The sequence below is a fragment of the Vibrio sp. E150_018 genome (assembly GCF_053544035.1).
This window is the reverse complement of sequence record NZ_JBHGNY010000001.1, coordinates 230,686-346,028: the sequence shown is the minus strand read 5'-3', so window position 1 is coordinate 346,028 and position 115,343 is coordinate 230,686. Positions and strand designations below refer to the sequence as shown.

Annotated in this window: 120 protein-coding genes, 1 pseudogene and 1 riboswitch (2 of these 122 only partly in view); of the genes and pseudogenes, 41 read left to right on the top strand and 80 right to left on the bottom strand. The window is 40.8% G+C overall.

Annotated features, from left to right (window positions below; translation table 11 throughout):
• A protein-coding gene (gene malQ / locus ACE3G9_RS01660) for a 4-alpha-glucanotransferase (protein WP_449218301.1) crosses the window boundary here: on the bottom strand, positions 1–919 show its beginning. 1,274 nt of this gene lie to the left of the window's left edge; 919 of the gene's 2,193 nt are visible here — the first part of the coding sequence; it begins with the start codon at positions 917–919; the stop codon falls past the left edge of the window.
• A gap of 379 nt (positions 920–1,298) precedes the next feature.
• Between malQ and malT the strand changes: the two genes are divergently transcribed.
• Positions 1,299–4,019: an HTH-type transcriptional regulator MalT gene (gene malT, locus ACE3G9_RS01655; protein ID WP_449218300.1), complete on the top strand. Its 2,721-nt coding sequence runs from the start codon at positions 1,299–1,301 to the stop codon at positions 4,017–4,019.
• A 75-nt stretch (positions 4,020–4,094) separates the two neighbouring features.
• Positions 4,095–4,466, top strand: coding sequence for a hypothetical protein (locus ACE3G9_RS01650; RefSeq protein ID WP_417880659.1), 372 nt, complete (start codon positions 4,095–4,097; stop codon positions 4,464–4,466).
• A gap of 85 nt (positions 4,467–4,551) precedes the next feature.
• On the opposite strand, the gene ACE3G9_RS01645 is transcribed toward ACE3G9_RS01650, so the two are convergent.
• Together ACE3G9_RS01645 and ACE3G9_RS01640 are read right to left on the bottom strand one after the other, a co-directional pair.
• The gene (locus ACE3G9_RS01645) at positions 4,552–4,830 is read right to left on the bottom strand and encodes an addiction module antidote protein (RefSeq protein WP_417880660.1); all 279 of its coding nucleotides are present in this window, start codon (positions 4,828–4,830) and stop codon (positions 4,552–4,554) included.
• Between the two features lies 1 nt (position 4,831).
• Complete coding sequence (locus tag ACE3G9_RS01640) at positions 4,832–5,131, bottom strand: type II toxin-antitoxin system RelE/ParE family toxin (RefSeq protein WP_417880661.1); 300 nt, start codon at positions 5,129–5,131, stop codon at positions 4,832–4,834.
• A gap of 340 nt (positions 5,132–5,471) precedes the next feature.
• Between ACE3G9_RS01640 and ggt the strand changes: the two genes are divergently transcribed.
• Positions 5,472–7,262, top strand: a complete 1,791-nt coding sequence (gene ggt / locus ACE3G9_RS01635; RefSeq protein WP_449218299.1) for a gamma-glutamyltransferase — start codon at positions 5,472–5,474, stop codon at positions 7,260–7,262.
• 10 nt (positions 7,263–7,272) lie between these two features.
• A complete protein-coding gene (locus ACE3G9_RS01630) occupies positions 7,273–7,734 on the top strand; it encodes a DUF302 domain-containing protein (RefSeq protein ID WP_449218298.1) in 462 nt (153 codons plus the stop codon).
• Between the two features lie 28 nt (positions 7,735–7,762).
• On the opposite strand, the gene ACE3G9_RS01625 is transcribed toward ACE3G9_RS01630, so the two are convergent.
• A complete protein-coding gene (locus tag ACE3G9_RS01625) occupies positions 7,763–8,650 on the bottom strand; it encodes a LysR family transcriptional regulator (protein WP_449218297.1) in 888 nt (295 codons plus the stop codon).
• Between the two features lie 161 nt (positions 8,651–8,811).
• On the opposite strand from ACE3G9_RS01625, the gene ACE3G9_RS01620 reads away from it, so the two are divergent.
• The gene (locus tag ACE3G9_RS01620; RefSeq protein ID WP_449218296.1) at positions 8,812–9,903 is read left to right on the top strand and encodes an alkene reductase; all 1,092 of its coding nucleotides are present in this window, start codon (positions 8,812–8,814) and stop codon (positions 9,901–9,903) included.
• 78 nt (positions 9,904–9,981) lie between these two features.
• On the opposite strand, the gene malG is transcribed toward ACE3G9_RS01620, so the two are convergent.
• The 3 genes from malG to malE all read right to left on the bottom strand — a co-directional run bounded on the left by malG (position 9,982) and on the right by malE (position 13,971).
• Positions 9,982–10,872, bottom strand: coding sequence for a maltose ABC transporter permease MalG (gene malG, locus ACE3G9_RS01615; protein WP_449218295.1), 891 nt, complete (start codon positions 10,870–10,872; stop codon positions 9,982–9,984).
• 11 nt (positions 10,873–10,883) lie between these two features.
• Entirely contained in the window at positions 10,884–12,437 is a 1,554-nt protein-coding gene (malF, locus tag ACE3G9_RS01610; RefSeq protein ID WP_449218411.1) for a maltose ABC transporter permease MalF, read from the bottom strand.
• Between the two features lie 355 nt (positions 12,438–12,792).
• Entirely contained in the window at positions 12,793–13,971 is a 1,179-nt protein-coding gene (malE, locus tag ACE3G9_RS01605; RefSeq protein ID WP_449218294.1) for a maltose/maltodextrin ABC transporter substrate-binding protein MalE, read from the bottom strand.
• A gap of 520 nt (positions 13,972–14,491) precedes the next feature.
• On the opposite strand from malE, the gene malK reads away from it, so the two are divergent.
• Entirely contained in the window at positions 14,492–15,601 is a 1,110-nt protein-coding gene (gene malK / locus ACE3G9_RS01600) for a maltose/maltodextrin ABC transporter ATP-binding protein MalK (RefSeq protein WP_417880668.1), read from the top strand.
• 218 nt (positions 15,602–15,819) lie between these two features.
• Here the strand turns inward: malK and ACE3G9_RS01595 are convergent.
• The 7 genes and pseudogenes from ACE3G9_RS01595 to ACE3G9_RS01565 form a co-directional block, all read right to left on the bottom strand.
• Positions 15,820–16,458, bottom strand: a pseudogene (locus ACE3G9_RS01595) (DapH/DapD/GlmU-related protein).
• Positions 16,445–18,595 (bottom strand): peptidase domain-containing ABC transporter, encoded by a 2,151-nt coding sequence (locus tag ACE3G9_RS01590; protein WP_449218293.1) that lies wholly within the window; start codon positions 18,593–18,595, stop codon positions 16,445–16,447. The pseudogene ACE3G9_RS01595 and the gene ACE3G9_RS01590 overlap by 14 nt, the downstream one beginning before the upstream one ends.
• 2 nt (positions 18,596–18,597) lie before the next feature.
• Positions 18,598–19,884, bottom strand: a complete 1,287-nt coding sequence (locus ACE3G9_RS01585; protein WP_449218292.1) for an HlyD family secretion protein — start codon at positions 19,882–19,884, stop codon at positions 18,598–18,600.
• 28 nt (positions 19,885–19,912) lie between these two features.
• Positions 19,913–20,902, bottom strand: coding sequence for a radical SAM protein (locus tag ACE3G9_RS01580; protein ID WP_449218291.1), 990 nt, complete (start codon positions 20,900–20,902; stop codon positions 19,913–19,915).
• Between the two features lie 350 nt (positions 20,903–21,252).
• Positions 21,253–21,516, bottom strand: coding sequence for a hypothetical protein (locus tag ACE3G9_RS01575; RefSeq protein WP_417880674.1), 264 nt, complete (start codon positions 21,514–21,516; stop codon positions 21,253–21,255).
• A gap of 509 nt (positions 21,517–22,025) precedes the next feature.
• The gene (locus ACE3G9_RS01570) at positions 22,026–22,313 is read right to left on the bottom strand and encodes a hypothetical protein (protein ID WP_417880675.1); all 288 of its coding nucleotides are present in this window, start codon (positions 22,311–22,313) and stop codon (positions 22,026–22,028) included.
• 52 nt (positions 22,314–22,365) lie between these two features.
• Positions 22,366–23,415, bottom strand: a complete 1,050-nt coding sequence (locus ACE3G9_RS01565) for a glycosyltransferase family 2 protein (RefSeq protein WP_449218410.1) — start codon at positions 23,413–23,415, stop codon at positions 22,366–22,368.
• 816 nt (positions 23,416–24,231) lie between these two features.
• Here ACE3G9_RS01565 and lamB point away from each other — a divergent pair.
• Together lamB and ACE3G9_RS01555 are read left to right on the top strand one after the other, a co-directional pair.
• Positions 24,232–25,512: a maltoporin LamB gene (gene lamB / locus ACE3G9_RS01560; protein WP_449218290.1), complete on the top strand. Its 1,281-nt coding sequence runs from the start codon at positions 24,232–24,234 to the stop codon at positions 25,510–25,512.
• Positions 25,513–25,724: 212 nt separating this feature from the next.
• A complete protein-coding gene (locus ACE3G9_RS01555) occupies positions 25,725–27,101 on the top strand; it encodes an alpha-amylase family glycosyl hydrolase (protein ID WP_449218289.1) in 1,377 nt (458 codons plus the stop codon).
• Between the two features lie 176 nt (positions 27,102–27,277).
• Here ACE3G9_RS01555 and ACE3G9_RS01550 read toward each other — a convergent pair whose 3' ends face one another.
• Positions 27,278–27,892, bottom strand: a complete 615-nt coding sequence (locus ACE3G9_RS01550; RefSeq protein ID WP_417880681.1) for a LysE family translocator — start codon at positions 27,890–27,892, stop codon at positions 27,278–27,280.
• A 127-nt stretch (positions 27,893–28,019) separates the two neighbouring features.
• Here ACE3G9_RS01550 and ACE3G9_RS01545 point away from each other — a divergent pair, with 127 nt between their 5' ends.
• Positions 28,020–28,967 carry a Gfo/Idh/MocA family protein gene (locus ACE3G9_RS01545; protein ID WP_449218288.1) on the top strand — a complete coding sequence of 316 codons (948 nt, stop codon included), beginning with the start codon at positions 28,020–28,022 and terminating at the stop codon, positions 28,965–28,967.
• Positions 28,968–29,061: 94 nt separating this feature from the next.
• Here the strand turns inward: ACE3G9_RS01545 and ACE3G9_RS01540 are convergent, their stop codons facing one another.
• From ACE3G9_RS01540 to ACE3G9_RS01530, 3 genes are all read right to left on the bottom strand, one after another.
• Complete coding sequence (locus ACE3G9_RS01540; protein WP_417880683.1) at positions 29,062–29,592, bottom strand: GNAT family N-acetyltransferase; 531 nt, start codon at positions 29,590–29,592, stop codon at positions 29,062–29,064.
• A gap of 194 nt (positions 29,593–29,786) precedes the next feature.
• Entirely contained in the window at positions 29,787–30,137 is a 351-nt protein-coding gene (locus ACE3G9_RS01535; protein ID WP_449218287.1) for a hypothetical protein, read from the bottom strand.
• Between the two features lie 708 nt (positions 30,138–30,845).
• Complete coding sequence (locus tag ACE3G9_RS01530; RefSeq protein ID WP_449218286.1) at positions 30,846–32,276, bottom strand: DEAD/DEAH box helicase; 1,431 nt, start codon at positions 32,274–32,276, stop codon at positions 30,846–30,848.
• 546 nt (positions 32,277–32,822) lie between these two features.
• Here ACE3G9_RS01530 and ACE3G9_RS01525 point away from each other — a divergent pair.
• A complete protein-coding gene (locus ACE3G9_RS01525) occupies positions 32,823–34,100 on the top strand; it encodes a YjiH family protein (protein ID WP_417880698.1) in 1,278 nt (425 codons plus the stop codon).
• A gap of 147 nt (positions 34,101–34,247) precedes the next feature.
• Here ACE3G9_RS01525 and ACE3G9_RS01520 read toward each other — a convergent pair whose 3' ends face one another.
• The 3 genes from ACE3G9_RS01520 to ACE3G9_RS01510 form a co-directional block, all read right to left on the bottom strand.
• Positions 34,248–34,649 (bottom strand): YgiW/YdeI family stress tolerance OB fold protein, encoded by a 402-nt coding sequence (locus ACE3G9_RS01520; RefSeq protein WP_449218285.1) that lies wholly within the window; start codon positions 34,647–34,649, stop codon positions 34,248–34,250.
• Between the two features lie 162 nt (positions 34,650–34,811).
• Positions 34,812–36,029 carry a sensor histidine kinase gene (locus tag ACE3G9_RS01515; protein WP_449218284.1) on the bottom strand — a complete coding sequence of 406 codons (1,218 nt, stop codon included), beginning with the start codon at positions 36,027–36,029 and terminating at the stop codon, positions 34,812–34,814.
• Complete coding sequence (locus tag ACE3G9_RS01510; protein ID WP_417881166.1) at positions 36,022–36,693, bottom strand: response regulator transcription factor; 672 nt, start codon at positions 36,691–36,693, stop codon at positions 36,022–36,024. Before ACE3G9_RS01510 ends, ACE3G9_RS01515 begins: the two co-directional genes overlap by 8 nt.
• A gap of 122 nt (positions 36,694–36,815) precedes the next feature.
• Between ACE3G9_RS01510 and ACE3G9_RS01505 the strand changes: the two genes are divergently transcribed.
• Positions 36,816–38,138 (top strand): DUF5666 domain-containing protein, encoded by a 1,323-nt coding sequence (locus tag ACE3G9_RS01505; protein WP_449218283.1) that lies wholly within the window; start codon positions 36,816–36,818, stop codon positions 38,136–38,138.
• Positions 38,139–38,240: 102 nt separating this feature from the next.
• On the opposite strand, the gene ACE3G9_RS01500 is transcribed toward ACE3G9_RS01505, so the two are convergent.
• From ACE3G9_RS01500 to ACE3G9_RS01485, 4 genes are all read right to left on the bottom strand, one after another.
• The gene (locus ACE3G9_RS01500) at positions 38,241–38,636 is read right to left on the bottom strand and encodes a DUF1090 domain-containing protein (protein ID WP_449218282.1); all 396 of its coding nucleotides are present in this window, start codon (positions 38,634–38,636) and stop codon (positions 38,241–38,243) included.
• 164 nt (positions 38,637–38,800) lie between these two features.
• Positions 38,801–39,844: a GMP reductase gene (locus ACE3G9_RS01495; RefSeq protein WP_449218281.1), complete on the bottom strand. Its 1,044-nt coding sequence runs from the start codon at positions 39,842–39,844 to the stop codon at positions 38,801–38,803.
• A gap of 288 nt (positions 39,845–40,132) precedes the next feature.
• Entirely contained in the window at positions 40,133–40,366 is a 234-nt protein-coding gene (locus tag ACE3G9_RS01490) for a hypothetical protein (protein WP_417881147.1), read from the bottom strand.
• A gap of 185 nt (positions 40,367–40,551) precedes the next feature.
• Positions 40,552–41,088, bottom strand: a complete 537-nt coding sequence (locus tag ACE3G9_RS01485) for a DUF3332 domain-containing protein (RefSeq protein WP_417881146.1) — start codon at positions 41,086–41,088, stop codon at positions 40,552–40,554.
• Positions 41,089–41,572: 484 nt separating this feature from the next.
• On the opposite strand from ACE3G9_RS01485, the gene ACE3G9_RS01480 reads away from it, so the two are divergent.
• On the top strand, positions 41,573–43,942 hold the full coding sequence (locus tag ACE3G9_RS01480; protein ID WP_449218280.1) for a fatty acid cis/trans isomerase: 2,370 nt from the start codon (positions 41,573–41,575) through the stop codon (positions 43,940–43,942).
• Positions 43,943–44,058: 116 nt separating this feature from the next.
• Here the strand turns inward: ACE3G9_RS01480 and ACE3G9_RS01475 are convergent, their stop codons facing one another.
• Positions 44,059–45,069: an adenosine deaminase gene (locus ACE3G9_RS01475; RefSeq protein WP_449218409.1), complete on the bottom strand. Its 1,011-nt coding sequence runs from the start codon at positions 45,067–45,069 to the stop codon at positions 44,059–44,061.
• Positions 45,070–45,249: 180 nt separating this feature from the next.
• Positions 45,250–45,362: riboswitch (purine riboswitch) on the bottom strand.
• 84 nt (positions 45,363–45,446) lie between these two features.
• A complete protein-coding gene (gene nagZ, locus ACE3G9_RS01470) occupies positions 45,447–46,439 on the bottom strand; it encodes a beta-N-acetylhexosaminidase (RefSeq protein WP_449218279.1) in 993 nt (330 codons plus the stop codon).
• Between the two features lie 426 nt (positions 46,440–46,865).
• Between nagZ and ACE3G9_RS01465 the strand changes: the two genes are divergently transcribed.
• Entirely contained in the window at positions 46,866–47,969 is a 1,104-nt protein-coding gene (locus ACE3G9_RS01465; protein ID WP_449218278.1) for an anhydro-N-acetylmuramic acid kinase, read from the top strand.
• A gap of 207 nt (positions 47,970–48,176) precedes the next feature.
• On the top strand, positions 48,177–49,142 hold the full coding sequence (locus ACE3G9_RS01460) for a porin (protein WP_449218277.1): 966 nt from the start codon (positions 48,177–48,179) through the stop codon (positions 49,140–49,142).
• A 90-nt stretch (positions 49,143–49,232) separates the two neighbouring features.
• Here the strand turns inward: ACE3G9_RS01460 and ydiJ are convergent, their stop codons facing one another.
• Complete coding sequence (gene ydiJ / locus ACE3G9_RS01455; RefSeq protein ID WP_417881141.1) at positions 49,233–52,331, bottom strand: D-2-hydroxyglutarate dehydrogenase YdiJ; 3,099 nt, start codon at positions 52,329–52,331, stop codon at positions 49,233–49,235.
• A 267-nt stretch (positions 52,332–52,598) separates the two neighbouring features.
• Here ydiJ and ACE3G9_RS01450 point away from each other — a divergent pair, with 267 nt between their 5' ends.
• Both ACE3G9_RS01450 and ACE3G9_RS01445 read left to right on the top strand, forming a co-directional pair.
• Positions 52,599–53,285 carry a DUF2786 domain-containing protein gene (locus tag ACE3G9_RS01450; RefSeq protein WP_417881171.1) on the top strand — a complete coding sequence of 229 codons (687 nt, stop codon included), beginning with the start codon at positions 52,599–52,601 and terminating at the stop codon, positions 53,283–53,285.
• A 319-nt stretch (positions 53,286–53,604) separates the two neighbouring features.
• A complete protein-coding gene (locus ACE3G9_RS01445) occupies positions 53,605–53,790 on the top strand; it encodes a hypothetical protein (protein WP_417881140.1) in 186 nt (61 codons plus the stop codon).
• Between the two features lie 165 nt (positions 53,791–53,955).
• Here ACE3G9_RS01445 and ACE3G9_RS01440 read toward each other — a convergent pair whose 3' ends face one another.
• On the bottom strand, positions 53,956–54,210 hold the full coding sequence (locus ACE3G9_RS01440) for a hypothetical protein (protein ID WP_449218276.1): 255 nt from the start codon (positions 54,208–54,210) through the stop codon (positions 53,956–53,958).
• Between the two features lie 164 nt (positions 54,211–54,374).
• Between ACE3G9_RS01440 and ACE3G9_RS01435 the strand changes: the two genes are divergently transcribed.
• The 3 genes from ACE3G9_RS01435 to ACE3G9_RS01425 all read left to right on the top strand — a co-directional run bounded on the left by ACE3G9_RS01435 (position 54,375) and on the right by ACE3G9_RS01425 (position 56,534).
• Positions 54,375–54,782 (top strand): hypothetical protein, encoded by a 408-nt coding sequence (locus tag ACE3G9_RS01435; protein ID WP_449218275.1) that lies wholly within the window; start codon positions 54,375–54,377, stop codon positions 54,780–54,782.
• A 222-nt stretch (positions 54,783–55,004) separates the two neighbouring features.
• Positions 55,005–56,108, top strand: coding sequence for a phosphoribosylaminoimidazolesuccinocarboxamide synthase (locus ACE3G9_RS01430; protein WP_417881137.1), 1,104 nt, complete (start codon positions 55,005–55,007; stop codon positions 56,106–56,108).
• A 174-nt stretch (positions 56,109–56,282) separates the two neighbouring features.
• A complete protein-coding gene (locus tag ACE3G9_RS01425; RefSeq protein WP_417881136.1) occupies positions 56,283–56,534 on the top strand; it encodes a DUF2999 family protein in 252 nt (83 codons plus the stop codon).
• 90 nt (positions 56,535–56,624) lie between these two features.
• On the opposite strand, the gene ACE3G9_RS01420 is transcribed toward ACE3G9_RS01425, so the two are convergent.
• Positions 56,625–57,746: a 2Fe-2S iron-sulfur cluster-binding protein gene (locus ACE3G9_RS01420; RefSeq protein ID WP_449218274.1), complete on the bottom strand. Its 1,122-nt coding sequence runs from the start codon at positions 57,744–57,746 to the stop codon at positions 56,625–56,627.
• A 43-nt stretch (positions 57,747–57,789) separates the two neighbouring features.
• Positions 57,790–59,460, bottom strand: a complete 1,671-nt coding sequence (gene hcp, locus ACE3G9_RS01415) for a hydroxylamine reductase (protein WP_417881134.1) — start codon at positions 59,458–59,460, stop codon at positions 57,790–57,792.
• Positions 59,461–60,013: 553 nt separating this feature from the next.
• On the opposite strand from hcp, the gene ACE3G9_RS01410 reads away from it, so the two are divergent.
• Positions 60,014–61,015, top strand: coding sequence for an acyltransferase family protein (locus ACE3G9_RS01410; protein WP_449218273.1), 1,002 nt, complete (start codon positions 60,014–60,016; stop codon positions 61,013–61,015).
• Between the two features lie 252 nt (positions 61,016–61,267).
• Here ACE3G9_RS01410 and ACE3G9_RS01405 read toward each other — a convergent pair whose 3' ends face one another.
• From ACE3G9_RS01405 to ACE3G9_RS01215, 39 genes are all read right to left on the bottom strand, one after another.
• A complete protein-coding gene (locus ACE3G9_RS01405) occupies positions 61,268–63,004 on the bottom strand; it encodes a prophage tail fiber N-terminal domain-containing protein (protein WP_449218272.1) in 1,737 nt (578 codons plus the stop codon).
• A 12-nt stretch (positions 63,005–63,016) separates the two neighbouring features.
• On the bottom strand, positions 63,017–65,575 hold the full coding sequence (locus tag ACE3G9_RS01400) for a phage tail tip protein J-related protein (RefSeq protein WP_449218271.1): 2,559 nt from the start codon (positions 65,573–65,575) through the stop codon (positions 63,017–63,019).
• Positions 65,575–65,958 (bottom strand): DUF6950 family protein, encoded by a 384-nt coding sequence (locus ACE3G9_RS01395; RefSeq protein ID WP_449218270.1) that lies wholly within the window; start codon positions 65,956–65,958, stop codon positions 65,575–65,577. Before ACE3G9_RS01395 ends, ACE3G9_RS01400 begins: the two co-directional genes overlap by 1 nt.
• Positions 65,958–66,545 (bottom strand): hypothetical protein, encoded by a 588-nt coding sequence (locus ACE3G9_RS01390; RefSeq protein WP_449218269.1) that lies wholly within the window; start codon positions 66,543–66,545, stop codon positions 65,958–65,960. The genes ACE3G9_RS01395 and ACE3G9_RS01390 overlap by 1 nt, the downstream gene beginning before the upstream one ends.
• Positions 66,542–67,141, bottom strand: coding sequence for a hypothetical protein (locus tag ACE3G9_RS01385; RefSeq protein ID WP_449218268.1), 600 nt, complete (start codon positions 67,139–67,141; stop codon positions 66,542–66,544). Before ACE3G9_RS01385 ends, ACE3G9_RS01390 begins: the two co-directional genes overlap by 4 nt.
• A gap of 2 nt (positions 67,142–67,143) precedes the next feature.
• Entirely contained in the window at positions 67,144–69,042 is a 1,899-nt protein-coding gene (locus tag ACE3G9_RS01380) for a hypothetical protein (RefSeq protein WP_449218267.1), read from the bottom strand.
• A 9-nt stretch (positions 69,043–69,051) separates the two neighbouring features.
• Positions 69,052–69,219 carry a hypothetical protein gene (locus ACE3G9_RS01375; RefSeq protein ID WP_417536338.1) on the bottom strand — a complete coding sequence of 56 codons (168 nt, stop codon included), beginning with the start codon at positions 69,217–69,219 and terminating at the stop codon, positions 69,052–69,054.
• 80 nt (positions 69,220–69,299) lie between these two features.
• Positions 69,300–69,641, bottom strand: a complete 342-nt coding sequence (locus ACE3G9_RS01370) for a hypothetical protein (protein WP_417536337.1) — start codon at positions 69,639–69,641, stop codon at positions 69,300–69,302.
• Positions 69,641–70,372 carry a hypothetical protein gene (locus tag ACE3G9_RS01365; RefSeq protein ID WP_449218266.1) on the bottom strand — a complete coding sequence of 244 codons (732 nt, stop codon included), beginning with the start codon at positions 70,370–70,372 and terminating at the stop codon, positions 69,641–69,643. Before ACE3G9_RS01365 ends, ACE3G9_RS01370 begins: the two co-directional genes overlap by 1 nt.
• 1 nt (position 70,373) lies before the next feature.
• On the bottom strand, positions 70,374–70,748 hold the full coding sequence (locus ACE3G9_RS01360; RefSeq protein ID WP_449218265.1) for a hypothetical protein: 375 nt from the start codon (positions 70,746–70,748) through the stop codon (positions 70,374–70,376).
• On the bottom strand, positions 70,748–71,290 hold the full coding sequence (locus tag ACE3G9_RS01355; RefSeq protein WP_449218264.1) for a hypothetical protein: 543 nt from the start codon (positions 71,288–71,290) through the stop codon (positions 70,748–70,750). The genes ACE3G9_RS01360 and ACE3G9_RS01355 overlap by 1 nt, the downstream gene beginning before the upstream one ends.
• 1 nt (position 71,291) lies before the next feature.
• Complete coding sequence (locus ACE3G9_RS01350) at positions 71,292–71,624, bottom strand: phage head closure protein (protein ID WP_449218263.1); 333 nt, start codon at positions 71,622–71,624, stop codon at positions 71,292–71,294.
• Positions 71,625–71,626: 2 nt separating this feature from the next.
• Positions 71,627–71,944, bottom strand: coding sequence for a head-tail connector protein (locus ACE3G9_RS01345; protein WP_449218262.1), 318 nt, complete (start codon positions 71,942–71,944; stop codon positions 71,627–71,629).
• A gap of 69 nt (positions 71,945–72,013) precedes the next feature.
• Complete coding sequence (locus tag ACE3G9_RS01340; RefSeq protein WP_449218261.1) at positions 72,014–73,225, bottom strand: phage major capsid protein; 1,212 nt, start codon at positions 73,223–73,225, stop codon at positions 72,014–72,016.
• 19 nt (positions 73,226–73,244) lie between these two features.
• Positions 73,245–73,850, bottom strand: coding sequence for an HK97 family phage prohead protease (locus ACE3G9_RS01335; protein WP_449218260.1), 606 nt, complete (start codon positions 73,848–73,850; stop codon positions 73,245–73,247).
• Positions 73,825–75,084: a phage portal protein gene (locus ACE3G9_RS01330; protein ID WP_449218259.1), complete on the bottom strand. Its 1,260-nt coding sequence runs from the start codon at positions 75,082–75,084 to the stop codon at positions 73,825–73,827. Before ACE3G9_RS01330 ends, ACE3G9_RS01335 begins: the two co-directional genes overlap by 26 nt.
• Complete coding sequence (locus ACE3G9_RS01325) at positions 75,084–75,233, bottom strand: hypothetical protein (RefSeq protein ID WP_449218258.1); 150 nt, start codon at positions 75,231–75,233, stop codon at positions 75,084–75,086. The genes ACE3G9_RS01330 and ACE3G9_RS01325 overlap by 1 nt, the downstream gene beginning before the upstream one ends.
• 25 nt (positions 75,234–75,258) lie before the next feature.
• Complete coding sequence (locus ACE3G9_RS01320) at positions 75,259–76,992, bottom strand: terminase large subunit (protein WP_449218257.1); 1,734 nt, start codon at positions 76,990–76,992, stop codon at positions 75,259–75,261.
• A gap of 7 nt (positions 76,993–76,999) precedes the next feature.
• The gene (locus ACE3G9_RS01315) at positions 77,000–77,479 is read right to left on the bottom strand and encodes a phage terminase small subunit P27 family (RefSeq protein ID WP_449218256.1); all 480 of its coding nucleotides are present in this window, start codon (positions 77,477–77,479) and stop codon (positions 77,000–77,002) included.
• A 184-nt stretch (positions 77,480–77,663) separates the two neighbouring features.
• Positions 77,664–77,861, bottom strand: a complete 198-nt coding sequence (locus ACE3G9_RS01310) for a hypothetical protein (protein WP_449218255.1) — start codon at positions 77,859–77,861, stop codon at positions 77,664–77,666.
• 1 nt (position 77,862) lies between these two features.
• Positions 77,863–78,225, bottom strand: coding sequence for an HNH endonuclease (locus ACE3G9_RS01305; protein WP_449218254.1), 363 nt, complete (start codon positions 78,223–78,225; stop codon positions 77,863–77,865).
• 3 nt (positions 78,226–78,228) lie between these two features.
• Positions 78,229–78,471: an HP1 family phage holin gene (locus ACE3G9_RS01300; protein ID WP_449218253.1), complete on the bottom strand. Its 243-nt coding sequence runs from the start codon at positions 78,469–78,471 to the stop codon at positions 78,229–78,231.
• 42 nt (positions 78,472–78,513) lie between these two features.
• Complete coding sequence (locus tag ACE3G9_RS01295; RefSeq protein ID WP_449218252.1) at positions 78,514–78,990, bottom strand: lysis system i-spanin subunit Rz; 477 nt, start codon at positions 78,988–78,990, stop codon at positions 78,514–78,516.
• A complete protein-coding gene (locus tag ACE3G9_RS01290; RefSeq protein ID WP_449218251.1) occupies positions 78,980–79,447 on the bottom strand; it encodes a lysozyme in 468 nt (155 codons plus the stop codon). Before ACE3G9_RS01290 ends, ACE3G9_RS01295 begins: the two co-directional genes overlap by 11 nt.
• 89 nt (positions 79,448–79,536) lie before the next feature.
• Entirely contained in the window at positions 79,537–80,202 is a 666-nt protein-coding gene (locus ACE3G9_RS01285) for a hypothetical protein (protein ID WP_449218250.1), read from the bottom strand.
• A gap of 190 nt (positions 80,203–80,392) precedes the next feature.
• On the bottom strand, positions 80,393–81,100 hold the full coding sequence (locus tag ACE3G9_RS01280; protein WP_449218249.1) for a nucleotidyl transferase AbiEii/AbiGii toxin family protein: 708 nt from the start codon (positions 81,098–81,100) through the stop codon (positions 80,393–80,395).
• 6 nt (positions 81,101–81,106) lie between these two features.
• Entirely contained in the window at positions 81,107–81,316 is a 210-nt protein-coding gene (locus tag ACE3G9_RS01275; RefSeq protein WP_449218248.1) for a hypothetical protein, read from the bottom strand.
• Positions 81,317–81,688: 372 nt separating this feature from the next.
• Positions 81,689–82,717: a DUF968 domain-containing protein gene (locus ACE3G9_RS01270; RefSeq protein WP_449218247.1), complete on the bottom strand. Its 1,029-nt coding sequence runs from the start codon at positions 82,715–82,717 to the stop codon at positions 81,689–81,691.
• A complete protein-coding gene (locus tag ACE3G9_RS01265) occupies positions 82,711–82,998 on the bottom strand; it encodes a DUF4406 domain-containing protein (RefSeq protein WP_449218246.1) in 288 nt (95 codons plus the stop codon). Before ACE3G9_RS01265 ends, ACE3G9_RS01270 begins: the two co-directional genes overlap by 7 nt.
• A complete protein-coding gene (locus tag ACE3G9_RS01260) occupies positions 82,991–83,302 on the bottom strand; it encodes a hypothetical protein (RefSeq protein WP_449218245.1) in 312 nt (103 codons plus the stop codon). The genes ACE3G9_RS01265 and ACE3G9_RS01260 overlap by 8 nt, the downstream gene beginning before the upstream one ends.
• Complete coding sequence (locus ACE3G9_RS01255; protein ID WP_449218244.1) at positions 83,302–83,493, bottom strand: hypothetical protein; 192 nt, start codon at positions 83,491–83,493, stop codon at positions 83,302–83,304. Before ACE3G9_RS01255 ends, ACE3G9_RS01260 begins: the two co-directional genes overlap by 1 nt.
• Positions 83,490–84,212: a Rha family transcriptional regulator gene (locus tag ACE3G9_RS01250; protein WP_449218243.1), complete on the bottom strand. Its 723-nt coding sequence runs from the start codon at positions 84,210–84,212 to the stop codon at positions 83,490–83,492. The genes ACE3G9_RS01255 and ACE3G9_RS01250 overlap by 4 nt, the downstream gene beginning before the upstream one ends.
• Complete coding sequence (locus ACE3G9_RS01245; protein WP_449218242.1) at positions 84,205–84,414, bottom strand: hypothetical protein; 210 nt, start codon at positions 84,412–84,414, stop codon at positions 84,205–84,207. The genes ACE3G9_RS01250 and ACE3G9_RS01245 overlap by 8 nt, the downstream gene beginning before the upstream one ends.
• Positions 84,404–85,459: an ATPase gene (locus ACE3G9_RS01240; RefSeq protein ID WP_449218241.1), complete on the bottom strand. Its 1,056-nt coding sequence runs from the start codon at positions 85,457–85,459 to the stop codon at positions 84,404–84,406. The genes ACE3G9_RS01245 and ACE3G9_RS01240 overlap by 11 nt, the downstream gene beginning before the upstream one ends.
• 2 nt (positions 85,460–85,461) lie before the next feature.
• Positions 85,462–86,040 (bottom strand): MT-A70 family methyltransferase, encoded by a 579-nt coding sequence (locus tag ACE3G9_RS01235; RefSeq protein ID WP_449218240.1) that lies wholly within the window; start codon positions 86,038–86,040, stop codon positions 85,462–85,464.
• The gene (locus ACE3G9_RS01230) at positions 86,040–86,186 is read right to left on the bottom strand and encodes a hypothetical protein (protein WP_449218239.1); all 147 of its coding nucleotides are present in this window, start codon (positions 86,184–86,186) and stop codon (positions 86,040–86,042) included. The genes ACE3G9_RS01235 and ACE3G9_RS01230 overlap by 1 nt, the downstream gene beginning before the upstream one ends.
• Positions 86,187–86,247: 61 nt before the next feature.
• On the bottom strand, positions 86,248–86,436 hold the full coding sequence (locus tag ACE3G9_RS01225; protein ID WP_449218238.1) for a hypothetical protein: 189 nt from the start codon (positions 86,434–86,436) through the stop codon (positions 86,248–86,250).
• The gene (locus ACE3G9_RS01220; protein WP_449218237.1) at positions 86,433–86,888 is read right to left on the bottom strand and encodes a YmfL family putative regulatory protein; all 456 of its coding nucleotides are present in this window, start codon (positions 86,886–86,888) and stop codon (positions 86,433–86,435) included. The genes ACE3G9_RS01225 and ACE3G9_RS01220 overlap by 4 nt, the downstream gene beginning before the upstream one ends.
• A gap of 24 nt (positions 86,889–86,912) precedes the next feature.
• The gene (locus ACE3G9_RS01215; RefSeq protein WP_449218236.1) at positions 86,913–87,143 is read right to left on the bottom strand and encodes a helix-turn-helix transcriptional regulator; all 231 of its coding nucleotides are present in this window, start codon (positions 87,141–87,143) and stop codon (positions 86,913–86,915) included.
• Positions 87,144–87,253: 110 nt separating this feature from the next.
• On the opposite strand from ACE3G9_RS01215, the gene ACE3G9_RS01210 reads away from it, so the two are divergent.
• The 4 genes from ACE3G9_RS01210 (at position 87,254) to ACE3G9_RS01195 (ending at position 89,416) form a co-directional block, all read left to right on the top strand.
• Positions 87,254–87,913, top strand: coding sequence for a LexA family protein (locus tag ACE3G9_RS01210; protein WP_449218235.1), 660 nt, complete (start codon positions 87,254–87,256; stop codon positions 87,911–87,913).
• 23 nt (positions 87,914–87,936) lie between these two features.
• Positions 87,937–88,572 carry a hypothetical protein gene (locus ACE3G9_RS01205; protein WP_449218234.1) on the top strand — a complete coding sequence of 212 codons (636 nt, stop codon included), beginning with the start codon at positions 87,937–87,939 and terminating at the stop codon, positions 88,570–88,572.
• Between the two features lie 16 nt (positions 88,573–88,588).
• The gene (locus ACE3G9_RS01200) at positions 88,589–88,861 is read left to right on the top strand and encodes a hypothetical protein (protein WP_449218233.1); all 273 of its coding nucleotides are present in this window, start codon (positions 88,589–88,591) and stop codon (positions 88,859–88,861) included.
• Between the two features lie 381 nt (positions 88,862–89,242).
• On the top strand, positions 89,243–89,416 hold the full coding sequence (locus ACE3G9_RS01195) for a hypothetical protein (protein WP_449218232.1): 174 nt from the start codon (positions 89,243–89,245) through the stop codon (positions 89,414–89,416).
• Here ACE3G9_RS01195 and ACE3G9_RS01190 read toward each other — a convergent pair.
• Positions 89,399–89,641, bottom strand: a complete 243-nt coding sequence (locus ACE3G9_RS01190) for a DUF1883 domain-containing protein (protein ID WP_449218408.1) — start codon at positions 89,639–89,641, stop codon at positions 89,399–89,401. The two genes, ACE3G9_RS01195 and ACE3G9_RS01190, sit on opposite strands and share 18 nt — an antisense overlap.
• Before the next feature lie 375 nt (positions 89,642–90,016).
• Between ACE3G9_RS01190 and ACE3G9_RS01185 the strand changes: the two genes are divergently transcribed.
• From ACE3G9_RS01185 to ACE3G9_RS01130, 12 genes are all read left to right on the top strand, one after another.
• Complete coding sequence (locus ACE3G9_RS01185; RefSeq protein WP_449218231.1) at positions 90,017–90,412, top strand: hypothetical protein; 396 nt, start codon at positions 90,017–90,019, stop codon at positions 90,410–90,412.
• A 48-nt stretch (positions 90,413–90,460) separates the two neighbouring features.
• Positions 90,461–91,279 (top strand): DUF2303 family protein, encoded by an 819-nt coding sequence (locus ACE3G9_RS01180; RefSeq protein ID WP_449218230.1) that lies wholly within the window; start codon positions 90,461–90,463, stop codon positions 91,277–91,279.
• A gap of 52 nt (positions 91,280–91,331) precedes the next feature.
• A complete protein-coding gene (locus tag ACE3G9_RS01175; RefSeq protein WP_449218229.1) occupies positions 91,332–91,544 on the top strand; it encodes a hypothetical protein in 213 nt (70 codons plus the stop codon).
• A 97-nt stretch (positions 91,545–91,641) separates the two neighbouring features.
• A complete protein-coding gene (locus tag ACE3G9_RS01170; RefSeq protein ID WP_449218228.1) occupies positions 91,642–91,896 on the top strand; it encodes a hypothetical protein in 255 nt (84 codons plus the stop codon).
• Positions 91,897–91,919: 23 nt separating this feature from the next.
• Positions 91,920–92,276: a DUF7694 domain-containing protein gene (locus ACE3G9_RS01165; RefSeq protein WP_449218227.1), complete on the top strand. Its 357-nt coding sequence runs from the start codon at positions 91,920–91,922 to the stop codon at positions 92,274–92,276.
• Positions 92,277–92,278: 2 nt separating this feature from the next.
• The gene (locus ACE3G9_RS01160) at positions 92,279–92,608 is read left to right on the top strand and encodes a hypothetical protein (protein ID WP_449218226.1); all 330 of its coding nucleotides are present in this window, start codon (positions 92,279–92,281) and stop codon (positions 92,606–92,608) included.
• 61 nt (positions 92,609–92,669) lie between these two features.
• Positions 92,670–93,266: a 3'-5' exonuclease gene (locus ACE3G9_RS01155; RefSeq protein ID WP_449218225.1), complete on the top strand. Its 597-nt coding sequence runs from the start codon at positions 92,670–92,672 to the stop codon at positions 93,264–93,266.
• Positions 93,267–93,404: a hypothetical protein gene (locus ACE3G9_RS01150; RefSeq protein ID WP_449218224.1), complete on the top strand. Its 138-nt coding sequence runs from the start codon at positions 93,267–93,269 to the stop codon at positions 93,402–93,404. It begins immediately after the preceding gene.
• Positions 93,405–93,406: 2 nt separating this feature from the next.
• Positions 93,407–93,952: a single-stranded DNA-binding protein gene (gene ssb, locus ACE3G9_RS01145; RefSeq protein WP_449218223.1), complete on the top strand. Its 546-nt coding sequence runs from the start codon at positions 93,407–93,409 to the stop codon at positions 93,950–93,952.
• Positions 93,953–94,003: 51 nt separating this feature from the next.
• Positions 94,004–95,419: a DNA cytosine methyltransferase gene (locus ACE3G9_RS01140; protein WP_449218222.1), complete on the top strand. Its 1,416-nt coding sequence runs from the start codon at positions 94,004–94,006 to the stop codon at positions 95,417–95,419.
• Positions 95,420–95,501: 82 nt separating this feature from the next.
• A complete protein-coding gene (gene xisR, locus ACE3G9_RS01135) occupies positions 95,502–95,729 on the top strand; it encodes an excisionase family protein (RefSeq protein WP_449218221.1) in 228 nt (75 codons plus the stop codon).
• The gene (locus tag ACE3G9_RS01130; RefSeq protein ID WP_449218220.1) at positions 95,729–96,943 is read left to right on the top strand and encodes a tyrosine-type recombinase/integrase; all 1,215 of its coding nucleotides are present in this window, start codon (positions 95,729–95,731) and stop codon (positions 96,941–96,943) included. Before xisR ends, ACE3G9_RS01130 begins: the two co-directional genes overlap by 1 nt.
• A gap of 364 nt (positions 96,944–97,307) precedes the next feature.
• Here ACE3G9_RS01130 and secF read toward each other — a convergent pair whose 3' ends face one another.
• The 4 genes from secF to norR all read right to left on the bottom strand — a co-directional run bounded on the left by secF (position 97,308) and on the right by norR (position 102,514).
• Positions 97,308–98,216: a protein translocase subunit SecF gene (gene secF, locus ACE3G9_RS01125; RefSeq protein ID WP_449218219.1), complete on the bottom strand. Its 909-nt coding sequence runs from the start codon at positions 98,214–98,216 to the stop codon at positions 97,308–97,310.
• A gap of 2 nt (positions 98,217–98,218) precedes the next feature.
• On the bottom strand, positions 98,219–100,087 hold the full coding sequence (gene secD / locus ACE3G9_RS01120) for a protein translocase subunit SecD (protein ID WP_417881132.1): 1,869 nt from the start codon (positions 100,085–100,087) through the stop codon (positions 98,219–98,221).
• A 226-nt stretch (positions 100,088–100,313) separates the two neighbouring features.
• On the bottom strand, positions 100,314–100,814 hold the full coding sequence (locus ACE3G9_RS01115; protein ID WP_417881131.1) for a hypothetical protein: 501 nt from the start codon (positions 100,812–100,814) through the stop codon (positions 100,314–100,316).
• Between the two features lie 161 nt (positions 100,815–100,975).
• The gene (gene norR / locus ACE3G9_RS01110) at positions 100,976–102,514 is read right to left on the bottom strand and encodes a nitric oxide reductase transcriptional regulator NorR (RefSeq protein WP_449218218.1); all 1,539 of its coding nucleotides are present in this window, start codon (positions 102,512–102,514) and stop codon (positions 100,976–100,978) included.
• A 189-nt stretch (positions 102,515–102,703) separates the two neighbouring features.
• On the opposite strand from norR, the gene ACE3G9_RS01105 reads away from it, so the two are divergent.
• Positions 102,704–103,921: an NnrS family protein gene (locus ACE3G9_RS01105; RefSeq protein ID WP_449218217.1), complete on the top strand. Its 1,218-nt coding sequence runs from the start codon at positions 102,704–102,706 to the stop codon at positions 103,919–103,921.
• Positions 103,922–104,207: 286 nt separating this feature from the next.
• Here the strand turns inward: ACE3G9_RS01105 and ACE3G9_RS01100 are convergent, their stop codons facing one another.
• The 3 genes from ACE3G9_RS01100 to helD all read right to left on the bottom strand — a co-directional run bounded on the left by ACE3G9_RS01100 (position 104,208) and on the right by helD (position 108,399).
• On the bottom strand, positions 104,208–105,017 hold the full coding sequence (locus ACE3G9_RS01100; protein WP_449218216.1) for a hypothetical protein: 810 nt from the start codon (positions 105,015–105,017) through the stop codon (positions 104,208–104,210).
• A 117-nt stretch (positions 105,018–105,134) separates the two neighbouring features.
• On the bottom strand, positions 105,135–105,656 hold the full coding sequence (locus tag ACE3G9_RS01095) for an RDD family protein (RefSeq protein WP_449218215.1): 522 nt from the start codon (positions 105,654–105,656) through the stop codon (positions 105,135–105,137).
• A 592-nt stretch (positions 105,657–106,248) separates the two neighbouring features.
• On the bottom strand, positions 106,249–108,399 hold the full coding sequence (gene helD / locus ACE3G9_RS01090; protein ID WP_449218214.1) for a DNA helicase IV: 2,151 nt from the start codon (positions 108,397–108,399) through the stop codon (positions 106,249–106,251).
• Positions 108,400–108,719: 320 nt separating this feature from the next.
• Here helD and yccS point away from each other — a divergent pair, with 320 nt between their 5' ends.
• The 3 genes from yccS (at position 108,720) to ACE3G9_RS01075 (ending at position 113,276) form a co-directional block, all read left to right on the top strand.
• The gene (gene yccS / locus ACE3G9_RS01085; protein ID WP_449218213.1) at positions 108,720–110,918 is read left to right on the top strand and encodes a YccS family putative transporter; all 2,199 of its coding nucleotides are present in this window, start codon (positions 108,720–108,722) and stop codon (positions 110,916–110,918) included.
• Between the two features lie 545 nt (positions 110,919–111,463).
• A complete protein-coding gene (locus ACE3G9_RS01080) occupies positions 111,464–111,853 on the top strand; it encodes a GreA/GreB family elongation factor (RefSeq protein WP_417881126.1) in 390 nt (129 codons plus the stop codon).
• Between the two features lie 556 nt (positions 111,854–112,409).
• Positions 112,410–113,276, top strand: coding sequence for a DMT family transporter (locus ACE3G9_RS01075; RefSeq protein ID WP_417881125.1), 867 nt, complete (start codon positions 112,410–112,412; stop codon positions 113,274–113,276).
• A gap of 195 nt (positions 113,277–113,471) precedes the next feature.
• Here ACE3G9_RS01075 and ACE3G9_RS01070 read toward each other — a convergent pair whose 3' ends face one another.
• Together ACE3G9_RS01070 and pxpB are read right to left on the bottom strand one after the other, a co-directional pair.
• Positions 113,472–114,443 (bottom strand): 5-oxoprolinase subunit C family protein, encoded by a 972-nt coding sequence (locus tag ACE3G9_RS01070; protein ID WP_449218212.1) that lies wholly within the window; start codon positions 114,441–114,443, stop codon positions 113,472–113,474.
• A complete protein-coding gene (gene pxpB, locus ACE3G9_RS01065) occupies positions 114,440–115,192 on the bottom strand; it encodes a 5-oxoprolinase subunit PxpB (RefSeq protein ID WP_449218211.1) in 753 nt (250 codons plus the stop codon). Before pxpB ends, ACE3G9_RS01070 begins: the two co-directional genes overlap by 4 nt.
• A gap of 109 nt (positions 115,193–115,301) precedes the next feature.
• Here pxpB and ACE3G9_RS01060 point away from each other — a divergent pair, with 109 nt between their 5' ends.
• Positions 115,302–115,343, top strand: the start of a protein-coding gene (locus ACE3G9_RS01060; RefSeq protein WP_449218210.1) for a DsbA family oxidoreductase. Its footprint extends 621 nt past the window's final position; the window shows 42 of its 663 coding nt (coding positions 1–42); it begins with the start codon at positions 115,302–115,304; the stop codon falls past the right edge of the window.

Here is a 115,343-nt window from a genome sequence, read left to right as displayed (position 1 = left end):
CAATAAAGGTTGAAAATAGTTCCGGCAAGATTGCCATTTTGAGCGCTGAAACTTCTGTATAGTCGACCCACTCTTTCGCGCGGTTATCTGATAAACGCTGTTGGAATATCGAATCTGCTACCATCGCCTGTGCTTTTTCACTTTTCGAGAATTCAGGCACCGCTTCTACATCAATGTACATCACATTCAACCAGCGACGAGACGATGGACTATATGGACTCGCGCCTTCTGGATTCGCTGGAAACAAAGAATGAATTGGATTCAAACCGACAAAATCACCACCTCCTTCGGCAATTTTTTCCACTAAGTATTTAAGATCAGAAAAGTCGCCGATACCCCAGTTGGTTTTTGAAGTCACCGAATAAAGCTGAATACTCGGGCCCCATAAACGTTCGCCTTCGACTAACTCTGCTTGCTTAAAGCAAGATTGAGGTGTCACAATCAACGACATCATAAACGGCTTATTACGGCGTTTACGAAAGAGTGATAATTGGTGATAACCAAGCGGCAACTGATTCGATAATGAAAAGACTAGGTAACCTTTTTCAGCGCGATGATCTTCAACAATTTGAGATTCTAAATAGCCTTCAAAACGCTCACCTTGTTCAGTTTCTACTAACCAAGAAAACTCGCTCAGCCTGGCAGATGCATTGATATGTAATTCAACCAGTACTTCTTTGTTAGCATGCACCACCTTCACGCTTGGCAGTACATCGACCTTATGACGTTGCTCGGCTTGATCTAATAATGTGGATTTATCTGCCGTGTCATAACCAAGTGCTTGCAATAGTTCTTCGATGGTTTGTTCGCTCACATAGGCTTCATCGCCCCACGCGCTAATATAACGGTCAACAATCCCTTCTAGAGTAGCCACTTGTTTTAATATTGAATGAGATTGCGCTGAATTTAAGTCTTGCATCGAATGCTCCATAACGTCTTCTTAAAAACATCTGTCGTCGAAATATTTATTTTTAAGAACCTATGCCTTTAAAAACATAAAATACTTCGAGAAGTCGTGTTCATTTTCGTTACATTCAATATTGCCGATTAACCTAAAATATCGCATCCTCCCTTTTAACGGCGTAGAGGGATGAGAGTTAGGGCGTAGCTGAAAGAAAGCTTGAACAAAATGAGATCTATAGCAGGATTTACAGTATAAACCTGAGTCAGATCACATCATCTTGCCGATCGCATGGTATGTTAAAGCGAAATATCGGCTTATAACTAAAATTAAAATTGACAAAAATATGAGCTAGGTAACAAAAAACTTAACTATTTCTCAGAGAATCATCGCTGCTATGTGGATACCTTCCAAACTCAATCGACCAGCTCGACTACACAACGCCATTTTACGCTCTCGCCTACTTGAAGCTTTAGCCCATGCGCCTTTCTATAAATTGGTGTTATTTCGTTCCCCCGCCGGTTACGGTAAAACCACTATGGCTGCACAATGGTTGAACAATCACCCAAACCTAGGTTGGTTCAACATTGATGAAAGTGACAATGACGCCTTTCGCTTTGTGAACTACTTTCTACAAGCTTTCAATAAAGCGACTAATGATGCCTGCCCAAATACTCAAGCACTGGCAGAACGTCGTCAATTTGCCAGCTTAACCAGCTTATTTAGCGAACTATTTGCCGAGTTTGGTTTCAACGACACTCAAACCTACCTAGTACTCGATGATTATCATTTAATTACCAATGATGAGATCCACGAAGGTCTGCGCTTTTTCTTAAAACACATGCCCGACAACATTACCTTAGTAGTCACCAGCCGAACTCATCCTCCGCTCAACACCGCTAACTTGCGAGTACGTGATTTATTAATCGAAGTCGATAATGATCTGCTGGCGTTTGATAAAGAAGAAACCGAACGCTTCTTCCATAAACGCATTACGGATAACCGCTATCAAGCCGATATCTTAGAAACCATCCGCACTCAAGTTGAAGGTTGGCCATCGGCATTACAGTTGATTGCACTACATGCACAGCAATTTCCCGGCACCTTAGAAAATTCTGCAGTCTCAATTGCCAATTTCAACCAAGACCATATTTGGGACTACCTCGCCGAAGAAGTGTTTGATCAATTAACCCCAGAATTACAAACCTTTTTACTTCAATGTTCGGTTCTTGATATGTTCAACGCAGAACTAATCTCCGAGCTAACCGGCAGAGATGATGCGCTTGCAATGCTGGATTCACTCAACCGTTTTGGGCTGTTTCTTCACCCAATGGAAGGAGCAGATAATTGGTTCCGTTTCCACAATTTATTTGCTGAGTTCTTACGCCACCAGCGTTATACCCAGATTCCGGGGCAGCATAATCAACTGCACTACAATGCGGCCAAAGCCTGGCTCAAACAACAAAGACCACAAGCAGCTTTAATTCACGCACAAAAAAGTGGTGATGAAATCCTGATGAGTCAAATCTTGTCTGATCACGGTTGGGATATGTTCAACCACGGTGAACTACAGGTAGTGGAATCGGCCATTAACCATTTAAGTGACGAAGTACTTTTTGCCTCGCCACGCTTGTCTTTATTGCGTGCTTGGTTGGCACAAAGTCAGCACCGTTATAACCAAGTGTTCGATTTGATCGTAGAAGCCGAAGAAAAAATGGCAGAGCACAATATTAAATTGACCGACACACAAGTTGGTGAATTCAAAGCGCTTTCAGCTCAAGTTGCCATCAACCAAGATAATCCTGCGCTTGCTTTAGAAACCGCCGAGTTTGCCTTACAACAACTTCCTCATTCGAGTTTCCGTAGTCGCATTGTCGCCACTTCAGTGATTGGCGAGGTGTACCATGTGATCGGAGAGCTTGATAAAGCCTTTGAAACCATGCAAAAAACCGAAGTCATGGCGCGAGAAGATGGCGTATTCCACCAAGCGTTATGGGCGATTTTGCAGCAAAGTGAAATTCAATTGGCGCGCGGTTATGGCCAAGCAGCATTTGAATTACTCAATAAAGCCGAACAGCTAATTAAAGAGCAACACCTACACCAGCTGCCTTTGCATGAGTTTATGCTACGCATTAAGGCGCAAATTTTATGGTGTTGGAATCGCTTAGATGAAGCCGAACAATGTGCCCACCTAGGCTTAGAAATCATGGCACCATTTGAAGATTCTAAATCCTTACATTGCTATTCAATGCTAGCCCGAATCGCCATTTCTCGCGGCGAATTAGATAAAGCGGCTCGATATTTAGACACTTGTAATCAGCTTAAAGCCAATAACCGATACCACATTGATTGGCGCGCTAATGCTGATCTTTCCAACCTACTCTATTGGCAAGCTACTCATAATCAGCCAGCCATTGAGCAATGGTTAAATGAATGCGAAGAGCCTCGATCTGCGGTTAATCACTTCCAACAATTACAATGGCGTAATATTGCCCGTGCTGCCTTGTTAGTCGGTGATTTAGATCGTGCGGAAAATATTCTGACGCATCTACAAACACAAACTTCAAAGCTAAAACTGGTTGCTGATAAAAACCGTAATCTAGTGCTCGAAGCCGTACTGGCAGAGAAACAAAACCAACCACAAAAAGCTCAGCAATGTATTCACGAAGCGTTATCACTCACCAATAGCACCGGCATGATAGGTAACTTCTTATGCAATGCTGAGACAATATCACCACTGATTAAATCATTAGTGAACGAGAAGAAACTTGCTGAACTTGAACTACACCGAGCGCAAAACTTACTGCAATTAATGACCAATAAAGAACGTGTTCGTGCAGTACATTTTGATGAAGAATTTGTGCAAAAACTGCTAACGCTGCCAGACCTACCAGAGCTCATTCGCACTAGCCCATTGACTCAACGTGAATGGCAAGTGCTAGGCTTAATTTATGCTGGGTTAAGTAACGATCAAATCGCTGCCGAGTTTGATGTTGCGCCGACGACGATCAAAACGCACATTCGTAACCTGTACCAAAAAATGGGATTAGATAACCGACAGCACGCAATCAAAACTGCTGAGCACTTAATTCAATTAATGGGGTTTACGGCCCATTAATAAACGTTATCTCGTGCTATAAAGATGTATACCCAATTACGAAGGGTACAAAGCCACCTGATTAAGGATGATCTCATGGCCACGTTTTTGCCCAACAAACCACATCACAATAAACCAAAACCCACGTTCACTCTCAGCCGGAGTGAGCGTTATCTCTTCCTATTGCTAACAGCACTTCTCACCCTTGGAGTAGTCTGGAAAATTGATGATAGTGCTACTCAACGCAAAGCCATCACCCCACTCAAACAGCACCAATACTTATTTAATCAAGCCTGTCAGCAAGCACTGAATAACGGCGCAGATCGCAATGTCTCCTATTGCACCGCCGCGCAACACTACGACCATGTTTTGATGTTAGCGTTAAAAGACAACCATATTGATTTAAGTGAAGCGGTTGAGCTGGAAAGTTATTTTCAGAGGCAGTATCGGGGGTTTAGTAATAATTAAGTTTGGTTTTTTGAATTATAAAAAACAAAAAGCCCCACCGGTTAAGTGAGGCTGTTCAACGTGCTAGGTGTGTACCATCTTAGGGCTAGGCTACTGCCAAGTTCAAGCCTATAGCATGAGTCACTTTATAAATCGTATTCCATTTAGGCTGCGTTTTACCATTGAATGTTTTGTATAAACTTTCACGGCTTAATCCTGTTACCTCTGCCACATCAGCCATACCATGCTTTTTGACAAGATGACCAAGTGCTGAAACAAATACTGTCGGATCATCATCTTCAAGACATTCACGCAAGAAATCATTAATTTCTTCTTGTGTTTCCATGTAATCAAAAGGATTAAATGGGCTAGTTTTATTGTTCATACTAATCCTCCATTTCGGCTAGTAGTTCATGTGCTTTTGCTATGTCTTGTTGCTGCGTGCCTTTATGTCCACCATTGAGTAACAATATGATTTTGCTACCACGAATAGTGAAATAAACGCGATAGCCCTTACTCACAAAAATACGCATTTCTTGAACAGGTGTACCAACATTTTTCACATCGCCAAAGTTTCCATTTTCAGCCCGCACAATGCGCATTAAAATCGCTCTGATTGCAGCCCTGTCTTTTAACTTTGAAAGCCATTTATCAAATGTTGGCGTTTTTTCAATCGTATATTTCATTTATCCAATTGTAGCCTATAGGATACTAATGGCAAGTTGAACTTATCCTTTTCTGAGGCAGTAACAAATTCGAGTCCTAAACCACATATTTGTTTATTTTCTACCTTCATCCCACTTTTTTTGCTTTGCGACCTACCGAAATAACGAATTATCAACCACACTAAATGTGTCAGTTTAGAGAGAACACTAAAACACTGACGAAACACAAGCTCAACTAAGACTTTTGCACACCTTTATAACCTTAGTTGCTCTGCTTGTTACAAACTCTTGGCTTTAGTTGCAGACCTCCCCACCCTTGCAGCTAAAGCCAATTTTTGATCATGAGTCACGAGGGATCCCGATGACCAATACATTTTCTAAAACACTACACCTTAATCATTCCGTTTCTATTCTCAGCAGTTTTACCAAGCACAGCGTTATCAAAAAGGCCTTATTCGGCGTTGTCTGCTTATTTAGCGCAGGCACTTATGCACAAACCCCTGCTATTTATTCCAGCGACAGCATTCACCACCCTGTTTGGGCTGAACATGGTATGGTGGCGAGCCAAGAAGAACTGGCTTCGAAAATCGGTGTTGAGATCCTAAAACAAGGCGGTAATGCGGTGGATGCCGGTGTCGCGGTCGGTTTTGCTTTAGCCGTCACACTACCACGCGCGGGCAACATTGGCGGCGGTGGTTTTATGATGATTTACGATGCCAAAAAGAAACGTACCTTTGCGCTAGATTATCGCGAGATGGCGCCCTCAAAAGCGTACAAAGATATGTACCTTGATGAAAGTGGTAATGCGGTTGAAGAACTGTCACGCTTTCATGGTTTAGCGGTTGGCGTACCGGGTACCGTAGCGGGTCTCATCACTGCTCTCGAAAACTACGGCAGCATGGACTTAAAAACCGTAATGGCTCCGGCAATCAAATTGGCAGAACAAGGTATTATCGTTACCCCTGATTTATATGCCTCGCTACAAAGTGCCAAAGAGCGATTACAAAAATGGGATAGCAGTAAACCCGTATTCTTTAAAGATGGCGGTCAATCGGACTACCAAATTGGCGATAAACTGATTCAAAACGATCTCGCGAATTCTCTTAAACTAATCGCAGAAAATGGTCGTGATGGTTTTTATAAAGGCAAAACCGCTAAAGCGATTGCCGATTCCGTGACTGCGGCAGGCGGCTTAATGACAGTTGAAGATTTGGCGAGTTATAAAGCGGTGATACGTGAACCGGTAATGGGAAGTTATCGCGGTTACAGCATTGCTTCTATGCCACCACCATCATCGGGCGGGGTTCATATTATTCAAATCTTAAATATTTTAGAAAACTACCGCATCGGCGAAATGGGCCATAACACCGCAGAGACCATCCATGTGATGGCTGAAGCAATGAAGCTCGCTTATGCAGACCGCGCAGAATACTTGGGCGATCCTGACTTTGTAACAGTACCCATGAAAGGCTTAACCAACAAAGACTACGCTCATAGTTTGCAACAACAAATCTCACAAGACAAAGCGCGCCCAGCCAAAGAGATTAAACATGGCCAGCCGATGCCTTATGAAAGTGACCAAACGACTCACTTCTCTGTCATGGATAAAGATGGCAACGTGATTTCTAACACCTACACCTTAAACTTCTCTTACGGTACGGGTATGGTCGCCAATGGCACTGGGATCTTACTCAATAACGAGATGGATGATTTTTCTGCCAAGCCCGGCGTACCGAATGGTTATGGCTTGATTGGCGGAGAAGCGAATGCGGTCGAAGGCGGTAAACGTCCACTTTCTTCCATGAGCCCGACGTTAGTATTTAAAAATGGCAAACCTATCCTCGCAACGGGTAGCCCAGGTGGTAGCCGTATTATCACGACTACCCTACAAATCATCATGAATGTGATTGATCATAATATGAATATCGCCGAAGCGACTCATGCAGTGCGTGTTCATCATCAATGGTTGCCTGATGAATTACGTATTGAGAAAGGTTTGAATCAAGACACCATCAAACTGCTGCAAGCGAAAAAACAAAACGTCGTCGAAAAAAGTGCAATGGGTAGCACTCAATCGATTATGCATACGGATAAAGGCTTCTTTGGATCATCGGATCCAAGAACGCCAAGCGCATTAACTACCGGATATTAAGGAATAAAACATGAAAAAATGGACAACAATGATACTCAGCACCTTAGCACTATTAAGCCCAGTTATCGCTTGGGCCAATGCAGACAGCGGACTGGTACAAGTGCAAAGTCAACATAGTGTGCAAGAGACATCTGATAAACTTGTTAAGGTGTTAAATTCAAAAGGTATGACAGTTTTTGCGCAGGTTGATCACGCGGCGGGCGCAAAGAAAGTCGATATAGAATTACGCCCAACTCAAGTGATCATTTTTGGTAATCCGAAAGTCGGTTCTCCACTGATGGCTTGCCAACAATCCGTCGCCATTGATCTACCACAAAAAGCACTGATTTCAGAAGATGAAAGTGGCAAAGTTTGGTTAACTTATAACGACCCTAAATATTTAGCTTCACGCCACCAGATCCAAGGTTGTGACGAAGTATTGAATAAAGTGTCTAACGCCTTAGCGAGCTTTGCTAAAACGGCGACACAGTAACCCTTTTAATCTTAAATATTGTTGCGATTTACGGCTCTAAAATGAGCTTATCTTGAATAAAATCTAGGAATAGTGAAATTCTTGATGCTAACGCACTTTGCTTATAATACACCGCTTGAATCGATTCCCTTCGGTTTGGGTGGTGTATTGCATTAGGTAACACTTCGACTAACGATCCATCGTTTAATTCACGGTGAATCATGTAATAAGATAAAGTCGTAATCCCCATCCCATTCATACATAGCAGTTTAATAACCTCACCACTGCTGGCCTTTAATTCAAAATGGAGCGCATTATTGGGTTCTTTTAAGTACCAGTTATTCAAGTGAGAAGCGTGTGAAAAACCAATAAGACGATGTGCTGATAGTTGATCACTCTGCGTTGGCGTACCGTTCGTTTGCAAATAATCAGGACTAGCCACCAGCACCAATGGACTTTGCCCTAAGGCTCTTGCATGCAAGGTAGAATCTTTTAAATCACCGATTCGAATTGCCACATCGACCTTGTTATCTAATAGATCAACCACCGTATCATTGGTTGTAAGTTCCAACTCGACTTTCGGATAGCATTTCCTAAACTCTGGTAATAACGGCCCTAATTGATGGATCATAAACGCGAATGCGGCATCGATTCTTAACTTACCCACGGGCTCGGTTTGATGGGACAATAAATGTTGCTGGCCAAGCTCAAGGGTATTCAAAGCCTTTTGCACATAACCTTTAAAAACGACACCTTCTTCAGTCATTACTAACTTTCGAGTTGTACGATTAAACAAAGTGGTATCGAGTTGCTTTTCTAATCTGGCGATCGCTCTTGATAAGGTGGCGATCTGAATTCCCTCTTTTACCGATGCCTTTGAAAAGCTCTCACTTTCCGCCACCGCTAAAAAAGCCATTAAGTCTTCGGTTTTAATCATTTACACACTCTCATCTCAAGTCAGTTATCGAAATCAGTCGTCGAAATAATAGCTTTATTTGCATATTAATCAAAAGTAATTTGTATTTTTTGATATTAATGAAAATATCATCCTCTGATACCATGCCTACAATCAATAAGAAAACAGATATTAGGAATCCCATGTCAAATTCTCTTTTTACGCCAATCCAATTCGGTGACTTAACCTTAAACAACCGCATCGTCATGCCACCAATGACTCGATCTCGCGCAAAAGATGGCTGCGCTAACGCTATGATGGCGGAATATTATGCGCAACGTGCTGAAGCGGGTCTTATCATTTCTGAAGGCACGCAAATCTCTCAACTAGGCCAAGGTTATGCTTGGACGCCGGGTATCTATTCTCCTGAGCAAGTTCAAGGCTGGAAGCTAGTCACCGATGCGGTACACGCAAAAGGCGGCAAAATCTTCGCTCAACTTTGGCACGTAGGCCGTGTTACGCACCCAAGCAATACCGGTGGTGTACAACCAATTTCATCGAGTGAACAAGCGGCAAAAGGCGTAAAAGTGTTTATTGATGAAAAAGATCAACCAAACTTTGTCGATACGGTACTACCAAGAGCCATGACTCACGATGACATCGAACATGTGAAAGAAGAATTCCACCAAGCAGCATTAAATGCCCTAGAAGCAGGCTTTGATGGAGTGGAATTGCACGCAGCAAATGGCTACTTAGTGAATCAATTTATCGATTCAGAAGCCAACCTTCGTGATGATGAATACGGTGGCAACACTGAAAACCGTCTACGCTTCCTAGGTGAAGTAGTAGATCAATTGGTGGCGGTTGTGGGTAAAGAACGCGTCGGTGTTCGTCTTGCCCCATTTACTTGCTTAAATGGCACTGTAGATTCTGATCCAGAAACCACTTATGTAGAAGCGGCGAAATTACTGAACAGCAAAGGCATTGGCTACATTCATATTGCAGAAGTGGATTGGGATGACGCGCCAGATACACCAATCTCATTCAAACAAAATCTACGTCAGGCTTTTGATCAAACCATCATCCTAGCAGGCAAATATAACCCTGAAAAAGCCCAGCAAGCGTTAGAGCAAGGTTTTGCCGATATGGTGGCGTTTGGTCGTCCGTTTGTCGCCAACCCAGACTTAGTGACTCGCATTAAAAACCAATATCCACTCGCCGAACATAATCCAGATACGTTGTTTGGTGGCGCTGAGCAAGGCTTAACCGACTACCCTGTGTATTCTGAAGCTTAATAAAAATACTCATTAATAAAAAACGCCGCAGACTCTCATCTGCGGCGTTTGCTATTTTAATATTATGTGGAAGAAACCTTACCCTTTCACACCACCAGCAGTTAAACCACCGACTAGGAACTTCTGAGCCAGCAAGAACACAATAGTAATTGGTAGTGCGGATAATACAGCTGCTGCGGCAAAGTCGCCCCACAAGTAGTTTTGTGGATACAAGTACTGCTGCATGCCGACTGCAAGCGTATATGAATCAACATCTCGTAGTAGTAATGACGCGACTGGTACTTCGGTCACGGCTGCGATGAATGACAAAATAAATACCACGGCAAGAATTGGCACTGATAATGGCAACAAGACTAAGCGGAATGCCTGCCAAGGAGTTGCACCATCAAGTGCGGCCGCTTCTTCTAATGAATTATCAATCGATTCGAAGTAGCCTTTGATTGTCCATACGTGCAATGCAATACCACCCATGTAGGCAAACACTACACCACCGTGGGTATTCAAGCCTAAGAATGGAACATAAGTACCTAGACGATCGAACAATGCATATAACGCGACAAGTGCTAGTACTGCTGGGAACATTTGGAAAATCAGCATAGAGCGCAAGATAACGGTTTTGCCTTTAAACTTCATGCGAGCAAAGGCATATGCACAAGTGGTTGAAAGCACGACAATACCAATCGCTGTTAAGCCCGCGACTTTCACTGAGTTCCAAAGCCATAACAATACAGGAAATGGCGGTTTAGTCACTGTGCCATCTGCGTGTACTACATCAAAGCCTAATGCCAATTTCCAGTGTTCTAACGATGGGTTACGTGGAATCAAATCTCCTGCTGCGTAGTTACCTTCACGGAAGGAAATTGCAATCACCATCAAAAGTGGGAACATCATCAATGCTAAGAAGATCCACATTCCAATATGCGTTGCCCAAACACGGTACTTCAAAGATTTAGGTTGAACTATAGCCATGTTGAATCTCCCTATTCTGTTTCTAATTTAGTGAACTTCATATTCAGTAGTGATAATCCGCCCACTAATAAGAAGATAAGTGTGGCAATCGCACCGGCTAGACCAAAGTCTTGACCGCCAGCACCTTCAAACGCGATACGGTAGGTATAGCTCACTAATAAATCGGTGTGGCCGGCAGGAACACTGGTTCCAATCATATCTGGCGCACCGTTAGTTAATAATTGAATCAGTACGAAGTTATTGAAGTTAAAAGCAAAGCTGGCGATTAATAGCGGCACCATAGGTTTCACTAATAACGGCAGCGTGATTTTCATAAAATTATCAATTGGGCCAGCACCATCCATTGCTGATGCTTCATATAAATCATCAGGAATCGCTTTTAACATCCCCATCGCAAGGATCATCATGTAGGGGTAACCTAGCCAAGTATTAACAATAATGATCATAGTTTTAGCAAGGAACGGATCGGTAAACCAAGCCGGACTCAAACCAAACAAGCCTTGTAATAACTGATTGAGCTCACCGAAGCTTTGATTAAATAAACCTTTGAATATCAAGATAGAAATAAACGCTGGTACGGCATAAGGTAGAATCAATAACACGCGGTAAATCCCACGTCCTTTCAACGCTTCCCAAGAAACAATTTGCGCTAGAATTACGCCCATTGCCAAAGTAAGAACCACGGTTGCCGCTGCGAATACCACAGTCCAAACAAAGATTTTAAAGAATGGCCCTTGAATACCTGGGTCATTGAAAATGCGAGTAAAATTGTCAAAGCCAATATTAACAATAAAGCCTGGAGTAATGTGATCACCAATAAACTGACCACTCTCATCAACCGGTTGATAATAACCAATCTCATAGTTTGGTTTTAACACTTGCTCGGTTTGATTGTTAACTAAGGTTTCGCCATCAGCATCTAAACTGTAAAGCGGTTTTACTTGAGCGAATTTACGCAAGCCAGACATCACTAACGCTTCACCATCCGGTGTTTGTACTTCAAGTTGATTTAACACGCTACGGTGTTGTATCACGGCTTTTAATGGCGCTTTTTTGCCAGGAAGTTCTGTTGCAGGGGTTAATTCAAGGTGTTTTTCAACCGACCCCTCAGACAAAGAAACTGGTTGAGATATTAACCAATGATCACCTTGTTTTAAGGCAATCGAATACACATCATCATGCTGACGTAGCTCGAAGTGATAACTATCACCACTTTGAAAGCTCTGCTCAAACAATACGCCTTGGGTTCGTTGAAAGCTAAGCTGATTAGCACCACTGTAGTTAGTAAATGCCAGTCCAATGGTATAAATCAATGGGAAAATGATAAACAAGATCATGCCTGCAACACCCGGATAGATGTAACGATGAGCATAAGTACGCTTACGAGCAAACACGTACACACCCATTGAAGCAAGCACTAGGGTAAGCAAAGCAAAGGCAAACTCACCACGTGCGTACATCAGTACAATCGCATAGCCATTCAAAAGAGTAATCGCTGAAAGTACGAGCGTTTTCAGCCAAGGAAAAGGACGAGGCGCAGAATGTGGCGCAAGACTAGATGACATAATATTCGCTGACATATTAAATTCCGTTTCTGTATCGAGTTCACTTTGCGCACTATGCCACAGAGTAAAATTCGAAAGCTTTTGAAACTGCATAAGTGGGACGTTTTAACGCACACTATTCATGGGTTAAAAATATACTCTTCGTACTTGAAACTGCAGCTTTGTTGACAGCGTTCATTCGCCCCAATCACATAGACAGGCTATGCTCATGGGGCCTCATTCACTAGTCGCCTCGCTGCAATTCCAATTACTTTGAGTATGTAACACCCAAAATTAAAACAGACGGATAACTTACAAAATAAAGGGAGGAGAGATTCCCCCTCCCTCGCAATCCTCAAGTGAGGACAATTTGACTTTATTTAGTCATGCGCTCAGCAACAGTGTTAAGCGCTTCTTCTACTGATTGGCGACCATTGACTACGTTGCCGATTGCCGCTTTCTCTGCATACCAGAAGGCAGACATTTGAGAAATATTTGGCATGATTTCACCGGTTTCCGCATTCGCCATCGTGGCAGCAATACGTGGATCTTTAGCCAGCTCTTCTTGATAAGACTTTAATGCAACTGCACCTAATGGGGTATCATCATTCACTGCTTTCAAACCATCGCGAGTCAGCATGTAGTTTTCAATAAACTCTACCGCTAAATCTTTGTTTGGTGATGCAGAGCTAATGCCTGCCGTTAATACACCGACGAAAGGTTTTGAAGGATTACCATTAAACATTGGCAGTTTCGCTACGCCGTAGTTGATGCCTGCTTTATCAATGTTTGCCCAAGACCAAGGGCCATTAATCGTCATCGCCACTTCGCCTTTGTTAAAGCCAGATTCCGCAATGGTGTAATCCACATCTGGTGAAATAACATCTTGATCGACTAAACCTTTCACAAAGCTCATCGCATTTTGCGCGCCTTTGTTATTTACACCGACATCTTTTGGATTGTACGCACCATTTTCAAACTTAAATGCGTAACCGCCATCAGAGGCTAGCACTGGCCAAGTAAAAAAAGGTTCAGACAAGTTCCACATAATTGCTTTCTTGCCATCTTTTTGTAGTTTCTTATCAAGTGCAGCAATATCTTCCCAATTCTTTGGCGGTGTCTTAATGAGGTCTTTGTTATAGATAAGAGATAATGATTCTACCGCTACAGGGTAACCAATATACTTACCTTCATAAGACACTGCATCCCAAGTGAAATCTGCAAATTTCGATTTAAAATCAGCCGATGGTTTTACTTCTGCAAGTAAACCTGCTTGAGCATAGCCGCCAAAACGGTCGTGTGCCCAAAGAACAATATCAGGACCATCGCCAGTAGAGGCTAATTGAGGAAACTTCTCTTCGAGTTTATCTGGGTGAGAGACCGTTACTTTAATACCGGTATCTTCTTCAAACTTCTTACCTACTTCCGCAAGGCCGTTGTATCCTTTATCACCATTGATCCAAATGGTAAGTTGACCTTCTTCAATAGCAGCATGTGCACTTACACCACTTAATGCTAGGCTACATAAAATGGCAGTATTGAGGACTTTTTTCATTTCCATGATCCTTTCTATTGTTCTTCTTTAAATGTTACGCCTATACCCTTATTAGGTATAACGCAACAAATGTAGGGCTCGTTTCACAAGCAATACCCTTATTAGGTATGGAAAAATAATGCGATAATTCCTACCCGCCTACATCCTCCTAACTTCTACGCCCCCCATCAACAAAATGACTTTTGTGACTTAGGTTCACAATATTTTTTATCTCAAGCGAAAAATGGACAATAAATGTGAGCGGACGCACATAATAACAAGGCATTTTACCTGCATTTTGCTGTAAATAAAAAAGTGTGATCTAAGCACTCATCCCCCTACATCCACCAAAAATTAAATGACTAGGGAGGAGGTTTATTGATAGGTTTTCGGTAAGATAACTCCCATAGTCGCCTTTACATTGATCATTAAAATGTAAATAACGCATGAATAATCAATATGTTTGGATGATAAAAAGCTTTTAACATTCATTATCTAGACATTGGAAATCTATTAGAAAAATAATCAGAAGGAAGACCCGATGACGAGTGTGACTCTACGAAAAGTTTGTAAGGCGTATGGAGACAACCTCATTTCTAAAGACGTGGATTTGGAGATCCAAGATGGCGAGTTTGTGGTCTTTGTCGGTCCATCAGGTTGTGGTAAGTCCACCCTACTACGTTGTATTGCCGGTTTAGAAGATATCACTTCTGGTGAGCTTTTCATCGGTGATACCAAAATGAATGACGTACCGCCTTCTGAGCGTGGTGTCGGCATGGTATTCCAATCTTATGCTTTATATCCACATTTAAACTTATTCGATAATATGTCATTCGGTTTAAAACTGGCGAAAGAAGATAAAGCGAAAATCAAATCTCGCGTTGATCATGCCGCGGATATTCTGCAACTTGGTCACTTACTTGAACGTAAACCAAAAGCATTATCTGGTGGTCAACGTCAACGTGTCGCCATTGGTCGTACTCTCGTCGCGCAACCAGAAGTGTTCTTATTAGATGAACCGCTTTCTAACCTAGATGCCGCCTTGCGTGTACAAATGCGTATTGAACTGGCAAAACTGCATAAGAAACTTGGCTGTACCATGATCTACGTAACGCACGATCAGGTAGAAGCCATGACCATGGCAGATAAAATCGTTGTACTCGACGGTGGTAGTGTTTCTCAACTCGGTAAACCATTAGAGCTTTACCACTACCCTGAAAACCGTTTTGTCGCAGGCTTCATTGGCTCACCAAAAATGAACTTCATTAATGTTCACGTTAAAGAAGTAGAAGCTGAACGCGTGAAAGTAGAACTGGCAAGCCAGGCATCATTCTGGATCCAAGTCGATGGTTCAACGGTTGAAACCGGCGCTCGTATGTCACTAGGTGTCCGCCCTGAACATTTATTGCCAAGTGGTGAAGGCGATGTAGTGATTCAAGGTAAAGTCCAAGTAGTCGAAAAACTTGGTAATGAAACTCAAGTTTACTTAAGCCTTGATAATGTCGATGCCGATTTCATCTACCGTGAAAACGATACCTTAGATGTCGACTCTGGTGATACCTTCCAAATCGGCATTCCCGCTCACCGTTGCCACCTCTTCCACAGCGACGGTCGTGCATGTAAACGCCTATTTAAAGAGCGCGGGGTTTAATACGCAATCAATTTATGTCCGTATACCCAAAGTAATTGGAATTGCAGTGAGGCGGAAAGTAAATGAGACCCCATGAGTTTAGCTTGTTTAAATGATTGGGGCGAATGAGCGAAGTCAACAAAGTTGCAGCTTCAAGTACTAGGGTATATAACAGGACCACACAACTAGTATTACTAGCTAAAGACAAAGAAACTTCATTTCTTCTCTTGCATTTTCGGCTAATTTAATCCTATTTTCTTTATAGTGCACGGGTTGCCCGCAGCCATGCAATTAGCAGGAATATTCTTTGTTACAACGCTACCAGCACCTATAACCACACCATCGCCAATATTTACACCAGGTAAAATAATGCAACCATAGCCTATTCATACATCATTGCCAATTGTAACAGGCTCTGCCTTTAAATTATCAAATTCATCTGAATGGCCTCGATTGGAAAGTGCGTGGCCACTGCAATCCATAACCACTACATTTGGACCAAAAATAACATTGTTACCTATTGAGACTTTTTTATAAGAACAAATTGAAGTTCCTTGAAGAACACACCCTTTACCGATAAAAATTTCACCAAAAGGCTTGTCTTTCACCGAAACACTAGTGAGCTTTGTAATGCCAGAAGGAAAGGCAGGACAGTTGGAAGATTCAATATAACAGCCTGAATCAATAGCGATCACCTCACTCCCTTTTGGTAAACTTTCGAATTCTTGAGAGCCGACTTTGGTCAAGGTAATAGATGGGCACCCAGAAAATGTCACCCAATTTTCTAAACCAAAGTATCGGCCATATTGATCCATCAATTCAGCCTCAGACAATTCAGAATGACTATTTGGGCACAGTATTCGTTCAGATTGATACATCTTGAGTTTCCTTTCTAAAATTATTGGGGATCTCTTGAATAGTGCCACCATCCAGGAGTAAAACTCTATCAGCCGACGCAATAGTTTCTGGGCGATGGGCAATCATCAAAATGGGGATATTGATTTCTTTAAACATCAGGCAAACAAACGACTCTGTATAAATATCTAAGCTACTTGTCGCTTCATCCAGCACCAGAAATTTAGGTTTCTTATACAAAGCTCGTGCGATGAGGATTCTTTGTTTTTGACCACCGGAAAGACTAGAGCCCATCTCACCAACCAGAGTGTGATATCCCATATTTAAGCGCTCTATATCATCGTGAACACCCGCTCTACGAGCACACTCAACAAGCCACTCTTCATCCAAATCACCAGCGAAGAATGTAATATTCTCGATAATTGAACCACTAAATAGTTGGTCCTCTTGTAATACTGCTCCAACTTGAGTTCGAAGCGATTTAGAGGCCATCGATTTATTACCAAAATAGTTAATGCTACCCGATGTGACTGAATAGATACCCAATAGAAGCTTTGAAATTGTTGACTTACCACAACCAGATGCTCCGACTAACGCAACAATTTCATTACTTTTGACACTAAAGCTTGCACCATTAAGAATAAGGGGCTGATCTTTTCCATAGGAAAAGTAAACGTTATCAAACTCAATAGCATGATCTCCTTGACTATTGGTTACGATAGGCAGCCCCATGGCATCAGGAACGCTATCCGTTTCTTTTTCAGTTAAGACAATATCCGCTAAACGCTCGTTGTACACAGACAACATCTTAAACTCGAAGTACTTATTGATTAAAGAGCTAATGCTGGCAGAAAATCGACCTTGATATGAAAGGAATGCCATAAGCATGCCGATTGTAAAAAGTCCATCCAGCACCAAATTTGCACCAAACCAAAGAACCGTCGCTGAAACAAGGCTAACAATGGTCACATTCATTGTATTGTAGATCATCCCAAGCTTCTGCTCGTGTAGCTGCGCATTTCTGCGATTAATATTAAGGTTTCGCCAAGACGACTCTCGCCAAGGTAGCGTCCCATTAACTCTCAAGCTCAATACACCACGCACTGTCTCAATAAAATAGCTTTCCTCTTGAGTGCTAGCTTCCCATGTGTTTTCTTCAGCACGCTTAAACGCACCAAACCAAGCGAATCGAAGAATGATATAACCCAATGCAGCAGCGATGGCAATGAGTGAAAGTTTGGGGCTATAAACCAACATAACCGACAATGTGCCAACGACTAATACTAAGTCGAGTAGAGCTTGAATTACGCTAGTTGTTAACGTCTGCTGAATGACATCTACAGAAGCAAATTTAGCACTAATACTTCCTATATCTCTTTTCTCAAACCAATCTATCGGTAACCGGAACAAATGATGGAAAACATTCGCAGCCCACTGCATATTAAAGTTCACGGAAAGCTTGATTGTCGCCCACTGCTGAGCAAGACCAATTAGAGTTTGAGTAGCTGTTACCATCAGTATGGCCCCAATGACGAGTACAAGAAGATTTTTATCGTACCCAACCAAAACTTCATCAATGACAATTTGATTGAAAATAGGTAACGTGAGTGCCAACACTTCCAAAACCAATGCGAACACAAAAATTCGGCCTAACGCTCCTTTAAGGCCAACGGTTTTACCAATAAGCATTGATAGCCGAACGGCTTTACTTTCCACTTTTTCTTCAAAGTCATGAGTTGGTGTTAGCTCTAGCGCGATCCCTGTGAAATGTTTATTGACCTCATCAGGGCTTAGTGTCAATGCACCATTGGCAGGATCATGAATTTCAATTCTCTTCCCACTCACTTTTTTTAGCACAACGAAATGATTTAGATTCCAATGCAAAATACATGGTGTAGATAATTGTTCTAACTCATGCAAGTCTAAGCGAACCGCTCGACCCGAAAGTTTCAGTAATTCACCACACTCGATGAGCCGTGCAAACGACATTCCGTGCTGAGTAATACCACACTTTACCCTAAGCGACCTTAGATCTGTTTTATATCCGTGCCAATCAGCAACCATCGCTAAGCAAGCGATACCACATTCAGCTTTTTCAGTTTGTCGGATTAAAGAGAGTTTTTTACCCCAACTCCAATCAATAATGCCTTCTGAATGCATTATCAAATTCTCCCTTTTATTGTGTACAAGGGCTCTAATAACCACTCGTAGATCTTACGAGTATCCAATTCAATGTCTGCGGTCAGTGTCATCCCAGGAACAAACAGTTGCTCTTCCCCATAAATTGTGATGGTGGGCTTATCTAATTTAACTCTCACTTGGTACAAACCCACTCCACCATTAGCACGAGAAAGTTGGCTTTGTATTAGCGGGCTATTTGGTAACATTTCTGCTGAAACGGCTGATTTTGATATTGATGAAATAACGCCTTGCTGAACACCAAACTTTTCATAAGGAAAGGCATCAAACCGTAAACGAACACCCTGACCTTTTTGAAGGAAGCCTATGCTACGGCTGGATGCATAAAGTTCAACGACGGCAGGCTCTTCGCCTTTTGGAATAACCACTAATAGCGGTTGCCCTTTATTGACTGAATGACCTTCCTTGACGAAGATGGACGCAACGACACCGTCAATTGGTGATACAACCTGAGTGTCTGTTTGATAAAAGTACTCAATCTTACTTTGAGCGATTTGTTGAAGCTGGCGATCTATTTCTTGTAAGGCAATATCAAGTTCTAACTGAAGTGTATTTTTCGTTTCTTCTAGTTTAGCTTTTTCTCTTACTAAACGCTGTAAATTAAGACGTTGTGTTTGTACCTTAGTTTCTAATGTTATCAATTCGAGTCTTTGTTTTTGAAATTCAATCGAAGATATGAAGCGCTTATTGACTAATACTTGCTGTTTATCAACCAGACTTTGAGCAAGGGTCAGCTCTTGTTCAGATAAATCGACGACCAACTTCAGTATTCCAGCCTCTTCTGACAAGCCTATTAGGTCATCATTAATTACTTCTAGCTGGTGCTGAGATTTTTCAATCTCTTTACTCCTGCGAGCATTTAATAAAGTAATTTGATTTTCTATGGTGGCAACAATACGCTTTTTTACACCTTGACCAAACTCATCATATCTCTCGGTTTTGATTTCATATAATGGTTCGCCTGCGAGTACTTTTTGACCTTCAACAACAAATACATTTTCGGCATATCCTTCATCATTAGCCTGTACCTTTACAATACCGCCAGTCGGACTAACCACACCATTCAGTGTATCTCTGCGCGTATATTCAGCAAAAACAACGGAAACAAGGATAGTCATCAGAACAAATAGTGACGCCGCTACAAACAGATGTTGATTCAAGGAAGCATCAATCAAAATTGAACCTTGATTATCTGACTTCTGCGCCTCAAAATACTCTGGTCGGTATAAATGCTTGGCTCTTGCTACCACGGGTAATCCTTTACCTAATTAATCGAGACTATAGTTGAGTTACTTCAATTTGTTGTTCTTTATTTTCAATAAGCCTTGTGTTGATCTTTTTTGAAGAGAGGTCCACACCACATTGACAAATCTTAGTCCTGCACTTTGTAGGATGAGTAGGTAGCTTAATGCTTTCATCATAAATGGAACCAATAGGCCCATCCTGCATACACCAAGCGCGATAGATATCGCCACTGAAGGTGACGACTAAGCTATCAATCCCCGCATAGCAATCCCAGCCAATAAAATTGGTCTGGTCATTAGCGATTAGATCAAAAGTCGACAGGTTTTCCGTTGTACCATCAGAATAATTCACTTCTAATTCAGCCATTGATGGCGGAAGTGATTTGAGTTCCGGTCGACCACGAAAGTCTTTCATTATTTGTTCTTGTTCGCCCGTATACGGATACTTTTGGGTAATCCCCCCATGACCAAAACCTTCAAATAGAGGCTGAAGAGCAATAGAGCAACGGATTTCTTGTTTTAGCCTATTTGCAAACGCTAGGCAGTCATCAAACCGCTCAGGAGCCATCATCACGTTGACGTGGAAACGAGTAGTTCTAGAAGACTCAAGAACTTTAGACACTTCGATAAAATGAGATTCACTCTTAATATCATTAATATGAAAACTTAAACTTACACCATTTAAGAAATGAGCATTTTCATTCCACCATTGCAATGACTTTGAACCATTAGAAATAATACTAATTAGTCCATGGCGATCATGAATTAACTTAATTATATCTGGAAAATACCTTAGTAACGTAACTTCGCCGCCCCCAAACTCAAAACATGGCGTCAACCTCGATCTATTTGAATGCTCAAAAAGCAACTCAATAAAATCAACTACAACTTCATAAGGTGGTGCTTTAATAGAGCCACTATTTAAGTCTGAATGGCAATAATTGCATTTGTAGTTACAATTATTCATTAATGCCCAATTCACACTTAAAAATGAATCACGTGATAATATTTTTACAATATCCATATTGTATAATCCTCAATAAATAGAATGTGGATTTTTTTTCAAGGCATGCTCGAAGGACTTCCTGTCACAACCTTAACAAGTTGACAAAAACAACACCGTTTTGCGACTATCATTTTGGAGTGGGCATTCACTCACAGGTGAGCTCATTTTTCTGTATTTACTGCATAAATACAGGTCGCTACACACGACCTGTATTATTTATTTTTTATAGTAAGACTTAACTAATAGTACATGGATTATGAATGTCACAAATAAGACTAGTCTTAAATAAAAATTCAGATCTGTTTTAAACGCCACGTAACCAATTAGGCTAGCCATAATAGCTGTGGAAGTTAAATATATGAAGCGCATTAGAAGTTGCACATCCCCCCTCCAAAGCCAAAGCCACCTGCTCCCCCAGCAGCAGCACCTATACTCTTAGCGCCAAATCCTGCGGCACCTCCTAACGCAGCAAAAGCACCTTGGCAAGCCGCATTCGCAAGCTGACTCCTACCTGCATCACCTTGAGGACCAGCCATTTGATTTATTGCACTAGGCGAGGCCGGGTAACCACTGCTATTACCATCCCCACCGCCATCAACCATTGAAATTTCATCAACACTTAAGTTATACATAAGTTATTCCCTTATATTTAATTACAGTAAAAGAGTACTGCGCTCATAGAAATCACCTTGTTAACCATCCCTTATCATTGGTATATCCTTGATACAATCAAACTTTATTGAACCATATATCGCCCCTAAATAGACATCAATAGAGTTATTATTTACAAACCAAACAACACCCATAAAATAAACCAAAATACACCTCTTACAAGATGTTTTTTTTAATCGGACAATAAAAAACAGCCAAAAAATACATTAATATTATAAAAACAATCTTCATAAAAAGGTTAACATCAAGACCAGCGACATAATAAGAACAAACCACAACAAAAAATAGAACCAATGAGTAATTAATATTATTCACCTTCCAAATAACATCACAATTAGAACACCTCACCTCTTTCCAAGTGACTAAATTATACTTATCGAAAAAACTTAATCTAACTTTATTACAGTTAGGACAATACATAAAAAACCCATAATAACTTTAAACTATAAATATTATCCATAATGGCCATTTAATATCCGTAACCACCTCTGGAGCCACCAGCTTGCATCATTCCACCACCAGAATCCAACCCATTACCTCCATAATTTTGATTTGTTCCTGTACCAACACCACTATTATTACTATAACTCCCTTGAATACTACCAATACTATAAGCAATACCTAACACTGGATGTACACGACTTAAAGCCAAACCAATTCCTATATTTAAAAAACCAGACCCCCAGTTCGAACTGTTTTCATTACCATCACCACCACCATCAACTAGACAAATTTCTTCTGTGTTTAAGTTATACATAGCTCATTTCCTTATATTTAATTACAGTAAAATAGTACTGCGCTCATAGAAATCACCTTGTTAACCATCCCTTCTTCTTACCCAGAATTTCATCTGAATAGCCGAGTAAATTAGGTAGCCACGTAATCGTTTCTAATAAAGCCGAATATAATGGTGCTTTAATCACTTGTCGGTTTGATAATTCACCCGAAAGGTTAAAATCTCTTATATAAGAATGCACCAATAAAAAATATACAAATGCATTGGCAACACCAACTACTATTGGTATCCAAATATCCATCGCAACCATAAATCCAAATAAAATAATATTTGGTGGAAATAAATACTGTGCCGCCGTAAGTAAAAACCAAGGAGAAGCGCATAGACCTGCTATCCAATGAGTCTTCCAAGCTTCTGTATAAGCTTCTACTCGTCCCCGAGCCCAGCGTCTACGTTGATTGAACAAACTTTTAACATCTGTCGGACATTGTGTGGTCGCTTTTGCTCTAGGCGCATAACCTGTTCGGTATCCGTTAGAAATCGCTTTCCAACACCATGCTATATCTTCAACTAACCACTCACTCCAACCACCTAATTGTCTCACCACTGAGGCTCGGTGAGCAACAAACGCGCCGGCTAATACGGGAACACAACCGAGTTTGTCCTGCGCAGCTCTTATTGCGCCATAAAAGCTAATATGTTCATAATGTTGCAGTTTACCTATGAAGCTGCCTTCATGATTTTCTGGGGTTATATAACCACAAACCACAGCGTATTTCTCATCAGACCAAAGTTTGGTTACTAGCTCATATATACCGTTGGGTTCAATATAAGTATCACTGTCTACAACGACATATACATCCCCAGTAGCAACGTCAAGTTCTAATACATGGTCTAATGCAAAACCTTTCCTACCACCATTTACCGACCTTTCTATAATTTGAAAATCATGGTTCATCTCGGTATTATCGAGCCATTCTTTTACTCTAGTGATTGCATTATTTGTCGAGCCATCATCAATAACAATAACCTGAATTCGACTTGAATAATTCTGATCGTTTAGCTTATTTAGTGCGCAAACCAAATGCTTTTCGTTTTCATTATAGAAAGGTAAAAAACTTATATTGCCTATGGATTACCGCTGGTTTTATCCAATGTAAAAAAGAAGCCAAGTTTAATTCTTTACGTGTCTTACATTTAGACATTATCTCTAAAAACTGCCCTAACTCATGGGTAACTTCTACCTTTGATAGAGGCCCATAAGAAAGCTCGGTAATTTGATTGTTGAGAAGTGAAATCGGCTGATGCCTCATAGCAACCTACTGAATTAAGTTTAATTATTTATTATAAGACCTCAAGATTCAGTCTTATTAAACTCCCCTAAACACCACTTTCGACTTACAACACAAAATAAATCCATAACAAAAATATCATTTACATTTTATTTACCCAGCATTTATCGCTGTTTTGATATAGCCCATCTTGAAGTTGATTGTGTATATTAAAGATCGAGGATGCAAATATTGGAAAGACCACTATAGATCAATGAGTGACGAAAAAACTTACCAGAAAAATCCCTGTTCCCCATAAAATCATCATTCAATTCACAAAATCTCACCTTGATCACAAAACCCAATTATTTGAGTCAAAGATCTCACTTTTCATGCGCTTAACATGGCTTATTAAGCGCTAAATCACACTTGGTGAAGCCTTCGTTTACACCAAGTGTGATCGTCGCACTCATCCTTTATTTCTACTCCCCCCACGCCTCGATTTCAGGAGGATGTGGGTTCGCCTCACTTCTCGCAAAATTGCTTCATCGCTGAATGATTCAAACAAAAGCTCACTAAAAGCCGCCACACATTCAGAGATCCAATAGCTTCATTAGGTTAACAACATAACCGGTGAGCAAGATGAAACAATATAAAGGATTAATAACATGAAAAACCTCAAGGTCTGTTTAACTGCTGCTGCCGTTTCCTCTGCGTTACTTGCACCAACTGCAATGGCGGTCGGTGTCGATTTCCATGGTTATATGCGCGCTGGCGCTGGCGTGAGTGCACATGGTGGCGCAAATGAATCATACGAAAGAAATAAAGTCGGTCGTCTTGGTAACGAAGATGACGTTTATGGCGAAATACAATTAGATACCACACCGATTAAGGCCGGTGACAGCGCTGAGTTCATTATAAGTTCAATGGTCGCTTACGGATCGGATGGTTCAAACGGCTGGGAATCAGCTCGTGATGACGATGATGGTGCAGATGTTGCGCTTGCACAGTTTAACGTTCAAGCCAAAGGCTTATTCGATTTCGATAAAGAAGCCACTCTTTGGGCCGGTAAACGTTATTACCAACGTCAAGACATTCACATTACTGACTTCTACTACTGGAATACCTCTGGTGGCGCTGGTGGCGGTATTGAAAATGTCACAGCTGGCCCAGGTAAAATCTCGTTTGCTTTCATGCGTGATGATTCTTTAGGAAATGATATTGGTGTCGATTTAGACGGTGACGGCGTTACTGATAAACAAAATTACAACGTTAATAATTTTGACTTACGTTATGCAGACCTTGGTTTATGGCAAGATGCATCATTAGAGCTGGGCGTAAACTACTATATGGTTAACGAAACCGATGATCAAAAAGATTTCGGTTTAGACACTGAAGATAGCTTAATGGCGACAGCCGTTATCACACAAGGTAACTTCTTCGGTGGTTTCAATAAAACCGTTTTCCAATTTGCAACCAACGGCGCAGCATCGGGTATGGCTGGGTTAGGTTCAGGTAGCTGGATCCCTGCAGTTTCAGATGGGGATACGGGTTTCCGTGTGATTAACTTCGGTGTAGTAGATTTAAGCGAGAACTGGGATTTCGGTCACCAAGTGATGTTTGCTCAAAGCTCTTATAAAGGTGATAAAAAAGATCATACTTTTGCCAACGTGGTCGTCCGCCCAATCTATAACTGGTCTGAAACCATGAAAACCGAATTCGAAGCAGGTTACTACACAGAAGAAAATCAGTGGGGTAATGACGGTGCTGACAATGAAGGCGCTAAATTCACCGTCGCGCAAGCATGGTCTGCTGGTTCTGGCTTCTGGGCCCGCCCTGAAATTCGTGTCTACGCTTCTTACGTTGATGACTTCAAAAACGACAATCGCTTTGGTAGCGACCAACCTGATGATTTATCAGTTGGTATTCAGGCAGAAGCATGGTGGTAATGCCATCGCTTTAGCTTAATTTACAACGCCGGCCATGATGCTGGCGTTGTTCATTTTTATTTTTTATACCCAAAGTAATACGAGTTGCTGTAAAGCGGTAAATTAATGAGCCCCATATACATAGCTCGTCTATTTAATTGGATGAATGAATGCCGTCCCAACGCTACGGCTTCAAGCACGAAGAGTATATTCTTAATTTTTAAAGAGGCATTATGTCCGTATTCACAAATCAATCTGTCACTGCAACGACTGCAGTTTCTTCTGCCAATGTGATTTTACATGCCTTTGATTGGTCGTATCAAAAAGTGGCCAGCGAAGCCGAGCGCATTGCTCAACTAGGCTATGATTCTGTTTTAGTTTCTCCGGCGATGACATCACCTAATCATTCCGAATGGTGGAACCGTTATCAGCCGCAAGACTATCGTGTGATTAATAGCCCATTAGGTAATACCCTTGATTTTATCGCGATGCAAAAAGCCTTATCCGAACATGGCATTTCACTTTATGTGGATGTGGTGTTTAATCATATGGCCAATGAATCTCAAGTACGTAGTGACCTCTCCTACCCTAATCCACAAACCATGGCAAACTACCAAGCTCAAGCAGAACACTTTGAATCATTAAAGCTGTTTGGCGATTTATCTCAACCACTGTTTACCGACGAAGATTTTGAACCAGCCTTTCCGATCACTAACTGGCTAGATGCTAACAATGTGCAAAAAGGTCGACTCAGTGGCAGCGATACCGATCCCGGCTTGCCAACATTAGCGCCGACTGACAATGTAGTAGCTAATCAGAAAGCCTACTTACAAGCATTGAAAGATCTCGGCGTTGCAGGCTTTAGAATCGATGCAGCGAAACACCTTTCACCAGAACATATTGCTAAAGTTTGGACGGATGAAATCTGCCAAGATGTGAAAATATTTGGTGAGATCATTACCGATGGCGGCGAAGGCAAAGCAGAATATGACGTGTTTTTAAAACCATTTATTGAATCAACCACCTTCGATGCTTATGACTTCCCGCTATTCCATCGTTTATTAAATGTGTTCAAACATGATCACAGCATGACTTCGTTGCTAGATTTGCATCAACAAAGACAATGCCTAGAGGATAAACGTGCGATTACTTTTGCGGTAACCCATGATATTCCTAATAACGATGTGTTCCGTAATCAAATGCTATCGCCGCAACAAGAACAATTGGTTTACTGCTACTTACTTGGTTGCAGCGATGGCGCGCCTTTGATCTATACCGATTTGAACACCAGTAATGATCTGGATGCATTAGGTTACCCTAGATGGGAACAAAGCTGGCACGACACGAGTCTGATCAAGATGATTCAGTTTCATAAGCAAGTACATGGCTCGCCAGTGCAAGTGCTCGAATCAACCGATGATGTATTGGTGATTTTGCGAGGAACGGAAGAAAAACCACTTGGTATAATCGCGATTAATAAAGGCTCTGAAGAATGCCACATTACTCTGCCGACCAATCAAAACCAATTTAATGTCTGGCTCGGTGGTGATGATCTACTACGTCAAACGCTAACGTTACCCGCTCAGTCTGGGATTATGTTGTTAGCTTAGACTCTAATTGCTGGTCTATTCAATAATCCAAATGATTAATAAAAATCGGCACTTGAAGTGATTCAGTGCTGATTTTTATTTGAGTTAGTTTTATAGGTTGGTTTGAATGATAGCTCTGAATTCTGCATTTTTAGGTTACTTGGGTATATACAGACTTCCATTCAATTCTAGTTGACTTATGCAACCCACATCACTCGTAATGCCAATCCAATTAACACCACACCAGAAATACGATCAATCCAATGGGCTTTATTGCGCAGTGTAGAAAGTAGAAGCTGACTAGATAACATAAAGGTAATTAAGGTATACCACAGCCCATCGACAATAAATGGAGTCATGACAATAATCGCTTTACTGCTGGTTTCAGCACTCACTGCAACAAACTGGCTAAATAATGCAGTAAAGAAAATGGCAATCTTTGGGCTAAGAATGGAAATGAGAAAACCTTCCTTTGCAGATTGAGCCACTGAACAGCTAATCCCTGACTCTAAACGCTCAGCAATACCACCTTTTGATTGAATAGCATTAACACCTAACCAGGCTAAATACGCCGCGCCCGCATAAGTAATTGTCTTAAATATCAATGGAAATTGATGAAGTAAAATCGCTAAACCAAGAATCGTGAATAACGCGTACAAACCAATACCAAACGCATGAGCCCAAGCAGTGGCTAAGCCGTGTTTGCGTCCACCTGCTAAGCTATGTTTTGCGACCATTGCCAAACTGGGCCCCGGTGACATCGCACCAAGTAAACAAATAAGCAGTAAAGAAAGCCAAATTGTTAGTGTCATTGAATCCCTTCGTCATTTTGGAAAATTTAGGGTTATTCTACTGAAAAAAATCCATATGATGGTATTCATTTCTTCAGATACTACTCTTTCGTATCACATAGAAGCTTAGAGTTAAAAAGGAACCGCTATGAAAATCGCATTAATCGGACTCGGCGGCATCGCACAAAAAGCCTACCTACCTTTTATCACTCAAATTGAAGGCGTCGAATGGATACTATGCACCCGTAATACCGAAGTACTGCAAGAGTTAGCCACCAAGTATAACGTTCGTGAGTATTACAGCGATTATCGCCAACTGGTTCATGTTGGGGTTGATGCGGTAATGATCCACAGTGCGACTTCTAGCCATAAAGATATTGCCAGCTTCTTCCTCTCGCAACACATTGCTACTTTTGTCGATAAGCCACTGGTGGATAATGGCCATGATTGTGAAGCCTTATATGAACTCGCTCAACGTAATAATACGCCGTTATACGTTGGCTTTAATCGTCGTCATATTCCCCTATTCAACCAACATTTAGTGGGCGTTCAATCGGGAATGCCACTTAACCCTTTGCATTCACTGCGTTGGGAGAAACATCGCTTTAATCAACCAGGTGATGTGCGTACCTTTATTTTTGATGACTTTATTCACCCACTCGATAGCGTGAATATTTTTGCTAAATCAAACATTAACGATATGCATATCGCCACCCAATGGAGTGACAACCAACAACTGGCAAGTATTAATATTCAATGGCAACAGCAAGGTAGTTTACTTAATGCGTCGATGAACCGCATGTTTGGTCAAACTCAAGAACGAGTATCAGCAGATTTTGCTAATCAATCCTATGAGTTCCGTGGCTTTATGGAAGGTACGCTGTGGCAAGATAATCACGCTCTGCAATTACAAACCAAAGACTGGTTGCCAATGCTTGCCACTAAAGGCTTTGATAACATGGTTCAAGAATGGTTAGGCGTCGTAAAAACAGGTCATATGCCATCGGCTTTAGTAGATAGAAATATTGCCTCGCATTTCTTGGCTGACGCTTTATGCCAACATGTCTTAAAACAACAAACTCGTAAGGTGCACTAATTCGTCACTGGTTGTATATCCATAAAACAAGGGATCCTATTTTAGGATCCCTTTATTTTTAACGTGCATCGGTATCTTAATCTTTCGCTAACAATCAGTTTGTTGCTTCAAGTAAGGCTTTTGGGCTTTCCCAGCAATAAGTATGGCATGGTACCTGTGAACCACAGGGCGCATTCCAAATAAAATCTCTATTATCCTTTGCACCAAGTGACTCATAAAATGCTTTAGCAGGATCATTACCTTTCAGCACTTCTAAATAAATTCCTGAATCAGCAAAGTGCTTTTGTGCCCATGTTGCTGCTTCTGCGAGTAAAGCTTTTCCATATCCCTTACCACGTTGGTCTTTATCGACATGCAAGTTATCAATCATAGTGCCTTGGTCAAAACTATGATTACCATATAGACAAACAAAGCCACACAACGCGCCTGCCTCTTCCAATACCAATACACCTTGATTAAGTGGCGGCTGAGTTAAGCGAGTTTGCCACATCGCCATGTGTTCATCTTCCACTCGGCTTGCTAGATAATCATCATCTAAAAGACCTTGGTAGACTTGCTGCCAACTGGTGGCATGTAATTTGGCTATTTTGGAATAATCTTCAAATTCCGCTTCTCTAACGAACATCCTTGCTCCTGAGTTTATATTGTTGTTTTCTCTAATGTATCGAAAAACTGACCAAAGATTGCACTTTTTTACGGATAAATAACAGAATATATGACGGTGGTAGCAAAGGTAGCTGATATAAAACTCAAAAAGCCAACAGATTACTCTATTGGCTTTTGATCTACTTATGAAAACAGAGGTTTACCTCAATTAGCTTAACTACGTTTTGGCTGAGTATAGGTTTTGCCGGCTGCGGTATAAGTATCTTTCGTTTTCACATCGAACATAATGTCGAAGAACCACGACACGAAACGAATAATATCATCACCTTCATTCATAATGTGCTCAACGTATTCTTGCTCTACGCCGTTGTCATCTTCTTGAGTCGTCACATGATAAATGCGGTTCTCACCTTCTACTTCTGCTAACGCAAATTGACCAGATAGCGATTTAGCGGCATCGGCCACGTTGCTGTCGCTGTTCATTTGCAGGAATTTAAGTGCAGTTGGAACGGAATCTAGCGTACATAGGGTTTTTACGAGTGTTTCGAAATCACTTTGTTGCATGTTCTATTAGCCTTGTATTTAGGTCTTTTACTCTTAATCGAGCACCTTGAGACGGATTCTACACTATACCCAAGTGACTTGGATATATTTCTATATTGATATCCCCAAGTCACTTCAAGGCTTGAATAAAGAAAACCCCGACACTTTCGTATCGGGGTTATAGTCTCACTCGCAGCATTCCGGCTACTATTAATGCTCCATGCATCAAATCCGTGATAGTGCTTATCCTAAGCTCATCCAGCTTCGCCTTCTTAGCGGTGTCCTTACGCAAATCCTTGCTGCTAATCGTTCCTAATTAGCGCTCATCACTTGTTCCTTGAGCGGTGTTCCTTCCTCAAACTAGAGGTGTCCATTTATCCGTTTAAGCCGCACCCTGCCGCTTAATTTAATCCGTCAAATGTCCTTTGCTTCCTGCTGACCGTTATCCTAACCGTCAAACTTCATCCTGAATAAAACCGTCTTGGTTTTTCTTAAATCCTATGTCGTTTCCTTCCGACACCGATAAGACTACGCTTCTGCTGAGATTCCTCAAGAGACCTAATTCAAAGTTTTTGCTCTTTCTCTAAACCAAAAACACCAAAAAACAAAAAGGCCAACCATAACAATAAGTTAAAGTTGACCTTTTCTGATTTTCATATTGAATAACCGTGATCACTCACATAGCTTGTAAGCGATCTCGCACACGGCCAATCCTATATTTTACTAGGCTTAATTTGCTTTGAAATTACTGCCATTGTTTTTAGGATTACGTTGTGGCGAAGCACCTGCTGGCTTACGGTTTGCAGCGGGTTTAGGGCGCGCATTGGCTTGTGGCTTTGCCGCTCCGTCTGTAGATGCTGTCGCCGGTTTTGCATTGCCTGCATGACGACGGTTTTTGCTTACTGGTTTATGACCACGAGCATTATCACCTGAACGTTGACCATCATTATGTTGGAAAGTCTTTTTCGGTTTCTTTGGTTTTTTCGGCTTGATTGGACGAGTATCTAATCTTGACTCCGGCAATTTATTGACTACCGGGAAACCTTCAAGTTCCATACGTGGTAATACTTGCTTGATTAAGCGTTCAATCGAGAATAAGTCATGAGCTTCATCAGCGCATACTAAAGAGATAGCTTTACCGGTTGCGCCTGCACGGCCAGTACGGCCAATACGGTGCACATAATCTTCAGAGACATGCGGCAAATCAAAGTTCACCACTTGTGGTAATTGCGCGATATCGATACCACGAGCGGCGATATCGGTTGCCACTAAAACACGTACTTCCCCGGTTTTAAAATTCTCTAGTGCTTTGGTACGTGCCCCTTGGCTTTTGTTGCCGTGAATGGCGGCTGAGCTCACGCCCTTTTCATCTAAGAAACGGCTTAAACGGTTAGCACCATGTTTGGTTTTACTAAATACCAACACTTGTTGCCAATCATTATCTTGGATCAGTTTCAGCAACATCGGTGCTTTCTTCTTTTGATCCGCAGGATAAATACATTGCTCGACCGTGGTTGCCGTTTGGTTCGCTGGGTTAACCGAAATTTCTACAGGGTTATTCACCAAGCCTTTCGCAAGCTGACGAATGTCATCAGAGAAGGTGGCAGAGAACAATAAGTTCTGACGTTTCGCGGGTAAGAAAGACAAGATTTTACGGATATCGCGAATAAAGCCCATATCCAGCATACGGTCAGCTTCATCTAGCACTAACACTTCTAGCTGAGAAAAACGTACTGCATTCTGGTTATACAAATCTAATAGACGACCAGGAGTGGCAACGAGTACATCAACGCCTTGTCTTAATCTCATCATTTGTGGGTTAATTTTAACACCACCAAATACAACCGTTGAGGTTAAGCGCGTATGTTGGCTGTATTGCTCAACATTCTTATGTACTTGAGCCGCAAGCTCGCGAGTAGGCGTTAAGATAAGTGCACGAACTTGATTAGGTTTAACACGCTCACCGACTAATAAACGCTCAAGAATCGGTAATGTAAAACCAGCCGTTTTACCTGTACCGGTTTGCGCAGCGGCCATTACATCTTGACCTTCGATCACCGCAGGAATGGCTTTCGCTTGAATTGGTGAAGGTGTGGTATAGCCTTGTTCTTCCACCGCTTTAAGTAAAGGGGCAGAAAGTCCTAAAGAGGAAAAACTCATAAATATTGATCTCGATAAAATAGAGAAGCCAAATGGCTCATAGACATGAATATCAATATCTTTGTATACCTTATGTTTACTTGTTGTAGTGACAAGGTATATGAGAATTTACTCGGCTTTCAGGATTGGTGTCGCTGGAAGTGATATTAATAATCTTGATTGAGCGGCTATTCTGACGGCTTTATCTAAAAGCAGCAACAAATATCGTGACTTTTATCACAGATAGTTAGGTCTGTCCTTCGTTTGAATAGAAATCCACCACTCTATTATCAATGGCTATACCCAAGTAACTTTTATCTCCAAAAATTGCCGTTTCCCTATTTCACTTTGATTAGAAAGTCGGTATTCTTGCCGCCACTGAATAAATCATGGATTGATAGTGAATAGTTATGCGACGGATTGCGCAATTTTTAAGCATTGTCATTTGAGAGCATAATGAAAGATTCTTCAAAACCAACGGGTAACGCCAAGGTAGAAACAACAAGCTACCCATTAAAAACTTACCTTACCTTTATTATTCCATCTTTGATCGGTTTGTTTTTATTCATGGCACCGTTGAGCTACCAAGGCTCATACACTATTCCAGTCGCTATCTTAGCCAAATCTCTACAGGCAGCATTAGCCAATAGCATCGTTCCTATCATTACTGTTGTTATTGCGTTCATGTCTATCGCAACCATGTTATATAAACTGATTCAACCTGCGTTTATTAAAAATAATGCCTTTTTACACGCGTTAATGACGCCATCGTTAATCTGGTTTGTGGTGCGTATTTTTGGTGGTATTGCAGCCGTTATGGCGTTCAACCATGCGGGCCCAGAAATAGTATGGGAAGAAAATACCGGTGGCATGGTATTAAACGGTCTATTACCAACGTTGTTCTGCGTATTCATTTTCGCCGGTATGTTGCTGCCTCTTTTACTTAACTTCGGCCTACTAGAGCTATTCGGGACGCTATTAAGTAAAGTTATGCGCCCTATCTTCAACTTACCAGGCCGTTCTGCTATCGACTGTATGGCATCTTGGTTAGGTGACGGTTCTGTTGGCATTTTACTAACTAGTAAACAATACGAAGATAAGTTCTATACACAACGCGAAGCCGCCATTGTGGGTACGACCTTCTCAGCAGTATCGATCACTTTTAGCCTAGTAGTCATCGCACAGGTAAATCTTGAGCATTTATTCATTCCTTTTTATGGCGCAGTTTGTTTGGCAGGTTTAGTCGCTGCGATTATATTACCTCGCATTCCACCATTACGCTGGAAGAAAGACACTTTCATTGATGGTTCAGTGCCAGATATGAAAGCCGATGATTTACCAAAAGGCCACACTAACTTATCTTGGGGCATGCACTTAGCACTGACCAAAGCTGATAACGTTGGTCATTTGCATAAAGTATTAGTTGAGGGCGTGAAGAATGCCATTGATATGGTGTTTGGTGTCCTACCAGTTGTGATGGCGCTTGGTACTGGTGCTTTAATCATTGCAGAGCATAGCTCACTGTTCGAGATTTTAGGTCAGCCTTTCATTCCATACTTAAAACTACTTGGGCTTCCTGAAGCAGTGGCCGCATCACAAACGATTGTGGTGGGTTTTGCTGATATGTTTATTCCAGCAATTCTTGCAGCGCCTATCCATAGTGATATGACGCGTTTTGTGATTGCAGCGATGTCGGTTACTCAGTTAATTTATATGTCTGAAGTGGGCGCCCTTCTATTAGGTAGTAAGATCCCAGTGACCCTATTAGAGCTATTCGTGATCTTTATTTTACGAACTCTTATTACCCTACCGGTGATTGTTGGCGTTGCGCATTTGATTTTTTAATTGTTCGACTCGTTTTACAAACTAACGTCACAAGACTAGGCAAACAGACAAGCACCCAAAACAAGAAAGCCTGCATAAATTAATGATGCAGGCTTTCGTTTTTATTTGGTTTACTTATTTTAAATCATTTAATTAACCTAGAAGCCGTTATTTAACTTCTAAGCTATCCACATCGATCGTTAAGCTGTTCCAATCTTTATCCACTTCACCACGTAATACCACGGTGTCATCAGTGGTAACGGTACGCCCCAACCATTTATCGTTATCAATTTCTACAGTAATTTCGCCTGTTGAATCAGCAAAGATATAATCTTCATCACCTAGTGAGCTTTTAATTTTACCAGTTAGTACAACCTTAGTATCATCACTGACATCTTTTGCTTCTTTAATCGTTTCAATGATTGAAGTGCCATGACGAGGGCCATCAAAACCGCCTTGAGTGGATGTCTGCGCTTTAGCCACAGGTGCAGGAGAAACTACTTCTGCCATCGCAATAGAAGGAACTGACATTAATGCTGCAAGCGACATTGTTAATAGTGTTCTGTTCATGACTTTACCCTTATTATTGTAAATTTTCGCTAGCCTGTTGGCTGTATATTACGTCGATGTGAAACAGTATATTTAGGCAAGCGTGAAAAAAGCGTGAAAAAATCAGCATCGCCTTAAATACCTAAAATGTTCGAAACTTGGTATGTTTCAAACATTGTGATTTCAGCTAGCAAACACCACTCTCGCCTTAAATAATTTACCGTTATTTTCGGTATTAAATTGCCAGTTCATTCGGTTGCATACTCGTTCGATAATGACCAAACCGCAGCCGTAACCGGAATTGTGCATGTCGTTGCCATCATGTTGATTTGTGATAATTAAGCTTTTATCTGTTAATTCCACGACGATATCGCCAATGCTATAACTAAAGGCATTCTTTAATAAATTCGTCATCACAATATCAATAAAGCTTGATGGTGCATCGATCGTACCCGGATTGACTTCCTTGAATTGATAGGTGGCATCTTGCTTTGAGAAATGCTCAGACATATTTTCTAGCACTGTATATATATGCTCAGAAAGAGGCTCACGGCTAATATGGTGCGCTTCTATGTCTTCTTTACCTAGTAGCAGAAATGCCTCCGTTAAGATCTGCATTTGGTTACCGGCATACTCAATACGATTAACGGCTTTAGTTGCCACGCGAGGCATATCAGGCACTTTACGCAGTAACTCGGTCGACCCTTTGATCACCATAATGGGGGTACGCAGCTCATGTGAAGCAAAGCGACTGAATTCTTGTTCACGCTGAAAATAAGAGGCAATTTTGGCTTTATTATCTAGTAATGTGTATTCAATACTTCGGGTTTCTTTATACGGCGTATCGACCACAAAATCTGGCTTATCAGGGGCCATTGAATCAATTTTACTTTCAATCTGAATCAATGGACGTGAAAATAAGCGAACGAAATATAAGCCATAAGCCATTACCGCCATTAAGAAAACCGCACCAACCAAAAAGGTAATAAGGTGAAGGTTATCTTCGTATTCATCTAGATAATCATCGGCATCATCTTGGAAAACCACGTATAACCAACCGCTACCTGATGGGTGTTTGGTGACTAAAAAGTGTTTATCTTCTGGGCCGAGTTGCACTTCAAAAAAACCGGGAGTTTGATAAGGTTCTAACCAGTCTGGGTGTTCTTCTTTTGACCAATAAGTATCGAGTTCTTGCGGATCTGGTTGAGCTGCTTTGAAACCATAACGTCGATAATTTTTTAAATATTCTTGAGTTTCAGTGGTTAATCGATGTTCAAGACTGATCATTTCTAATCGGTCTTGAGCAAAATAAATCAGTCCCCCAAATAGCAAGAACATCACGCTAGTCAGCACGATAAAGGTTAAGCGTATTTTCTTAAAAAAACTGGGCGCGTTAGTCATCTTTTAATCGATATCCTTGACCATGTAGAGTTTCCAATCGAGTTGAATCAAAGCCTTTATCAAGCGCACTTCTCAAACCATAAATATGACTACGTAATGAATCACTTGATGGGCTTTCTTCTCCCCACACTTCAGAAATTACCGCCTCTTTTGAAACTACCCCTGGTGCGTTTTTAAGGAGTAATTTGAAGATCGTACGTTGGATTTTACTTAATTTAATTGGCTGACCAGAACGGGTAACTTCATTGGTTTGTAAGTTCATCGATAGATCGGCAAAACTTAAATTACCGACATCGAGTCTAGGCCCACGGCGATGTAACGCATGCAAGCGTAAGCATAATTCTTCCATGGCAAAAGGCTTATTTAAGAAGTCATCACCACCTGAATTAAACGCTTCAATTTTATCGTTCAAAGTATCTTTAGCAGTTAAAAACAAAATCGGTGTATTACAGAATAATTCTTCACGCAGCTTTTTCACCGCGCTGATTCCGTCCATTTTCGGCATCATGATGTCCATAATAATCACATCATAATGGTTCTCTTCAATAAGCTTTAATGCACTCTCTCCGTGATAAGCACAGTCAGCGACGATACCTTCAAGCTCTAAATAGTCCATTATCGTTTCAACAACACTATGCGTATCATCCACAATTAACACTTTCATGACTTTATAGACCTTCCTCTGACTTTGCGTGTTTTTTCTTCACGTTTTCTTTACGTTTGGCCAATTAAGATACCTGTAAATCAACGACTCCTACAATACAAATATAAAAATTAAGGTTTATTATGAAAAAGACAATTTTATGCTTATCGGTTGCAGCGCTACTTTCAGCTTGTGGTGGTAGCGGTAGTGATAACAATTCATCAGATAATGCTAATTCTTACTCATCTCCGGAAAAGTTAACCGGAACAGTAACAGAAGTTTCAGAGAGCAAAATTACCGTAAATGGCTTTGAACTTGATGCTTCTAACGCTGAAGTGGAATATGACGAAACACGACTAAACTTAACCGATATTCAAAAAGGCATGCGTGTTGATGTTGAAACTAACCGTAACGGTGTAGCGACAGAAATCGAACTCGATCCTAGCCTAGTCGGTGAAATAACGGCTGTAAACGATGATACGATTACTGTAAATGGTACAGATATTCCGACAACAACAAGCACACGAACTTACTCATCTGCCCCTCACTATCAAGTTGGTGACTGGGTTTTAGTAGATGGTTACATTGATAACAGTGGCCAATGGCAGGTTATCGGTATTTATGACGCTGCTTTCATTCACAATGGTGAAGCCGAAATTGAAGGTCCAATCTCATCACTTAATACTGCAAACCAAACCTTTTACATCGGTCAAACCTTGATTTCTTATGCTGGCGCTATAGAGATAGATGACGATGCTCCATTATCTAACGGACTATGGGTTGAAGTTGAAGGTCATTTTTTAAACACTCAATTTAATGCCATTGAAATTGAAATCGAAGATGATAACCAATACAGCGGTGCTGAATTAGAAGGTATTATCACTTGGGTGAACAATGAACAAACATCGTTCGAACTCAATGGCCGTACTAGCATTGCGATCACTAATAGCACTGTATTTGATGATGGCAAGCAATCTGACCTTATTGAAGGTGCACATATTGAGGTAGAGCTTGTAAATGGTACGTCAGGTCTAGAAGCGACTGAAATTGAATTTGAAGATGGCTCCGGCTCTCAAACTCAATCTAGTGTTAAGTTTGCACTATCTGGCACAGCAACGTTAATCGATGATACTAGTTTCTCAATTAATGGTTATAAATTTATTACTGATAGCCGTACTCAATTCGAAGATCGCTTAAACATGGCAAGCATTAATAACGCAAACATTGAAATTGAAGGTGTAGAATCTACCGATGCTAGTGGCAATATCATTTACTTAGTCAAAGAAGTGGAAGCACTCGAAATCAATGATAACGAAATCGACCTAGAAGGTTCTATTGAGAATGACAGTCTTTGGGGATATACCAATATCAATGGATCATTTGGTAATAACGGCTCTCGTACTGATGTTGAATGTACTTTAATCAACCTAAACACCGAGGTCTCTAACTGTCGCGTAGATGACTAATCTTATTATTACAAAAGATAGCTAAACTAAAATGGCGCATAGGCATTAATCCAAGCGCCATTTTCTATTGAAACTTATTAATATATACCGATCATAAGAGCTTTACAGCTTTTGCAATTCAGCCTTTAATTGTTCAAGCTCCTGCTTATCTTCAGCAATTTTTTGTTTGTATTTTTCGACTTTATCAAGCTCTTGGTCTTGAATCGCTTCCGCTAAATCATCTTGATGCTCTGCCAAGTCATCCATTACATCATCGATGTCGTCTTGCAAGTCGTCTTTCAAGCCATCTACTGTACAGTGAGCTTTCACTTCCGTTAACGCTTTTTGTAAACCTGCTTCTTTATTTGAATTGTTGTGCTGTTTAGCGAATTCCATTTGCTTTTCAATCTGACAAACTTTTGCCTCACAACCAGACAAGCCACTACACTCTTGTGCCGCGACAGAACCAAAAGACATTAACACAGCAAAAACTGACATTGCGACAGTAATAGGTTTCATAATTGCATCCATAAAAAGTATGAAAAGAAGCCAACTATAGCTCAGAGTCATTGTCGATTGACATCAAAATATCAACTTATTTATATGGTTATTAATAAAAATGGCCACTTAAAAAAGCGGCCTTTGTTGGTATTAGTAATCCAGTTTATTCACATCCGAAAACTCTACTCTCTACCATACACATTGTTTTCTTGTTCTTGAACACGGATAAAAGTAGTACGCTTGGTTAGCTCTTTAAGCTTCGCTGCACCAACATAAGTACAAGTTGAGCGTACGCCACCTAGAATATCGTTGATCGTGTCATGCACGGTTCCACGGAATGGAATCAATACGGTTTTACCTTCCGCAGCACGGTACTTGGCTACACCACCTGAGTGCTTCTTCATTGCAGACTGGCTACTCATACCGTAGAACTTCATGAAGGTTTTGCCATCTTGCTCAATGCGCTCGCCGCCTGATTCTTCATGGCCAGCTAACATGCCGCCTAACATTACGAAATCTGCACCGCCACCAAAGGCTTTCGATACGTCACCTGCACATGTACAACCACCGTCACCGATGATCATGCCACCTAGGCCGTGAGCGGCATCGCCACATTCGATAATAGCGGAAAGTTGTGGGTAACCAACGCCGGTTTTCACGCGAGTCGTGCATACAGAACCTGGGCCAATACCAACTTTAACGATATCTGCACCCGCTAGAATAAGCTCTTCAACCATATCACCTGTAACGACATTACCTGCGCTGATCACTTTATCAGGGAACGCTTCACGAACTTTCATTACGTAGTCAACGAGGTGCTCAGAATAACCATTCGCAATATCAACACAGATAAAGATCAAATCATCACTCATTGCCATGATGTCTTTAGTTTTTTGAAAATCAGCTTCTGAAGTACCAGTTGATACCATTGCGTTATTTAATACGCTCGCATCGTTTGATTCGATAAAGCCTTTCCAGTCTTCTACTGAGTAGTGTTTATGAATTGCAGTCATTACACCATGTTCTGCTAACGCTTTCGCCATATCGAAACTACCAACAGAATCCATATTAGCGGCAATAACTGGTACACCAGACCATTGACGTCCGCTGTGCTTGAACGTAAAATCGCGAGTTAAATTTACTTGAGAACGACTTTTTAATGTTGAACGCTTCGGGCGAAATAACACATCTTTAAAGCCTAACTTAAGTTCTTGTTCGATACGCATAATGCAAATTTCCTTAATGACATAGAGTGTATGCGTCCTTTTGGCGCGGCAATCGTGTATCTATTGCATGCGAGATGACGACTTTGGCAGAAGTGCTCATCTATATTTCGGACACAAAAAAACCGGAGCGTTGGCAGACGCTCCGGTTTTCAGCATTATAGGCTGTGATTTTTTTATTGCTAGTCTGCTATTTTAAATTTTTTTGTGATACCTTACGTCAGAAAGCAACTCAGAAACTGACTACCAAGTCAATACTGGATGAAATGAAATTCATTATTTATCAGTCTTTTATGGAAAGAATGTAAGAATCGCAATCCGAAGAACGACCGCAAAAACTAACAAACTAACTCCAAACTTATAAAACTTGAACTCGCTCATTGTCATATCAACACGCTTATAGAAAACCGTCACGACTCCTTTCCAATCTTGGCTACGTTTTCCATATTCAAATAAGCTAAATAGAACGCCTGCGATACCAGATAACAGCACCGCTTTTTCAAACACAATCAAGAACATTTCCATTGTCACCCCCTCTCCCTTTTCACCTTTAAAATCACTATGCCGTGTTCTGAGGAAGAAATCTGTAGAACTTAAGTCGAACTCATACAGACATAACACCAGTTTCAGATTAAACAAATAAAAAAGAGCCGATCATCACTGATCGACCCTAAACATAATCTTATAGCAATGTCGCTAAAAAATGTTGATTACAGTTGAGCTGATGCTACGTAATCTTCTAGTTCTTGAACGCTTACTGTAGTGATAAGTTCATTGTTCGCGTAGAACGCAACAGCATCACCAGTTTTCACACCACGTAGCGTTTTCTGAGTGCCGTTTACGTAAGAAATATTCATTTCTAGCGTGTTGTTGTCAATTTTTTGGATAGTTGTGTTTTCAACGTCAGCAACGTTACTCTGAACTGGAACACCAGTTAGAGAGCTATCGACTTTATCGTTCACTTTTAACCAAGCTTCAACGCTTTTATCAACAAGCGCTGGAGTTTTATTAGTGATGATGTTTCTACCTGTCCAGAACTCAATTGAGTTGAAAATGAATAAATCGGCAATAGTAGCAATACCGTAAACTGGACTGAGAAGAAGGAAAACACCTTCACGTGCATAACGGTTATCAACAGCCATTAAGTTAACTTTAGTGACTAGGCCTGTAACGCCCATTTGACCCATACAGCCACTTAGAGTTGTCACGCCAAGCGCTGTTACGATCGCTACTTTCAACTTTTTCATTCAATATGCTCGTTTTTAATATTTTAAAAATGTTTATACCCAAGTAACTTAAAGATGCGAATTTCAGCAAGAGTAAAACAAGCTTTATGCCGCGTCAGATTGGTTTGAAAGGTGCTTACATTCCTTCGCCAATCTTCCTTGCTTAAAGGCTTGGATGATAGCTCTGAATTCTGCATCTTGAAGTCACTTGGGTATAGTGAATTTAGCACACAGCTATAATTAAAATAAACTTTTTTACCTTATTTTTTAAGCAGGTAGAATCCAAAAAAATACAAAATAAATTGTGTAATGCCTTAAGCTAGCAATACAATAAAGATTTTCACAGAAAACATTCAACAAACTGATTTTTATAGTATTTTACTTAACATAAGACGTGATTATAAAAATTTAAATTCCTAGCTTCAATTGTTTATTTTTCTATTAACCACTTATTTGCTATTCTTGATGATAAGCACTTAATTATATGGGTTTTCTTGGTATTTATATGAAATTAAAACACCTAACTTTCTTATTTTTGATCACCCTTTTTTCAGGCTGTGCCGTCTATACCGGATTAAATTACGATAATTTATTCGGTAAAGCACAAATCCAAGATAGAACCCCAGAATACAACAGTAAAGCCGCCCAGCACTTTGTTAATGAAATAAAGCCTATTTTAGATAATCGCTGCGTAGTTTGCCATGCCTGTTATGATGCGCCTTGTCAGTTAAAATTGTCTTCCGTTGAAGGTATCGATCGTGGTGCTAACAAGAGCCTTGTTTATAAAGGTACCCGCCTTACTGCATCTAACCCAACTCGTTTATTTGAAGATGCTCAAACCACAGAACAATGGCGCGATATTGGCTTCCATCCTATTTTGAATGAGCGTTCACAAATTCCAGAAGCAAACTTGGAAGCAGGCTTAGTTGCTCGTCTATTAGAACAAAAACAAGCTCACCCATTACCCGACCAAAAACAATTAGAAGGTTTTGATTTTAATATAGATCGTAACCAACAATGCCCAACCATTGAAGGCTTAGACCAATATCAAGCTGACTATCCAACCTGGGGAATGCCTTATGGAATGCCTGCGTTAAATAATACTGAGCACAACAAATTAATGGCATGGTTATCTAATGGTGCAACGATGACGGCACATGCGCCATTATCTAACGATCAGCAAACTGAAGTAAAAAAGTGGGAGGCCTTTTTCAATGGTGGTTCATTAAAACAGCAGCTTACTAGTCGTTATATTTATGAGCACTTATTTTTATCACATCTCTATTTTTCCGATCATTTAAAAGCCACCAAAGATACACCTATTCAATTTTTTGCTTTAGTTCGTTCAACAACACCACCAGGTCAACCAGTCAATCGTATTGCCACTCGTCGCCCTTACGATGATCCAAATGTTGAGCGCGTTTATTATCGCCTAGTCGCCTACCCTGCCACTATTGTTGATAAAACCCACCAACCTTATGCACTCAATGATAATAAGCTGATTCGTATTCAAGAATTGTTTATCAAACCAGACTATGACGTAAAAGAACTACCTAGCTATAAACCAACAGTAGCAGCTAACCCAATGACTGCCTTTGCAGCCCTACCGGTAGAAGCTCGTTATAACTTCATGCTAGATAACGCGCAAAATACCATTATGAGCTTTATTAAAGGCCCTGTGTGTCGGGGCCAATTAGCGCTTAATGTTATTAATGACCGATTTTGGGTGTTCTTTGTTGACCCTAAAACTGCCCAACTACCTGATGTTAAAAAGTTCTATTATGACCAAACGGACAACTTAAAATTACCATCGGAAAAACAAAGTAATGTCGTACCTATTTATCAATGGGTTGCTTATTCTGAACAGCAAGCTCGTTACTTAAAAGCTAAAACGCAAGCGATGAATCATTGGTTCGAAAATGGTGCTCATTTAACCACCGACCTCGTATGGGATGGTGAAGGTAAAAATGATAATGCAGCCTTAACGATATTCCGTCACTTTGATAGTGCCTCTGTCGTCAAAGGCTTAGTAGGTAAACCACCTAAAACCGCTTGGATTATTGACTATGCGTTATTAGAACGAATTCAATACTTATTAGTCGATGGGTTTGATGTGTACGGCAACTTCGGCCACCAGCTGATGACTCGCATGTTTATGGATTTCTTACGAATGGAAGGAGAGGAAAACTTCTTATCCTTACTACCGATTAAAGACAGACATGAATTAATGGAAAGCTGGTATCAAAACCCATCACCACAGCTAAGCGCCTTTATTCAGCGTGATGTGAAAACATTTGAGCAACCAAGCAGCATTCAATATAAAACCGATAAGCCGCAAGATGAATTGTATACCATGCTTGAGAAACGTTTAGAACCAGTGCTTGGCCATCGATACGAAATTCGTGATACCGGATTATCGCAACAAAATGAAGCTATTTTGCGTAAAATTGATGATATTAAAGGCAAAGGATTACGCCAAGTACCGCAGTTAATAACGGTTCTTATCACAACAGACAGCGGTAAAGATCAGGTATTTACCTTAATTCATAATAACGCTCATACTAATATCTCGAGCTTATTTGATGAAGAAAGTAATCGCGATCTAGAAAATGATGATCTGACGTTTGTGAAAGGTGTAGTGGGAAGTTACCCTGCCGCCTTTATGCAGGTACAAGAAAAAGATATCGCCGATTTTTATCAAGGTTTATCCAGCATTAAAGAAGATCAAGACTACATCTCTTTGTTAGATAAATATGGTATTCGACGCAGTGATCCTGATTTTTGGGCCTTTAGTGACAAATTACATAAATGGTATGAAAACGACCAACCGATAGAAGCTGGATTACTAGATTATAACCGCTTCGAAAACCGATAATCCGTCAATTAATATCATATAGATACCCAAGTCACTTGGATATAAATCAGGCTTGAAGCGATATTCAAGCCTGTTTTTTTTATACTTGCTCTATGATCTAGATAAGTTAAATCGATTTAAGCCAGAAACTCACGACTAAAGCAAGTAACCTGATCTACCAACCTTTTCTTTTCTTCATCACTAATAAAACTTGCTTCAATCGCATTAAGTGAGAATGCTTGTAGCTCTTCCAGCGATAACGGTAATGCTTCCGCCACCGCCATAAAGTTATCCGTCATATAACCACCAAAATAAGCCGGATCATCAGAATTAATCGTGACACACAGCCCTTGTCGCAATAAATCGACAATATTGTGATCGCTCATATCCTCAAAAACTTTTAGTTTAGTGTTCGATAGTGGGCAAACCGTTAATGGCGTGCGGTCTTCTATTAGCTGTTTTACCAATTCAGAATCTTCAACACAACGTACTCCGTGATCGATTCGTGAAACACCGAGTAGCTTCATTGCATTATGAATATTAGCTGCCGGTCCTTCTTCACCTGCATGCGCTACTGTTAAAAAACCATACTCAATCGCCGCTTCAAATACCTCTTTAAACTTTTCTGGTGGATGACCTTGCTCAGAAGAATCAAGCCCAACTCCGATGATCTTATCTTTAAATGGCAACGCTTGTTTTAAGGTTTCAAAGGCTGAATTTTGATCTAAATGACGTAAGAAACACATGATAACTTGGCTCGAAATACCGAGCTCCACGCGCCCTTTTTGCATCGCCTTATCAATACCACTAATCACCGTTTCAAAAGCAATACCACGCGCAGTATGAGTTTGCGGATCAAAGAAAATTTCAGTGTGGATCACGTTATCTTTCTTACAACGCAGTAGGTAAGCCCAAGTTAAATCAAAGAAATCTTGCTCATTAATCAACACATTGGTGCCTTGATAATAGATATCAAGAAACGACTGCAAATCCTCAAATTGATAAGCGGCTTGCACTTCCTCAGGTGACTTAAATGGAATTTCAATGTTATTGCGCCTAGCAAGCTCAAACATGAGATCGGGCTCAAGTGATCCTTCAATATGCAAATGCAATTCGACTTTGGGTAAGCCTTGGATAAATGCGGTTATATGTGGATTCATTGGTTACATCCTTTTCGATTAAAAATGAATGCGCAACGATTTTTCTTTTGTTCGGTAAACCTTTGCTCTAAATCGAGTATAGGTGACTTCTATCAATCAAGATAAGCAAGGTATCCAATTTAATGGGTTTAAAAGTTATGATTGATAGTATTGATACAAAGAGAAAACGATCGCCCGCTTACTCTTCGTAATCAGAATTTGAGGATTCTGGTAGAGACTCTCACACCTAGAACAAACGGTTCAATCAGTGAGATTATACGAAAGGATTGTAGACTACTCTAAGCAGCCTAACTGATGAGAATTTTGGAACAAAAGTGGTGAGAATGCAATCCCACCACTTCTTTTGGGTTGCAATAAATTCTGTATTACTGCGCGTTATCCCAATATTGATTCATAATACGATTCGCTTGCTGCCAACGTTCTGTGGCTTGCAGTTCTTTTAAGCTAAAGCTCTGCTGCTTAAGTAAGCTCATCGCTTGCGCTACTTCTACGATGGGTAGGTTATCGAGCACTTCAACTGCGGATGGGCGGTTATTACACATCAATACCATGTCACAGCCTGATTGCATTGATTTCAAAGAACGCTCGGCTGGTCCGCCCATAATTGCGGCACCTTCCATGTTTAAATCATCAGAAAATACGATGCCTTTAAAACCAAGTTGATTACGCAATATATCCTTCAACCAATAAGGCGAACCGCTGGCTGGTTGGTCATCGTAATTAGGGTAAACCACATGCGCTGGCATCATGGCATCGAGAATTCCAGCATCAATCTGCGCTTTAAAAATCGCCATGTCATTTTCAAAAATATCATTGCGATTATCAAATGGGGTTTCATAGTGAGAATCAACAATCACGCCACCATGGCCAGGAAAGTGTTTACCTGTGGTTGCCATACCAACTTGCTTCATGCCTTTCATATAAGCAGAGCTGTAGGTCAAAATAGTCTCAAGGTCTTCACCAAAGGCACGGCTACCAATCGCTTTACATTGAAAGGATTGATCCAGTACAGGCGCAAAACTTAAATCGATATCATGAGCAATCAGCTCTGCTGCCATTAGCCAACCGCCAAGTTTTGCCGCTTCAACGCCATTTTCCATTTCAGCATAGGCTTTAGCCGGTGGAATTTTGGTAAAGCCATCACGGAAACGTTGTACACGACCACCTTCTTGATCAACACCGATAAGAATAGGACGCTTAGCTGCTTGACGAATAGCATGATTTAACGCGATAAGTTGTTCATTATCATGGTAGTTGCGAGCAAATAAGATCACACCACCAACGGTTGGGTGCGCCAAAATGTCTTTATCTTCCGGATCAAGTTCATAGCCTTCAACGTCTAACCACAATGGACCCATTGTATTTTCCTTCTCAGTATCGAATATTGCACCAAAATAATCGACAAACGTGATTTATGGTACTGATTTTAAGGTTATATACCCAAGTGACTTCAAGATGCAGAATTCAGAGCTATCATCCAAACCTTTAGACAAGGAAGATTGGCGAAGGAATGTAAGCACCTTTCAAACCAATCTGATGCGGTATAAAGGTTTGGATGAAGCTCCCGAAGGGCAAGTTAAAACAAGCTTTATGCTGCGTTAAATTGAACAGAGATAGAATAACTATGATCATATTCAATTTGCCTTGCCTAAAACTTGTTTTAATCTTGCTGAAACTCGCATCTTGAAGTGACTTGGGTATACACTATTCTGACACTAATCATGTATGTTTAAAACTCTGTCTTTAAACTAATTAATTTTAGATTACGACTCAAAAGGTAAGCTATGGAAAAATATATCGGCATTATGTCTGGCACCAGTTTAGATGGTGTGGATACCGCATTAGTTGAAACCGATGGCAAGTCGATTCGCTTACTGGCACAAGATTTTTTCACCATGCCTGAGGATTTAAAACAAGACGTATTAAGTGTGTGCATTGGCCAACAAACCACGTTATTGAAAATCGGCGAAATTGATCATCGTTTGGGTAAGGTTTTTTCCGATGCAGTGGATCAACTAATCGATAAAAACAGTTTAAATAGAGACGATATCAAAGCGATTGGTAGCCACGGCCAAACGGTGTTTCATGCGCCAGATTCCGCTTACCCTTTCACCATGCAAATGGGTGATGCCAATATTATTGCCGCGCAAACTGGCATTACTACGGTTGCAGATTTTCGTCGTAAAGATATGGCATTGGGCGGTCAAGGTGCACCACTCGTTCCTGCATTTCATAAAGCACTATTTGATCACATTGATAATAATATCGTGATCTTAAATATCGGCGGCATTGCCAATATTTCCATCATTGATGGTGATCAAACATCAGGCTACGACACAGGCCCAGGTAACATGTTAATGGATGCTTGGGTTCAGAAGCACTTTGGTAAACCTTATGATAAAGATGCGGCAATCGCTCGATCTGGCAAAGTAGATCAATCACTTCTTGAAGCACTATTAACCGAAAGTTACCTACAACTTCCTGCGCCGAAAAGCACAGGACGAGAACTCTTTAACCTACCTTGGCTAGAACAAAAATTAACTGGCTTTACTCTAAGTAATGAAGATGTCCTTACCACGCTCGCTGAATTTACCGCTATCACTATTGCTAACGAAGTAGAAAAGCTGACTCAAGCAAATCGCACCAATGAATTATTGGCTTGTGGCGGCGGTGCAAATAACCCATTGCTTATGGAAAGATTGCAACAACGGCTTCCCGAATGGCAAATAGGCAATACATTGAAATATGGTATTGATGCCGATTACATGGAGGCAATGGCTTTTGCTTGGCTCGCACATCAAACGATCAATGGTTTACCGGGTAACCTACCTGCTGCAACCGGAGCTTCACGCTTTGCGATATTAGGCGCAATCTACTTACCTTCATAACTTAATCTGCAAAATCCCAATCAATTTAAAGCCAAAGTGTTCTGCATTTTGGCTTTTTTCGAGATATAGATCACATTTTGTTATCACCTCTAGCAATACATCAAAACGTAATACAACAGACACCAATTCTTAACATTCCTATTCTAGAGTACTTTCAACACCAAGAAGACACGTAAGTCTCTAATTTAAAAAATAGGATTTAAAACAATGAAAAAAGCAGTTCTAGCCACATCAATTTTGACAGCAATGGTTTCTACTTCTTCTCTAGCAGCGACCGTTTATAAGGATGATACTTCTGAGCTGAAAATTGGCGGCCGTGCAGAGGCACGTTTCAATGTTTCAGATAACAATGAAGAATATGATCTAACCACTGGAGATAAAACCGAAAGTGCATTTAACGATAAAAGCCGTGCTCGTTTAAGTATTTCTGGTAAGACTCAAATAACAGATGACCTTTCAGGTTTTGGTAAGTACGAAAATGAAGTTGACGGATCTGATGGCATCAAAACTCGTTACCTATTCGGTGGTATTGGTACTCAAGTGGGTGATTTCTCTTACGGTAAACAAGATACTGCATTAGTGATGATCACGGACTTCACCGATACCATGGCAACGTTTGGCGCAGATGCCGATGATGCCGTAGCTTTACGTGCAGGTAGCGATAAGCAAGAAAACAACTTCGCATATAAAGGTGAATTTGGCGGCTTTACACTCGGCGCTAACTACCTCGCTGAAGAAGAAGCAGATTCTGACCAATACACGATTGCTGGTATGTACTCATTTGATTTCGGCTTAAATTTTGGTGTGGGCTATGCTGGCGGTAAAGTCGCTGACCAAGACGCTAACCAAGTTGATATCGGTGTACAATACTCTATTGCAGACTTTACTTTCGGTGCTCTTTATCTAATGAACTTTAGCGATGACGCTACTGGTAATAGTGATGACAACGATGGTTATGAAGTTTCAGCTCAATACAAACTGGATAAGTGGACTTTCGTTGGCGTATATAACTACGCAACAGAAAATGATGGCAACGATGACGCAGTTGATAACGTTGCAATCGAAGCAGTTTACAAGTTCAACAGCAACCTACGCACTTACGCTGGTTACAAGTTTGAAATGATTGATGACCTAGATGATCAAATCCAAGCGGGTATCCGTTACGATTTCTAATCATTGAGAAACATGACCAAAACTAAAGGCCTGAAACGATATCTTTCGCTTCAGGCCTTTTTTTATTTAACGATTCAGTTGCTTAATGCTCTACTCCAACATCGTAAGCAAGGCTTGTAGTGGGTGCTTAGGCTTCATCCCCTCAAAACGCTTCACTTGGCTACGACAAGAATAGCCAGTAACCAAACAACGCTCTTTGTCCAAACGGTTAATATTTGGCTGCCAGCTTAGCTGATAGATACCTTGTGACATTTCAAACTTATCTGCTTCATGACCAAAGGTTCCCGCCATACCACAACAGCCAACAGAAATGCTCGTTAACACACCGCCAAAGTGGCTAAAGATTTCGCCCCAGTGCTTTTCTGAGTTGGGTAACTTGGTTTTCTCGGTACAGTGAGAGAACAAATACCAAGGTTTATCATCCGCTTTTGCCGAATAGACAAATGTCGCGAGGTTTGGCTGTAACCATTCATGCACGCTTAAAACCTGAAACTCTCCCGCTTTCTCACCAAGTACCTCGCGATATTCATCTCGATAACAAAGTACAGTTGCAGGGTCGACGCCAACCATAGGAATATTTAGCTCAGCCAGCTGATTTAAAAACTCAGCGGTTGAAGTGGCGGTTTGAGTAAATTGCTTTAAAAAACCTTTAACATGCTGAGCTTTACCATTGGGTTTAAACGGTAATACGACTGGTTTTTTACCCAGTTTCACGGCTAAATCAACAAAGTCTGACACGACATCAGCATCATAAAAACTCGTAAACGGATCTTGAACGATCAATAGGTAGTCTTGGCGTTTATCTTCTGACAGCGATTGTAGTTGTGACAAACTGAATCGGCTATCCCATTGTTGATTGTCTAAACTCTGTTTTAAGGTTGGTAGTGATAATAACGGGGTATCGATATAGCCAACGGTCTTTTTAGTTAAAGACTGCACCCACCCCATTCCCAACATACCATTGGTGACTTTTGGCATAGCCGCCATTAATGGTAGCAAACTTTCAATATTACCCACTAGGTAATCTTTAACTGGACGCTGATAACGAGTGTAGTAAACATTTAAGAAGCGTGAACGGAAAGATGGTACATCAACATTAATCGGACATTGACTAGCACACGCTTTACACGCTAAACAGCCATTTAAAGCATCGAAAACTTCATGAGAAAAATCATATTCATCTTTCTTCTTCATCGAGTTACGCACGCGATCAATCATGCTTTTTATCGACGTTGACTGCTTTAATGTCGTTTCTTCTAAATCGAGGATATCTACTCCGTTTGCGGTTAATTGACGCAACCATTCACGCACTAAACCTGCGCGACCTTTTGGAGAGTGACGACGATCCGCTGTGACCTTCATTGACGGACACATAGGTGAGTTCACATCATAGTTAAAGCACAAGCCGTTACCATTACATTCCATGGCTTGTCTAAAACTATCACGCACCGTAACCGGAATTTGGCGATCATAAAAAGCACGCTTGGTATCCGATACTTTCACGAGCTGATCTTGGCTTTCAAGCGGAGTACAAATTTTCCCCGGGTTCATTTTATTGAGTGGATCAAATGCGGCTTTCACTCGACGCAATTGCGTAAACAATTCATCGCCGAAAAATTCAGGGCCATATTCTGAGCGGTAACCTTTACCATGCTCACCCCACATTAAACCGCCATATTTAGCGACTAACTTAACGACTTCATCCGATACCTGATGCATCATTTTTTCTTGTTCAGGATCACACAGGTCTAAAGCAGGACGAACGTGAAGCACCCCAGCATCAACATGACCAAACATGCCATAATTTAGTGATTTTTCATCAAGTAGCGTGCGAAACTCAGCAATAAAGTCCGCTAAGTTTTCCGGTGGTACACAAGTATCTTCCGTAAAGGCAATCGGCTTGGCTCGCCCTTTTGCCCCACCTAGAAGCCCAACTGCTTTTTTACGCATGTTGTAGATTTTATTAATGCTTTCTAAATCATGACAAACCTGGAAACCAATAATGCCGCCATCTTCCGTTTCAAGCTGTTTTTCTAATGTGTCGACTAACGCACTCACTTGCGCTTTGACTTCTTGATCGTTCTGGCCTGCAAATTCAACAATGTTGATACCTTGCATATCTTTACCCGGAACATCGGTGAGCAATTCACTCACGGTATGCCACACAATATCTTGCTTAGCTAAATTCAATACCCTTGAATCCACCGTTTCGACCGATAACGCTTGCGCCTTAACCATTAATGGTGCACTTCTTAATGCAGAATCAAAAGAATTATATTTAATATTAACCAAAGAACGAGATTTAGGAATTGGCGTTAAATTCAGTTTTGCTTCCGTAATAAAAGCCAATGAACCTTCTGCGCCACAAAGCACTCGACCTAGATCAAACACACCCGATTCATCTTGCTCGAATGACAAAGCGTTTTTCAGATCGTAACCCGTTAAAAAACGATTTAATGGTGGAAATTTCGATTCAATGGCCGCGCGATTTTCACGGCAAACCACTTCGGTCATTCGATACGCTTTATCAGCCAATGTACCTAATTCAGGCTCACCTTGTGATCCATCGGTTTCATACATTGAACCATCAGCAAACACGGCTTGCAGCGATAATACATGATCAGAAGTTTTACCGTATTTTAACGAGCCTTGACCAGACGCATCGGTATTAATCATTCCGCCTAATGTTGCTCGGTTACTAGTCGATAAATCTGGCGAGAAAAAATATCCGAAAGAACGAACGGCGTCATTAAGTTGATCTTTAATCACACCAGATTGAACACGAACCCAGCCTTCCTTTTCATTAACCTCAAGCACTTTGTTCATATAACGCGACATATCGACCACAATACCTTTGGTCAATGATTGTCCGTTGGTGCCAGTGCCCCCACCGCGCGGTGAGAAAGTGATGGTAGCAAATTTGTCTTGTGCCCCTATTTTACCAATGAGCTGCACATCTTTATTATCTTTTGGTAACACTACCGCTTGAGGAAGTTGCTGATAAACACTGTTATCGGTCGCGACAGCCAAACGGCTTGCATAGGTTTGCTCGATGTCGCCAGTAAAGCCAGACGCTTTTAATTCATTTAAGAAAGCATCGACCAAAGGCTCAACATCGTAACCTTGATTTAGAGATGGTAAGAAAGTTTGAGTTGAAGATGATTGTGAAGATTTACTATTTGCCAACATTACGCATCATGCCCCTACATCGCTGATCCCTTCAGCTAGAAATGGATTATACCCAGTGACGTCAAGATACTTGAGTATATATTTTAAATCGCTCCACTTTACCTTATTTCAATCACAGTGAGGAGTAGAAAATACCGTGTTCTGCTGATTTATATTTTGTAACTTAAGCTCACCTGTTGTTCTTTCTTACACGCTCAAAAAACGGTAGAATATGCGGCTCATTATTTTACCCAAACAATCAGCCTATTAATGAGTACACCACAGGTAATGGATAAACAAAAAGCTCTTAAGAAAATTGCCAAATGCCTTGAGCTAGGTAGTTCAACCAATGTCAATGAAGCAGCTCAAGCGATCAAGATGGCACATAGGCTGATGCTTAAATATGGCTTGGATAAGGACGATATTGATTTCATTAAATTGGGTAAAACTCAATCTAGTCATTTATTACCAGCAAGTATTAGTTCCAATATTTTACGAGTGATCCGTGGTATTAATACCCGTTTCGGTGTTGAAGCAGTATTACTCAATCACAAAGGCTTAAAACGTGTTGAATTTATTGGTGAAGCTGATCGCGCTATTTTTGCCGCTTTCGCATTTGATATTATTTATCGTGAAATGAATGAACAGACAGGGCAATTCCGTAATAGTTTCTCAGGTACCGGCACAACCAGTGCGGAAGTGACTCGTCGTGTTAACTCTTTCTTATCTGGTTGGATCGAAGGCGCTCTTGAAAAACTGCCTTTAATCGCCCCAGACGATGACTCGGCAAACAAGATTAACGACTACATTGATAAAGAATTTCAAAACGTCGACCGTGAAACCTTCAAACAACAGCTACGTGACGCCATGAAAAACTTCACAGCAGATTATGAAGTCGGCTTAAAAAAGGGTCGCCGTGTTTCAGTTAACCGCCCTATTAATGGCGCAGCAGAAAAGAAACGCTTAGCCAAATAATCTCAACTCCTCCCCCTTCTATACCCAAGGTAATTAGGGTTGCAGTGAGGCGACAAGTGAATGAGTCTCCATGAGCATAGCTCGCCTATGTGGATTAGGATGATTGAGCGCTGTCAACAACGCTGCAGCTTTAAGTGCAAAAGATATATTTTCTTGTCTGAATATTTCCTTTAATTCAGGCAATCGATTCCCTAATTTTTATTGTTGAGTATTGTGATCAAATACACATTTAACTCACCAATAATATTCGAAAGTGTCACTTTACTTCGCTACACTTCTTGGCGTTCAATAATTCGGAATTGTTACGGGAAAATATAAAATGGAAAGTGCTCATGGTACTTGCGACTGGTGCAAACAATTCGTAGGTCAATTAACTAAATTAGAATATATAGATGGAATGAGTCATAACGCTTGTCCAGAATGTCACGATTATGCTCGAATTGATGTTCGACAGTTTAATCTCGCAGAACAGACTTTAAGAGAAAAACAAGCCAAGTTGAAATAGCAGACAGATATATAGATTGGTTTGCAAGGTGCCTACATTCCTTCGACCATCTCCTTGTCTAAAGGCTTGGATGATAGCTCTGAATTCTGCACCTTGAAGTCACTTGGGTATACATTTTAGAAAAAAGAAGGCGCTCATGGTAAGCGCCTTTTTAGATCCAACGATTCAAAAGATGCCTTCTATTAAGGTCCCCCCTTTCAATATTAATGATGCGTTTTCTACTTTTTCACACTCGCTAAAACGGTTGCAATAGCAACTAAGATCGCAACAGAAATTAGTGCAACCCTGAACAACCAAAGTGAGAAGTCGACCAATCACGATGTCAATTAAGCTTGCCGGAACACGTTTGTCAATCACATCAACAATCACCATCAAGAACATCATTATCATCACAACGTCAGTCATTAAAGCCGGATTCATTACGTATATCGTCTAACCCTTTAATTTTTCATCAGTTTTTAAACCCACAAATAAAGAGTGACATAGATCACGCTTACTAAGTATTCACTCAATAAATCGCTTGATCTTTCATCAATAAAAAACTACTGTATAAAAACACAGTATGGATATATGGACAGTTAATTATGTTGAATCACAATGCCGCTTTACCTCATCAAGCGCTTACATCTTTTGCACATAACGATGATATTTTTTCAGAAAATAGTTCGCTGTTTTCTCGCCTATCAATGCTGTCTAAAAGACCAAACTGGTTACTATTTACCGCAGGTGCCACCTTACCGACTAATCAAGAGCTACAAAGCTTTGGAATTGAAGCCCATAAAGTGATCAAAATTAAAGAATCCCATTCTATGACGGAAAAAGACATCATTCTTAAAGCACTGAATGCTAAAAATGCCAGTGCGATTGTAGCGAGTGACAATTTTTCAATTCAAGATAAAGAAGCTCTAAAAAACCAAGCTAGTCAAAGTGGCTGTGAGATCTTCTTTATGGATAGTACAATTCAACAAACGCTAACTCGTCATCTACATTAATTTATTCCCACATGATTTTGGATAAAGATAGAAAATCTTGATGACGAAATAGACTTCCATTTACGAAAAAATATTTTAATGCAAACGTTTGCTTTTTCTCTGGATAGAATTAGGTGAGTTCTGTTACTATGCGACTTTCAGGTGTGAAAGGCATTCATACCTAGTTCTTTATATACCCTGTTCTTAACATACCCAGTTTTTAAGCCTAGTAGGAAAATGGAAATGAGCATTGCTAATCAAGTTCTTGCCGTGAATGATGACCTTCCCATCCGTACCGACAAACCCGTACACAGTGGTAAAGTTCGTTCAGTATATTGGTTAACCGAAGCTGACAGTCGTCGCCTAATTCAAGAAAAAGGTTACGATGTCGCAGAAGACGCTCCTTTAGCCATTATGGTCATCAGTGATCGCATCTCTGCATTCGACTGCATTTGGCATGGCGAAGGTGGATTAAAAGGTGTTCCAGGCAAAGGCGCTGCATTAAATGCCATTTCCAACCATTGGTTCCAGCTGTTTAAAGATAATCACCTTGCAGATAGCCACATTCTAGACATTCCCCACCCATTTATTTGGATCGTTCAAAAAGCCAAACCGGTCATGATTGAAGCTATTTGCCGTCAATATATCACTGGTTCAATGTGGCGTGCTTATGAAAAAGGCGAACGTGACTTCTGTGGTATCGCACTGCCAGAAGGTTTAGAGAAAGATAAAGTTCTCCCTGAATTGCTGATGACGCCATCAACCAAAGGTATTTTGAAAGGTATTCCAAACGTACCAGAAGCAGATGATGTCAATATCGCTCGTCAAGATATCGAAGCAAATTTCGCTGCATTTAACTTCTCTAAACAAGAAGATATCGCCCACTATGAAAAGCTACTCAAAGAAGGCTTTAAAGTGATCAGTGACGCATTAGATAAGGTTGATCAAATCTTCGTAGATACTAAGTTTGAATTTGGCTACGTTAATGATGCAGCAGGGAATGAAAAGCTAATTTATATGGATGAAGTGGGTACACCTGATTCATCACGTATTTGGGATAAAAATGAATACCAATCTGGCCGTATTGTTGAGAACTCAAAAGAAGGTTTCCGCCAATTCTTATTAAGCTACTTCCCAGACCCAGATATTCTCTTAAACAAGAATCGCATGGATGAGCGCTTCGCACTTGCTAAGAATAACGCCCTACCACAAGAAGAAATCATGAAGATCTCTCAAACGTATTTGGATATTGCAGAAAAAATTACCGGTAAGAAAATTGAATTAAGTGACAATCCGAAACAAGAAATCATAGATATCTTAAAACGTGATTACGATTTGATTGTTTAAACGATTACGTCACAAAAAATATTGGGCGACTTTAAAGCCAGTAACAAAACCTTATTGGGCCATCGCTATTCATATTTAGATATTAATATGGCCTCAGGAGCGCTTCAAATAGCATCTTGAGGCCACTTAGGTATAAAATACGGCCAATCTATTTAGTCATTGAAAGAGAAGACCATGAACCCAATTTTAGCGTTATTAAAAGAACACAATATTGCCGAGGAACAAATCCGTGATATTTTTCAACAACTCACGGAAAACCCATTGGCTGCTATGGCAACAATAAGCCAACTAGGTTTGCCACAAGAAAAGCTACAAGTGTTGATGACTCAAGTCATGCAAAACCCCGCATTAATTAAAGATGCTGTAGATGAGTTAGGCTTGGATTACTCAAAGGTAGAAGAAGCGAAAGAAAAACTTCAGAAGTAGTTTGAGTCTATATAAAAATTTAGACTAAAAAGGGTCGCTACGATGTCATTGATAGCGACCTTTTTATATTTCTCGCGAAGAATGAAATGATTAGTTCAATGCCACTTCAACATCCGACTCGACTTGGCACGAACATGCCAAAACAAAGCCATTATCTATTTCATCTTCCGTTAAAGTCGCGGTACTCGTGCGAGTAAATTCACCTTTTACAACACGACACTTACATGAACCACAAATACCACTACGGCATGCAGCAATCACGGGTACTTTGGCCGCTTCCAAGGCATCAATCAATGCACTACCAATTTTCGCTTCGGCTTGAGCGCCAAATGTAGGTACAAATACCGTGGCATTACTGATCGCTTGCGCTTTATCATCTTGTTCAGCGATTGAAACATCAGGTTGTTCTGACTCGGCTGGTGTGAAACTTTCTTGATAAAAGTTATCCATATTCATACCAAGCTCAGATAGATTTTCTTGCATTGCATTCATAAAGCCAATTGGGCCACATAAAAATGCGCTACGCTCCGCAATATCCGGGCAGAACTGTTTTAAAGCCGCTTGAGTTAAACGCCCTTCTAAATACTCTGATCCTTGGGCATTTTCTAACATCACATCAAAATAAAAACGCTCATGTGACGCCGCCATTTCAAGTAGTTCTTGATGGTAGATCACTTGCTCAAGCTCTGTTGCCGCATGGATAAAATGAATATCCGTGGCATCTTCTATATCTGCTAACAGCGTTTTCGCCATCGACATAACCGGTGTGATCCCACAACCAGCACTGAGCAATACAATGCGTTCGCCATGCGGTTGCTCTATATGAAATTCTCCAGCAGGTTTTAACACTGATACCGCTTGGCCTTCTTGTAAAGAATCCACGATATAGTTAGAAACTTTGCCACCATCAACGCGTTTAATAGTCAGTTGTAATTCGCTTTGATGTGGCATTGAACTTAATGAATAGGCACGGTATTCAGTCTTACCCTCGACTTCAATACCAAGCGTGATAAATTGACCAGGAATAAAATCAAATGTCGTTTCTGAATTTTGATTTTCTGCCACTAAAATGACGCTAACGCAATTGGGTGTTTCTTGCCATTTACGTTGGCAAATAAAAGTGGATGGTTGATTGTCTAGCCATTCAAATTGGTTCATTTCATTCGGTCTCTCATAAACTTTACAAATATAAACGTCATTTCGAGCAATCATGGTTGGCACCCGAAATGACGTCGATTACATAACGCTAAAACAATTAAGCGACTTTCTCGCCCAAGATTGTTTGCATATCCGCTTCAACCGTTGAGATCCCGCGTAGATCAAACTTCTCTTGCATCACTGCCATTAGGTTATCCGTTAAGAATGCAGGTTTAGTTGGACCGGTGTAGATACCTTTAATGCCTAACGCAAGAAGCGTTAGTAGAACCACAATCGCTTTTTGCTCGAACCAAGATAGAACTAAAGTCAGTGGAAGATCATTTACGCCACAATCAAACTCTTTCGCCAATGCCAGTGCTAGTTGGATTGCTGAGTATGAATCATTACATTGACCCACATCCAATAGACGAGGAATACCGTTGATCTCACCGTGCTGTTCTTTATTGAAACGGAACTTACCACAAGCTAGCGTTAGAATTAGGCTGTCATCTGGTGTTTGTTTCGTGAACTCGTTGAAGTAGTTACGCTCGACTTTGTCACCATCACAACCACCTACTAAGAAGAAATGGCTGATGTTGCCTTGCTTCACTTGATCGATAACCGCAGGAGCGGCTTCCATCAATGCATTGCGACCAAAACCAACCGTGATCATCTGTTCGATTTCATCGTGCTTGAAGCCTTCTTGCGCTAATGCACAATCAATCACTTCAGAGAAATCATCACCTACAATGTGAGTCACGTTTGGCCAGCCTACGATACTACGTGTAAAGATACGGTCGTTGTATTGGCCTACTTCTGGGTTTAATAGACAGTTTGACGTCATTACGATTGCGCCTGGGAAGTTAGCAAATTCTTTTTGCTGGTTCTGCCAAGCACTGCCGTAGTTACCCACTAGGTGAGGATATTTGTTTAATTCAGGGTAACCGTGAGCTGGCAACATTTCACCGTTAGTGTAAACGTTAATGCCTTTGCCTTCGGTTTGTTGCAGGATTTTTTCAAGATCATGTAAGTCATGACCAGACACTAGGATACATTTACCTTTTACTGGCTTAACATTCACTTGAGTAGGCGTTGGGTGACCAAATGTTTCTGTTTCACCACGATCTAGAATTTCCATGATTTTGTAATTCATCAAACCAATTTGCATTGAACAATCTAGCAACGCTTGAAGATCTTGAGGCTCAGAACCTAACCAAGACATAATTTGGTGATATTCAGCAAAAATCGCTTCATCCGTTTGACCAAGTACACGCGCATGCTCCATATAAGCTGCTGCACCTTTTAGGCCATATAGAGATAATAAACGTAATCCCATCACGTCTGGATCAACCGTTTCATGGCCGCGATTTACTGCAGCAAGAGGTGCGTATTTTAATAACTCTTCACGCTCAGTTGGTAATGCAAATTGAGCCGCTGGCGTTAACTCAGGTAGTGTTTCATTGGCTAAAGTGGCCGCCGCACGTACTTTTTCTTCTAAACGGAGTTTGTATGCATAAGCTTGATTAGAGAACTCAACGATACGATCCGCATCGAAGTTCACGTTAGTTAAGGTAGAGAAGAAAGCTTGAGGCGCCCACTCATCGACTTCTGTATCCACAATATTAAACTTGCGACCAAGATCTGCCCAGAAAGACACCCCCTGCAATACATAAACTAAAATATCTTGTAGGTCAGATACTTCGCTGGTTTTACCACACATCCCTTGAGTGTAAGAACAGCCATCGCCAACTGGTGTACGGATCGTTTGCTCACATTGAATACAAAACATAATTTAAAGCTCCAGTAATGATTAACATCATCGCCCCTATCATTTGGGGCTAATAATAAATTCATTACTGTATTGCACTTTGCGTGCCAACTTTTAAATAATTGATTTAATTGCATTTAACAAGCTATTTACATGCATCCTGATGTAATTCAAACAACACTTATGATGTTAAAAACACATCAACAGGTAAGAATAACACTCCTTAATCCCTTGACGTGCTAAAACCTAAAAATGGGTATGAGTGGGTATATTTGGGTCTTCTCTGCCCCATTTGTGCCCCAAAATATTCCCCACCATATAACCCTACAGTTCAAATTACATACCACGTCTCGAACATGTCAGGAACAATCTATCTATTTTGCTTTTTTTTCAAAAAGTTATATTAATGCATTACTCTCATGGGGCGTAAATGGGGATTTATCAAAAAAACAACTGTCGTAACACGATGGTAGTGCTTGAAATTACGCAACATAGAGGTTCATTGATTTCTAATTTGAAGTTACATTGTTGGTTATGGTATACATTGACGATCATTCTCCGCTAACTACTTCCCATGCCTAGAAATCCAGTTTTTGATAATGCAAAATTTTTAATGATATTCTGTGTCGTATTTGGGCATTTAATTGAACCATTCATATATTCCAGAGAAATAATCAAAGTTATATGGATGTTCATTTATACTTTTCACATGCCTATTTTTGTCTTTCTTGCAGGCATTTTCGCTAAGGAACAACCAAGTAGTTCTGATAGGCGTAAAGATTTAATCAACTTGTGGATCCCGCTGATTGTTTTCACCTTACTCTTTGAAATTTATAACTACGCAACAACTGGGCAGGTAAGCAATTACACAAAAGGTGTTATGCCATTTTGGATCTTATGGTTCCTTTCAAGTTTAATCATATGGAAAGTTGCACTCCCATACTTCACAAATTTTAAGTTTCCGATCGCCCTTTCCATAATCATTTCTTTAGGAGCCGGATATTTTGATAGTATCAACTATTTTTTAGGCATATCACGCACAATCTATTTTTTCCCTTTTTTCCTTATGGGTTTCTATTCAAAGGACCTATGGTCAAAGTTTCAATCAATTGGAGATAAAAAGTATATAGTTTATATCCTCTCACTGATTGGCGTTTTGATACTCGTATTTTACTTTAAAGAGCAAAATCACCGTTGGTTATGGGGAAGTTTTTCATATAAAAAACTAGGTGAGAGTGGCTTAGCTCCTCTGCTTATAAGATTATTCATGTATTCACTGTCTATGGTTTGCATTATCTCAATACTAGGGTTAATCCCATCGATTAAGACCACCATAAGTCAATGGGGCCAGAATTCATTATATGTTTACCTCTGGCATGGTTTTATCGTAAAACTTTCTATAACCTTTGGGGTTATTGAAATGCTTTCAATTGAACGCTCATTAGTAATAGTCACCGTGATGGGTACTATCGCACTAATCTCCACATGCATACTTTCTACTAACGCTGTTAAGATAATTACAGATAAGCTATTACTCGCTCCCGCTACGCGTTTGCTTTTTAAGTCATCTAAATAAAAAGTGGGATTTATACAGCTAGTATCGCAAAACTTATGATCCGCACAGGTATAAAATCATAATAGAGTAATCTCCAGTAGTAAACTGGTCTATCTATTACCCCTGAGGTTCGAACGTGTCAGACATTATGGTTATATTGGTATTTATTTTCATTAAATTAGAAAGTCATAAACTTATCATGGGGTTAATGTGGGGCTTTGCGAGAGTAATCACTTAACCATATTCTATAAACTTAATCACTTTCAAAAATGATTAAGGTGTGAAATCTGCAATACTTGAACCAATGTACATGAAGTATTTACGATATTGACCTTTAGGTTGTACTTCTGAGCCTGTGTTAACTTGACGTGAAGCATCTAAAGTAACATTGCGATTACGAGTAGACCCACCTATATTGCCAGATACCGTGTCTAGGTTAGGCAACTCTGTATCTGAATCTAATACTCCATAGCCAGTACCAAAGAATGCTGTATTTTCACCACCAGAAAAAGCACTAACACCACCTGTTATATTTACAATCTGGTCTTGGAAACCTTCCTGTAAGACACTTACATCAGTGACATCACCAGTAGACTTATCAAAGCCACCATCACCCTCATCAATCATACGGAAAGTAGTAGAACCATCACCAGAACTGAACGCACTGACTGATCCATTATAGCTCGATGCTTTTACAGCTAACCATGTTGTATCATCTAAAATGGTACTCTGACTATCTTCGATCATCTGCCAAACTTTAGGGTAGTCAGCTCGCAACAACTCTTGCCCAACGCATCGAATATGGCAGTCACTAAAATCATCAGCCGTTAGTGGAGACCTAGTTATAATGTCGCCTATTTTTTTATCATCCAAGGCTTGCAGTAACGCGGTCACATCACCTTTACTGTAAACAGTATCAGCGTCAGCTTTCTCACCTAATAAAGTATCTGTCTCACTATCACTATAAGCCCCAACATCACTAGCAGTAAGATCTACATTGTTATTACCATCTGGTGCCTTACCATTCACCGTTGCCACACCAGTAAACACAAAGCTACTTGCTTCATAACTACCAGATTGCCCCGTCACGTTGTAAATAATCGCATTACCGTTCTTTACTGTGACACCATTTAGGTCACCACTGGTAAATGTGAATGTGGTTTCAGGATCTACGAAATTAACCAGATACATTGTATCTACTTCACCTGATGGTGGGTATGGCGTTCCAGTCGTAGGAGTAAATTGACCACCGTAAATTAACGCACCGGTTACAAAAGCGGCTGCACGATCAGACCAGTATTTTGCGTTGTTCGTGTCACTTGGAGTATCTGGTGATGGGTTGATCCCTGCTGCCCACATTTGAGCAAGTAATGCAGCAGCTTCGGTATCAGATTTATCTTGAGCCACTTGAGCTGTGTTATCCGCAACTTCTTGGCGATCTGATTCTACGTCAGCTTTATCTTGTGATACTTGTGCGGTATCAGAGGCTACCTGATCGGCGTTTGATTGAACGGTATCATTAGCAGCAATGACTTCATCACGTTGTTGTTGCACAGTAGCTGCATCTTGAGCCACTTGAGCTGCATTATCTGCAACTTCTTGACGATCTTCTTCTACCGCTTGCTCAATACCTTCAACGCTTGATGCTGCTTCTTCAGCTCTATCTGCTGCTTCTACTGCTTCAGCAACTAACTGTTGAACTTGTAGGATCTGCTCCGGTGTTAATGGTTCATCAAAACTCAATAATGAATCTAAATTAAGGGGGGATGGTGTATCCGCATTAACTGTAATTTTCCCTACTTTCTCAAAATCATTTTGATAACGAACAAGCAGATAATGAATGCCAATATTCACTGTAAAATCATAGTTACCATCCGTGTCAGTGATCGTATCGAAAAAAGCTGTTGGTAATACACCATCAGATCCCGTTACCGTAAGCAATTGGATAGGCGTATTTGATGATGGCTGGCCACTGGAGTCTTTTAAAATACCGGTTACTTGAATTGTCATGTTTGCTCCAATTTAATTAAAGTCACTAGATGCTGGTACAAGAAGCGCATTTAGATATTGATTATAAATACTTGATGGTGCTGTCGAACCACCTTGTTCCCACCGCTTTAATTGGATTTGAATTGTTCCTGAACCTGACCCAACATAAACAGTGACTCCATAAGAAGCTCCTATTCTTCCGAAAATGGGCTCTGTAATGATTCTTTGGGTTCCATTCACCAAGATCCTTCCTAGACCATAAATCTCTATAGGTAAAACAATTACATTCCTTGCCAAACCCACCGATGAAGCTTGCCACGTTATAGTTGCTACAGTAGTCCAGCTAGTTGTATCCACATTAATTGCATTAACATATATGCCCTTACCTGATGTAATATTGCCCTGAATATTATTAGCGCTTAACGTCCCTTTTATAGTGCAATTCTCATTGATCGTGACATTATTAAGAGTTCCACTATCTGCAGTAACCTGACCTTTAAATGTCCCCGATGATGCGTATATTGCTCCTCGTGCGGTAATGTCATTAAACTCGGCCTTTCCATCTGGCCACAACTTATATCCAGTTCTCCCTTCAACAAAGTCACGGCTAACAATCTCTATGGCTTCTAAGCGTTCGACTACAGTTGTGACAAGATCTTGCTCTTTTGTTGTCTTAACTGTTTTTTGAACCCATCCCGACTTTCCGTAACTGTTTACAGCACGGATCCAATAGTAATAATTGGTATCAGGGGTTAAACCACCGGTTGTCCAACTGGATGCAATTTCATCTGGCTGACGACTTTCTGATGGTGGATCTGTTGATTCACTGGTATCCAGATAAAACTCAAACAATGTTCCATAAGGTGTGGTCCCTGCCGAATAGACTGGAATTAGATAGATAGCCCAATTTGAAGCTCGAATACTAATTTCATCGGGTGTACTTGGCGCTGCTACAACAAAACTCATCTCTGTCACAGTAGATTTAGCGCCATTAACTCCAACTGAAAATAACTCAACCGAGTAGTTACCAGCTAGGCGGCCATTGATTGGTAGCTCTGAACTTGGGAATGGTACTTGAGCAGATTGCACAATAAACCCAGCATTATCTTTGATAATCACATTGGTGTGAGCAATTTTAAACGCGGTGTTTTGCCAGGTAATCACACCTTGCACTACATCCCCAACTTGTTGCGCTGTAAATTGAGGGTTGCTTGGCGCAGCTATGCCTCCAGTTGGTAAGTTGATTAGAGGTGGTGTGGTGATAGGTTTTCCAACTGCATCATCGTAAAAATTAGCTAGATCACGACGAACAACAAGATTAACTCCATCTTTAACACTAAAATCCCAATCAACGACAATGTACTCATCATCAAAACCTATAGTAGGTAGCGATAACTTAATCATACTTCCTGGCGTTGCCTTGAAGCCTCTAAGGTTACAAGGTAACGTAATTGTCATACCGTATCTTGATCGCATCAACGTTAAATCGGCTAACCTTTGCGCCTGATACGGTGATGGCACATAAGTTAAATCTAAATCGAGAGGGATTTCTTCACCATCTTCCGTAATCCAATCGTCAATGCGAACTTCTGGATAATCTACCGTTTCGTAGTTTTGATTCGGTGCAACGTATGAACCACGGACAATATTAAAAGCGTCTTGACGTTCTGGCTCTGGCTGAATATCAATAGGACCGATTAAATCATCTTCAGTTATTTCAATAAACGCAGGGCCATAATATGCACCCACTCTTAAACCTAAGCGCCCTCCCACACGAATCCACTCACCGGCACACGTCGCCAACATTTTCTCTAATACACTTGCTGGAGTATCCGTATCATCAAATTCAGCCGACATGATATAGCGACTTTCAATCCCACCTTCAGGATCATTCACAAGCTCATCACAAATATTGGCAGCCTCCATGAAGGTATCCATAATCAGAAATTCATCTTCCCACCCCCAAATATTCCTTAAGGCATGTAAAATACATAATGCTGAATTTTCCGAGAATTTAGTCACTCCATCACGAGGGTCATACACTTTATATCCGTGTTTCATCCAATTGACGTTTGGTAGGCCTGTCGGATATTTTTCTTGATCAAACTTTAAAGAAATACGACACCAAGAAAAACCTTTCCCAATCATGTCAGATTCCCAATCAGGGCAATTGGTCAACAAAAAATCATCTGAGGAATTTAAACCCGAAATAAAATGTTCTTCTTCATAATACCCAGCGTAATTATTAGGATCTTCTTCGTTAATCAACAGTTCTCCGACATACGAAATATTATGACCAGCATGAGTAATTGCCATATGAATCCACTCACCATCGACCTGATCGCCCTCTTCTTCATTGGCAAAGAACAATAAACCCGAAGAACGTCGCTTACCGAAAATATGATTTTCAGGTAGCGATGATGAACGAATGATTTGTTTTCGCTCTGAAGTTGAATCTTCATTGGCCATCGACTTAGCTTTTTTAGCCACTGAATAACTATAAGCAGCAGATGCAATGGCAATAGTTGCCATGGCAATTGCACCTGCATTAGCCCAAATAGCAGCCCCAACGGCCGCAACTGCAACTGCCATTATATGATTCTCCAAGCGGTTTTAACTTTGCCACGAATACGGTATAAGCCGCTTTCAGTGGTTGAAATTAAAGAATTACCAAAACGAAAAGCCATGATTCCATTTTCCATCATGGCGACATCACCTCGTTGCATAAAGTTAGGGCTAATTTGTTCAAAGTGCTGATCGAGAACGGATTCAACAGACCCATATTTTTTTAATGCTGCTTGCGCACCTTTCTCTGTCTTGTACTTGCCTTTATAGGGCTTATACAGATCAAGCCCTGTTTGAATTTCGATTACTTTTGCTGTTAGTACGCAACAATCAAAAACACCCCATTTAAACGGGGTGTTTTGGTTAGATTTAATGTAATCAGATAAGGCTTCTATTTTCTTAGGTTCCATCAACTGCTCCTGTAATTAAACGAAGGTGCGTCTTTCTTGCTACCCCAATAAATAGGTAGTGATGCCATTTGAGAAAGATATTTGAAGATATGGTCATCAGGCACGCGCGCAAGGTGACTTTCATAATCAAAGCGCTTAGTGCCGGCACGTTCCCAATCTGCAAACCGATCAACTAACTTAACTGACACAGACATCTTTTTGCCGTAGGTATATTGCTGGGTTGAAACTCGACCTGCAAATATCACGCTCACCGAAGTCACGGTTTCATCATCACCAATCGAGCAAAGCATGATCTTGGCTTTTCGACCTTGTGAACGTTCATTGAGCGTTTGAGCAACTAACGTAGGATCCAAACCAGACATTGTTAATTCAACATTAGACGGACTTGTTTTACTTGTTTGCGGAATGGCACTAATGCCACCAAGCTGACCGACACCGACATAGTCTTGACCATCGATAACATAGGTTCCAACGCCAGAATGGGCGCGAACAGGAACTGGGGCATACAAAATCTCAACAGCCATCACTAACCGCGGACTGTCTTTTTCTAGCTCTTCTAAAATAGCATCGGTAAACAATTGGCTCATTTGTAAATCACCTCACTAAATTTCAACTTATCAAATGTAGCTAACTGCATGGCCTGGTTCGTTCTTGCAAAGGAATCCATATCAAGCTTGACCACGACATAGGGATTAATTGTTACGATTGGCTCTGAATTAGGCGGACTTTTGCGAAGTGGTGGATTAAAGCCGAATGTAGCTGCACCTATTGCATCACTCCACACGTCTTCATTTACTTCTTTTAATTCATCATTCACGGTGATCAAATCGCCTAGTTTTAATACCAATTGTCTAGGTTTCCACCCTGCTGTAACTAACTGGCGACCTGTTTGACCATCACCTGACACGTATGGCGTGCCCTTTGCTGGCGTTCCATCCCTACTGTGATCGGTAATTGCGCAAACACCAGACTTCCCCTGCAAATCATTCAAGAAAACAGAAAGCCTGCGCCACTTTTGCTCTGTTAACGTATTGAAGTTCATTTCGATCACCCATCGAGCGCCAGGGTGATAAATGTTTTGCTCAACACCTGTGAACTCGCTCTCAAAGCTAAATGATGGTTGGTTTAGGGAAATTGTCGTTTCTAATGGAATGAGATCAGCAGGGAACTGTTTATATTCCATAACTATCTCCTGATTTGGTTTGATACAGGGCCATTACTTCGAGCATCGTCATACATCATTTTATAGCCACGTTGCGCGGCATCAGACATAATTTTTTCTGTTTGCTCGTCACCGTAAATATTACCCATCACTTGAATTGTGACATTGCCACCAGCAGCGGGTTGATTACCATTTTTCATGTAATTTTTCAGATCTTGGTTTTGTTCTTTTGATACCACTCGTTCACCACCTTGCAGCAACCAAGTTTGATCTTTTCCATAACCTGGGATTTCATCAATACCACCGTGGGCGACACCAGCAATTGCCTGACCAGCGGCAATGCCAATAGATGTATAGCCAAGAGCCCTTACTGAATTAGACATAGCAATACCAACTGGCCCACTACCTCCCCACTTAAGCGCATCAGCAGCAGCCTGTTCTGTTGAAATGATCATTGAAGGAATCGCAGCAGCTTTTTGAGCGAGAAACAAAGCCTTATATATTCCTGACTGCTCTTCACCAGCACTTTCAAGCATGTCGGTTGTGATGCTAAGCATATTAGTTGTGTAACCAAGCAGCCCCATAGCTAATGCTCTTTGCTTAGCATCGGCATCAGCCGCTCGACGGTCTACTTCTTTGTTATACTCTTCATCAAGTGCATTTTTTGCCTCTAAGTATTCTTGGTGATCAGAGAGCCCTTGCTCAAGAATTGCATTTTCTCGTTCATACTTTTCTTCTAATGTCTCAGTAGAAAGCTTTAAAGAATCTGCTAATGCTTGTGCTTCCGCATCTTGTTGTTTAGATAGATTTAATAGATAGGTATCGACGGAGTCTGTGCCACCGTAAATATCTCCCCATGTTTGTGCTTTGTTGTTGTCTGTTTCGAAAGCGGTTTTATGAATGCTTTTTGTTGACGGAAATATTATTTCATCTTGACCACCATAAAGATCCCCAAACGTCGGTTGATTTTTCTCGCGCAACTTACGAAGCTCATCTGTTTTCTGGTTATACTCAACCAATATCGCATCAAGTCTTTCTTTATCTTCTGCTAAATCATCTTCATCATAAAACCACCCCGTACCAGCATTGATTTTTTCCCTTAATTCACGAGACTCTTTAGCAAGCGCATCAATCTCAGTTCTTAGCCCATAGCTTGCCCGACGATCGCCCATCGTTTCCCAAGTTTTCATGAACTCATACACTTCTTTAATAGCTGGCTCTAAAGCGGTTGCAGTCATTTGCTTTATTGAAACGGTCATTAAATCTATGTTTTCTGCCGTTTTTCTATAATTAGCGACTTGTTCAGGTGATAACTCTTGATTGAATTGGCTATATTTACCAACGAGTCGATCCATTTCTGCTGCATTATTCGAAAGCAAAGGAATTAAGTTAGTAGCCTCACTCCCCATCCCCTCAAGCGCATGACTCATTTGCCCAGCAGACAGTCCAGCCGATTCCATCTCGGAAATCATCTTTTGAAAAATTCTCAGACCAGATAAACCTTCAACACTTCTTGCCCACTCAAGTGTTTCTTTCTTGGTCATATTCATGGCATCGGCAAAATCTTGAAGCCCACCGCCACCAGTATTGATGTATTCGCCAACTTTCTCTATCGCATCTTTACTGACATTCGCAATGGATTCAGCCGTTAGATTATATTGGCTAGCCGCGTATGACATGGCGTTGTATTCATTGATGGTCATATTAGAAATACGAGCCATATTTTGCTGATTACGAACCATCGTTGATGTTGCAGACACGCTAGCTGCTAATACTGCCGTCCCTGCAGATGCATAACCAGCTACAGACTTACTCATTTCTGCAAACGAGGTTTTGGTTTGCTTTTGGGTCTTAGTTAACTCGGTTCTATATTGAGACGAGTTAAGCCCCATGTTCACTAATAACGATCGTAAGATTGCCATGATTAAGTCCTATACCTCTGCAATGTCCGAACCGTTTACTTTGAATAAGGTCATAAATTGCTTTTTAGATGATTCAATATCGATGTTTTCAGGCGTGAATTCAGGCGGTAATTTATCTGGGTTCTTCGCGTAATATTCAATTTCGAATTTATCTTGCCACCGACTAAGCTCAGACATTGGAAACTCATCAACAATAAAAAGAGGACAGCCAATAGTTTCGGCTATCCTCCATTTCAATTGCTCATTAAAGTTCTTTTCTATTCGTCTTTTTTTTTGTGGATATCTTCGGCAATAAGGCCGTTGATCTCCATCGATTTATGAACCAATCTATTTAACAATTTAGGCGGTAAAGACTCTTCAATAGCTTCGATTTCTTCAATGCTATGACACTGCTTGCCACGCGTATTTACCATGCTGAACACGAGAAAAACGGTACGAGAGAATGTTTCCCCTTCACCTAATCCTCGTAAAAACTCTGCATAAGCTTTCGCACGTTCACCCACCATTTCAAGCAAGATAATTTCAGCCCCTTCACCAAGCTCAGGAACTGGAATTGTTTCTTTTTTTGGGGTGTATTTCGTCAACTTGGTAACTAACATTAACTCACCTCTGATACCGTTAATGTGCCTTGGGTTGTTGTGGTTCCACCACCAATAGCTACTACGGTGTATACATCATCAACTTGATGGCCAATGCCACCACCAGTAACGGTAACCGCAGTAATAGCGCCACTTTCCACTGTCGCACTTAAGGTTGCGTTAATTCCGGTTCCACTGGTAGCGAACTCTTTACCTTGAGTTAGTGTATATTCACCATCTGCTACAGAAAACTCTCCAGCTTCTGTAATGGTCACCGCCGACACTGAGGCGGTATTGTTACCTGAAGCGTTGGCAAATGAAGGTTCACCGGACATACGATAAGACACGTCATATTCAATGATTGTGTTGGCATCGGATGTTTCTGGCATACCATAGCCACTGGTTGCAATTTGAAATAATGCAACAAGCTGCTTGCCGTTTTCATCAACCGGATAGACAACTTTAAACTCAATGCTTTTTGATTGCTCAGCAGCATCAATAAATGCCTGCTGAATGTCATCATCAAGATAACGAGCAAGTTTCATGGTTGATTCCTCAGTGTCTTTTACCCCACCGATATAACGTTTAGTGCGATCTTTTAAAGTGGATTGATCAACGAATGAGCCAGTGGAGCCAATTCGACCTAATGAGCGAACGCCTTCCAGTTCTGCAAAATTTTGGCTTTCACCTAAGATGCGGTAAAAACAACAAGTGCCTGCAACCAACGTTGCATTTTGGGTTGTGTCTGTCATGTTAGTTATCCTGTGTTTGTTTAGGTGTTAATTGCAGTTCAATGTTGGTTGTATAAACGGGGTCAGAGCTATCATCTCTCGGCTCATCGGTATCGCTCAAAATGCTGATATATTTAAAGTTATCCAATGAACTAGAGCCATCAATAGCCCGCAATTTGTTGCAATAATCTTCGGTTTCAAGGCGTGATTTATCTGAGGAAATAGAGACTTGTACGTTGATTCTTCTTAGTATCGTTTTTCCTTTTAGTACGCGCTCATTTTCTCGAGAAATAACCAAATAAGAAGCAGCTGGCTTACTTTCTCCTTCAGGAATAAAATCTTGCCAAACAGGAATGCCTAGTAAAGATGTTAAAAGTTGGTAGATACTCGTCATCATTATTTTTTCCCAACCTTTCTATCAATTGCTGTACCAAGCACGTTCGATGTGCGAGTTAATGTAATTTCAACATTGGCATCCATCGTTGGTCGCAATACAGGTTTAGCCGGCATGCCAGGATGAAGGCCACCACCGTTATCTTTTCCTCTGGCTGCTTTAGATTTTCTACTCAGTTTGTGAGGCTGAGTACCAAACTCAAACCAATAAGCAAGAACAGGAGCTGTAATGTAATAACCTGTTGGGTAATAGGCTTTTGCTAATGGTTCAAGTGAACGAATTCGATATACCCCAACAGAGCCGATAATATCAGCCCATTTCTTATTTTTAGGTGCAGTCGTTCTTAACCTTACAGAGTCATGAAGAACACCAGAACGCTCCCCCCATCTCGACTGCACATTTATTTTTGTTTGGTTATAAACGGGCTCCATTCCCTTGCGTACCGCCGATCTCATCACTTGCTTTTGAGTGGCGACTTCTAGCCCCTTCATAGCTGATTCAAGATCAGCCAATCCTTGCAGATCAAACGAGAATGGATCGGTCATATTAGTCACCTATATATCGAGCAGTAATTATCAATGACCGCTTTTTCTGATCGCCTTCTGGCATGGGGTAACCCTCAATGGTTAGCAGGCGACCATCACGCAATCGGACCATGTCTTTAGGTAGAATATCGTTTCTGTAACGGATGCGAATGGTGTGAATTTCTTCTTGCAGCTCAACGTTTGATGTGAGCTTTTGATTAGTGCTTTTTACTCTGTCATCACATCGAACGTCATAAGCGTAAGGGCGGAACTCTTTTTTTGTTCCTCCTGCACTATCTTTAACGTCGATTAATCGACACAAATCAATTTTGCTTCTTAGCTTACCTGCTTGCATAGTTATACCGGAATAAATTTATAACGAGAAAGAATGCTCATTGCGCCTTCGCTGATCGCATAAGTTTGAGTGCTTGAAACTTCCTCGCGATTTTCATAGTAATGAGCAACTAACATCAATGCTGCTAGCTTTATATCCGCTTTCCAAATCAAAGCAACCTCATCATCCCCTGCATCCTCTTTGGATTCATAAAGCACGCGATTGGTATAATCCTGAATACGCTCAATCGCAGCATCAGCAAGTGCGAGCAAATAATCATTTTCATCGTCATCACTGACATAAGTTTGCTGCTTAATTTCATCAATGGTTAAAAACGCCATAAGCTACTCATTAATCATTCATTAAAAAAGGCGACCTAAGCCGCCTTTCTATTTCCATCTCTGGGAAAATTATTCGCCAGATGGTGCTGCCGGAACGGCCATTTTTTTTATGGCTGCTGTATCTTCAAGCACAGTATCGAAGCGGTGGAATGCCAAGAAGCCGACTTGATCTGATTCAGCATAAAGCTCAGTTAAGCGGCGTAGTTGCATACCTGCTACACGACGTAGCACAAACGCATTCCAATCACCGGCGTAAATGTCTTCCATGGCTTGATCAATAAAATATTTATAACCAAGAATAGTGGCTGGCGTATGTCCGCTAACTTCTGGCAACCAAATTGGTCGTCCTTGCAAATCTTCTTCTTGTTCAGCAATCTGCAGTGTTGCATCATTCATAGCGAGGCTGAAAGAATCCATACCACGATATGCTGGATCCACCGCATGGACTAGGCTATTAAAGTCTTTCCATGATAACGCTGAACCTGCTGCTGGGACCGTTCCGGTTACTGAAGCCGCTAGACCTTTATTCTCAAGACCGGTGCCTGTTCCGTTCACGATAGCGTCCGCTTCTTTACGGCCAATACGCTGAGCAATGCGAGAGCCTAAGTAAGCATCCATATTGATACCAGAATCAGCCAGCAATTCATTAGATGTCAGAATCACATTAGAGGTGATTTTCTTAGCGCCAAGCGTAACTTGACCAAATATCACTTTTTGCTCTGTCGCTTTTACGTTTTCACCAATAAATGCCCCCATGTCGGCGGTACCGTCACTGGTCGCCCACTGAATAGGATTGCCCGACGATGTAACAACAACCTGGCAATGATTAGCTACACCACCATAAGCTTTCATTGATTCCACAATACGATCTTGGAACGTGGTAGGAACGGTGTAACCACCATCCGCGTCGGTACCAACTGATTGCGCACGTGCTTCACGAATCACTTGCTTATCTTCGCTTGATAAGCCGCCAAATCCAGAGCGGATCATCTTATCGAAAGCTTTGTGATAACGCTCTTCTTTACCACCAGTGGCATCATGAATATTACGAGAGCGCTCTTCTTGATCTCGCTCACGTTTAGCATCCGCTTCATTTTGACTACGAACAGTTTCTGCAAGTTGGATACTGTTATCCAGATCTTCCAGTTCAGACTTCATCGCCTTAAATTGAGTACGTTGCTCATCAGTCCATTTTTGGTCAACAGAAATGCTGTCGTTTAACGTACGCATTTGACCCGCAATGTTGTTACGTTTTTCTTGTAAATCTTTCAATTTAGCCATTTTAGGCTCCTTGTTGTCTTTATAGAGTTTGTAGAAAGTTTTCTACGTGGTTGCGCCATTGCGCGTCGGGGTTGGTTTTTTGTTTTTCTTTGAACTGCTCAAGGCTTCGTGTAGAAAGACTTGAATCAGCATCGGAATAAGCAGGAAATGTCACGGGAGAAACGTCAAAAAGTCGCTTCACTTTGGTGATCGTGCGTAGCAATACGCCATCTTCATCGTCGTATTCCCATTCATCTCCATCATTTGCTACCGCAAAAGCAAATGAGGACTGATTTACATCACCACGCTTCATTGGCTCAATCACTAAATCTGTGATGGTTTGTGTAGTTGGAGCGTCAATTTCATAATTAAGCTCGGTGTCCGTTACAGACAAACGAAGTGTTTTTGAAGCACTGCGGCCAAGTACGTAGTTGTGATCGTGATTAAACAAGCCACGAACATCGTCACCAAGAACACTATCAAAAGCACCAGGCTTAATTACTTCACGAAATGGCTCTCCCCAAGGTGTACGCATCAATTCGCTACGCTTATTAAATACGGCTGCACTACCTTTAATGAGTACGCTGCCAGACTCCATTGCATCGGCTCGTAGCTCACAATTAAATGTTCTCGTTTCCATTTCCATTACTGGCCTCTTTCGTTTTAATTGCAGCTTCCGCATCCATCATTTCGACTGATTTGATGTTTTGGCTAATGACTGGTTTATCTAATCCATCAATTGGATTCATATCTTCAAGGGCTCGTACTTCTTGGCGAGTGTAAGCACCAATATCCACCATAATTTTGTAAAAATCGGCGCGATCTTTTGGAGTGCCACGTAGCAAACCAGCAAGGTTAAATTTGACGTAATAACCTGCCTTTAATTCTGTGGTGGTGAATAGCTTGTAATTAAGCTCTTGTTCCCACAGTTTCACCCACGGCATGATGGTGTATTTCACATACTGAACCACTTGCTCGCTAATATTGCTAAACGTTGCGTTTTCTAATGCGCCTATCATGTGTGGTGGCACATTAAACATGCTTGCAACCTCGGTTCGACTAAAAGAACGTGACTCTAGGTATTGCATGTCTTCCGGTGGAATGGTGAAGCTTTGATATGAAAGCTCTGCAGGCAGTAACATGGTGCGGTTTGAATTGGACGTAAAAGATGATCCTGCATTCTTAAACATCTTTTTGAATCGCTGCCATGATTCATCATTCAATTCATTTTTTGGGCTAACCGCTCCTGTTGGACGACCATTTGAGCCAAAGAAAGATGAACCATAGCTTTGCATTGCCAAACCCCATTCAATCGCTGGGGCATTTTGCTTAATCCGGCTTACTCCCATTTTGCTGTCATAGGAAATGTCTTTTATATGGATCATGTCTTCAGGATCGACGGCATACGCTGGTTCACCATCATCACTTGATACCAAGTAATAATAGGTACCGTTATTCAAGTTCTTTTGTAATGTCACCAGCCACGGAGCATGATTCTTTAACTCTGGGTGTGGTCCTCTACGAGAAATTTCCGTATAGGCATTCCCCCAACCAAGACACCGGAATTGCTCTGTTTCTCTCCACTTATAAGACGATTGAAATTCATCAAAACGAAATGAAATCATCGAAGACATGGGGTGATCAGATGCTGCCTTAACGTTATCTCCATCTTTTTTCAGAACCTTTAACGGCAACTGTGCAAGTGAAGAGGAAATGATATACATGGCTGAATAGACATAAGACAGATTCAGCGCTGAGTTAGGACTGGCTGTACATTCAGACGTCTCACCTGCGGCAAACGCTGATTCTGTCTCTGGCGACAAACCACGCTGTTCGATATCTAAATCAGGGGCATGGTTACGTTTTGAAAAGATACCCATTAATTACCTGCCCAAAGTGCAAAAATAACCATTAAGCCACCAGCAACCATAAGCATTACTGGTAAGCCAAAAGAAAAAAACAGCCCAACGCAAAACGCAGAAAAGCCGCTCAACCCGACGATGTCGATGAGTAAAGATTTAATATTCATTGGATTACCGAAGAGTTGAGAAAAATTAGAAGAAAACTATTTCGTCATCGTCATACCATTCAAGCCCACCAGAATTAACTTCTTGAGGCTCAATGGTCATTGCTAATGCCATTGCCATGATGAGAGCAACCGCCCCATCGATTTTGCTATCGGCATTTTCTTTAACTGGACGAACAACATCATCGTTACCCGGTAAGTTTTTACCGATAACGTTAGACATACACCAAGTAAGAATTGGATTACCATCATGATGGAATCGACCAGATTCAATTGCGGCTTCCAGTTCTTTCATTGGGTCTGACATTTTGGTGTAATTTTGCTGCATGGTGATCACATTGAGGCTTTCATCTATCAGCATATGTGATAGGCCTGTTGCGCCATGTGGGTCAATCGCTATCCCACTAATAGGAACAGTGGAATTCACCTCTTTTACACTTTCAAAAATGTAACGGTAGTCAACCTCTGCCCCATCGGTCGGGGTTAAGTCGCCAGTGTTTACCCAGTTTTGATAGCGCTCAGACATGCGTTTGTTATCAAGATCAAACACGGTGTCTTCCGGCACCCAGAACTTAGGCGATACGCAATAGTAATGACGACGACCATCAACCATTCTTACAGCCAAATTAACTAGACTGTTTAAGTCGAGCTTTCTTGCTAGGTCGAGCCCAGAGTAGAATTCATCATGAATAAATTCGTTAATCGAAAGGTTTGGATCAAAGCATTTCTTCCAACTTTCCATGTTGTAGTAAGTGGCCTTAGCACTGGTCCACTTATTTAAATGCTTTGTTTTAAATTTGTTGGCAAAGTTTGGATTGTTCTTTGCTCTCTCTAGCTGATCAAGCAAGTATTGCTCAAACACTGACACGCCCATGTTAGGGTTCGCTTTTTTCAGTGCTTTTGGGTCTGTCCAATCATCTTCATCGTCAATGGTATAAATCATTGCGAATAATCGATCGTTTGGCGTGGTACCGGTGAGCATTTCTATTGCTTCACGTCGCTTTTCATAACAAGGACCAGCAATGTTGTAGCCAGCTGTTGTAATGATCCACATTAACGGCTGTCGTCTGGCCCCCATACCTGTAAGCATGGTAGTAAATAACGCATCATTATCATGCTCGTGATATTCATCGACAATCGCACAACTTGGACTAGAACCATCACCTGGATTACCGATTAGTGGTTCAAATCTCGCACCATCTTCTGGTTTAAGTAAATTGGATGCGTTTACTTGAATACCAAAATGAGACGTTAACGCTGGGTTTCGTTGGGCCATTAATCTGGCTGGTCTGAAAACTTCCCACGCTTGCTTTTCGGTTGTTGCGCCAGAGTAGACTTCGGCACCGAATTCGTTATCTGCTGCGAAGCAATATAGACCCACACCTGCCGCGATAACTGATTTACCATTCTTACGAGGTATTTCGTCATATACTTCAACAAAACGACGAAGCCCATCATCACGACGAACCCACCCAAACACACAAGCAAAATTAAATACCTGCCACGGCTCAAGCGTGATCCGCATTTTTTTAAATGCCCATTCACCTTTTGTGTGAGTGAGATTTTCAACGAAGTGACACGCTCTGAATGCTTTAAATTCATCAAACTCATAAGGAAATGATTTGTCTTTTTTAGAGCGTTTTAGATCATCAATATGTCTTTGGCAGCCTAAACGAATGTATTGGCAAGCGTCGATCTTTCCACTTACTACGTCTTTGCAGTAGTTAAGAGCAATGGCTGCATAATCTTTTTTATCGGCCATTGTTCACCTACATTTGACTAAATGGATTGTCCTTTTCTTTTTCTGCCACACCAATCAAGCGTGTTCGGCTTGAAGGGTCCAAACCTAGCAAACTACCGAGCATAACCATTTGTCTCTGTGACTCAGTTAATACTGTTGCGGCTGGATTTTTCACTGTGTTGCCTTGCATATTCTCAATGACAACACCTTTTTCCATGATATCGATTTGTGCCTTTCGGAAGTTTTCATAAGATGTACAAAAACTTTCAATGTTATGGATATCGGTAACACACAGAACGGTCACTCGACAAATTTCAGGAACTATCGTTTCCCACATTCCCTTAGCAAATTCACCTAACCATTCAGGGCATTCAATATTATTTACCTGAGTAAATTTGGGCTCTTCAGTATTCAGGGATTTCTTGCTTGGGTTACCATTATTGACGTGTGTCTTTAGTGGTTTGGGCTTTCTGCCTGATGTGGATTTAATTAATCGCTTGCCTGCCACGCTTTAAACTCCATACAAACGAGGATCACAAACAAGATCCAATAAGCACTTGATTAAATTTGATTTTTATGAGCTTTGTAAGTGCTTGATTTTCAATTTCTTAATTTTACGGATGTAAAAATTTGATTAGGATGGCGGTATATAGAAAGATCAAAAACTGTAGAGATTTTCCCACCCCGGGGTATTATTCAAAATCTTTTAGGGTAATGACCTTCGCGCCTGAAAAGAAACGCTCTGACACTGACATCCATACACCACCACTATGGTACTCAAAGTATTTTCCAATTGGATTCCATCGCACTAGATTTACTGCATTGCCATCTATAGCACTTAGGTAAACCGTGGCAAACACTTCACCAGTTATTGGTAGATTGTTATGCATACTAACCTCGACTATCCATTATGGTTTTCTTCTTATGGCACTCACGACACAGCAGCTGCAGGTTCGAATAGCTCCACTTGTTACCACCTTTGCTCACAGGCTTAATATGATCACAATCAGTACCGGGAGTAATTAAACCTTTAGCTAAGCAATGTTGGCATAAACCTTTGTCTCTATCTTTGATGGCTTTAACCGTATTGCGCCATTTAGAAGAATTATAGATTCGCTTTGAACCACCCTGTTGTTCAGCAAAGACTTTCCAGTTTGATGCCTTGTGCTTATGCTCTTCACACAATCCATGCTTAAGGGTCGTTGGCTTTATACACCCACGTTCCCTACACATTTTTGGTGTCTTAGCAGGCATCAGCTAACCAACTTTCTTTTGTTCAATATCAGTAACAACATTGCCGTTCACTAACGCTTCCATACGTGCAGCATGATATTCAGCATCTTGCTGTCTGCGTTTCTTGTTCAATCGACACTGCATAACAAATAAAATAAAGGTAGTGACAATACCTATAAATAACGCAACGTTAGATAAGGTAAACAAGCCACCAATAGCAGTAGACACACTGGCAACATAACTGGAAGTGGTAACTGTCTTATCCATAATGCTCATTTTCATGTTGGTAACCTCGACTGCAGTCGGGTCTTATTTAGCGACACACTCACTAGGAAGCGCTTCTATATATGACCTCAGCCCATTTACTTGAGCTGTGATGGTAGTGATTTGCTGTCTGAGACGAATATAATTTCGTTCAGCGTCTCTTGTAAGTTTGGGGGTTCGCTCATCATCCACGCTGGAGGTGCTGGGCTTTGTGGACATTGGTTCACGACAAGTGGCGTTGACGTGCAACCGCTTAGAACTATCAGCAAGATCACGCTCAAGCTGAGATACTTTAGCCTGTGCATTCTCATAATCCTCTTGTTGCTTAATATAAAGCTTGGCCACTTTCGCATTCTGCTCCTGCATCTTAGAAACGGTTGATTGCGCTAATTCAGCTAATTCAACAGCTGCATTTAGTTTTGTTTTAAGTTCTCCATTTTTTACGTGCTGGATAAACACTGTCATCACAAGCAAGGAAACTAAGACAATACTCACACTTTTGATATATGTATTACTGAGCATAACGACATACCGCCTCTTCAATTTCTCTGCGATTCATCAACCCTTTCCACTTCTTACCGCCAGCATAAATCCACCGATGCAGTTCAGCACAAGCACCAGACATATCGTTAGCATTGAGTTTTTTAAGTAAAGTCGATTTATTAAATGCAGTAGGTCCAACGTTATAAGCAAAGGAATATAAAGCGGCTCGTTGAGTCACGCTGATATCAGCAACGATATTAGAATCAATCTGTGAAGCGATCCTGGTTAGGTCACTATCAAGCAGTTCCTGGCACTCTTCTTGGGAATAGGTTCGGTCTTCTATATCATCACCAGTGTGGCCATAACATACAGTGGTTACACCAACGACATCTTGATAAGGCGTATATTCAATACCTTCCAAATCAACAATCATTGCACTGGCAATAGATAAGGCAGCTGCCGAGATAGCAGCCATCACACGTTTTGATATCTGCACACTCAACCTCAAATTTCAGGCATAAAAAAACCGCCATCGAGGGCGGTTAATGTTGATTGGATACAAAAATCCAACCTAATAATTAGAGCTTATATTGACATCATTTGCTTTTCAAGTTGTTTTTTGTAGATTTTACGAGCAAGTGTGTCATACCTCACCATAATATTTTTCAAGCGTTCAATATGTTCAGAAAAACGCGCCCAATTAGTTTGATAATAGCGAGTACGCTTCTTCACGAACGACTCCGAGTGTTCACCTTTGTTAGTGCAATCTAATTCAACCAAAGCATGAATCATAGCCTTACGATCAGCCACAGGGTGATACACTAAATCACCGCGAACATTAGAAATATCAGCACCAGAAAGTTGCTCTAATGCCAGTCCACCAGCAACAAGAGGAAGAATAGCTTTAATACGATCAAACATAGCTATTTGAATAAAGTTGCCTTGTTCAGCACATTCAAACACCCAATCATTAATGACATATTCAAAAAGTTGTTTGCTACGGCCAGAACGGTTCCAGTTAGGAGACGCATAAGCAAACATCGACCAAAGCTCTAAGTTCTCGAACTGTTGCCCCATTTGGTGAACAGCAACCAAAACTTTGCCACCATCCAACTTAGAAGCGATTTCCATATCAGCAGCACCGAAGCCACCACCGCCAGAGCCAACATTGTATTTAGCACGAACGCCTTCTGTCGCCATACCAATTGCTGCAGACATATCCCAATATTCGATGTTTGTTACTAAGCCCATGCGTACATCCTCTTGAAGAATAACCTATTTATTATAACTGGTTATTTGATCAGGTTGTATATAAACACAGATTGTAATTATTAACCGTAGCAAGGGGAAAATAAGAAGGCAAAAAATAACAAAATGTGTAACAAGCAGATATAAAAAAGCCCCAGTACATCTACTGAGGCAATTCTGAATAAAATGTTGATTAAATACTTATTGATTCTTTTAAAAGAATGGGTACTTCTCGAATTAATTCATCAATTACTTCTTCAGACATTTTGACGTTCTTAGCCGCTTTCACGTATTTTTCAGGCGACTTAATAATATCATCTAAGGACACAATAAGATCTGGAAGTATCACTTTTTTACCATAATGGGCTTCTGCTAAGTCAATCGACTCTTGGGGAATGTCGCCCCATTCACGATACATCATTAATAAATCTAAAATATCTTTATAGGGCTCAGTCAGCTTTCTATCTGAATTGGCCGTTAACTTCGTATAAAAACAAGATACTTGGTCAAGAAAAGGAAGGGGAAATAACGAGGTATTGTCGGTATCAGCTTGTAAACTCCAGTTATCACAACTAACAAACTCAAGTTTTACCTTCGTACCATTTATATCTATCCACGTTCTAACAGCATCTCTATCAGCTCGAATCTCTCTAGCATACTCAAAATCTTGAGTAACAAGAGCGCCTAAAGATCGATTAGTCACCTGCTCACGAACAGCACGATATGATTTTTTATCCGGGCACAGAAAATCTATATCAATAGATTCCCGAAACTCATTAAGCTCTAAAGCAATACGAGTACCACCGCCAAATAAAATATTATGCTCAATAAAATAGTCAGCATTAAATTGCTTTAATGCTGACTCAATAACTTGATGGTGATCGACTTGGTAATTTGACATAATGAATTACGCCGCTGGCATAAACAAACCGTTTCCATATTCTCTAACAAGTTGCGCGATCAATCGCTTTTCCTTGAAATGGATTCTTTCTTTTTCGATCATTGACCAACGACGTTCATACATAGTTAGAGCGGTTTTGGGATTGATGAACTTTTCGTGCATATCCCAAAGAATTTTATTCAATTCATGGTACTGTGTACGATTAATGTTGCTCATGGGTAACTCCGAAAAATCTCTATATGACTTACTCGTTATATGTGTAATCACTACTAATACAACAAGGTGTAATCTAAAGTTACTTCACGATAACCATAGCGTCAATACCTTCAAAAATAGCCAATCCAATTAAATCTCTAACCGTCAAATATAGTCAAATAACGCCCAATAACGCCTCAAAACGACCAAATAAGGCCATTAATCTTCGCGGCGGATAACGGCGGGTTAAGTTTACTTAAAAGCCCATTAAGTGCGTTTTGTTGCGTATTAGTGGGTATAAAGAATTTTTAAATATTTTTAGTTAATTTAAAAAAACTGGCTCCAACGTTACTTTTTTATACTGAACACAATGCAATTGTTACCTTTCAATAACTAACAGATTACCCCAACATCCAGCGCTCTCTTAAGCGTCTGCTTAACAAAAAACAACTGGGATCCATGCTTAGCCTCCCAAGTTTTCGGGTCGTGGTGAAATTCTTGATGAACACTGGCAAGCATCGGCATAGTAAACAAGTCATGCGCCTTACCGCCCATCTTTCCTTCACCGTGACCAATCAAGTGATGAGCAACAACAGGATCGGAGTCGGTACCATGTCGTCCAGTTGCGCAGCATGGTAGAGAACGGATGAACTTAAGATACTTTTCACTTTGCCAGGTTAGCTGCTTTGGCCTTTTCATGTGCATGGCTGGTGGATTGTCATCAATGATGAGTTTCACCTGCTTAGCTTTATTCTCAAGTAACTCTTCTACATCAACATCAAAGCGCGGATCGTGCTCTCTTTTCCGGATTGGAGTTGGTTCTTTCTTTTTGGGTTTAATACCAAACATCTGCTCTACAACGCTTTGCGGCAAATGTTGATAAACGCCCTCTTTTACAGACCACCAGCACAGTTCCGGTAACGTTAATGTATGGCTACCAGTAAAGCCAAGCCGACGTGATACAGTACCCACACCCCAAGCCATAACATTTTCTTTCGCTTGTACTCTTGATCGCTCACTTAGGTTTGCTCGCTCTTGGTTATCATGGTGCCAACACAAGCGCACCGCCCCATGCTTACAATCTAAAAAGGTCAGGTTCTTATCGCAGAACTCACCGTCAGACAGTTGGCAATGTGGGATACTCTCAAGCCAATGATAAAAACTCCCCAACCGCTTTTGAACTTCGGCATTCAGGAAGAACTCGAGTAAACGTTCATCATCCACCAGCGACTTAGTTGAACTATCCGGAATTACCGGAACGTTGATCTTACCGCTTGGCACATTAACCAGTTCTTTAGGTAGTGACGAAATCAATAGCCGGTTGCCATTACTCATACGTGTCAGTTCATCAAGTAATGACTTACCCGGCTTAAGCATCACCAAACCAAGATCATGTTGAATAAAAGGCTTTAGAACTAACATTCGTAAATAACCGACTTCCCTTGTGCCAATGCTTCATGATGCTCAATCGTAGCGCCCTTAGATTCGGTCCAACCTTTCAGCATATAAATCTCATCAGCAACCGAAAGCATAGGAATACAGATATACATATACTCTTCCCAACTCATACCATCTGGTAGAACCGCAGGATTTAAAACGATATACCCCTCTTGAGCTAACTCACTCGCTTTACTGATAAATGCAGGTTTATTAAATTCCGGCATACCGGACATTGGGCCCGCAATGTAAATCTTCTTAGGCATTCAACGCTTCCTCTATCATTTTGATTGCTTTCAAACTTGTGATCATGCCACTGGTGAATCGAAGAACAGTCCAACCACGTAATGCTGCAGTGTTGTATTTTTCACAATCTTGTTCATATCCCTTGCCGCGAGTATGGCGTCCGTTCGTCCAGGTACCACCTTCCACTTCAATTGCTATTTTCTGCTCTGGATAAGCGAAGTCAAAACGCCACTTACGAGTTTCATGGAATCGATACTCTGGTACCGGCTGTTCTAACTTCATTGTTTTAATATGATGAATTAATAAAGCCTCTAACTTGCTCATTAGCAAAATACCTCACCTAGTAGTTCGCCAAGCTTTTCATTATCGATAGAGCAATCACTCGGTACCGCTTGCTTTAATTCCTTTTGAGCTAAATATAATTCTGATGGTCTACGCTTCACTGAAGTTATGTTTCCGTACATTATGCGAGACTCACGGTTATGTTCCTTTGCCATTACCCATATTGGTTTCATGCTGCTTTATCCTCAAATACAACGTGATCAAACTTGCCATCCCAATCCTTTTTCATTGGTAGCTCATGCGCTAAATAAAGCTTGTACATCCACTTGGCACCTTTAAGCGTTAGCACTGGCTTGAATGATTGTTTCTTATCGGGGCAATTGATGATCTCTTGCTTGAAATACACATCACGGTAATGAGAAGAAACACGGTAGCCACGCTTCTCTTTAATGAATACGCCCTTACTACATAGCACTGCGCTTACTTGGTTCATATTTACGCCATTAAATTGAGTGCAGAACGTTGGAGCACTAACGCCATGAGTAAATTGAGCGGTAATCGTATTACACACGCCTTGCAAGCGATCCACTTCTTTATGAGCAACTTCAACTTGGTTATTCAGATCTTCAATAACCGTTAAAGCTTGTGGAGAAAGGTTCTTTAACCAATTAGGCATATTTTGCTTTTGTTCCAGCTCTTGCCAGCGATCTACCAACTTAGCTGTAAACTCTGGTGATAATTGAGCCACAACAACATAGCTATCTCTTTTATTAATGTGATAAACCGTTGCAGGGCGACCTCCGCTCTTTTCCTCAGTTTGAGTAAAAGACACCAACCCTTTTAATCGCAATGTTTCCATTGTTCTTTTTACGTTATCGTGACGAAGCTGAACCACTTCCGCAATCTCACGACTGCTCATCGTCATCTCAGCATTGGTACTTAACTCAAACATGATCACCCCCTAAAAATACTTTCCCTGCATTCCCTGTTTTCTCACCGCTCACAACACGAACATCAACACCACGCTTGCGAGCCTTTTCAATCAAACCAATCGCTTCAATCACATGTACACCCAACGCATTGCACAGTTCTGTAGGAGTCCACGCCTTAGCTCGGTTATTCATCAACTCAATCAAATCTTGCTCACTGGCCATGCGCCCCTCCTAGCTGCTTAATCAAATCAGAACGCTTAGCAAGAATATTGGCTTGCTGACGCTCAAAACTTTGAATGGCTTGCTCCGTTGCGCCCCACTCCTTGGATTGATTAATCTGAATACCAATCGCATCGGCTTCACGTTCCAAGCGAGAAATTTCATTCTTGATGGTTTGAGTTTCATCAGGCTGAGACGTTGAAGCTTGCGCTTGCTGAGGTTTCCCGTAGCCCTTGTCTTGCTCCTTGGATAACCAAGCGTGAATGAATCGCTTAATCCCTGATGCGGTTTTTTGTCGAGTTGGATTCGCCTTGCACCAACCGATCATGTTTCGGAACTGCTGAGCAACATCAACCGCAGGGTATAATTCTCGAAGTTCAAATAACTCAGATTGAGTAACCTCATGAATCTTGGTCTTGCCCTTGAGAGGAATCGAAAACAAAACAGGATTTTCCGTACTGGCGGTTTCGAGCTGGCTCGGAACATTAACGATCTGTTTGTTAGTATCTGGTTTGGATCTGTTAATGGATTCGGTAATATTCCCACTTCCAAGGTTCTGGGAATTTTCACAGGTGGAATTGGTAATACTCCCATTTCCATCTGGTAAAATTACCGTTTCCATTTGGGAATTGTGTTGGCTTTTATCTTCACCATTCCGTTCTGGTAATTTTCCCACTTCCATTTGGGGATCTTGTTCGTTTTTAGGGAACAAAAGATCCACCAACTTATTGCCATCTATTTGATAATGCGTGGTTGGTACGCCATTCGCCTTTTTAACTCGGCTGTGGATAACGCCCTCTAAACGCTTCTTAAGTTGACGAATAGCGTAACGAACTTGATCACATGAAAGGCATAACTCTTCACCTAATTCATCGTTAGATTTGTAAAACCATTCGCCATTAGGTTTAGTGCTAGACCAAAAGACCAACTGAGATAACACAGCAGCATGAGTATGGTTGCCTTCACAGAATTTAATATAAGGGCGTGGAGTGCTGATCACTGAACCTTGACCAGAAAGCTCACGAACAACGTCAAACAATCTAGCCATTACTACACCTCATTCCCAAACGCATCCCAGCCGCTTGCTGTTTTACGTGCAAATAACTCTACTCGTGGCACATCACCGGCTAACTCTTCAATGAGGTCACGAACCTGTTTAGGCTTTTCACTATGGCGACCTACTCTCGCTTCAAACTGAACTTGCGCCTCAGCATGGAACACCGCACGAACGCTTTTACAAACAGGTTTAAATTTTCCTTTAGTCGCAATGATGCAAGACTCACTACCGGCACGAGTGTAAAACCCCATGCCAAAAAATGGCTTATTCAGTTGAGTAAGTTTGTTCCATACAAAACCATTCATATTGCGAAGTTCGAAACCCCAAGCTTCAAGTAATGAAATAGCTTCTTTAGGTTGAGATCCAACCCACCACATAACCAACAAAGCATTATCACTAGCCAATTCATTTACTGGTAAGGCTTTCATTTCATCTAGCGTCATTGTTGGGTATTGAGCTGCTGCACCCGATTTCATAGAGCCACCTGTTTTAGCATTCGTAAACGCCCAAGGAGGATCGGCATAAATAACGTCATACCGTTTAGGTGGATTATTAATATCGATACTCGCCATTACAGAGCCCCCTCAAATACTTGTTTTGCAAATGCTCGGCTAATACGAACAGGCCTACCCATTACCACCATGAAATAAACAAACTGGTTGTTAATGTGCTTGTTGTAGAGCTTTGACGTTAATTTGCGTTGTGCTATTCTGTTCATGATTAAAACCTCCATACGTTTAATCCATGCCATTGGTAGTGACCGCTACGCAATGGCACTTTTATTTCTGGCTCTCAATTCTGTTTTGAACCGTAATGATTTGGTGCTCACACTTGGCACGTAATAAGTGCAAACGTTCAAGCTCACATCGATTTGCTTCTATCTCGCTATGCTCACGAATCACATTGCATGAACTCACCGTCATATCCGCGTGTTGCTTTAAAAACTCTGCAAATTCATCCGTTTTCATTTCGTCACCACAAATACTGTTTTTTCTTTCATTGAATGAGCCACCAGCGCAGCAATATATTCACGCTCTAAACGTTCAATCTGTGCTAACTCTCTAGCGTCATACATTCCATCGCGTTGAGCTTGGTAACGTAACTGCTTAAGCTGTCCAGAAATTGAACTCACAAACATTTCACTGTCGTACAGCTCTTGCTTATCTAGCTCTTCAACCTTTGGTGTCTCAACAACAACATGGCCAGTCTTAATAGCGAAGTATTCCGCCACGAACGGTGTATTGTTTAAGCTCGCCATTGTTTCTAGTTCATCCACACTAAAGAACGGCTGACCTTTCTTTTCATATAAACGGTTATTAAAACCATCGACACTCATGCCAAGCACAGCGGCAACTGCCTCTTTACCACCTGGGAAACCTGCAATCGTCTTATTTACCATTTCTTTTTTGTTCATCACCATGTGCCCTCTTTGTTGGTGGTTTTGTTATTGAGCCGAATCGGTATGATTGGTTTGTGAATCAGGGAATACGTCTTCAAAAGTACAATCGGCTCCAAGTTGGTTTAATGCTTTAACGATTTTCCAACACATAGTGATATCAGGAATACGCCTATCATTTTCATAGTGCCCAATTGTTCCCTGAGAAACCCCAACCAAATCTGCAACAGCCGATTGATTAACTTTTATGTGTGTTCTTATTTGCTTCAGATTTGACATATAGCCTCCTATTTAAAACCAATAATACGTTATGTATTTACATTCTTCAATAAATAATACGTAACGGATTTATGGTTTTTTAATACACTCTGTATAATTGAGATATGAAAATGAAATGGAATGAGCTTGCAAAAGCTCGATTAAAAGAAATAGGCAAAACCCAAGATTGGCTTGCCGAAAGAATTGGAATGACTCAAGGTGGGTTAGGACACTGGCTGTCTGGTCGTAGAGATCCTAGTATCGATAAAATAGCCCTTATACTAAAAGAGCTTCAATTAGATGAACTAATGCTGCATTCTGATGGTGCTTTAGAGTACCCAGACCACGCGATCGCCAATGTCACACCAATCGATATCCAGCCAACCTATCAAAATAAATTCCCTGTACTCAGCGCTGTACAAGCAGGCCAATGGACCGAAGCTTGTGAGCCCTATACGATTGATGAGATAGATGAGTGGTATGAAACCACCGTACGCACTTCACAACGCTGTTTCTGGTTACGCGTGCAGGGTGATTCAATGACAAGCCCTGTCGGCACAAGCATTCCTGAAGGCATGTTGGTATTAGTTGATACAGAGCGAAAACACGAGAATGGATCGCTAGTGGTAGCAAAACTGACAGACGTAAACGAAGCGACCTTTAAAAAGTTTATCAGTGATAGCGGCCAGCACTACTTGAAGCCGCTCAACCCTAACTACCCAATGATGGCGATCAATGGTAACTGTCGAGTGATTGGTGTTGCTGTGGATGCAAAATTAAAGCTCATATAAACAAACTAACATAAGGACGTGAAATGAAAAAGTTTTCAGCTTTGCTCTTGGCCTTACTTTCTGCAACAACCTTTGCCAAACAAAGCGATCAAATCAGCTATACCTACCTTTCTTTAAATGCTGGTCAAACAAAGATGGAAGATGCTAATGACTTAGGATTAGAAGATGATACTGCCAACAGTTATAAATTCCGCCTAAGTTCCGAAACGTTCAATCAAATCTATTTATTAGCTGACATAGAATTTTACAGCTATGATGTAACAATAAATGGCGTTGATGCTGAGGCATCGACAAGCATTAATCGCCTGGGCGTTGGGGCTTACTCAAATACCTACGATAAAGTCCAAGCATACGCATCTATCTACGCCGTTCCTATGTGGTCAGAATTAAAAGTAAACTCAAATAAAACCAAAGAGAATGCAGTAGGTTACGGCGGCGAGATTGGTATTCGCTTTAAACCTGTAAATTATTTCGAATGGGATACCGCTGTTTCCGCTATCGGTAATACCGACAAAATTACAGGTAACGACTCAGAATCTCAAATTACCACTTCCCTCTTAGTGCTTCCTATTCAAGCATTTTCAATTGGCGCTAGAGTGAGCTACATGCCTAGGGTGGATTACCTATCCTACGGCGGTGAAATTCGTTTTAACTTCTAGATAGGGACAAAAGACAATGGAAGAAAATAAGATAAAACATAAAAAGAGCGATTTGGTTGCAGATCTAATTTATGGGTTCCTTTTACTGTCTGGTGGTCTTATTGTTGCAGCATCAGTCTATACGGCCATATCAATTTTAAATGGTGGAAATGATATTCCACCTTCATTGTATAGTTACAATGTCGTAGTTGGTTTTTTAATGATAGTTATACCAACATTCACACTTGGTTGGATAATTATCGCTATTGGTAAGATAACCAGCCTTCTTGGAATAATCGCTCGTAAGTAACTCTTCAATATCCTCACGCCAAAATACCGCCCTAGTGGCGGTTTTTTTGTACCGAATATTCCTGCTCTACCTCACAATTAATACACATCTCAAAATTTAAATACATTTCGTATTGACCAATTAAAATACATTTCGTATTATTAAGCACATCAACACACTGAAAGCGCCAAGAATAGCGCAGCAGAAGTTGATGGCTCTTTAACATGATTGAACTATGAACGACTAACTTTGGTTCCCTCACCAATAAAGGAACCAAACTAGGTCACTCCGAGCGCACTCACGGAGGACAGAAATTGAGTGAAAGCTGTAAATTGCCATTCGTTGAGTGGCAATTCAAAACTTCATTGTTAAGTGGGGTTTTGAATTTAAACAGGAGGATTTATGAGAGTAATTATTGAAAATAACGGCGAAACAGTTTGGATGCGTGATACGGAATCAAATGGCGGAATAAGTTGTTTGTCATATGAAGAGGACGGAATGAAAGAAAAAGTCATATCCGCCCTTGAAGATGCTTTAAAGCAAGTCAAATCCCAATCTTTAAGCGGAAATGACTGAGATTGAGTGGCGGATGTTAGCACTGCCACCACCTAAATCCAGAACAACATTCCAATACCCAGTAGTTGGAGCCTGTATTCTGGCAGGAAGCATTTCATAAAACCCACCGTGATATTGAAAGCGGCTTCCTCTTTTGTAGTTACTAAAATTGCTATCCGTGAGGATTCTCACATTGCACTGATGTGAGCATTCGACAACAACAATGTCACCTTGATTTAAATGCATTCTTTTGTGTAAGTAATTCACTGCTATTTCCTTTTCTCGTCTGTGGAAACAAGAACATACCAGTTTCTATGTCTGTGGAAAGTCGTAGAGATCACGTTGCTGGGCGTGAATAAATAAGCCAGCACAAATCAAGATCCATTGATAACCCTAGCGGTGCGTGGGGATGTAACGCCCGAACCTGAGATCTGCCCCTCCATGCCTCTCGGTATAAAAACGTGCAGAAGTGACAGGTAGTGAAATGATCATTAGCGTGATTGCTTCACGGGACAGCCTCTTTCCTCATCAGAGGCAAACCTAAAGCATCTACCCTGCTCTTGTATATCCGGCTGGTGGATGTTTTAGGTTTAAAGCTAATCCAACCAACGGAGAACTACCATGTCAAAACAAGAAGCAGGCAACCTTAGCGTAGAAGATCGCACAACAAACTTCCCAATGTTAATGCAGCAACTAGACGGTGGCGTTATTTCTAATGTTATCGGCTTAGCCCTTTCAAATGTTTCTCGCGCCGTGGCATATAGCGACAAACAAGGCAGCGTGAAACTTGATTTAAAGCTCAAGCCAATGGGTACCAACAATGAAATGGTAGAGATCACAGCCAATATGAGCGTGAAAGAGCCTAAAGCTGGGTTTGGTACCAAGAGTGAAGACTTCCAATACACATCCATTGCCTATGTAGGCAAAGGCGGCAAACTCACCTACGACCGACCAAAAGAAGATATTCACGGCCAAGCAATCATTGAAGAGGGCCAACTTCGTGAAGTACGAGGCTAACCTCTTCGCCTTTATTAATCAGTTCAATAACCAACAAGTGAGACAAAAATGGAAAAGTCAGCCATTGTACAAATTCAAGAATCCTCCAACATTCCAAGCCTGTTAGAGCAATTAGAACAAGCAGGCTTCCCAATTGCAGCTCTACCCGAATCATATCAAGTGCATGATCTTGAGCAGTACATGCCAAAACGTAATCAATTTCGCGGAAAAATGAACACAGCAAACATTGTTGAGTTCGTTCGTTACCATGAAGAGTTCCAAACCGAAGGCAACCAATGCTTTATTGATGCAGAGCGTATGTCGGCTAAAACCATCTTTGATTTAGGTACCATTCATGTACCTGGTCACTGCTTGCATACCGCTTCACTGAATCTACGAAAAACAGCCGCTTACCAAGCACTTTTACATAAGAACGGTGATCGTCTTAATCAAAAGCAATTAGCTGAATGGGTAGAAGATTACAGCGATTTTATTCAAGTATTCTCAACGACTGGTGAATTGATTGAAAACTCTATTGCATCAGCTGCCGTTCGTAACATGAAGTTTGAAGCAAAAGCGGGTCGCGAATCGAACGTTGATGATTTTAGTCATCACCAATCTGAATATGAATCAGTTGCTGTACGCACTAAAGAAGAATTCCCAATGCCGGCAGTCTTCAAGTTCACTTGCGAACCGTATCTAGGTTTAGATTCTCGTACCTTTGAAATGCGCATGAGCACCATCGGTAATGAAACCTTAGTGCTCCGCATCAAAAAGCTAGAACAACATGAAGAAGAAATGGGCGAAGAGTTTAAAGAAAAACTTCAAGCTCAATTCATTGCTGATGATATTGAAATAACAACGTTCATCGGTTCGTTCTCAAGCTAATTAACTACTGGCGCTCACAATTGGGCGCCATTCATCTTTATAGGAGGCTCAAGTGGCAGCTACATATCAAACCAAACACGGCACCGTCACGGCAAGCCGTCCATATTTCAGTTTTATCTTAGGCCGTGAAGCGATTGATTTAACTCTTATTAAGCCTGAAAACGAACAAGATGGTTGGGGCATTAGTCGGGCTATTCGTGCAGATATAGAACTCACTCCCGAGTTGTTCCAATCATTCGCCAATGACGCAGTGGGTAAAATGTAATGCTCAACACTCTTTTACTTTATCTGGCTCTATGCGTCATTTTCTATTGTGCTTATCGACTCAAAAAAGACTAACCCAACTCAACGGGAGGTTATCAATGGAACAGCTAACCCCGCGGCAAATATACAACCGCGAATATTACCGTAAGAACGCCAAGAAGATTTGCCAACAAAAGCGAGATGGATACTCAATCCAAAAACCACCTAAAAAGAGTAAGCCCCCAAAGCGCAATCCACTCACGGTTAAAAAAGTAAAACCCGAAGTTATCAACCCACCCAAACGAGTATCACCACAAGAACTAGCTAAGGCAAAAGCTCGCAAACGAATTGAAGATATAGAGCTTGCTCGTTAATTGGGTATTAGCGTGGAGGATTTATGAAACTAAAGCCATTTAAGGAAGTTCATCAATCTAACTTCCCTCCGTCTCGCGGTCGCAAGAAACCTATTTTCGCTTACCAAAGCAGCCAATACCTAGTTCAAATATTTATTGAAAGCGAAACCCTAACTCGCATCACTGTGAACAGCGTTAAACGTAGAGGCAATAACTGGGTAGACGGGATTACTTTTGATGAGCTCCAAGCAATCAAGTCAGCAGTTGGTTATGGCGAATCATGCGCAGTTGAAGTTTATCCAGAAGATAGCGAGCTCATTAACGATGCGAATATGCGTCACCTATGGGTTTTAAGTGAACGTCCTGATTTTGCTTGGACACGATTGAAGAATGCGAGGTGAATATGAAAAGCGAACCAATCAAACCTGAAGTGGTAACCCTTGATGAAAATGGATTTTGGACACACTCCCAGTTTCCTAATTTTGATGGCTGTGAATATCCAACAAAAGAGCAAATCAATAATTGGTGCCTGATTAATAATGTTACGTTCGAAACAATTTGGTTTGAGTCAGATGCCTCAGAAGAATTAAACGAACGATATTTTGAAGATGAAGACGGTAGCGCATGTGCAGAGTGGCAACCTAAAGCCAAGCATAAAGATGCGTTTCTATTTTCTATCCATGATACCGAAGATGGTCCTGTTGCGGTGTTTGCTATACCAATTAGAAGGTAAATAGCATGGAATGGATAAGTACTAAAGATGATCTGCCAACCCCACCAAAAAGAGAAGAAAAATGAAATACCAAAACGTAACCATCGACCTTGAAACGCTCGATACTGAAACCACTGCCAAGATCCTAAGTATTGGCATCGTACCTTTTAACTTTGGTGAGCAAGTCAGCTTTGAAGAACTATGCAACCGCCCTTCTAGTTTATATATCAAGATTAAAATGAGCGATTACGATTACCCTCACCTTAATTTCACTGAATCACAAAGCACTCGTGAATGGTGGGAAGTTCAAGGTGAAGAAGCTCGACATGTACTAGAAGAAAGTAAGCTCGATGTTCCGCTTTTGGCTGCTTTGGGAATGATAAAAGAACACTTAGCCGAACACGTTGAACCGCTAAAGAAAGACCACGGGCAAATCTTCTGTCGTGGTTATGATTTCGATGGTGGCATTCTCGACCACGCATTTCAGCAATGTGGAATCACACAACCTTGGCGCTATAACCGCTTCCGATGTATTCGAACTGTCATTGATACATTAGCCGGCACTCGAAATGGTTACTTAAAAGAAGATAATCCCGAAGGATTCATTCACCACCATGCACTTCACGATGCAGCGAAAGACACGTTAAGCATGATCACTTTGGAAATAGGGAGACGATGAATGGATATGCCAACCCCATGCCCTGAATGTGGCGATTTAGTTGAATTTAATGACATGATGGGAACAGATGGCAAGCTTTGTTACCACACGTTTGTATGCTCTGATTGTTATGAAGATTTAGAAAGTGATGAGGAATAACCATGGCTAGCAAAGGCATCAACAAAGTAATCCTAGTTGGAAATCTTGGCAAAGATCCAGAGGTTCGCTATACCACTTCGGGCTCTGCTATCGCACAAATCACATTCGCCACCAGCGAAACATGGCGTGATAAATCCACCAACGAACAGCGAGAGAAAACAGAGTGGCACCGGGTAGTGTTATGGGGAAAATTGGCAGAAGTTGCAGGTGAATATTTAAAGAAAGGTTCACAAGTTTATATCGAAGGTCAACTAGAAACCCGCAAATGGCAAGACCAGAACGGCCAAGACCGCTACACAACCGAAGTCGTAGTAAAAGGCTTTAGTGGTGTTATGCAAATGCTTGGTGGTAAGCGTGATCAAGCTTGGGGCCAACCTCAACAGCCTAGCGCAAATCCACCAGCCAAGAATCAAAATCAACATCAATATCCACCAAACAACGAAAATAACAGCGCACCGCAATATAACGAACCACCAATGGATTTCGATGATGATATTCCATTTATCGATCCATACCGACGGACCTTGCGGATTACTCACTGTATCTAATAAGGCTCATCACTTGATGGGCTTTTTTAATGCTCACTTTCGGAGAAAAGCATGCTCTTTAAAAATGAAATTATTGTAGATAACTTTGCCGGAGGTGGTGGTGCTTCCACTGGCATTGAAATGGCTTTAGGTCGCTCGGTAGATATCGCCATCAACCACGATCCCGATGCAATTGATATGCACCGGCTAAATCATCCAAACACAAAACACTATTGTGAATCGGTTTGGGATGTTGACCCTATTGACGCATGCGCAGGCCGTCCTGTTGGCTTGGCTTGGTTCTCACCAGACTGTAAGCATTTTTCAAAAGCGAAAGGCAATCGTCCTGTCGATAAAAGCATCCGTGGACTTGCTTGGGTTGCCGTTCGTTGGGCTGCATTAGTAAAACCAAGAATATTGATGCTGGAGAATGTCGAGGAGTTTTTAACTTGGGGGCCAGTGGTTGAATCATCACCTGGTAAGTTCAAACCATGTCCTGATCGTAAAGGCGAAACATTTGAGGCATTCATAAAAGCCTTATCAACGGGGTTAGATACGACTCATCCGGCTTGGGAAGAAATCAAAACCGCTTTAGGTGATGACTTCCCTTATGAGCAGCTTGAACAAGGTTTGGGTTACAACATTGAATGGAATGTACTAAAAGCTTGTGATTATGGCGCACCAACTATTCGTAAGCGTTTCTTTTTAGTTGCTCGTAACGATGGTGAAGATATTCAATGGCCATTACCTACGCACGGCGTAAAAGGCTCGGGTTTACTGCCTTACAAGACAGCTGCCGATATCATTGATTGGAGCATTCCAATTAAGTCTATTTTTGGTCGTAAAAAACCATTAGTTGAAGCAACTATCAATCGTATTGTTAAGGGATTGGATAAATTCATTTTTAATCATGATGATCCATTTGTTGTGCCTGAAAAGTGCGTACTTCCATTTATTACTGAATACGCAAACTCATCAACTCAAAGAGTCTTTGCCGGAAATGAACCATTACGTACATTAACCGCCGCAACTCAAGGCCTCAATTTCGCGCTAGTAACTAGCCACATGGTGAAGCTAAGAGGTGACAACATCGGACATCGGACCGACGAGCCAGTTCATACCATTTCAGCCGGTGGATTGCACATTGGTGAAGTTCGAGCGTTCTTAATTCAATATTACGGCACAAGCACGGGCCATGAATTAAATCGTCCTCTCGGAACGGTAACAACTAAAGACCGATTTGGACTAGTCACTATTAAAGGTGAGCAATACCAAATTGTCGATATTGGTATGCGAATGCTTGAACCGCATGAACTGTTTGCAGCACAAAGCTTTCCTGATGACTACGTGATCGCTCACGACAGCTCAGGTAAGAAGCTTTCAAAAACTAAACAAGTGGCTCGATGTGGTAATGCTGTTCCACCACTAGTAGCCAAAGCATTAGTTGAAGCCAACTTATCTATTGGACAATTTCAACACGTTGCTTAATGCATCAACCACCATTTGTAAACTCATTTGGTGGTTGAACTCACACCTACAAACTTAAACACTCACTTATCAGGGTAATGATATGAATACATCCACTTACCTAATCCAGCCAAACCAATGGGTAAAAGAAGACTTACTCATTCAAATTACAGGCATGACGACAGATGAGATCCGCAACTACCGCAACTTTCGGTGGATTGAAGGGGTTCATTTTAAACGAGCCTCATCTAGAGATGGGAAAACCGGTCGTCAGCTTAAATATAACCGAATTGAAATTGATAAGTTCAGTGAGCGAGAGAAGGTAGCGTAATGAAAACACCAGAAGGCGTTGAAGTAAGAAATAACTCTATTCGTATTAGCTTCACCTATAAAGAAGTGCGATGCAGAGAAACACTAAAAAGCTGGACGGTGACCAAGGGCAACATCAAAAAAGCGAGCAACCTTCGATCTCTCATTTTATCTGAAATTTCAGTTAACGAATTTAACTACCTGGAGCGGTTTCCGCAATCACGAAAAGCACAGCAACTATCAAGCGCAGAACAAAAAGCCTCCGCAATAACTTTAGGTCAATTGATTGATCAGTTTATTGAATTGAAAAGCCTTACCTTATCATCGCAAACATTAGAAACTTTGATTCGCCATTTTGATATCTGCAAAAAACACCTAGATACGTCAGCTTTGATTTCATCATTCACTTATGCTGATGCTTTGATCTATCTAAAGACACTAAAAAGCACAATATCAAATCGAGGTACACTAAGAACGCCTCGTTACATCAACAAACATATTCACTTACTTACCCAGTGTTTTGAATTGGCAATCAGAGCTGGCTACTTAAAAGCTAATCCCTTTAGTAATATTGAACGCTTAAAATCAGATAGCACAGAGCCAGATCCTTTAGAGTTTGAAGAATTTAATGCCCTAATCAATGCACCAATAAATACTCAATTTAAAAACATGATCACTGTAGCTGTATACACAGGTTTAAGATCTGGTGAGTTGTGCGCATTGGCTTGGGAAGATATCGATTTAGAAAAAGGTACTCTTCGGGTTTCTCGCAACATTACCGCACAGCGTAAATTCACCACACCTAAAAACAAGAAATCGACTCGCACCGTATTCTTACTTAAGCCAGCCATTGAAGCACTGATGAAGCAGCGTGAGTTTACATACCTAAAAAGGCCACAGGAAATTTTGGTTGAACAGAAGGGATCGACAGAATTAAGAAAGGATAAAATTAGATTTGTCTTCACCCCTGCAAGTAAAACATACGGTTATTACTTGGGGGCTGTATACAGTGTGGCATGGAACCGCACATTGAAGAAGGTAGGGATCAAACATCGAAGGGCATATCAAACTCGACACACTTATGCGTGTTGGATGATCACGAAAGGCGCTAACCTTTCTTTTATTGCAGAACAGATGGGTCACAGAGGAACGAGCATGCTTGAGCAAGTTTACGGCAAGTGGATGGAATCCCATTCTCACGAGCAGATCACCATGCTAAATCAAAAAATTTCATAGTGCCCCACCAGTGCCCCAAATCTCGGGGCACTTAAAACAGCCCTTACATACCAACAACTTATAAGTATTGTTTGTGTTCACATTGAATACAAAACATAATTTAAAGCTCCAGTAATGATTAACATCATCGCCCCTATCATTTGGGGCTAATAATAAATTCATTCTTGTATTGCACTTTGCGTGCCAACCTTTAAACCATTGATATAAAAGGATTTAACAAGCCATTAACCAACGTTAAAGTTGTAATAATTACAACCTGACGATGTAATTTTAACATCATAACGCAACCAAAGAACATAAGAACCAAACAAGCCCTCTTACTGCACTTTAAATTAACAAGCAGTAAAAGAGCTATTGTTGATATTTATGGCGTGTCAGATAACGTAACCACTTGATAATGCTCGGCCTTTAATCCTAACATCTCAGGTAAAGAAGTTCCGACTGAAATAGATGACCAAGTTCCAGTCATAATGCCGATAAACATGGCGATGGAAAAACCTTCTAATGGTGCACCACCAAGTAACCATAAGGCTGAAACGGTTAATAGTGTCGTACCAGAGGTGATCATGGTGCGATTAAACGTCGCTGCTATAGCTTGGTTATTAATATCCGAAGTAGCGACTTTCGGTTTGATTCGCAGTAATTCACGAATACGGTCGGCAATGATGATGGAATCATTTAACGAATAACCTAAGATCGCCAAAATAGCCGCTAACACAGTTAAGTTAAATTCCATCTGGCTTAATGCAAAGAACCCCAACACAAAAATCACATCATGCAGTAACGCCACCAGCGAACCTAACGCTAAACGCCATTCAAATCGTATGCTTAAATACACCATGATACACAGTAGACAAACAAGCAAAGCCAAACCACCTTGCTCTGCCAGCTCTTGACCAACTTGAGGACCAACAATGCTGGTATTCAACACTTTGGTCTCTGCGTGCAAAGGCGCGAGTAATGTTTCAATTGATGCCGCAGCCTGCTGAGTGCTCTCAGGGATACTGTAGCGAATAATCCAACGCCCTTGCCCTTCACCAGAAACCACGCTGACTTTTTGACCTAATCCTGCTTCTAATAAGGGGTTCAATTCACTACTAGTAATTTGTGGATTTAATTGGACTTCACTTACTATGCCACCGGTAAAATCCAATCCCCAATTAAAGCCTTTTGTTGTAATGAAAAACAACGCAACACACATTAATAAAATAGAAATTACACTGGTGCCATAACGCCATTTATTGGCATTTTTCATATTGATTAATTTACTCATGATTAAATACTCACATTACGGCGGGTATCTTTACCCCAAAACCAATTGATCATTGCGCGAGAAGCAAAAATACCAGTAAACATGCTGGTCAGTAGCCCAAGCCCTAGCGTTAAAGCAAAACCTTGTATTGGTCCATTACCAATGCAATACAACACGATAGCGGTAATCATTGTGGTAAAATTCGCATCGAAAATTGTACTGGTTGCGCTACTAAACCCATCATTTATCGACTTAGCTAAACTATTGCCATCTTTTAATTTGTCACGGATCCGCTCAAAAATAAGAACGTTGGTATCTACCGCCATACCGACAGTGAGTACTAAACCTGCAATACCGGGTAAGGTTAATACCGCACCAGGAATCAAAGCTAACAAACCAAATAACATCACCATATTGGCTAATAATGCGACGTTCGCGATCCAACCTAATCGACGGTACCAAACCGCCATAAACAGCAATGTCATACCTAAACCTAATGCTAAGGCAGAAAAACCATTGGTAATATTTTCAGCCCCAAGTGTTGGTCCAATCGTGCGCTCTTCTACTATGGTCACTGGCGCCGTTAATGAACCCGCTCGGAGCAGTAACGCTAAACTTTGAGCATCTTGCATTGACCCCGCCCCTGTAATTCGGAACTTAGAGCCAAGTGCAGATTGAATGGTCGCTATACTAATGATTTTATTGGTTTGTACGACTTCTCCCTTTTCGTTACGCGAATATTCACTATATGCTGTTGCCATTGGCTTACCAATGTGACGACCTGAAAAATCTGCCATCATTTTTCCGCCTTGACTATCCAAGCTAATATTCACTTCTGGCATCCCCATTTCGCCAAAATTAGCCCGTGCATCAACAATATGATCCCCAGTTAATACAGGTGATGATTTAACACGAACCAATTGACCATTTTGATCTGGTAAGACTTTTCCGCCTTCAGATGGAGAATTCAATACTTCATAAAATGCCAAGCTTGCCGTTGCACCAATGACATTTTTGGCCTGAGCTGGATCTTGCACACCGGGTAGCTCAATACGAATACGTTGATCCCCTTGCCTTTGTACTGACGCTTCTGTAATGCCTAGTTCTTCAATTCGGCTACGCATAATCTGCAAGTTTTGCTGAACCGTTAGATTACGTAACGCGACACTTTCGGTTTCCAAGCGAGTTAAAATAAGGCGATTATCTTTATTGATAACTTTCCAATTCGGATATTGCCCATGAATAAAATCACGTAGCTGTGATATTTGTTTTGCATTAGCAAGTACAACGGTCAATCCATTTTGTGAAATATCACTGAATTTTGCTCGACGTAATTGGTTATCCATCAAGAAGTGGTTGATCCCTTGTTGCATTTCATCGATTTGATTTTGGTAGACTGAATTCATATCCACATCGAGCAGAAATTGCACCCCACCACGCAGATCTAATCCTAATGAAATCGGTTTAAAACCCAGGCTGGTTAACCATTGAGGTGCATTCGCCACTGAAGCTAACGCAACTTGAATGTCCTTGTCTTTTCCTTGTTGATTTACCATTTCGAGCAATATTTTTTTAGCTTGTGCCATTTGTTCTGAATCCGACAATATGACCCAAGTCGTCGTTTTATCTTGCTTGATCTCTTTTAATTCAATCCCTTGATTAGTAAGAACTTTCTGTAGTGTTAATGGTTCAAGTAAAGCCTTATTTATCTGATTAGCTTTATTTACTAAGTCACTGCCTTGATTAATTTGCAACGCAGGTGACTCACCAAACCAAGAAGGCAAAGCGCTTAATAGCATGATAGAAATAGTGACAACCAACACCGTATATTGCCAATAAGAGTATTGGTTTAAGGTACGGCGAGTAGAAGCGCGAGATTTATGTACATTCATTTTATTTACCTAAATAGATCATCAACACTCAATTTTAGACATCGCGAGTTAATGACGTAGCGGCTAGTTTTCCTCCTTCCGAGCCATATAAAGACTCAAAATAATGGAATAAAACCGTCGCAAAGTAGCCGAAAAATAAAGCAATTATGGAACCAATATCCACGAAAAATAGCTAAATAATAACGACCATAATTCAAGCTAAGGATGAAAAATCACTCAAAGCTGGTTAGGAAAATAAATGGGCGTATTGCTGAGGTATATACTGTAGGTTGCTGTCTTTCCAAGCAGAAAGGCGCAATGAGTGGGAGTTCATGTGCATCATCCACTGATGCTGAGGTGTAAAGCGTTCGACATAATGTCGAGCACTTGAAGTAAATGATACTTCTGAAAATTCAAAGACTTTCACATAATCAGGTGCCAGTTCATCGCTGTTAAAATTGCCATGAGCAAATCTAAGAGAGAAGCCATTAACATAAATTGACTGGTTTAAATCACTCGAAGAGGTGAGGTCGAGAAAATGGGACGTCGTAACGCTAGGTTCATTATGTGAATTCGACATAGGAAAAAATTTAACATTGCGTGTCGAAGATTCACCTTGATCCAAAGAAATAGAGGCAAAAGAGTTAGATTCAAAAAAACTAGAATCTGTCGATAAATCAACCAATTGTAAGCTAGATGCGTGCTCAGCTTTAGTGGTAGTAATACCAACCAAGCTAATGCTACTCATAAACAAGCACAGTATCAGAAATCGAATAACGCTCACATTTAGCTCTTCAGAAGTTAATTTTTCAACAGAATGGGGCTTCATAGATAAAATATCAATAGTTATATCGTTTTTTGACGACTTTTTTTTGTATTAATAATTTGTCTCCTTCTTCCATTTCGCGCCTATAGCCCTAATTTTTTACCTAGTTTATACAAGTTCCCTCTGTCAACTTGTAGAAACTGCGCCGCTTGTGCCCATACGCCATCATTTTTCTTCAAAGCATGTTCAATCAATTGCTTTTGATAGGTTTCTACCGCTTGTCTTAAGGCAATGGGCTCATTAGGCATCACCAAACTAGATTGTGAGGCATTTTGGCGTTTAGGAATATCGACAAATTCACTCGTAAAGTGTTGTGGTTTAATCAATTCCACCTGATCTTGAACCGCATGGAGACCTGCGCGCATCAAGGAATGTTCAAGCTCACGAACATTACCTAGCCATGGTTGTTTCTCCAATAACTTTAAGGCTCGAGGGTGAAGGTGCAGTGTTTTAATTTGGAATTGAGTACGAATTCGATCGAGAATATGTCCAACTAGAACCGCAATATCTCCTTCTCTTTCACGTAGTGGCGGTATATGAATTGGAAAGACATTTAAGCGATGAAAAAGATCGGAACGGAATCGCTGTTCTTCTACTTCTTTATGAAGATCTCGGTTGGTGGCAGTAATGATTCGAACATCTATAAAGCTGTTGTGATCGGCTCCGACTCGTTGGACTTCCCCTTGCTGAATGACACGCAGCAGCTTAGCTTGCAGTAATATTGGTAGTTCACCAATTTCATCTAAAAATATAGTTCCGCCATCAGCCAATTCAAATTTACCCGCGCGGTGTGAATTTGCTCCGGTAAACGCGCCTTTTACGTGACCAAATAATTCACTCTCAGCAATCGATTCTGGTAACGCCGCACAGTTCACATACACCATTGGTTTATCACTACGACTACTTTGTGCGTGAACCTCATGGGCCACCAGCTCTTTACCAGTACCGGTTTCACCGCTAATCAACACGGCGTAATTCGATTGTGCGACCATCTTAATGTTATTTCGTAGCTGGACAATTTGTGGGCTCACACCTACCAGTTTGCCACCTTTATCACGCGCCTCATCGATAAGTAGCTGATTGATTGAGCGTTGTTGATGATTAGCTTTTTCAAGCGCATCGAATAAACTGATATTACGAACAATACCGGCCGCAAGAGCTGCAAACGTAGCAATGGTTTCATCGGTCACTTTTTTGAATGCATCTGAGGCTAAGGCATCAATCGTCAATACTCCCACCAAAACATCCTCGACATACAAACTGCACCCCATGCAAGAATGCACATCAATACTCCCTTCATCGTCTTCGCTAAGCAGTCCATCAAAAGGATCCGGTAAGGTTGAGTTTTCAGGAAATCGAACCGGTAGTCGACTTTGCATGATCATCTCAAGTCTTGGATTCTCATGAGGTGCAAATTTTCGTCCCAATACTTCCATCGATAAACCATTAATCGCAACTGGCACTAAATTTTGCTCATCATCTAAAATAAATAAAGCACTCGCATCACATGGCAACACTTGCTGTAATGCATCAAGTAATTTTTGATAATGCTGATAAGTCGGCTGGTGAGCATTAAGGTTAACAGCAATATTGAGTAAAACTTGTTCGATTGATTGGGACATGTTAAATCTCTTAACAAATATATCATTGAGTATTATTTTCTCACTATACTAGTGATGTAAAATTAACAACACAAGATCTTAGTGTAATTTCATATAATTTAGTAAAATCAACAAATTAAAAAGTGGCATGGAAAGTGCTTAATTATTACTAACCAATTACCATAAGCACTTTATACGAGATCACTATTGATGATAAATATCACCGACAAAAGTAAAGAAGAAAAAATCCTACCCATTTTACGTTTAGGGTTTAGACCGTTCTTTTTATTCGGAAGTTTATACGCTGCCATTGCTATCGCGATCTGGGTCTACGCATTCCAACATGGTCAACCAAATGCCTTGCAAGTTCCGGCCTTATGGTGGCATGTACATGAAATGATATTTGGTTTTGCCATGGCAATCGTAGCCGGTTTCTTATTAACCGCAGTACAAAACTGGACAGGGGTTAACGGCACCAAAGATAAGCGTCTCGGTTTTGTGTTCTTACTGTGGCTATTGCCTAGGCTACTATTTTGGGCTCCGGTTCCGTTATGGCTAACCTCTTCAATTGAAGGGTTGTTTTTAGCGGTAGTCGCCTATGAAATATCGATTCGAGTGATCAAAGGAAAAGGCTATCGCAACCTGATATTTCTCGCCTTCTTTGTATTAGCGATTGTGGCAAACTTTGCCAGCTACGCCACCCTTCCTTTTACAGATCAGCAAGGCATGCCACCCTTTCCAAGTATTGCGGTTTGGCAAGCAATGATCTGGTGGTTCGTTTTGCTGATTTCGATTATGGGCGGACGCGTGATCCCATTCTTTACCGCACGTAAAATGCAGTTTGAAAAGCCACCCGCGTTAATCTGGTTAGATGCACTGGCGAACACACCTTTAGTGATGCTGTTTATCCTCAGTTTTTTCCCAATTACCTTTAACCAAGTTGGCCCTTATTTAATGGTCTTCGCCGCGGTTTTCCAAGCAATTCGTTTCCTACGTTGGAAACCTTGGACGACTTATAAAGAGCCTCTGGTTTGGTCGCTGCACGCTTCGTATGCTTGTATTCCAGTCGGATTACTTTTTAAAGCATTGGCCTTATTTAACCTACTACCGAACGGACAATTTTTTGCTCACAACATGATCCATGTATTTGCCATTGGTGCGATTGGTGGAGTCATTCTAGCAATGATCGCCCGAGTGACGATGGGCCATACCGGACGTGCGATTTATGAAGGCCCAAGCATGTGGCATGCATTCTTAGCGGTTGTCGTAGCGGCGGTTATTCGTGGTTTTGGGGTAGCGATTTGGCCTGAGCATTTGTTTACCTTTGTGAATATTTCCGCCGCGCTGTGGATCTACACTTTTGCTCTTTTTGTGTTTAAATTTGGCAAAATGCTCCTCACGCCAAGAGCTGATGGGCACCCTGGTTAATCTGGATCTCTATCTAGATCCCCATCTAAGTTTCAATGTCTAAATCAAGCGCCAGAGCAATTCTGACGCTATTTTGCCAACTGGAGTAACCACACCGACTTCATTGATGGCGACCAACGTATTGAGTTTAACTACCAGATCTAAACAACGCTGAGGTCGGAGAGGAATCAAGTTTGATAATGAGCTTGATTTGGTTTTGGGAAAGGGAACGATTTAGTGAATAACATTAAATCGTTCGTATTAGATTGGAAAAAGTATTTTGAAATCTTAGGGGCTTGTTATGTTTTCATTGCTCAACTGTGCCAACTTCCAACAAAGTCAACGCATAGTCACGTAACACCCTTGCATTGTCAGCCGACTCACTATTGCCACAATATTCCCCTTGATACTTGATTTGAGTGCTTGAATATATGGGCAGTATATTCCTCTCATAACTCATTATTGTACCAGAGTCACCACACTTAAATGCGCGAGCATAAGGAACGAGTTTTTCCTGATATTCTTGCGGAACCGCGGATTTCAAAAACATTGTTAGATTGGGGACTGGATGACTCTCACTATGATGTGCCCACGATAAATGCCCTAACTCATGCTCTAACAAATGTATTTGCGCAGTAGAAGAGATAGCGAAGAACCACGAACCAAAATAGAGGGATGCAGAGCCAGAAAACCCAAGTTTACTTTCATATTTCCCATGAAAAATAAGACCATATTTTTCATTAGGACTAAGTTTTTCAACCAATATTTTCTGTTTTTCGAGAGTCTCCCTTACCAATTTTCTGGCTGCATCTCGACTACGAACTTCATTTTTATCTATGTAAAGTGGTACAACATCACCCAAGCTTCTGGTTAGTGGCACACATGAATTTTTTAAAACTTGATTAGCGTACTTTATTGAAGTGCCCAGCGACTTTTTTATGTCTTCTATTGAAGACGACTCTAAGACTTCTTGGTCGACAAAAAAATTAATCTTCGTATTTGCCACTTTCTCAAAGTTACAGCTAGGGAGTTCAAGCTCTCCGGAGTTTGGTCTTGTTAAAATTGCAATGCCGAAAGCTGCGATAATGCAACCAATGATTAAAATCTTCTTACTCATAAATCTGGTTCATCCTTGGGGTCGAAATTGAAAGAAACATAACGCCACCATTAAGCGGAGAGTAAACGCGTGCTATGTTTGAGCGAAGCAAGTTCGGCACACGTTTGTGAATCCGCCTTAAACTCCATGGTTAGCTTTTCTTACAACAACAGAACCAGCTATGTAGTCATGTACCGCTCGCCTTTTCTCATTGAATAGCATTGAGATGCTTTCCAAAACAACCCACCCAATCATTGAGAAGGTAATAATGGTAAATAAAAGCCCTTGCTCCAGACTATCCCAAGTATGTCCATAGAACGCGAACTGGGCATAAACATATATGGTAAATGGAACCATAATAATAGGGACAATGTCGCGCATACATGATTGTTTCATCGTTAAGTTTCGGCTTTCAGTTACATCGATAACTTTGACCTTCGTAACCATCTTACCGACAGTTTGCCCGTATTTCGTATGCATAATGACGTAATATGAAATACCTAGCATCGAGCTACCTACCCCCCAAATAAAAACACTTCCTGAACCGAACACTCCAGATAGGATATATTCATCGACCCACTGTAGTGGTAAGAAAACGAACCCATCGATAATAATGGCGAACAAGCGCCTCCAAAAGTTCGAGTATTTATTGGGATACACATTCACTCCTTGAAATTAAATCCGTTAGTTGAGGCTAAAATGTACACCACTTAACAATTACTAGAGTTAAACAAAGGATATTTTGCGAGACAGAATATAAAACACAGCTCACATGCAAATTGAACAGCTCGCGCGAACAAACCTAACCATTTAATAGATGGAAACAATCCGTATAGTTCACCAAAGCCAACTCATGATGCCAAGTGTTTTTTCGTTGGTAAAGGGAGGGAGTGATTTGTGATCGCTTGTTGTTTAGTGGTATATCGTAAAGAAATTATCTTCCAATATTGAGCGCGTGATGACTAGATTCCTGCTCTCGCTTAGGCTCAACTGGAATGACGGTTTCAAAAACACTCACCACGGGCTGATTTATTGAGATAAAAATGAAAGTAGCGGCGACAAAGAACAGCTCTTCCCCTTGATAGATGAAGCCACTTGGTAGCAAGAGTTGATATAAGGGGAAGCGGGATGGGGTTGATTACACAGAAGTACTTTAAGGCATAAATATTTAAAAATAGACAACTGACCAAACAAAGAAAACCGATAAACTAACATTTATCGGCTTTCTTTCTATTAGACTTGGCTGTGTGCTTTATCGCTTTTTCACCACCACCGGATAACGGTTTGCTCTTAACTCTTTGATGAAGGTCGATGGGTTCGCATTGTGTAAGATCCACACCTTTTCTTTGGCTCGGGTCATCGCTACATAGAACAAGCGACGTTCTTCTGCATTAGGGAACACATCGCCGGTAGATAACAACGCATCATGCAAATGCTGCTGACGTTCAACCGCTGGGAACTGCCCTTCATCAACCGAGACAATCACCACATAATCGGCTTCTTGTCCTTTGCTGGCGTGACAAGTTTTAAATTCAATATCTAAATGTAGGTTGAGTTTTTGTAGTGTCTTTAAATCGCTTGGCTCATGGTAATGATTGCGACCTAGTACCAACACTTTTTTGCGAGATTTAACTTGGTTATTTAAGTCACTTAAAATTGCTTCCAGCGTATGCATTGGCGCAATCGTCACTGCTTTTTGCTTTTGTTGCTTGTGACTATTCAAAGTCTTTTCTAATTGATAAGGGTTGGCTTGAATAAAGCGATTCGCCACCTCACCAATTTGGTTATTAAAGCGATAAGTGGTGTCTAGATAATGGATCTGTGCATTAGGGAAACGCTTCTTAAAGCCGGTGGTTAAGTTTACATCCGCCCCTGCGAAACGATAAATCGCCTGCCAATCATCGCCGACTGCAAACAATGAACACGGCTGCTGAGTCGTGGTTTCCCCTAGCTGGGTTTTATGAACACTACCATGGCAAATGTTAGTTAATAAATCTAAACGGCTCGGTGAGATATCTTGGTATTCATCGACCATCATAAAGCGCCATTGCGATTTAAATTTACCATTGCGCGCATATTGGGTGGCTTTAGAAATCATACTGTTGAAGTCGATTTGATTCTCTTCTTTCAGCATTTTTTGCCACGCTTGATAACACGGCCAAGCCAGCATTAATTCGCTGTTTAGTTGAGGGTAGTTCTCTAGCTCAATTAAACGCTCTTGCAGCTGTTTTTTCGGTAATTGTAGGACAGAAAGTTGATCGACTTGCTGTTCTAACCACGCCAGTAATTTCGGGTTTTCAACATGCGAACCGAGCTCTACATCCCCTTTCAAAAAGGCAATCGGCCATTCGGCTAAGTGCTTCTGCCAACGCTTAAAGTTGGTTTCTGTCATCCAGTGTGTTTTTAACCACTGAGAGAACCAAGCGGTCTTTTGGGCTGGCGTAGTGGCAAGCGGTGAGATTTCAACCTGATTACCTTCAACCGATTTAATAATATCTAAGCCTAATTGATGGAAGGTTTGGACTTTGATCTGAGCGCCTTGTTCGGCAAACTTTTCTTTAATACGCTGTTGCATTTCTTTGGCCGCATCTCGACCAAATGCCACCAATAACATTTCTTCTGGTTTTGCCTGGCCACTTTGTAATAAGTAGCCGACTTTCGCCATTAAAACACTGGTTTTACCTGAGCCTGCGCCGGCTAAAATCAGAGTATGATCATCATTTAACAATACGGCACGTTGCTGAGAAGGATTAAGTGGTGAACGTTCACATTCTTGGAAGTAAGGTTTCCATTCGATTTCTTGATTAGCCAGCCAGGTTTGATTGCGCTGTTCTAATGAGGCTTTCGGGTGAGTCAGCCAACGTTTCAAACCGCTCATTAAAGTGGGGGTATGGTGCTGGAATTGATCGTCACCTTCCCATTCATTATGACTTGGAAAAATATGAATCACTTCTGGCAAAGATAATTCTTTTTTCGCCAGATCATCAGAAATGCCTTTCATCCAGAACTCAAGCGATGAGTGGGTTAAATATCCCGGTTGATTGACCAATTCTTTTAACTGCTCTAGCCAGTTTGGTAATAACTCGGCTAATGATTCACTTTGGTTCAACTGCCAACGACGATATTCCCCTATTACTAATTGAGCAAATTGCTGGCAATCCAGCCAAGGTAGCCCCTGAGCGAGCCATTGAACCTGTTCACCTTCCTCTTCTTCATGGGCATGAAAATATAAATTGCCCCAGATTAAGCCTCGCTCTACTGTCACTTCACCATTCCACGCTGCAAATGGGATTTGCAACTCATCAGTTGGCGAAGATAAGGTAATACACTGATCTTTCACTTCAACTTGTTGGTATTCATCTTGAATAAAAAATTGAGCAAAACGGCTAGCGCTTAATTGCATGAACTGTCCTTATGCGATCAGTAAAGTTTTGAATAAGAATATATACCCAAGTCAATTCTGCACCTTGAAGTTATTTGGATATAACCCAATATTCTAACGGGTTTTAGTGTGAAAGGAAGAGGGCTTGAGTCATCACTTTTTTAAACTTATTCTAAAACGGATAAAAATCAGGCAGACTGGCGCAAAACTTGCTTACAATCAAACAGAACAAATTTTTTTGCTGTTATTACAACAGAATATAGTTTGCACAACGAAAGGCCTCTATACTCAAGTTACTTGTAACATCACCTAGGACAATATCGCGCTTTATGACAAATTCGATGCCACAACTTCGACATTATTGGTCGGATAAAACCGTTAACTACTGCATTCGAATCCTTATCTCACTTTTAGGTGTCGTACTGCCTTGTTGGTATTACGACTACTCTACTGAAATTACGCCCCTGATATTAGGTATTATCGCCGCTGCACTAGCCGAAACCGATGATAACTTCATGGGACGAATTCGGGCGCTAATCTTAACTTTCATCTGCTTTGCGATTGCTTCATTTTCAATAGAAATTCTGTTTCCTTATCCGCCATTATTCGCCATTGGTCTATTCACCAGTACCTTTGGCTTTATTATGCTCGGTGCGATTGGCCCACGTTATGCCAGCATTGCCTTTGGTTCATTGCTGATCGCGATCTACACCATGCTGGGTTATCACTTATACGACAATATCACCTATCAACCTGTTCTCTTGTTAATTGGAGCCGCTTGGTATTACCTACTTTCCATGTTGTGGCAAATATTCTGGCCAATGCAGCCAGTACAACAAGGCTTAGCCAATGTATTTGAAGAACTGGCCAACTACCTTGAAACGAAAAGCTCGTTATTTCACCCTGTATCTGGTTTAACTCCGCAGCCTTACCGTATCTTAGAAAGTAAACTTAATTCCGCAACGGTTAATGCCTTAAACCAAGCTAAAAGCACCCTACTCACTCGCTCTAAACGTGGACATGTTGATGGCCCAAGTGACCGTTATTTACAACTGTACTTTTTAGCGCAAGATATTCACGAACGAATCAGTTCTACCCATTACCGTTATCAAGATTTAGCCGAGCATTTCTCACGTAGTGATGTGTTGTTTCGCTTCAAACACTTAATGCAAACTCAAGCGAAAGCCTGTCGTGAGATCTCTGAAGCATTGGAAGCAGGAAAAGCTTATAAATATGATGGCGATTCAATTTGGGCACTGGATGAATTGCAGTTATCAATGCAGTACCTAAAAGCTCAAAACCGACCTGAGTGGAAATATCCATTAAGCCAACTGTTCTACCTATTTAATAATATGGTGACTGTAGAAAAGCAGCTATCAAACGTCAGCAACCCTGATGCATCTAAGTTCACGCCAGAAAATACCAGCGATGAAGCCAACGACTATTCATTGCACGATACAACCGCTCATACGCCAAAAGTCATGTGGCAACGTATTCGCAACAACTTAAATAAAGACTCAATGTTATTCCGCCATGCTTTACGTATGTCGATTGTACTCACCGTAGGTTACGGGGTAATTCAAGGATTAGGACTAGAACGAGGCTACTGGATTATGCTAACCAGCTTGTTTGTATGCCAACCTAACTTTAGCGCTACCAGACAAAAGCTCACAGCTCGAGTGATTGGCACCATTGTGGGCCTACTCGTTGGTATACCACTATTAACCTTATTCCCTTCACAAGGGAGTCAGTTAGTCTTTTTAGTGTTATCCGGCACCTTATTCTTCGCTTTTAGAATGAATAACTATGGTTCAGCAACGGCTTTCATTACCTTATTGGTAGTATTTTGTTTTAACCAATTAGGTGAAGGTTATGCAGTGATCTTGCCTCGCCTTGCGGACACGTTAATTGGCTGTGGTTTAGCGGTGTTTGCGGTACGCTATATTCTGCCTGATTGGGAAGCTAAGAAATTGCATAGAGTAATGTCGGAAGCAATACAATCCAATAAAGATTATCTTGGACAGATTATTGCTCAATATCGAATTGGTAAACGCGATGACGTCAACTATCGCCTTGCTCGACGTAATGCTCACACCATGGACTCCTCTCTTAGCACAACCATCAGTAACATGTTGGCAGAGCCAGATAAGTACAAAAAATCCATTGATGAGAGTTTCCGTTTCTTAACTCTTAATCACGCGATGCTAAGTTATATTTCAGCACTCGGTGCACATCGTAAACGCATCGACAATCCAGAAACCCACCTTCTCATTTTAGAGGCTCACAAAGGGATACACGAAAGCCTAGAACAACTGGAACAGCAGCTTTACTACCACAATGGCGAAATTACTTTAGATTCATTTAATAGCGAATTAGATAAGAAATTAAGTGAATGGCGGGAAGGCGATGAAGAAACTATACGTTTGATCTTACAACAGCTGCATTTAATCTACCGAATGCTGCCAGAAATGTACTCGTTGGCGAATAAGTTTTCAGTAAGATTGCCGATTGCAACGGTTAATAGTGATTCAAAAATATGAGCACATAACGCCTCACTACGCATTCAAAACGCATTCAAAACGCATTCAAAACGCATTCAAAACGCATTCAAAACGCATTCAAAACGCATTCAAAACGCAATGCTTAAAGATCAACATCTTGAAGTATATTAAATCCAAGTGGTTTTTTATCCTGTATTTCATGGTTTTTTGGATAAAAGATTCTTAAAAAAAACAAGCTTACTCTTTTATATCAAAAAAATGGTTTTTTTATTATTTCCATCCAATAATTGATTTATTTTAATTTTTTCGATTTGAAGCTTTTTTTTATCTTGATATAATCATTTTAAATTAGTTACTAACCTATCATTTAAATAAAATTAAAACTAACCATTTGTTTTATTGTAAATAATTGAAAATGTAACTTATTGATATAAAAGTCAAACGAAAACAATCTTACCAACATAATATACTGTTAGTTTTCTTGCGAATTTAAATTAGTTAAGAAATTTTATATGGCGTTTTAACCAAGTAAAATTTAAAACAAAATGCAATTTAAAACTAATCTCTTTTTCAGTTGGGTGGAAATGAAAATTTTTAATAATTTATCTTATTACCTTGAATACAAATTACTTACTAGTGTTTTTTTTAGCATTCAATCCCCTGCTACTTTACTTAAAATTTTAGATAAGCTTGAGTTATTATCGAAAGGAGGTTTTTTAAAAAATAAAATAAAAATTGGTGATCGCGTTTATTTATTCGATGTAAGCCGAAATAGAAAATTTCACATGATACTAGTATGTAATAAAAGGAACAACCCTAATGATGGATTGATTTCCATCTATTCCCCACTTGGTTCGTCTATATTAGGATTAGAGGTTAATGATACTTTTAATTTGTATATATTAGGAAAAACAAGAAGATATGAGATAATTTGTGTAAAACCTGAAAAGTCTATAAGTAGTATCGTTTCTTAACAAGTATCGTTATTGTTAACTTTTTATGGAGGTAATTTTCTATTGAAGCTTTAAATTTAATCTTGAATGTTAATTTTTATTTAATCAATAGGTGATGTCATGTCTAGAAATGAAAAGAAAAAACCAACGTTAACTTTAAAAGAGAAAAGAAGACAAAAAAGAGAGTCAGAATTAGAAGGGCTCATAAAAAAAAGAAAGAGATAATCATATAGAATTTATATACATTATTATGCTGCGTTATTAAACGCAGCTTTTTGTGTGTACTCACCAGTACGGATTTGGCAGAGTTGTTTGATCCTCAAAAAAAACATAACCAATTGAATCTATAGTACATCTAAATGTTTATCGATCTTTTATGACGAGGTATAACTGTTTATGATAAAGACCTATAAAATCAATAAATGCTTGAGCACTTACGCTTATCTCATACTTATTAAAGATAGAAGTAAGCAATCGACGCCCTTAGTGTAAGGTAATGATTTTTAGAACAAAAACCCAATTACACTGACAAATATATCACCATGACGTCCAACCAAACTTTTAAAGAGAATCAATTATGTGGATAGTTTATGCCTTACTCGCCGCCACTTTTTTTGGGGCTAGAGGTATCATGTACCAATGGACATCACGCCAAAATTTGCATCGTGATTTGATGCTGTTTGGAGTATTTTTTGTCGGATTTATCATTAGTGGCATCGCCATGTATATGCTCGAAGAACAATGGCAATCATGGGCAGAGGTTGGTGTTGGTTTAGCCCTTGGTTTTGGGTCTTTTATGGCAAACGCGGCTCTGCATAAAGGGTTTTCGGTGGGGAAAGCTTCATTGATCAGCGTACTTTCTGGGCTCCCACCTTTATTTGTCGTCTTATTTGCTTTCTTATTGTGGAACGAAACCTTAACCACTGTACAAATGATAGGTTTTGCAGTGATATTTTCTGGACTTTATATTATCCGGTATTCGAATGATATTTCCTTATCTAACTTACAAGGAGCGCAATGGGGGCTACTTGCTGCCTTATGCTTTTCATTTAATGACATGTTAGGAAAACAATCGACTCGATTAGATGCTGACATATTTGCCACGCTAACCTTAATGTTTGGTTTCGGTAGCCTGCTATTTGCTATGAGTTGGCTTAAAAGTCGATCGATTTTTAGAACGAACAACAAAGAAAGCTCTTGGTCAGAACTTAAAACATTTGGTTGTGGTATGGCAGTCGGCTTAACCAATATGGCCGGGATGGTCGCAATATTAAGTGCGTTCTCTTTGGGCACAACGGGGTTGGTATCGGCAATTTCAGCAATGAATATTTTAATTATTTTGCTATACACTCGCTTAATATTAAAAGAGCCTTTCACCCGTCAAGAAGTTATCGGTATCACAGCGGCCGTTGTCGGTATTCTCATCTTACGATTAAGCCAGTAACAAACTTATTCTCAGGATTAAGTGTGAGCTTTTTTAATACCAATCTCATTAAAGAGAGGAAGTGATTTGTCATCACTTTATGTTTAGTCGTACACGAATAAAAAATAATTCCAATATTCTCAACATGATAAGTAGATGACTGTTCTCGCTTAGGCTTGTTAGAAATGGCATTGATTACACAAAACTGCTTTGAAGCTAAAGATGAGTCAATGATGAAGTTTTTACCTCCCCCCTGATAAAAAATCTCAACATTTCTCGATATTGCTGTTCTGCTTGCTCTCGTCCAACTAACTGAAACTGAACCTTTGTACCCGGTGAGCATTGGGCAAGTTTACTGATGCTTATTCTTGTTAGGCAGCCGATTTTAGGATAACCGCCTATAGTTTGGTGATCGGCCATTAACACGATTGGTTGACCGTCGCTCGGAATTTGGATCGCACCAAATGTAATACCTTCGGAAATTAAATTTTCACCGCAATATTCAACACTATCACCGGATAATCGATATCCCATACGATCACTGTTAGGGCTGACAGTATAAGTGCTATTAAAAAACTGCTGTCGCGCGGCTTTAGAAAACTGTTCATATTGATAAGTGGCAATCATATCTAGTATGCAAGGGGTCGTTGTCGCAGTTAATTCTGGATACTGCGGAATAAACTCTGTTGGAACTTGACGCAATAGATCATGCTCAGCCGCACGATAAGAAACTTCATCACCTTTAGTTAACGGCTCGCCTCTGCCATGTAAACCACCAATTTCATCACGCATTACAGTAGAACAACTGTTTAATACTTGATTGACTTCAAAACCATGTTGAATGGCTAAATACGCGCGCATGCCTTGTCGGACCGTTTTACATTTCAAAATAGAACCTGTTTTTACGTGGTAACTGGCCCAAGGTTGAATTTGCTCGCCATCTAGCTCAGCAAACATATTCGCACCAGTCAGCGCTATTTGTGTCGGCTGACTAAACTCACATTGGAACAGACCTAACGTAATTTCAATTTGTACGGCATTCACATCATTACCAAGCAGGTGATTTGCCCAATGAAAAGCATGTTCATCCATCGGCCCACCAACTGCCACGCCTATTCCTTGAAACCCCATTCGTCCGGTATCTTGTAGCAAACTTAATGGGCCAGCATTGAGTACTTTTAATGTCATAATTTCACTCTCTTATCGTTATCAGACAATCGACTTGAATCAAGCAGCCCAGCTAGAGCCAGATCTTCATCAAGATCTCCGCCCATATCGAGAAACTTCTGACGTGAAATAGCTTTAAAGCGAATCTGTGCACCAATATAAAACAGCGACAAATTATCTCGCTCAAAATCCACCAGCGAGATTGGCGTACGGCCAATAATGTGCCAACCACCAGGTGAAACTTTAGGATAGACGGCAGTTTGCTGTTCAGCTATCGCGACACTACCTTTCGGTACTTTGGCCCGTGGCGTGCGTTTTCTCGGTATTTGCAAGCGACTATCTAAATTGCCTAAATAAGCGAAGCCTGGTGCAAATCCAATCGCATAAACGCGGTAGCTTGTCTGACTATGTACTTCGATTACTTCTGTCCATGACAAACCGCTATGTTTACAAATTTCAGTCGCATCTAACGCTACTTCTTCCCCATAATAAACGGGTAATTCGATCTCTAAATGCTGTAACGACCTAGAAGTGGAAAGGGGCTGATTAAGTAATGCTTCAACTTGCTGCTGAAAATCACTCATATTCGTTTGCAGAATATCAATGGTAATAAGAATCGAATGGTAAGAAGAAATTGCATCAAGAATAAAATCGCCCAGAGAGCTTTGTAAAGTATAGAGGGCTTGAGTCACTTTCTCTGAGGTTTCAACATCTATGGTGCTAGTAAAATAGACCATGATAGTATTTTCGCTGATTATTTGTGTTTTCATGCGATTCCTTGCATTTTACTTGCCACCTTATCCGCTCACTTACAACTTGACTGTAGCATTGGATCTTTCATAATGAATCGAATTTTAAAATTTCCGACAAGGTAGTGGTATGTCTAATTCAAAACTCAAAATAGATATTATTTCCGACGTA

Excerpts from the sequence above, each read along its gene's own strand:
- malT (WP_449218300.1), top strand. The coding sequence starts at position 1,299 with ATGTGGATACCTTCCAAACTCAATCGACCAGCTCGACTACACAACGCC.
- ACE3G9_RS01650 (WP_417880659.1), top strand. The coding sequence starts at position 4,095 with ATGGCCACGTTTTTGCCCAACAAACCACATCACAATAAACCAAAACCC.
- ACE3G9_RS01645 (WP_417880660.1), bottom strand. The coding sequence starts at position 4,830 with ATGAACAATAAAACTAGCCCATTTAATCCTTTTGATTACATGGAAACA.
- ACE3G9_RS01640 (WP_417880661.1), bottom strand. The coding sequence starts at position 5,131 with ATGAAATATACGATTGAAAAAACGCCAACATTTGATAAATGGCTTTCA.
- ggt (WP_449218299.1), top strand. The coding sequence starts at position 5,472 with ATGACCAATACATTTTCTAAAACACTACACCTTAATCATTCCGTTTCT.
- ACE3G9_RS01630 (WP_449218298.1), top strand. The coding sequence starts at position 7,273 with ATGAAAAAATGGACAACAATGATACTCAGCACCTTAGCACTATTAAGC.
- ACE3G9_RS01625 (WP_449218297.1), bottom strand. The coding sequence starts at position 8,650 with ATGATTAAAACCGAAGACTTAATGGCTTTTTTAGCGGTGGCGGAAAGT.
- ACE3G9_RS01620 (WP_449218296.1), top strand. The coding sequence starts at position 8,812 with ATGTCAAATTCTCTTTTTACGCCAATCCAATTCGGTGACTTAACCTTA.
- malG (WP_449218295.1), bottom strand. The coding sequence starts at position 10,872 with ATGGCTATAGTTCAACCTAAATCTTTGAAGTACCGTGTTTGGGCAACG.
- malF (WP_449218411.1), bottom strand. The coding sequence starts at position 12,437 with ATGTCATCTAGTCTTGCGCCACATTCTGCGCCTCGTCCTTTTCCTTGG.
- malE (WP_449218294.1), bottom strand. The coding sequence starts at position 13,971 with ATGAAAAAAGTCCTCAATACTGCCATTTTATGTAGCCTAGCATTAAGT.
- malK (WP_417880668.1), top strand. The coding sequence starts at position 14,492 with ATGACGAGTGTGACTCTACGAAAAGTTTGTAAGGCGTATGGAGACAAC.
- ACE3G9_RS01590 (WP_449218293.1), bottom strand. The coding sequence starts at position 18,595 with ATGCATTCAGAAGGCATTATTGATTGGAGTTGGGGTAAAAAACTCTCT.
- ACE3G9_RS01580 (WP_449218291.1), bottom strand. The coding sequence starts at position 20,902 with ATGGATATTGTAAAAATATTATCACGTGATTCATTTTTAAGTGTGAAT.
- ACE3G9_RS01575 (WP_417880674.1), bottom strand. The coding sequence starts at position 21,516 with ATGTATAACTTAAGTGTTGATGAAATTTCAATGGTTGATGGCGGTGGG.
- ACE3G9_RS01570 (WP_417880675.1), bottom strand. The coding sequence starts at position 22,313 with ATGTATAACTTAAACACAGAAGAAATTTGTCTAGTTGATGGTGGTGGT.
- lamB (WP_449218290.1), top strand. The coding sequence starts at position 24,232 with ATGAAAAACCTCAAGGTCTGTTTAACTGCTGCTGCCGTTTCCTCTGCG.
- ACE3G9_RS01555 (WP_449218289.1), top strand. The coding sequence starts at position 25,725 with ATGTCCGTATTCACAAATCAATCTGTCACTGCAACGACTGCAGTTTCT.
- ACE3G9_RS01550 (WP_417880681.1), bottom strand. The coding sequence starts at position 27,892 with ATGACACTAACAATTTGGCTTTCTTTACTGCTTATTTGTTTACTTGGT.
- ACE3G9_RS01545 (WP_449218288.1), top strand. The coding sequence starts at position 28,020 with ATGAAAATCGCATTAATCGGACTCGGCGGCATCGCACAAAAAGCCTAC.
- ACE3G9_RS01540 (WP_417880683.1), bottom strand. The coding sequence starts at position 29,592 with ATGTTCGTTAGAGAAGCGGAATTTGAAGATTATTCCAAAATAGCCAAA.
- ACE3G9_RS01535 (WP_449218287.1), bottom strand. The coding sequence starts at position 30,137 with ATGCAACAAAGTGATTTCGAAACACTCGTAAAAACCCTATGTACGCTA.
- ACE3G9_RS01530 (WP_449218286.1), bottom strand. The coding sequence starts at position 32,276 with ATGAGTTTTTCCTCTTTAGGACTTTCTGCCCCTTTACTTAAAGCGGTG.
- ACE3G9_RS01525 (WP_417880698.1), top strand. The coding sequence starts at position 32,823 with ATGGCACCGTTGAGCTACCAAGGCTCATACACTATTCCAGTCGCTATC.
- ACE3G9_RS01520 (WP_449218285.1), bottom strand. The coding sequence starts at position 34,649 with ATGAACAGAACACTATTAACAATGTCGCTTGCAGCATTAATGTCAGTT.
- ACE3G9_RS01515 (WP_449218284.1), bottom strand. The coding sequence starts at position 36,029 with ATGACTAACGCGCCCAGTTTTTTTAAGAAAATACGCTTAACCTTTATC.
- ACE3G9_RS01510 (WP_417881166.1), bottom strand. The coding sequence starts at position 36,693 with ATGAAAGTGTTAATTGTGGATGATACGCATAGTGTTGTTGAAACGATA.
- ACE3G9_RS01505 (WP_449218283.1), top strand. The coding sequence starts at position 36,816 with ATGAAAAAGACAATTTTATGCTTATCGGTTGCAGCGCTACTTTCAGCT.
- ACE3G9_RS01500 (WP_449218282.1), bottom strand. The coding sequence starts at position 38,636 with ATGAAACCTATTACTGTCGCAATGTCAGTTTTTGCTGTGTTAATGTCT.
- ACE3G9_RS01495 (WP_449218281.1), bottom strand. The coding sequence starts at position 39,844 with ATGCGTATCGAACAAGAACTTAAGTTAGGCTTTAAAGATGTGTTATTT.
- ACE3G9_RS01490 (WP_417881147.1), bottom strand. The coding sequence starts at position 40,366 with ATGGAAATGTTCTTGATTGTGTTTGAAAAAGCGGTGCTGTTATCTGGT.
- ACE3G9_RS01485 (WP_417881146.1), bottom strand. The coding sequence starts at position 41,088 with ATGAAAAAGTTGAAAGTAGCGATCGTAACAGCGCTTGGCGTGACAACT.
- ACE3G9_RS01480 (WP_449218280.1), top strand. The coding sequence starts at position 41,573 with ATGAAATTAAAACACCTAACTTTCTTATTTTTGATCACCCTTTTTTCA.
- nagZ (WP_449218279.1), bottom strand. The coding sequence starts at position 46,439 with ATGGGTCCATTGTGGTTAGACGTTGAAGGCTATGAACTTGATCCGGAA.
- ACE3G9_RS01465 (WP_449218278.1), top strand. The coding sequence starts at position 46,866 with ATGGAAAAATATATCGGCATTATGTCTGGCACCAGTTTAGATGGTGTG.
- ACE3G9_RS01460 (WP_449218277.1), top strand. The coding sequence starts at position 48,177 with ATGAAAAAAGCAGTTCTAGCCACATCAATTTTGACAGCAATGGTTTCT.
- ydiJ (WP_417881141.1), bottom strand. The coding sequence starts at position 52,331 with ATGTTGGCAAATAGTAAATCTTCACAATCATCTTCAACTCAAACTTTC.
- ACE3G9_RS01450 (WP_417881171.1), top strand. The coding sequence starts at position 52,599 with ATGGATAAACAAAAAGCTCTTAAGAAAATTGCCAAATGCCTTGAGCTA.
- ACE3G9_RS01445 (WP_417881140.1), top strand. The coding sequence starts at position 53,605 with ATGGAAAGTGCTCATGGTACTTGCGACTGGTGCAAACAATTCGTAGGT.
- ACE3G9_RS01440 (WP_449218276.1), bottom strand. The coding sequence starts at position 54,210 with ATGAATCCGGCTTTAATGACTGACGTTGTGATGATAATGATGTTCTTG.
- ACE3G9_RS01435 (WP_449218275.1), top strand. The coding sequence starts at position 54,375 with ATGTTGAATCACAATGCCGCTTTACCTCATCAAGCGCTTACATCTTTT.
- ACE3G9_RS01430 (WP_417881137.1), top strand. The coding sequence starts at position 55,005 with ATGAGCATTGCTAATCAAGTTCTTGCCGTGAATGATGACCTTCCCATC.
- ACE3G9_RS01425 (WP_417881136.1), top strand. The coding sequence starts at position 56,283 with ATGAACCCAATTTTAGCGTTATTAAAAGAACACAATATTGCCGAGGAA.
- ACE3G9_RS01420 (WP_449218274.1), bottom strand. The coding sequence starts at position 57,746 with ATGATTGCTCGAAATGACGTTTATATTTGTAAAGTTTATGAGAGACCG.
- hcp (WP_417881134.1), bottom strand. The coding sequence starts at position 59,460 with ATGTTTTGTATTCAATGTGAGCAAACGATCCGTACACCAGTTGGCGAT.
- ACE3G9_RS01410 (WP_449218273.1), top strand. The coding sequence starts at position 60,014 with ATGCCTAGAAATCCAGTTTTTGATAATGCAAAATTTTTAATGATATTC.
- ACE3G9_RS01405 (WP_449218272.1), bottom strand. The coding sequence starts at position 63,004 with ATGACAATTCAAGTAACCGGTATTTTAAAAGACTCCAGTGGCCAGCCA.
- ACE3G9_RS01400 (WP_449218271.1), bottom strand. The coding sequence starts at position 65,575 with ATGGCAGTTGCAGTTGCGGCCGTTGGGGCTGCTATTTGGGCTAATGCA.
- ACE3G9_RS01395 (WP_449218270.1), bottom strand. The coding sequence starts at position 65,958 with ATGGAACCTAAGAAAATAGAAGCCTTATCTGATTACATTAAATCTAAC.
- ACE3G9_RS01390 (WP_449218269.1), bottom strand. The coding sequence starts at position 66,545 with ATGAGCCAATTGTTTACCGATGCTATTTTAGAAGAGCTAGAAAAAGAC.
- ACE3G9_RS01385 (WP_449218268.1), bottom strand. The coding sequence starts at position 67,141 with ATGGAATATAAACAGTTCCCTGCTGATCTCATTCCATTAGAAACGACA.
- ACE3G9_RS01380 (WP_449218267.1), bottom strand. The coding sequence starts at position 69,042 with ATGGCAATCTTACGATCGTTATTAGTGAACATGGGGCTTAACTCGTCT.
- ACE3G9_RS01375 (WP_417536338.1), bottom strand. The coding sequence starts at position 69,219 with ATGTCTGAGCTTAGTCGGTGGCAAGATAAATTCGAAATTGAATATTAC.
- ACE3G9_RS01370 (WP_417536337.1), bottom strand. The coding sequence starts at position 69,641 with ATGTTAGTTACCAAGTTGACGAAATACACCCCAAAAAAAGAAACAATT.
- ACE3G9_RS01365 (WP_449218266.1), bottom strand. The coding sequence starts at position 70,372 with ATGACAGACACAACCCAAAATGCAACGTTGGTTGCAGGCACTTGTTGT.
- ACE3G9_RS01360 (WP_449218265.1), bottom strand. The coding sequence starts at position 70,748 with ATGATGACGAGTATCTACCAACTTTTAACATCTTTACTAGGCATTCCT.
- ACE3G9_RS01355 (WP_449218264.1), bottom strand. The coding sequence starts at position 71,290 with ATGACCGATCCATTCTCGTTTGATCTGCAAGGATTGGCTGATCTTGAA.
- ACE3G9_RS01350 (WP_449218263.1), bottom strand. The coding sequence starts at position 71,624 with ATGCAAGCAGGTAAGCTAAGAAGCAAAATTGATTTGTGTCGATTAATC.
- ACE3G9_RS01345 (WP_449218262.1), bottom strand. The coding sequence starts at position 71,944 with ATGGCGTTTTTAACCATTGATGAAATTAAGCAGCAAACTTATGTCAGT.
- ACE3G9_RS01340 (WP_449218261.1), bottom strand. The coding sequence starts at position 73,225 with ATGGCTAAATTGAAAGATTTACAAGAAAAACGTAACAACATTGCGGGT.
- ACE3G9_RS01335 (WP_449218260.1), bottom strand. The coding sequence starts at position 73,850 with ATGGAAATGGAAACGAGAACATTTAATTGTGAGCTACGAGCCGATGCA.
- ACE3G9_RS01330 (WP_449218259.1), bottom strand. The coding sequence starts at position 75,084 with ATGGGTATCTTTTCAAAACGTAACCATGCCCCTGATTTAGATATCGAA.
- ACE3G9_RS01325 (WP_449218258.1), bottom strand. The coding sequence starts at position 75,233 with ATGAATATTAAATCTTTACTCATCGACATCGTCGGGTTGAGCGGCTTT.
- ACE3G9_RS01320 (WP_449218257.1), bottom strand. The coding sequence starts at position 76,992 with ATGGCCGATAAAAAAGATTATGCAGCCATTGCTCTTAACTACTGCAAA.
- ACE3G9_RS01310 (WP_449218255.1), bottom strand. The coding sequence starts at position 77,861 with ATGCATAACAATCTACCAATAACTGGTGAAGTGTTTGCCACGGTTTAC.
- ACE3G9_RS01305 (WP_449218254.1), bottom strand. The coding sequence starts at position 78,225 with ATGCCTGCTAAGACACCAAAAATGTGTAGGGAACGTGGGTGTATAAAG.
- ACE3G9_RS01300 (WP_449218253.1), bottom strand. The coding sequence starts at position 78,471 with ATGGATAAGACAGTTACCACTTCCAGTTATGTTGCCAGTGTGTCTACT.
- ACE3G9_RS01295 (WP_449218252.1), bottom strand. The coding sequence starts at position 78,990 with ATGCTCAGTAATACATATATCAAAAGTGTGAGTATTGTCTTAGTTTCC.
- ACE3G9_RS01285 (WP_449218250.1), bottom strand. The coding sequence starts at position 80,202 with ATGGGCTTAGTAACAAACATCGAATATTGGGATATGTCTGCAGCAATT.
- ACE3G9_RS01280 (WP_449218249.1), bottom strand. The coding sequence starts at position 81,100 with ATGTCAAATTACCAAGTCGATCACCATCAAGTTATTGAGTCAGCATTA.
- ACE3G9_RS01275 (WP_449218248.1), bottom strand. The coding sequence starts at position 81,316 with ATGAGCAACATTAATCGTACACAGTACCATGAATTGAATAAAATTCTT.
- ACE3G9_RS01270 (WP_449218247.1), bottom strand. The coding sequence starts at position 82,717 with ATGTTAGTTCTAAAGCCTTTTATTCAACATGATCTTGGTTTGGTGATG.
- ACE3G9_RS01265 (WP_449218246.1), bottom strand. The coding sequence starts at position 82,998 with ATGCCTAAGAAGATTTACATTGCGGGCCCAATGTCCGGTATGCCGGAA.
- ACE3G9_RS01260 (WP_449218245.1), bottom strand. The coding sequence starts at position 83,302 with ATGAGCAAGTTAGAGGCTTTATTAATTCATCATATTAAAACAATGAAG.
- ACE3G9_RS01255 (WP_449218244.1), bottom strand. The coding sequence starts at position 83,493 with ATGAAACCAATATGGGTAATGGCAAAGGAACATAACCGTGAGTCTCGC.
- ACE3G9_RS01250 (WP_449218243.1), bottom strand. The coding sequence starts at position 84,212 with ATGTTTGAGTTAAGTACCAATGCTGAGATGACGATGAGCAGTCGTGAG.
- ACE3G9_RS01245 (WP_449218242.1), bottom strand. The coding sequence starts at position 84,414 with ATGGCCAGTGAGCAAGATTTGATTGAGTTGATGAATAACCGAGCTAAG.
- ACE3G9_RS01240 (WP_449218241.1), bottom strand. The coding sequence starts at position 85,459 with ATGGCTAGATTGTTTGACGTTGTTCGTGAGCTTTCTGGTCAAGGTTCA.
- ACE3G9_RS01235 (WP_449218240.1), bottom strand. The coding sequence starts at position 86,040 with ATGGCGAGTATCGATATTAATAATCCACCTAAACGGTATGACGTTATT.
- ACE3G9_RS01230 (WP_449218239.1), bottom strand. The coding sequence starts at position 86,186 with ATGAACAGAATAGCACAACGCAAATTAACGTCAAAGCTCTACAACAAG.
- ACE3G9_RS01225 (WP_449218238.1), bottom strand. The coding sequence starts at position 86,436 with ATGAAAACGGATGAATTTGCAGAGTTTTTAAAGCAACACGCGGATATG.
- ACE3G9_RS01220 (WP_449218237.1), bottom strand. The coding sequence starts at position 86,888 with ATGGTGATGAACAAAAAAGAAATGGTAAATAAGACGATTGCAGGTTTC.
- ACE3G9_RS01215 (WP_449218236.1), bottom strand. The coding sequence starts at position 87,143 with ATGTCAAATCTGAAGCAAATAAGAACACACATAAAAGTTAATCAATCG.
- ACE3G9_RS01210 (WP_449218235.1), top strand. The coding sequence starts at position 87,254 with ATGAAATGGAATGAGCTTGCAAAAGCTCGATTAAAAGAAATAGGCAAA.
- ACE3G9_RS01205 (WP_449218234.1), top strand. The coding sequence starts at position 87,937 with ATGAAAAAGTTTTCAGCTTTGCTCTTGGCCTTACTTTCTGCAACAACC.
- ACE3G9_RS01200 (WP_449218233.1), top strand. The coding sequence starts at position 88,589 with ATGGAAGAAAATAAGATAAAACATAAAAAGAGCGATTTGGTTGCAGAT.
- ACE3G9_RS01195 (WP_449218232.1), top strand. The coding sequence starts at position 89,243 with ATGAGAGTAATTATTGAAAATAACGGCGAAACAGTTTGGATGCGTGAT.
- ACE3G9_RS01190 (WP_449218408.1), bottom strand. The coding sequence starts at position 89,641 with ATGCATTTAAATCAAGGTGACATTGTTGTTGTCGAATGCTCACATCAG.
- ACE3G9_RS01185 (WP_449218231.1), top strand. The coding sequence starts at position 90,017 with ATGTCAAAACAAGAAGCAGGCAACCTTAGCGTAGAAGATCGCACAACA.
- ACE3G9_RS01180 (WP_449218230.1), top strand. The coding sequence starts at position 90,461 with ATGGAAAAGTCAGCCATTGTACAAATTCAAGAATCCTCCAACATTCCA.
- ACE3G9_RS01170 (WP_449218228.1), top strand. The coding sequence starts at position 91,642 with ATGGAACAGCTAACCCCGCGGCAAATATACAACCGCGAATATTACCGT.
- ACE3G9_RS01165 (WP_449218227.1), top strand. The coding sequence starts at position 91,920 with ATGAAACTAAAGCCATTTAAGGAAGTTCATCAATCTAACTTCCCTCCG.
- ACE3G9_RS01160 (WP_449218226.1), top strand. The coding sequence starts at position 92,279 with ATGAAAAGCGAACCAATCAAACCTGAAGTGGTAACCCTTGATGAAAAT.
- ACE3G9_RS01155 (WP_449218225.1), top strand. The coding sequence starts at position 92,670 with ATGAAATACCAAAACGTAACCATCGACCTTGAAACGCTCGATACTGAA.
- ACE3G9_RS01150 (WP_449218224.1), top strand. The coding sequence starts at position 93,267 with ATGGATATGCCAACCCCATGCCCTGAATGTGGCGATTTAGTTGAATTT.
- ssb (WP_449218223.1), top strand. The coding sequence starts at position 93,407 with ATGGCTAGCAAAGGCATCAACAAAGTAATCCTAGTTGGAAATCTTGGC.
- ACE3G9_RS01140 (WP_449218222.1), top strand. The coding sequence starts at position 94,004 with ATGCTCTTTAAAAATGAAATTATTGTAGATAACTTTGCCGGAGGTGGT.
- xisR (WP_449218221.1), top strand. The coding sequence starts at position 95,502 with ATGAATACATCCACTTACCTAATCCAGCCAAACCAATGGGTAAAAGAA.
- ACE3G9_RS01130 (WP_449218220.1), top strand. The coding sequence starts at position 95,729 with ATGAAAACACCAGAAGGCGTTGAAGTAAGAAATAACTCTATTCGTATT.
- secF (WP_449218219.1), bottom strand. The coding sequence starts at position 98,216 with ATGAGTAAATTAATCAATATGAAAAATGCCAATAAATGGCGTTATGGC.
- secD (WP_417881132.1), bottom strand. The coding sequence starts at position 100,087 with ATGAATGTACATAAATCTCGCGCTTCTACTCGCCGTACCTTAAACCAA.
- ACE3G9_RS01115 (WP_417881131.1), bottom strand. The coding sequence starts at position 100,814 with ATGAGTAGCATTAGCTTGGTTGGTATTACTACCACTAAAGCTGAGCAC.
- norR (WP_449218218.1), bottom strand. The coding sequence starts at position 102,514 with ATGTCCCAATCAATCGAACAAGTTTTACTCAATATTGCTGTTAACCTT.
- ACE3G9_RS01105 (WP_449218217.1), top strand. The coding sequence starts at position 102,704 with ATGATAAATATCACCGACAAAAGTAAAGAAGAAAAAATCCTACCCATT.
- ACE3G9_RS01100 (WP_449218216.1), bottom strand. The coding sequence starts at position 105,017 with ATGAGTAAGAAGATTTTAATCATTGGTTGCATTATCGCAGCTTTCGGC.
- helD (WP_449218214.1), bottom strand. The coding sequence starts at position 108,399 with ATGCAATTAAGCGCTAGCCGTTTTGCTCAATTTTTTATTCAAGATGAA.
- yccS (WP_449218213.1), top strand. The coding sequence starts at position 108,720 with ATGCCACAACTTCGACATTATTGGTCGGATAAAACCGTTAACTACTGC.
- ACE3G9_RS01080 (WP_417881126.1), top strand. The coding sequence starts at position 111,464 with ATGAAAATTTTTAATAATTTATCTTATTACCTTGAATACAAATTACTT.
- ACE3G9_RS01075 (WP_417881125.1), top strand. The coding sequence starts at position 112,410 with ATGTGGATAGTTTATGCCTTACTCGCCGCCACTTTTTTTGGGGCTAGA.
- ACE3G9_RS01070 (WP_449218212.1), bottom strand. The coding sequence starts at position 114,443 with ATGACATTAAAAGTACTCAATGCTGGCCCATTAAGTTTGCTACAAGAT.
- pxpB (WP_449218211.1), bottom strand. The coding sequence starts at position 115,192 with ATGAAAACACAAATAATCAGCGAAAATACTATCATGGTCTATTTTACT.